An 87,082-nucleotide genomic window follows, 5' to 3' on the forward strand; every position below is an offset into this window, starting at 1 on the left:
GGAGAGCGCGAACAGCGGACGCGCCGGCGCCGCGGGCAAGGCGGGCGCGTCCGGCTCGCACCTGGCCGGCCCGGCGGGCAACTCGAAGAAGGACGAGGACAAGGACCACGAGCGGCCCGCGTACCTGCTCGAGGACGACCCGGACAGCATCTTCGGCCACGAGGGCGGCACGGACGAGAACGGGAACCGCATCAGCCCACCCGTGATCGGCGGCTGACGGAGCCGGCACGGCGGCAGCCCGCGACTCGTTCGTGGCTGCCGTGTGCCGGGAGCTGACCCAGCAGGCATGCCCTCGGGGCCGGCGCCGATGGCGGCATCGCCAGGTGACCGCCCCAGGGGAACGGCAACCGGCGCCTCGGCAGCCCAGACCCCCTCGCCAGCCGGGACCGATGACCAGCCGGTCCGGCCCCGCGCGGCCGGCGCCCACAGGCACCGTTGGCCCGCGATGGGAAAGACTCCGCCCCAACGAAGCCGACTGCGGCTGGCACGGGCAGCTCCCCCAGCAACCCGCGACTCGCTCGCGCGGCAACCGGCGCCCAGACGGAGGTTCACGGCGGAGGCCGGCCCGGTGCAGTGGGGCACGAGGCCTGGCATCGCGGGCATCCGCATCCGCGGAAGCAGCACCTGCCCGCGGAGGTGGCACGTCAGCCGCCCTCGATGAAGCCTCTCACGGAGTTCGCGACCAGCTCCACGGCGATCGCGGCCAGCAGCAGGCCCGCGATCTTCGCGAGCAGCGTGATACCGCTTTCCTTGATCAGCCGGATGACCACGCCGGAGAACCGCATGCACGCGTAGATGACGATGTGCACGGCGACGATCGCGCAGGCCAGCGCGACGTACGCGCCCACGTGCCCGGACGCCTGCCGCACGAAGACGATCGTCGCGGCGATCGCGCCCGGTCCGGCCAGCAGCGGGGTGCCCAGCGGCACCAGCGCGACGTTGACGTCCTCCACCACGTTCGGCTCGCTCGTCGCGCCGCGGCCGGTCAGCAGGTCCAGCGCGATGAGCAGCAGGAGCAGCCCGCCGGCGCCCTGCAGGGCGGGCACCCCGATCCCGAGGTACGCCAGGATCGCCTGCCCCGCGATCGCGAACAGCGAGATCACCAGCAGCGACACCAGCACCGCCTGCCGCGCCGCCCGCGCCCGCACCGCCGGTGGCTTCCGGCCGACCAGGCTGAGGAACACCGGCACGGTCCCCGGCGGGTCCATGATCACGACCAGCGTGATCGACGCTTCCAGGAACAGCTTCGCGTCGAAGAGGTCGGCGACCGCCAAGGTCAGCCCACCACGATCTGCGCGCCGGACGCCTTGTCGATGAGCGCCTCGAACTGCTCGGGGTCGGTGTTCTCCGCGCCGATCGGGATGGTCTTGTTCGTGCCGTGGTAGTCGCTCGACCCGGTCTGCACCAGCCCCAGCTCACCGGCCAGCCCGCGCAGCTCGGCGCGCGTCGGCTCGTCGTGGTTGGGGTGGTCGACCTCCAGCCCGGTCAGCCCGAGCTCCGCCAGCCCGGCGATGTAGTCGGCGGACACGATCCGCCCGCGGCTGCGCGCGAACGGGTGCGCGAACACGGTGACGCCGCCGGCCTCGGCGATCATCTCGATCGCCCGCTCCACCGGCGTGTCCTGCCGCGGCAGGTAGTAGCCGCGGCCGGCGCCCAGGTACTCGGCGAACGCCTGGTCCACGCTCGTCACCAGCCCGGCGCGCACCAGGGCCTGCGCGAGGTGCGGCCGGCCCGCCGGGGAGTCCGGGCCGAGGGATTCGAGGAGCTCGTCGGCGTCGATCGGCAGGCCGTCGGCGGCCATCCGCACCGCCATCGCGCGCAGCCGGGTGCGGCGCTCCTGCCGCAGCCGCGTCTGCTCTTCGACGATCGCCGGGGACGCCGGGTCGAACAGGTAGGCCAGCAGGTGGATGCTGATGCCGAGGCTGCTCACGCACGACAGCTCGGCGCCGGGCACGAGCGTGAGGCCGGACGGGAGCGCCGCGGCCGCGGCGGCCCAGCCTGCCGTGGTGTCGTGGTCGGTCAGCGCGACCACGTCGAGCCCCGCGGCGGCGGCCGTCGCCACGAGTTCGGCGGGCGTGTCGGTGCCGTCCGACACGGTGGAATGGGTGTGCAGGTCGATGCGCATCGGAATCATTGTCGCCTACCCGGTCGGCACACGGCCGACCAGGCACAACGACGTGTCAACCGACGATCTTCTTGCCGCGCGCGAGGCGCTGGGCCTTGATCATGGAGAAGCGCTCGCTCTGCTTGTGCTTGTCGCCGAAGACGAGTTCGGAGATGGTGTCGTAGAAATCCTCCGGGCTCGGCAGGAACTCGATCCGGTTCAGCGCCTGGATCTGACCGGCCGACTCGACGACGACCGTGCCGTAGCCGAACATCCGGCCCCACGCGGAGCGCTCGTAGGTCAGGTCGGTGACCTTCGAGATCGGCATCATCGCAACCTTGGTGGTGATGACGCCGCTGGTGAGCACGAACCGTTTGTCCGTGACCACCAGGCGCTCGACCCACCATTCGATGACCTTGAACGCGTACACGACGACCACGAGCAGCGCCGCGTACCAGAGGATGTTCTGGACGACCCACAGGGACGGTGGCAGCAGGTAGGACACCATCACGCAGATCGCGAGCAGGGCGATCGTCTCGAAGGTGTCCCAGGCCAGGAATGCCCAGTGCCTGCGGACCCGCACCACGCGCCGCTCGGTGTCGAGCAGGTACTCGTCGGGATCCCGTGGGGCGAACATCAAGCCAGCCTATCCGGCCGCCTACGAAGTGAACACGTTGCTGACGAAGGTGATGACGGCCTCGGCCGATTCACGCAGGAAGTCGACGATGTTGCTGACCAGGTTGGCCGCGTTGCCCGGCTGGGCGATCACGAAGAACAGCACCAACGCGATACCCACGAGCCCGGCAATCTTCTTCGCGTTCACAACGATCAATCCCGTCTCTTACTCCGGCATCGGACTGGCAAGCTCACCAGTAACGTTGTACCGCACTCCGCAGGGTTACGGGAGGTAAGTCCCGCGCTTGGGTCAGTGTCCGGCTGTGATCTAATCGGTTGGTTACTCTCCGCTTCCACCACGCCCGGGTTAGGCTGCCCTCATGAGCGCGACCGGCCCGATTCCCGTGCGCTGCGTAGGCGGGATCTTGCACGATCAAGCGGGCCGCCTGCTGCTCGTCCGGCGCGCGAACGACCCCGGACGCGGACTGTGGTCGATCCCCGGCGGACGCGTCGAACCAGGCGAAACGGACAGCGAGGCGCTGATCCGGGAGATGCGCGAGGAAACCGGGCTCGTCGTGCGCCCCGGCGCGCTGGTGGGCCACGTGATCCGCGGCCGCTACGAGATCCACGACTACACCTGCGCGGTGGCAGGCGGTTCGCTGCGAGCCGGCGACGACGCGGCCGAGGTGCGCTGGGTCGACGAGGCGGCCTTCGCGGCGCTCGCGCTGACGGACGGCTTGGCCGACACGCTGCGTGGCTGGGAGATGCTGCCGCGCTGCTGAGGGCGCTTTCCGCCGCTCGGTGCCGGTGCGTCCGGGGCTCGGAACGGTCGGCTCGGCGGCCGGAACTGTCGGCATGTGGCCCGGGGGAAGCACGCTGTCCGGGGGGCCGACGCGCCCCGGCGCGGCAGTGGCGGGTCGCGGCAGCGGGTTGGCGGGTCGGAAGTGGTGCGCCGGCCAGTCGCGGCGGTGGCGCGGCCCAATGCGCCGGTGCCGCGGCTCGTCGCGGTGGTGACGCGGCTCGTCGCGGCCGTGAGCCGGCGCGCAGCGGTGCCGAGTTGGCCGGTCACGGGGCCCAGTTAGCCGGCTGCGGCGGCGAGCCGGCCTGTTGCGGCGGCGAGCCGGCCGGTTTGCGGCAGTGGCGCGGCCGGTCGCGGCAGTGAAGCCGGCGCGCATCGGTGTCGAGTTGGCCGGTCACGGGGCCTAGCTGGCCGCTTGCGGCGGTGGTTTGGTCGGTCGCGACGGTGCCGCGGCCCGTTGCGGCAGTGGGGTGGCCACTCGCGGCGGTGCCGCGACCCGATGCGGCAGCGGCGCAGCCCGATCCGGCGGCAGCGGCGCCACAATCCCTTAGCGGCGCAGCCCTCACGGCAGGCGGGCAGGGCGCGGACCCGCCGCTGAGAGCAATCCGCCGTGATCAGCCCTGGATCCGGGACTCCGAACCACCCCACTCGCGTTCGCGCAGCTGGAACTTCTGGATCTTCCCCGTCGAAGTCTTGGGCAGCGCGTCCACGAATTCGACCTGGTCGGGCACCTTGAACCGCGCGATCTGCTCCCGCACGTGCGCCCGCAAGTCATCCGCCGTGGCCGTCGCGCCTGGCCGCAGCACGACGTACGCCTTCGGCCGCTCGCCCCACTTCTCGTCCGGCACGCCGACCACCGCGACCTCCGCGACGGCCTCGTGCGAGTCCAGCGCCGCCTCCACCTCGATCGTGGAGATGTTCTCGCCACCGGAGACGATGATGTCCTTCGCCCGGTCACGCAGCTGGATGTAGCCGTCCGGGTGCCACACGCCCAGGTCACCCGAGTGGAACCACCCGCCGCGAAACGCTTTCTCCGTCGCCTCGGGGTCGGCGAAGTAACCGGACATCACGTTGTTCCCGCGCATCACGACCTCGCCCATCGTGACACCGTCGCGGGGCACGTCGCGCATCTGCTCGTCCACCACCCGGATCCCGTCGGTCACCAGCATCCCGACGCCCTGCCGCGCCATCAGCCGGCTCCGCTCGGCGATGTCGAGCTTGACCCACCCCTCCTGCGCCTCGCACACCGTGTACGGCCCGTACGTCTCGGTCAGCCCGTACACGTGCACCAGCCGCGCGCCCAGGTCCGTCATCCGCCGGATCACGGTCGGCGACGGCGGCGCCCCCGCGGTGGTCACCACGACCTCCCGCGGCAGCGGGTGCGCCCCCGAGTACGCGGCGATCGTGTTCAGCACCGTCGGCGCGCCGTTGAGGTGGGTGATCCCCTCGCCGTCCAGCAGTCGCCAGATCTCGGCCGCGTCAACCGCCCGCAGGCACACGTGCGTGCCGCCGATGGCGGTGACCGCCCAGGTCGTGCACCAGCCGTTGCAGTGGAACATCGGCAACGTCCACAGGTACTTCGACTCCGGCGTGTGCCCCGAGTGGATGATCTCGGCCAGCGAGTTCAGGTACGCGCCGCGGTGGTGGTACTGGACGCCCTTCGGCCTGCCGGTGGTCCCGGACGTGTAGTTGATCGAGATCGTCGACCGCTCGTCCGCGACGCTCCACGGCAGCGGCTCGTCGCTGCCCCGCGCCAGCAGCTCGTCGTAGGTGATGCCGCCGACGGCCGGGTCCGGCTCCGCGCCGTCCACCACCGTCACGACGTCCACACCGGTGCCGGGCGGCACCGACGCGTGCAGCGCGGCGTCCACCACCAGCACCTTCGCCCCGGAGTGCTCCAGGATGTAGCGGATCTCGGCCGGCGCGAGCCGGGTGTTGATCGCCACCAGCACCGCGCCCGCGAGCGGCACCGCGAAGTGCGCGACCAGCATCTCCGGGATGTTCGGCAGCAGGTAGGCCACGCGGTCCCCCGGCCCGACCCCGCTCGCCCGCAACGCGTGCGCCACGCGGGTGGCCTCCGCGGCGAACTCGCGGTAGGTCACGCGGCGCTCGCCGTAGACGATCGCGTCCTTGTCCGGGAAGACCTCGGCGGAGCGCTCCAGGAAGGCCAGCGGGGTCAGCGGGGTGAACCACGTGTCAGCCATGACCACATCCTCACCGCAGTGGCCGCCGGCACACAACAGCTAGGCGGCCAGCCAGGTCATCCGGGCGCCGTAGCGGGTGGTGCGGGCCAGCGCGACCGCGTCCCAGCCGCCGGCCGTGCGCCGCGCCAGGCCGAGCGTCGTCTGGCCGTCGACGGCGAAGGCCAGCTCGTCCCGCCCCGGCAGCACCGCGGACAACCCGTGCTCGTACGTCTCGTCCATGACCCACCACAGTGGACGCGACTCGCCCAGCGCGGCCAGCCGCGACAGGAACTCGCCGCGGTCGGCATCCGGCATGTGCCCCATCGTCCGGCAGGTGAGCACCACCAGCGGCACGTCCGCGGGCAGCAGGGCGAGAGCCTCGTCGAACGCGCCGACCGCGTCCCCGGCGACGATCTGCGGCGGCGACTTGCGCTGCGCCAGCGCGGCCGCCCGCAGCAGCCGCACCCGGTCCGGCTGGTCGCCCCACACGCAGGCCTCCAGCCACGCCAGCTCGTCCTCATCGGACAGATCCAGCGGCCGCGGGTCGAGCCCGGCGCGCGCCACGACGGTCAGCTTCTTCGGCAGTTTCGGCAGCACCGCGCCGGGCGCCAGGTCGAGCGCGCAGTGGAGCCCGACCGCCGCCTTGGCAGGCCCGGCGACCAGCTGCTCGCCGCCGTCGCACTGGTACCGGTAGGCGAACTTGTCCATCCCGAGCAGCAGCCCGCCCGCGGTGCCGACCTCGAGCAGCGCGATCTTGCCGCCGGCCTGCTTGGCCGCCATCGCGACCGCGGGGAACACCGACGCGGCGCGCCGCACCTCGTTGTTCGCCAGCGACCGCGACGCGAGCATGCCCGCCGCCTCGCCGGCGTGCGCGAGCAGGAACTCGCGGAACAGCGGCCACGTCTCGTCGTCAACGCCGTAGGACCCGCCCAGCGCGGGGTAGTACCGGTACAGCGGGTGGATCGGGTCGGCCTGGACCAGCCGGTGGGCGACCGCGAACAACAGCGCGGGGCTCGCCTCCTCGGGCGCGGCGGCCAGCAGGCCGGCCACCGCGTCGTCCTCGGCTGCCTTCGACGCCAGGTGCTCGTACAGCGGTGACTCGCCCGCCGCGCTCCCGGCGAACTCGTCCAACCGCCGCTTGGCTTCGGCCAACCCGATCGTCACGCGGTCTCCCTCACTCGTGCGGAACGGGACGGCCCGGCTGCTCGCCCCCACGCGCCTCACCGTAGTTCTGCTTCGGCACCAGGACCTTGCGCCGGAAGATGCACACGATCGTGCCGTCCTGCTTGTAGCCCCGGGTCTCCACGTACACCACGCCCCGGTCGTCCTTGGACTTGGACGGGGTCTTGTCCAGCACCTCGGTCTCACCGTAGATGGTGTCACCGTGGAAGGTCGGCTTGACGTGCCGCAGCGACTCGATCTCCAGGTTCGCGATCGCCTTGCCCGACACGTCCGGCACCGACATGCCCAGCAGCAGCGAGTAGATGTAGTTGCCCACCACGACGTTCTTGCCGAAGTCTGTGGTCTCCGCCGCGTAGTGCGCGTCCATGTGCAGCGGGTGGTGGTTCATGGTGAGCAGGCAGAAGAGGTGGTCGTCGTACTCGGTCACCGTCTTGCCTGGCCAGTGCTTGTACACCGCACCCACCTCGAACTCCTCGAAGTACCGCCCGAACTGCACTGGTCGACCTCCCTGCGGGTAACGCCACACCGACCTGGAGCGACGTCAACTGATGTTGAGGAGTACCCTCGACCAATGGCGGCGGTGCGTCAACGCGACAGCCGCCACGTTGCCGGTCCGGCTGGAGGAGGTGAGGAACGCAAGATGAGTAGTGGCGATAGTCCGCTCCCTAGTAAACCCAGCGTTTCCCTCCACGTGGCCGGAACCATTTCCGTGCTTTAGGCGCAGTTCGCCCGGGAAACGCTGGTAGAGCCGAGCGGACGCATTCCTGCCCGCCCGGCGGTCGTGGTACGCACTGCGAAAGCCAGGAGATCCCATGCCTGCGATTCCCTCCCTCGGCGGCCTGCGCGGCCGGGGCAACGGCCGAGCCGGCCGGGTCGAGCCGCCCGTGCCGGTTCCCGTCTCGGCCTACATCGTCGACTGCGCCGTGTACGTCGACGGCGAACGGCTGCCAGGGCGCTGGACGCACGCCGAGGCCATCAAGGAGGTCCGGCGCCGTCGCGACGGGTTCGTCTGGATCGGCCTGCACGAGCCCGACCAGCAGCAGATCCAGGGCATCGCGGAGGTCTACGGCCTGCACGAGCTGGCCGTGGAGGACGCCGTCCAGGCGCACCAGCGGCCCAAGCTGGAGCGCTACGACGACACGCTGTTCATGGTGCTCAAGACGGTCCGCTACGTCGAGCACGAGTCGCCGACCACGGCCAACGAGATCGTGGAGACCGGCGAGCTGATGGCGTTCCTCGGGCTGGACTTCATCATCACCGTCCGGCACGGGGCGCACTCCGGGCTGGCCCGGCTGCGCCGCGACCTCGACGAGGACCCGGAGCGGCTGACCAACGGCCCGGCCGCGGTGCTGCACGCCATCACCGACCTCATCGTCGACCAGTACCTCGACGTCACCTCCTCGATCGAGGAGGACATCGACGAGATGGAGGCGCGGGTGTTCGCGCCCCGCTCGTCGGTCAGCGCCGAGCAGATCTACCTCATGAAACGCGAGGTGCTGGAGCTGCGCCGCGCGGTGCTGCCGCTGGTCACGCCGGTGCGCAGGCTCGCGGAGGGCTTCACCCGGCTGGTCCCCGACGAGGTCCGGTCGTACTTCCGCGACGTGGACGACCACCTGACCACCGTGTCGGAGCGGGTGGGCAACTTCGACGAGCTGCTGACGACCCTGGTGAACGCCACGGTCGCCAAGATCACGCTCCAGCAGAACACCGACATGCGCAAGATCACCTCGTGGGCGGCCATGATCACGGTCCCCACGATGATCGCGGGTATTTACGGCATGAATTTCGACTACATGCCGGAGTTGCGCTGGAAGTTCGGGTATCCGGCGGTTCTCGTGCTGATTCTCGGGATCTGCCTGCTTCTCTACCGAATATTCAGGAAGAACAAGTGGCTCTGACCCTTTCCTGACCTGTTCGCTGGAAGGAGTTCTCCGATGACCAGACTGCTCACGAGCCTCAAGTTCTGGGCCCTCGCGCTGACCCTGGTGTGGATCGCGGTGGTGGCGGTGCTGATCGCCGACCACCCGGAACTCGCGCAGGCCCACTGACGAGTACCTATCGTGGAGGCATGCGCGCGCTGGTGGTCTCCGACGAGGTCGACGAGCAGCTGTGGGCCGGTGTCGGCCCCGGCTGCGAGGTCGGCCTCGTCCTGGCCGCCGGTGACCTGCCGTTCGACTACCTGGAGTTCCTGACCGACTCGCTGGGCGGCGTGCCGTGCGTGTTCGTGCCCGGCAACCACGACCCGGACCTGTCCGGGTTCACCCGCCACGGCGGCCTGTTCATGCGGGCAGGTTTCCCGCAGGCCTGGCCCGGGCCCGCCGGCGCGGTCAACGCCGACGGCCGGGTCGTCGACGTGTGCGGCCTGCGGATCGCCGGCCTCGGCGGCTCGGTCCGCTACAACGAGGGCCCCAACCAGTGGACGCAGGCGCAGCAGGCCCGGCGCGCCCGGCGGCTGGTCCGGCAGGCTGCGCGCAGGCAGCGCCGCGACGGGCGCGGTGTCGACGTCCTGCTCACGCACGCCCCGCCCCGCGGCGTCGGCGACCGCGAAGACCCGGCGCACCAGGGCTTCGACTGCCTGCACCGGACGGTCGAGAAGATGCGGCCGGACTGGTTGCTGCACGGGCACATCCACCCCTACGGCGAACAACCCAGGGAGCACCGGATGGGCGACACGCGCGTCCGCAACGTCGTCGGCAGGCACCTGATCGCGTTCACCCCGCACGAGGTGCGGACGTGAACGCCGCGCGGGACACCGGTTTCCCCCGCGCCGACGCCGAGCACGACTTCCTGCGCGCCCGGCGGCGGCAGGTGCTGTCGCGGCTGGCGAACTGGCTGCGCCGGGAGCCCGACGACGTCAACATCATGCTGCCGTTCGACGAGGTCGTGGACGCGCTCGGCTACGTGAGCGAGCGGCGAATCGGGTTGCGGGTGATCCCGCTGAACTCGATCGTCGGCAGCGTCGACCGCGGCCGCGACTTCGACCGCCGGTTCCGGCCGACTTCCGGCCGGGTGCGGGAACGGTGGGAACGGCTCGCGCTGGCCGCCCGCCGCGGCGAGCACATCCCGCCGATCGAGGTGTACCGGGTCGGCGACCTGCACTTCGTGATCGACGGGCACCACCGCGTGTCGGTGGCCTACGCGCTGGGGCTGGAGACCATCGAGGCCGCGGTGACCGAGGTGCACACCAAGCTCAACCCGAAGGGCATCCGCTACCGGGGCGACCTGATCGTGAAGGACTACCGGCGGCTGTTCCTGTCGCGGGTGCCGCTGGCGGGCGAGGCGCGGGCGGCGATCGTGGTGAGCGACCCGTGGGACTACGCGCACCTCGGCGAGCACGTCGAGGCGTGGGGTTTCCGGCTGATGCAGTCCGAGGGGAAGTTCCTCGACCGCGCCACGATCGCGCGGCGCTGGTACGAGGAGGAGTACCTGCCGGTGGTGGAAATGATGCGGCAGGCGGAGCTGATCGGCGACCGCACCGAGGCCGAGGCCTACATGTGGGTCGCCGGGGAGCGCTACCGCCTGATCCGCCAGCACCGCTGGGACGACGAGGTCATCGAAGCGCTGCGAGCCCGCCGGCGCTGACGCCGGCGGGCCCTTGGTCGCTCAGGCGTGGACGACCGGCATGTCCGTTTCGATCTCCTCGGGCACGCCCGGCTTGATCAGCAGTCCGCAGACGACCGCGCCGAGCAGGAAGATGCCCGCCGCCCAGGTGAACGCCGTGGTGTAGCTGTGGATCGCGGCGTCCGCCAGCAGCTGCGGCGTCGGCGTCTTGCCCACGGCGAACGAGGCCGCGGCGTCGGCGGCGACCGAGCTGAGCAGCGCGGTGCCGATCGAACCGCCGATCTGCTGGCCGGTGTTGACCGTCGCCGAGGCGACCCCGGCGTCGTGCGGGTCGACGCCCGAGATGGCGACGTTCATCGACGGCGCCATCGACAGGCCGATGCCGACCCCGGCCACCATGAGCGGGAACAGCACACCGCTGGCGTAGGTGCTGGCCGAGTCGATGCCGCTGAGCCAGAACAGCCCGGCCGCGGCGATCACCATGCCCGCGCCGACGAGGACCTTCGGCCCGACGCGCGGCAGCAGCACGCTCGTGGACAGCGTCGCGCTCACCATCAGCGTGCCGACCATCGGCAGGAACGCCAGGCCGGACGTGATCGGCGTGAACCCGAGGTTCTGCTGCAGGTAGTAGGTCAGGAACAGGAAGATGCCGAACATCCCGATGCCCAGCAGGAACACCGCGAGGTACGCGCCGCCGCGGTTGCGGTCGAGCAGCACGCGCATCGGCAGCAGCGGGTGCGCCACCCGCGTCTCGATGCGGACGAACACGCCGAGCAGCACCACACCGGCGGCCAGGAAACCCCACACCAGCGGCGAGGACCAGTCATGGGTCTCGGCGTTGGCGAAGCCGTAGACGACGGCGAACAGGCCCAGGGTCGAGACGACCGCGCCCGGGATGTCCAGTTTCGGCCGGTCCTCGGACGGCCGGTGCCGGAGCAGGCTGGAGCCGCCGACGAAGGCGATCACCGCGAAGACGATGTTGACGAACATGCACCAGCGCCAGTCGAGGTACTCGGTGAGCACCCCGCCGAGCAGCAGTCCGACCGCGGCACCCCCGCCTGCGATCGCACCGAAGATGCCGAACGCGCGGCCGCGTTCCTTCGGGTCGGTGAACGTGGTGGTCAGCAGCGACAACGCGGCGGGCGCCAGCAGCGCGCCGAACACACCCTGCGCGGCGCGGGCGACGATCAGCATTTCGATGCCGTTCGCGGCGCCGCCGACCGCCGAGGCGAGCGCGAAGCCGGCGAGGCCGATGAGGAAGGCGCGCTTGCGGCCGAACAGGTCGTTCACGCGGCCGCCGAGCAGCAGCAGGCTGCCGAAGGCGAGCGCGTAGGCGGTGACGACCCACTGGCGGGCGTCGCTGGAGAAGCCCAGTTCGTGCTGGGCGGTGGGCAGCGCGATGTTCACGATGGTCGCGTCGAGCACGACCATCAGCTGGGCCAGCCCGATCATCACCAGGATCAGCCAGCGCCGCGCGTGGTGCGGGTCGGCCGTCGAGCCGGCTGGTCTCCCCCCGGCGGGCTCGACGTAGGTGGTTTGCGTCATTCCGGTCCTCGCAGACGTATGTGGAGTGGGGACCTCCCCTTCGCTTTCCACCGTACCCAAAAACCGGAGGAGCTATCTCAGGTTTGGTAGAATGGGTTTCATGACGCGGGACACACTGCGCGCCGCATCGCCGCGGCCGCTGCGGCGCGACGCCGAACGGAACCGGCTGCGGATCCTGTCGGCGGCCCGGGACGTGTTCCGGGAGCGGGGTTTCGACGCGACGCTGGACGACGTGGCGCACGCGGCGGGACTGGGCGTCGGCACGGTCTACCGGCGGTTCCCGAACAAGGAACACCTGATCGACGCGATGTTCGCCCGCCGGCTGGAGGAGATCGAGGAGGGCGCCCGCGCGGCGCTGGCCGACCCGGATCCGTGGGAGGGTTTCCGGAAGTTCGTGTGGGACGCGGTCCGGATGATGGCGGACGACCGCGGGATGCGGGACACCTTGCTCAGCAACGCGTTCGGCCAGGTCGAGGTGGCGCGGGTCAAGGACAGGATGATCCCGGTGGTGACCGAGCTGGTGCAGCGGGCGAAGGACAGCGGCGCGTTGCGCGCGGACTTCGTCGAGACGGACTGCCCGGTGCTGTTCAAGATGGTCGCGTCGGTCGTGGAGTACTCGCACGACGTGGCCCCGGACCTGTGGCAGCGGTACCTGACCATGCTGCTGGACGGCCTGCGCGCGGACGGCGGGCAGCGGCAGGAACTGCCGGTGCCGCCGCTGGACCACGAGATGCTGGATTGCGCGATGAAGGCGTGGCACTCGCGGCGTTGAGGTGGTGGCGCCGGACCGCGAGCACCGCGACGCCGGCGATCGCGGTGGCCCCGCACGCGGCGAGGACCGGCAGGTCGAGTTCGGGCGCCTCGCCGAGGACGGTCATGCCGAGCGCGGTGGCGACCACCGGGTTGGCGGCGGTCTGGCACCCGACGACGATGTCCGGCGGCCCGCTGGCGTAGGCGTGCTGGACGAGCCAGGCGGCGGTGGCGAACGCGAGGACCGCGGCGAGCAGGGAGAGCCAGGGCAGGCCGTCGGAGTGCAGGACGTCCCGGATGAGCACGGCGACCAGGCCGTAGCCCGCCCCGGCGGCGACGGCGAGGGCCGCGCTGCGGGCGATGCCCTGGGCGAGCGTGGCGACGGCGACGAGGGCGATGACGAGGACGCCGACGAGCTGACCGGCGTCGACGACGGTGTCCGGCGGGATCGTGGTGGGCTGCGCGTCGCGCGCGGTCAGGGTGACGAACACCGCGACGGCGAGGGTGACGGCGGCGACGGCGGCGCGGGTGACGTGATCGCGGGGTCCGTTGAGGACGGTCAGGATGGGCAGCGCCAGCACGACGACCGGGGTCACGACGGTTACAGGGGCGAACGCGAGGGCGAGCGCCTGCAGGACGGTGCAGGCAGTGAGCACCAGGACGCCGAACCGCCAGGCCGGGTTGCGCAGGAGGGCCGCCGGGCTCGTGCGGCCTGTCGTGGTGACACCGCGGTGCTGCAACCAGGCCCCCAACGCGGCGGCGACCGCCCCGAGGACCGCGCAGGCCACGCCGAGGAAGATCATCGCGGCACCGCCGACCTGGCCATCCGCCACCTCCCGTCGCTGAGGTGAGAATGCCCGCCCGCGGCTGAGAGATTCTTCAGGGCCGCGATGGGGGAAGCCCTCCCCTGGCAGGTAGCTGGTGGCGGCTCCGTCGGCGCGGCGAGGTGACCGGCGGTCGACGGGCGAAACCCTCCCCCTCGCTGTTGAGGATTCAGCCACCCAGTGGTGGCGCTCCTCCGGTATCGGGGCAGCCACCCCAGCGGGCGAGACCCTCTCCCGTCGCCGGCGGCGGTCAGCCACCCAGCGGGTGGAAGCCCTCCCCCGCGGCGGCTTCGGACAGCGCTTTGTCGAACGCCGCGAAGGTCCGGCACTCGCGGTCGGCCGATGCGACCAGCTGGGCGGTGGCGAGCTGGATGGCGTCGTAGGCCCGCAGGCCGTGCACCCCGGTGAGCCGGGCGGCCACGTCGAGGACGATCGGGGTCACCGGGACGACCGCGAACCGGGGCGGCTCGTCCGGGGTGCCGTGGTAGTCGGCCTCGAAGGCGGACACCAGCAGGCGGGCGTCGGCCGCGGAGATGGCGCCCATGCGGTGCTTGCGCCAGAGCGCGGCCGGGATCTCGACGCGCGCGATCTGGGAGACGACCAGCCCGGACAGCGCCTGAACCTGCTCGCTGCCCGGCTCGGCGACGTAGAGCTTGACGAGCGCGGAAGAGTCGGCGAAGACGCTCATGACGCGCTGCGCTTCCGGAGGAGCACGCTGACGCGAATGCCCGGCGGCCGCCGGGTCGGTGCTCCGTCGGTCCGGACGGCACAACCCGCCCGTCGGCCGCCCGTGGGCAAGCCGGTCACCGCGGTCTCACCCTGCGCGGTTGCGAGCCCGACAGCCCGGGCGGCACAACCGCTCGAGCGAACAGCTCCGATCTCCGCCGCCGAATGCCCACCCCGCGTGCAGGCACGCACAGGCACGCGGCCCGGACCCGGACGGGCACCACCGGCGCGGACCTCGCCGCCAATCGCGCACCACCAACTCGCCGAACGTCCCCGGCCGCCGGACAACCCCTCACCGCGGGCCGCGTTCTTCGCTGATCAGGTCGGCGGCCAGGGGGCCCGTCGCAGCGGCGCGGCGCGCGGCGGCGGCCACCGCGGCCGGGTCGGGACGTGTGGCCGGCGTTTCGGGTTCCCACAGCAGGCCGGCCCGGCGGAGGCGTTCACGCAGCCGCGCGTTCTCGTCGCCCGCCAGGTCCGGATCCGTCGCCGCGTCGAGGACGCGCGTGATGAACTCGTTCATGCTCTCCCCCCGTTGAGCCGCGGCCTGCCGGACCCGATGCACCAGTTCGTCGGCGGCGCGCCAGCTGACCTGACTCATGACAGCATGCTAGCAAGGATGCTGTCAGGCCAAGCCGAGAACGGGCCGGAGCACCACTTGCGGGTGACAGCGGCGCTCCGGCCCGAACGAGTACTCAGCCCTCGAAGGTCAGGTTCTTACCCGACGCCGGGTCGAACAGCTGGATCTTCTGCACGTCGAACCACACGTCGAGCGTTCCGCCTTCCCGGGCGCTCGACGCGGGGGACAGCCGGGCCGTGATGGAGGCTCCGCCGCCCGGCACGTCGTCCGCTCCGGCGTCCGCCGCCAGCTCGGCCAGCTCCGACGACGTCGCCGTCGCGCCCTCGACCGTGAAGTACGCGTACTTCTCCGACCCCATCGACTCCAGCACGTCGACGTGGGCGCTGAACACGCAACCGCCGGCGCGGGCGGACTCCTCCAGCAGCCCGGCGTCCTCGAAGTGCTCGGGCCGGATGCCGGCGATCACCTCCCGCGGCGCGTTCGCCTCCTCCGCCAGCCGCCGCAACCGGTCCGGCAGCTGGACCGTGCCCAGCGCGCTCTTCAGGCTCCCGTCCTCCAGCGTCGCCGGCACGAAGTTCATCGACGGCGAGCCGATGAACCCGGCCACGAACAGGTTGGTCGGGTGGTCGTAGAGGAACTGCGGCGAACCGATCTGCTGCACGTACCCGGCCCGCAGCACCACGACCCGGTCGCCCAGCGTCATGGCCTCCGTCTGGTCGTGCGTGACGTACAGCGTGGTCGTGCCGAGCTGGCGCTGCAGCTTCGACACCGACGTCCGCATCTGCCCGCGCAGCTTCGCGTCCAGGTTGGACAACGGCTCGTCCATCAGGAACGCCTTGGGGCTGCGCACGATCGCGCGTCCCATCGCGACGCGCTGCCGCTGGCCACCGGACAGGTTGGACGGTTTGCGGTCCAGGTGCTGGGTCAGGTCCAGGATCTCCGCGGCCTCCTCGACCTTCGCCTTGACCGTCGCGTCGTCGATCTTGGCCAGTCGCAGCGGGAAGGCCATGTTCTCCCGCACGCTCATGTGCGGGTACAGCGCGTAGGACTGGAACACCATCGCGATGTCCCGGTCCTTCGGCGCCTTCTCGTTCATCCGCTCGCCGTCGATGCGCAGCTCGCCGGAGGAGATGTCCTCCAGCCCCGCCACCATGTTCAACGTGGTCGACTTCCCGCACCCGGACGGACCGACCAGGATGATGAACTCACCGTCGGCCACCTGCAGGTCCACTTCGGACACGGCGAGCGCACCGTCCGGATAGCGCTTGCTCACCTTGTCCAGCACGATCTCAGCCATTGGCGCTACCCCTTCACCGCACCGGAGGTCAGCCCCGCGACGATGCGGCGCTGGAAGAACAACACGAACAGGATGATCGGGACGGTGATCACGACCGCGGCGGCGCAGATCGTCCCGGTCGGGTCCTCGAACTGCGAGGCCCCGGTGAAGAACGACAACGCCGCCGGCACCGTCCGCGACGCGTTGGTCGAGGTCAGCGAGATGGCGAACAGGAAGTCGTTCCAGCAGAAAATGAACACCAGGATCGCGGTGGTGAACACCCCCGGCGCGGCCAGCGGGGCGATGACCCGCCGGAACGCCTGGCCCGGCGTGGCGCCGTCCATCTTGGCCGCCTTCTCCAGCTCCCACGGGATCTCCCGGAAGAACGCGGACAGCGTGTAGATCGCCAGCGGCAGTGCGAACGTGATGTACGGCAGGATCAGGCCCGGCCAGGTGTCGAACAGCCCAAGCGTGCGCTCGATGTTGAACAGCGGGCTCACCAGCGACACCTGCGGGAACATCGCGATCAGCAGCGAGACCCCGACCAGCAGCTGCTTGCCGGGGAAGTCCAGCCGCGCGATCGCGTACGCGGCCATCGTCCCCAGGATCACCGCGATCAGCGTCGCGATGAGCGAGATGCCGATCGAGTTGATCAGCGCCCGCACGAAGTCCAGGGTCTGGAAGATGTCCGCGTAGTTCTGCAGCGTCCACGACCGCGGGATGAACTTCCCGTCGTCGATGGTGTCCTTCGTCTTCAGCGACAGCGACAGGATCCACAGCACCGGAACCAGCGCGTAGACCACCACCACGATGTCGATCAGCGTCCACTTCGTCTTGCGGCCGGTGGTGACCGCTCCGCCCATCACCATCAGCGCTTGCCCCCCTTGTCGCTGCCGGGCGCCGCGGTGCCGAACAGCTTGATGAAGATGAACGCGATGATCGCGACCGTGATGAAGATGAGCACCGACATCGTCGAGCCGATGCCCAGGTTCAGGCCCTTGATCAGGTTGTTGTAGGTCTGCATGGACACCGACGACGTGTCGTTCTGGCCGCCGGTGAGCACGTAGATGTTGTCGAAGATGCGGAACGCGTCCAGGGTGCGGAACAGCAGCGCCACCAGGATCGCAGGCTTCATCACCGGCACGATCACCTTGATGAACCGCTGCCACGCGTTCGCGCCGTCCATCGCCGCGGCCTTGAGCAGGTCGTCCGGCACCAGCGCGAGCCCGGCCATCAGCAGCAGCGCCATGAACGGCGTCGTCTTCCACACCTCGGCGAGGATGATGATCGCCATCGACGGGATGTACTGCGTCAGCGGCGCCGAGTCACCGGCCAGGGTGTTGGCCAGGTACCCGGTGTCCGGGGTCCACGCGTAGTACCAGGAGAACGCGGCCACCACGGTCACGATCCCGTACGGGATCAGCGAAACCGTGCGCACCAGGCCGCGGCCGACGAGCGTGCGGTGCATGATCAACGCGAGCAGCATGCCCAGCACCAGCTCGATCGCCACCGAGATGACCGTGAGCGCCATCGTGGTGCCGAACGCCGTCCACCAGTAGGAGTCCGACAGCACCGCCGCGTAGTTGGCGAACCCGACGAACTCGGTCTGCTGCGGGAACCGCAGGTCGTACCGCTGCAGGGACAACCAGATCGAGTAGACGATCGGGTAGCCGGTGACCGCGACCATCACGAACGCCGCGGGCGCGCACAGCAGCCAGCCCAGCCGCCGCTCGGCCCTCTTCCCTTCGCTCAGCGCCGGTTTGCCCGGTCTCGCCGTGGTCCGCTGCGGCGCCGAAACGTCCTCGACCGTGCTCACGGGATCACCCCTTTCGAGTTCAGCGCGTCGGTCAGCTTGGTGCGCAGCTCTTCGGCCGTCCGCTGCGGATCGATCTCCGACGGCGGCGACAGCACCTTGGAGATCACGGTCGACAGGCTCTGGTACGCCGGGGTCAGCGGGCGCACCGCGGGATCCTTGAGCGCGGCGAAGATCGCGTCCCGCATCGGGTACGCGGTGGCCATGCTCGGGTTGTTGTCCGCGTCGACCGGCTTGGTCGGGTCGAGCGGGGTGTCGTCGGTGTAGAGCGACTCGATGCTCGGCGGGACACCGTCGTTGAGCGCGGAGAACTTCTGGTTCTCCGGGCTGCGCAGGCACAGCGCCGCCTCGAACGCCTCCGGCTTGTGCTTGGACGTGGTGCTGACCGCGAGGTCGTAGCCACCGATCGTGGTCTTCGCCGGGATGCCCGGGTCGACCGCCGGGTAGGTGGACCACTTGAAGTGCTGCAGGTCCTGCGGCTGCTCGTCGGCGAACGAGGCGTAGACGAACGGCCAGTTCAGCTCGAACGCGCCGTTGCCGCGCTGGAACGCCTGCCGGACGTCGTCCTCCTTCTGGTTCGTCAGCGACGGGTCGGTGATGCCACTGGAGGTGACCCGCTTGAGGATCTCCAGGGCCTGCACCGCGCCCTCGTCCATGACCACGGACTTGCCGTCGTCGGAGAGGATGTGCCCGCCCGCGGAGGCGACCAGGGTGTTGTAGACGACCACCAGGCCCTCGTACTGGGCGCCGGTGAACAGGATGTTGTGCGGCTTGCCCGCCGCCTTGAGCTGCTCGGCCTCGGCGATCATCTCGTCCCAGGTCGCGGGCGGCTGCGGCGTGATCCGGTCGTCGTACCAGAGCAGCTGGACGTTGGTGTTCTTCGTCGCCGCGTAGAGCTTGCCGTTCCAGGTCGCGGTGGCCAGCGGGCCGGGCAGCACGCCCGCCTCCGCCCGCGCCTTGTTCGACCCCGTCCACTCCTCGGCCCAGCCGGCCTCGGCGAACTCCGGCACCCAGGTGACGTCCAGGCCCAGGATGTCCAGGCCGTCGTCACCGGCGGCGAGCCGGCGCGCCATCTGCAGCCGCTGGTCGTCGGCGCCGCGCTGCAGCTTGTTGTAGACGATCCGGTACCGCCCCGCCGCCTGGGCGTTGCAGTTGTCCACGACCGTCTGGAACGTGTCCTCCGGCGCGTAGTACAGGTTGAGTGTGATCCCCTGTTCGGATCCGCACGCGGTCACCAGGCCGGCCGTCAGCATGGCCGCCCCGGCCACCGCCGCGATCCTGCCGGGCGGCCTGCCCCGGCTCTTACCGTTCCCCATCAGGCCTCCTCCTCGGCACGCGGCCGGCGGGAGACCCACCCCGCACGCCGTCGTGCATGCAATCAAGCAACCCGAGGGTGTCAACCCGGGTCGCACGATCGGTGGGAACTGAAACTATGCCCGGCGATCACGCACCGCAAGCGGTGGAGGTCACGATTCAGCTCGATGACCCGGATGGCCGCATCGCGAGCTTCGCCAGCAGGTCACGGCCCTGCTCCGCGTTGCGCGGCTGGCACAGGACGTCGTAGCGGCCGGCGACGAGCTGGCTGGCCGAGGCGAAGTCGCGGCGGCCGCGCGAGGAGGCGTAGCTGATGGCCGCGAACACCAGGCCGAACAGCACACCGGAGACCAGGCCGACCAGGATCGGCTGGTAGGTGACCTCCGCGCCGGAGGCGAACATGGCCAGCAGGAAACCCACGAACAAGCCGAACCAGGCGCCGGAGATCGCGCCGGTCATGAGGACGCGGCCCCACGACAGGCGGCCAAGCACCCGCTCGACGAGCATCAGATCCACGCCGACGATGGTCACGTCCTCGACTGCGAACTGGTTGTCAGCGAGGTAGTCGACCGCCCGCTGCGCCTCCTGGTAGGTGGCGTAGGAGCCGATCGGCCACCCCGTGGGCGGCGTCGGCAAGCGCGGCAGGCCCTGTGCTTGACGGCCGCCGGAGGAGAACGGGCTGGTCACGGTCATCACCTGTGCTGTCGTAGTGATCGAGTGACTTCATCCTGCCAACCCCTATGAAACCACGCGAACCCGACACTCCAAGTGCCTTCAGCGGGGATGATGCACCGGTGCCCTTGATCGACTCGGCCGACGCCGACTTCCGCGTGTGCGAGGTCAGCTTCCGAACACTGCTCGAAATCCAGGCGGAGGCGGAGTCCCGCGGTTTCGCGAGTCGGTGGAGCTCCGTGGAGGCGCTCCGCGGCCAGGTCCGGCCGGGAGCCGTGCTCCTGCAGTCGCTGATGCGCGAAGAGCGCGGCGGGAGCGTGCGGGCCTACCGGTGCCTGGCGCTGTTCGCGGCCGCGGATCGCGCTGGGGCCGGTGCGATCGTCACGATCGACCTCGCTCCCGAGCGGTTCGCCTCGCTCGAGCGGCTCGACCGCGACTCCGCGGTCCGCGGGGCGCTGGTCCGGGTGTTCACCCTCGCGACGGGCGGGCTGTCGATGGTCGCGAAGGCGTAGCGGCCCGCCCACGGACGATGGGCGGGCCGCGCCGGGGTTAGGAGCGGGACTGGTACTCGCGCAGCAGGCCGCGGCTGATGATCGTCTTCTGGATCTCGCTGGTGCCCTCGCCGATGAGCAGGAACGGCGCCTCCCGCATCAGGCGCTCGATCTCGTACTCCTTGCTGTACCCGTAGCCGCCGTGGATGCGGAACGCCTCCTGCGTCACCTCGGCGCAGTACTCGCTCGCGATGAGCTTCGCCATGCCCGCCGCCACGTCGTTGCGCTCGCCGGTGTCCTTCAGCCGCGCCGCGTTGACCATCATCAGGTGCGCCGCCTCGACCTTGGTGGCCATCTCCGCGAGCTTGAACGCGATGGCCTGGTGCTGGGCGATCGGCTTGCCGAACGTCTTGCGCTGCTGCGCGTACTCCACGGCCAGCTCGAACGCCCGGATCGCGATGCCGCACGCCCGCGCCGCCACGTTCACCCGGCCGACCTCGATGCCGTCCATCATGAACGAAAAGCCCCTGCCCGGCGCCTCACCGAGGACCTGCGAGGCGGGGATGCGGAAGCCGTCGAACACCGCCTCGGTGGTGTCGACGCCCTTGTAGCCCATCTTGTCGATCTTGCCGGGGATGGTGAGCCCGGGCGCCACCTCGCCGAAGCCCTCCGGCTTCTCCACCAGGAACGTCGTCAGGTTCTGGTGGGCCTTCTCCGCGCCCTCATCAGTGCGCACCAGCAATGCGATCAGGTTCGACGAGCCGCCGTTGGTCAGCCACATCTTCGACCCGTCGATGACGTAGTCGTCCCCGTCGCGCCGCGCGCGGGTCTTGATGGCCGCGACGTCCGAGCCCAGGTCGGGCTCGGACATCGAGAACGAACCACGGACCTCGCCGGCCGCCATCTTCGGCAGGTACTTCTGCTTCTGCTCCGGCGTGCCGTGCCGGGAGATCATGTGCGCCACGATGAAGTGCGTGTTGATGACACCGGAGACGCTCATCCAGCCGCGCGCGATCTCCTCGACCACGAGCGCGTAGGTCAGCAGCGACTCGCCGAGCCCGCCGTACTCCTCCGGGATCGTGATCCCGAACAGGCCCATCTCCTTCATGCCCTCGACGATGTCCGCCGGGTAGGCGTCCGCGTGCTCCAGCTCCTGGGCGTGCGGGATGATCTCCTTGTCCACGAACGAGCGGACCGTGGACAGGATCTCTTGCTGCACGTCGGTGAGACCGGCGGTCTGGGCCAGACGGGCCATGGGGCGACTCCTGTGTCAGCGGGCGGTATTACCGGCGAGTATGAGCCCCGCCATGCCGTCCCGCATATGGCGCGCCTCACCCGGGGGCGGACTCCTCCGACTGCCGCGGCGCCGGCGCTTGACCGTTCACCTGCTGCTCGGCGGGCTTGTCGGCGGTGTGCCGTTCGAGAAAGCGGAGCAGCTCCACGGGGAACGGCAGCACCAGGGTGGAGTTCTTCTCCGCCGCCACCTGCACCACCGTCTCCAGCAGGCGCAGCTGCAGCGCCGCCGGGGTGTCGGCCATGATGCCCGCGGCCTCGGACAGCTTGTGCGAGGCCTGCAGCTCACCGTCGGCGGAAATGACCCGCGCCCGGCGCTCGCGTTCGGCCTCGGCCTGGCGCGACATCGACCGCTTCATCGACTCGGGCAGCGCGACGTCCTTGATCTCCACGCGGTCGATGTGCACGCCCCAGTCCAGCGCGGGGCTGTCGATCATCAGCTCCAGGCCCTGGTTGAGCCGCTCCCGGTTGGACAGCAGGTCGTCCAGGTCGCTCTTGCCGATGATGGAGCGCAGCGAGGTCTGGGCCACCTGCCCGACGGCGAACCGGTAGTCCTGCACGTTGACGGCGGCGACCACGGGGTCGATGACCTTGAAGTACACGACGGCGTCGACGCGGACCGTCACGTTGTCCCGCGTGATGCCCTCCTGCGCGGGCACCGGGAGGGTGACGATCTGCATGTTCACCTTCTGCAGCCGGTCGGCGATCGGCAACAGCAGGGTCAGGCCGGGCTCCCGGACGGCCGAGGACACCCGGCCGAAGCGGTAGACCAGGCCGCGCTCGTACTGGCGGACCACGCGGACACTGGCGGCGAGTCCGGTGATCCCCACGGCCGCGACGACGGAGATGATTTCGGCCAGCATGGCGGCTCCCAGGGGTGCGTGTCCCTTGACGCGATGTTACCCCCGTCACACCGGTTGGGAAGTGCCCGATCACTGGCAGTCTGGGTGAGGTGCGGATACCTGGGGAGTTCTCACGACGGCTGATCGACAACGAGGGCGACGTGGTGCGGCCGTGGCTGGCCGCGCTGCCGGAACTGGCGGACTGGTGCTGCCGGCAGTGGGGGCTGGTGATCGAGGGCCCGCCGTGGCACGGGTACACCGCGCTGGTGTTCCCGGTGCGCCGCGACGGCGAACCGCTCGTGCTGAAGCTGGCCTGGCAGGACGACGGCACCCGCGACGAGCCGGTGGCGTTGTCCGCCTGGGATGGCCGGGGAGCCGTGCGGCTGCTGGAAAGCGCCCGCGGCGCGCTGCTGCTGGAGCGGCTCGACGCGTCCCGCTCGCTGCTCACCGAGCCGCTGGACAAGGCGCTGGAGATCACGCACGGCCTGCTGCACCGGCTGACCGTGCCCGCTCCCGCGCTCGGCCGCACGCTGCGGGACGAGGCGGTCCGGTTCGCCGAGGAGATGCCCGCCGACTGGGCGCGGCTGGGCGGTCCGGTGCCGAAGCGGTTGGTGGACGCCGCGGTCGCCGTGTGCCGGGACCTCGGGCCGGGAGCCGGGACATCACTGGTCAATCAGGACCTGCACTACGAAAACATCCTCGCAGGCACACGGGAACCGTGGCTGGTGATCGACCCGCAGCCGATCGCCGGGGACGCGGAGTTCGGCCTGATCCCCCTGCTGTGGAACCGGTTCGGAGAGTCCACAGTGGAAGAACGGGTGCGTGTGCTGGCCGCCGGGCTGGACCCGGACCGCGCCCGCGCCTGGACGCTCGTGCGGGCCGTGGACAACTGGTTGTGGGCCGCCGAGCACGGTGGTTTCCCCAGCGTGCCGATCGTCAGTGCGATCGCCGAGTGGGCGGCGCTCGAATAGGGTTGGCGGCATGGTGAACAGGGTCTTCGCCGCCCAGCTGGCCGGCCTTCCGGTCTTCGGACCGGACGGCGAGTCCATCGGCAAGGTGCGCGACCTGGTCGCCGGCCTGCGGCTCGACCAGCAGCCGCCGCGGGTGCTGGGGCTCGTCGTCGAGCTGGCCACCCGTCGCCGGGTGTTCGTGCCGATGCTCCGGGTCACCGCGATCGAGCCGAACGCCGTCACGCTCGCGACCGGCTCGGTCAACATGCGCCGCTTCCACCGCCGCCCCAACGAGGTCCTCGTGCTCGGGCAGCTGATCGACGCGCAGGCCCGGCTGGCCTCCACCGACGCGCGCGTCACGGTGGCCGACGCGGCGATGGAACCGGTCCGCACCCGCGACTGGGTGCTGGCCAAGCTCGCCGTCCGCGAGCGCTCCGGACGGCTCGGCATCGGCAGGCGGCGGTCGTCGCTGCAGGTCCTGCCCTGGTCGGAGGTGCGCGGGCTGGGCCTGACCGACCTCACCGGGCAGCCGCAGGGCGCCGGGCAGCTGCTCATGCTGTTCGACACCATGCGCGCGGTCGACATCGCCGCGACCATGCGCGACCTGCCGACCAAGCGGCGGCACGAGGTGGTCGACTCGATGGACGACGAGCGGCTCGCCGACGTGCTGGAGGAACTGCCCGAGGAGGACCAGAAGGAACTGCTCGCGCACCTCGCCGAGGAGCGCGCCGCGGACATCCTGGAGGCGATGAACCCGGACGACGCGGCCGACCTGCTCGCCGAGCTGGCGCCGGCCGACCAGAGCCGGCTGCTGGAGCTGATGCACCCGGACGAGTCCGAGCCGCTGAAGCGCCTGCTCACCTACTCCTCCGACACCGCGGGCGGCCTGATGACGCCGGAGCCGGTCATCCTCACCCCGGACGCCACGATCGCCGAGGCGCTGGCGCACATCCGCAACCCCGACCTGCCCGCCGCGCTGGCCAGCCTGGTTTTCGTGTGCCGCCCGCCGACCGAGACCCCGACCGGCCGCTACGTGGGGTGCGTGCACTTCCAGCGCCTGCTCCGGGAACCGCCTGCCGAGCTGGTCGCCAGCGCCGTGGACACCGACCTGCCCGCACTCGGCCCGGACGCCGACCTGCCGGAGATCACCCGCTACTTCGCGGCCTACAACCTGGCGTGCGGTCCGGTGGTGGACGACCAGGACCACCTGCTGGGCGCCGTCACGGTCGACGACCTGCTCGACCACCTGCTGCCCGACCGCTGGCGCGAGACCGGGCTGCACGACATCACCGAGGGACAGGAGATCGACAGTGCCTGAGTTGACCGCGCGGCGCCGCCTCGACCAGCCCCGCTCCGGACGGGGCCCACTGGTCAGCATCGACCCGGACAGCTTCGGACGGCTGTCCGAGCGGCTGGCCCGGTTCCTCGGCACCGGGAAGTACCTGTTCTGGCAGACCCTCATCGTCGTCGTGTGGATCATCGTCAACCTGAGCGCGGCCGCCCTGCGCTGGGACCCGTACCCGTTCATCCTGCTCAACCTGGCGTTCTCCACGCAGGCGGCGTACGCGGCGCCGCTGATCCTGCTCGCGCAGAACCGGCAGGACGACCGGGACCGGGTGTCGCTGGAGGAGGACCGGCACCGGGCGGCGCAGACCAAGGCCGACACCGAGTACCTGGCGCGCGAGCTGGCCGCGCTGCGCCTCGCGGTCGGCGAGGTCGCCACCCGCGACTACCTGCGCGGGGAGCTGGACAAGCTGCGTGAGGACCTCAACACCAAGCCGCGACGTGGCAAAAGCAATAGGGCCCAGGCAGAGGCCATTACCGGTCCGTAGCATGGTGGGGTGACCAGTACGCAGCAGATCCCCAGTGTCGAGGACGTCCGGGCGGCGCTGAAGGACGTTCACGACCCCGAGATCCGCAAGCCCATCACCGAGCTCGGCATGGTCAAGGACGTCACGGTCGGCGAGGACGGCGTCGTCACGGTCGCGGTGTACCTGACGGTGGCCGGCTGTCCGCTCAAGGACACCATCACCAAGGACACCAAGGCCGCGGTCGGCAAGCTCCCCGGGGTGCGCGACGTCCGGGTGGAGCTCGACGTGATGAGCGACGAGCAACGCACTGAGCTGCGGAAACAGCTGCGTGGCGATGCGGCGGAGCCGGTCATCCCGTTCGCCCAGCCGGGCTCGATGACGCGGGTGTACTGCGTCGCGTCCGGCAAGGGCGGGGTCGGCAAGTCGAGCGTGACGGTCAACCTCGCGGTGGCGATGGCCGAGCGCGGGCTGTCGGTCGGCGTGGTCGACGCCGACATCTACGGCCACTCGGTGCCGCGCATGCTGGGCGCGCGCGAGAAGCCGACGAAGGTCGAGCAGATGATCATGCCGCCGCAGGCGCACGGCGTGAAGGTCATTTCCATCGGCATGTTCACCCCGGGCAACACGCCGGTGGTGTGGCGCGGCCCGATGCTGCACCGCGCGCTGCAGCAGTTCCTGGCCGACGTGTTCTGGGGCGACCTGGACATCCTGCTGCTGGACCTGCCGCCGGGCACCGGTGACATCGCCATTTCGGTGGCCCAGCTGATCCCGAACGCGGAGATCCTGGTGGTGACCACGCCGCAGCAGGCCGCGGCGGAGGTCGCCGAACGGGCCGGCGCGATCGCGATGCAGACGCGGCAGCGGGTCGCCGGGGTCATCGAGAACATGTCCTGGCTGGAGACGCCCTCTGGCGAGCGGATGGAGATCTTCGGCTCCGGCGGCGGCAAGACCGTGGCCGATTCGCTGTCGAAGTCGGTGGGCTCCGAGGTGCCGCTGCTGGGCCAGGTGCCGCTCGACCCGCGCCTGCGGGAGCAGGGTGACGCCGGAACGCCGCTGGTGCTCGCCGAACCCGAGGCTCCGGCGTCGCTCGTGCTGCGGGACGTGGCGAAGAAGCTCTCGGTGCGGGCCCGTGGGCTGGCCGGGAAGATGCTGAACCTCAGCCCCAGCGGACGCTAGGCCGCACACACCCCGAGCTGGGTGGTCATCCCGTCGCCTGACACGTGACGATCACCTTGAGCCAGGGCCGCAACATCCGTGCTCGCGTGAGTTGAGATGCCAACCTTGCGGCCCTGGCTCAAGGTGATATGCACAAACCGGAGGCGACGGGATGACCACCCGGCGACCACCCACCCGAGGTGAGACGACAACGGTCCCCTGGTCATCCCGGAGCCTGCCCGTCCGGCGAGGACTCTTTTGATCTTTTCCGCCCTGCGGGCGGGTGCGCCTTACGGCGCCGGAAGGTCACCTTCCGACCACCCCCGCCCCCTCTCCCTGATTGTGTTTCAGTCGCCGAGCAGCCGTGTCAAGGCGGGAAAGCGTGCCTTGACACGCCTGATCGGCGACTAAAAGCAGGCTGTGGATCGGGGGCGGGGGAGGTCTGGTTGGGGTAGTCGCTTGCTTTGCGTTGCCGGCTTGCGGATTCGAAGTGAGAAGGGCCGCCCCTGCCGGGGTGGCCAGTGCCGTTGCGTTGCCGGTTTCGCGGTTGTGCCAGAAAAAAAATGGGCCACCCCTCCTGGGGTGGCCCTCTTCTCAGGTGGCGTCTGGGTCTGTTGGGGGCTTTTCGCCTGGTTTGAGTGGTTCTGGGTCCGGCTTCGCGGCCGGGGTGGTCGTCGTGGCGGGGTAGCCGTTCGGTTTCACGCTGCCGCCGGACAGGCCGTTGATCCCGAGCGGGTCCGGGTCACCGTCGAAGAGGTGCTGGGTGACCGCCCGGCGCGGGTCGAAGTTCCGCAGCTGCCGCAGGTCCTCCAGCGGCTTCTGGAACTGCTCGAAGTCCGAGCCCATCTCGTCCTTGAGCTGCTGCCGGGCGCCGGTCGCGAAATCGCGCACCTTCCGCACGCTCCGGCCCAGCCAGGCCGCCGCCTCGGGCAGGCGCTCCGGGCCGAGGATGAACAGGCCCGCGACGATCAGGACGAGGATCTCGCCCCAGCCAACGCTTTCGAACATTCGCGAACCTCCGCCTCACACGGCTCCAGCTACCTCAGATTACCCCGCCGACCGGCCTGTTCGGATCCCGCGCGCGGAGTTCACGTCTCGTCCATCCGGCGGTCAGTCCGAGCCGAGCGTCACGTCGACCATCAGCGTCCGCCCCTGCCGGACCAGCTGCACGGGCACCGTCTCGCCGACCTCGTGCTGCCGCACCGCCACCGTCAGCTCCGCCGCGTTGCGGACCAGGCGGTCGCCGAGCTTGGTGATGACGTCGCCCTCCGCGATGCCCGCCCGCGCGGCCGGACCGCCGTCGGCGACGTTCAGCACCTGCGCGCCCTCCGACGTCTCCGCCGCGACCGACGCCGCGTTCACCCCGATGTCGGCGTGCTTGACCTGGCCACTGCTGATGAGCGTCCGCGCGATCTTGATCGCGTCGTCGGCCGGGATGGCGAATCCGATGCCGATGCTGCCGCCCGAACCGTCCGCCCCGCCGTCCGTGCGGATCGACGAGTTGATGCCCACCAGTGCGCCCGTCGAGTCGACCAGCGCGCCGCCCGAGTTGCCGCGGTTGATGGGCGCGTCGGTCTGGATCGCGTCGTACGTGACCGGCGGCTCGCCGTTCTCACCGGCCGCCGTCACCGGCCGGTGCAGCGCGCTCACGATGCCCGAGGTCACGGTGTTCTCCAGGCCCAGCGGCGACCCCACGGCGATCACCGAATCACCCGGTTCGAGGCCGGCCGGGTCGCCGATCTGCAGCACCGTCGGGTTCGACACCGCCACCTTGATCACGGCCAGGTCCGTCTTCGGATCCGTCCCGACCACCCGCGCCTCGGTGCGGGTGCCGTCCGTGAACACCGCGGTGATCTTCGCCTGCGGGTCGCTGGTGGCCAGCGAGATGACGTGGTTGTTGGTGATCGCATAACCCTGCGGGTCGATCATCACGCCCGAGCCGACGCTGCCGGACTGACCGGACTTCACCTCGATCGAAATGACCGCGGGCGCCACCCGCTGCGCGATGTCGGCGATCGAACCGGGCGCGCGTTCCTTGCCCGCCTCGGCCTCGGAGATCGTCGCCGACCCGGTGAGCGAGTCGCCCGCACCGCCGAGCCACCAGCCGATCAGGCCGCCGACGGCGCCGATGAGCAGGCACACCACCCCGAGCAGACCCAGCGCGACCGGCTTCACGCGGCGGCCGAACAGCAGCTCGGGCAGCGACAGCTGGGCGCTGCGCGGACGGTCGGCGTCCTCGTCGTCCTCGTCGTCGGGATCGAGCGCCGGGCGGGACAGCACCGCGGCCGAACCCGGGTCACGCCACGGGTCGGTCATGCGGGACCACAGCGGCGGCTCCGGATCACCGCCCGGCTGCCTGCCGTTGTCCCCGGCGGGGCGCTGCAGCCGCACGTCCTCCGCGCCGGGCGGGCGGCCGAAGGCCTCGGCCAGCGACTCCGGCGCGGGCGGCGCGGCGACGATCTTGTCGCCGTTGCGTGTGCCGGGGGTGTAGAGCTTGTCGAAGGCACCGTCCACGCCGTGCGGGCGGCCGAACGCGCCGGCTTCCGCGGGATCCACCGGCGGCCGGTCCAGCGGGCGGGGCGCCAGCCGCGGTTCCGCGCCTGCGCTGTCCTGTGGTGGATTCGGCTGACTCATCGTTCCCCGGGTGGATGGCTCGTCGTGCTGTCGGCGCGACCCTACGCCACCGATTCTCCCCCGCGGACGGTGAAGGGCGCGTCAGCGACTGGCCACGGGGGCGGGAGTCGTGGTCGTCGTGGTGGTGGCGGGCACGCTCGGCTCGCCACCGAGCTGCGCACGCAGCACACCGGGCGCGGGCGCCTGGCCGGGCTCCGGGTTGGCCTGCGTGGGATCGCCGGTCGACGAGGTCACGACCAGCGCGAGCGCGCTCAGGACCAGGCCGGACACGGCCACCCCGGCGCCCTGCGCGACGCGGCGCCGCACCGAGGGGTGACGCTGACCGCCCAGAACGGCGGAACCACTACCGAGGGGCGCGCTCGACCCGAGCGGCGCCGACGAACCAAAAGGGGACGACCGGAGACCGGCGACGCGGTCGGGCCGCTGGATGGCGACCAGCTGGCCGTCCTCGGTGACGGCGAGGTTGTCGGGACTGGTCGGCAGGTCGGTGTCCTGCGGGATGTTGCGCAGGCTCGCCAGCAGGCTGGCCGGCATCGAGGGTGCTTCCGCGCGCCGGACCGCCGCGCGCACCTGGCGCTGCGACGTCACCTCGGCGGCGCAGATCGGGCACCGGGCGACGTGCGACGCGGCACGCTCGTGGGCGCCAAGGCTCATCTCGCCGTCCACGAAGGCGACGACGGCGTCGGGAAGCAGGTGAGACTCGGGCAGGCCCCAGCCTCGCAGTTCGCTCATGCGGAAACCCCCACGGATTCCTCCTTGGCCGCCCGGCGCCGTTCGAGCGAGGCACGCAACGCCTGCCGGCCGCGGTGGATCCGGCTGCGCACGGTGCCCAGCTTCACGCCGAGCGTCGCACCGATCTCCTCGTAGGAAAGTCCTTCGACGTCGCACAGCACCACGGCGGCGCGGAACTCCGGCGGCAGCTCGTCGAGCGCGGCCTGCAGGTCCGGGTCCAGGTGCGTGTCGCTGTACACCTGCTCGGGGCTCGGGTCGTCACCGACGATTCTGTCGGTGTCCTCGGGCAGCCCCTCCATGCGCACCCGCGAGCGGCGGCGCGCCATGTCCAGGAACAGGTTCGTGGTGATGCGGTGCAGCCAGCCCTCGAAAGTGCCCGGCTTGTAGGAGGCCAGCGAGCGGAACACCCGGATGAACGTCTCCTGGGTGAGGTCCTCGGCGTCGTGGGTGTTGCCGGTCAACCGGTACGCCAGCCGGTAGACGCGGTCGCCGTGCTCGCGGACGACCTCGTCCCACGACGGCGGAGTCCACGCGGACTCGTCGACGGTGACCGGGCGGCCCTCGACCTGCTCGTTCTCCAGGCTGTTCTGCATCGTGGGGGACGGCACCTCCATCAGGCTGTTCTCCCAACTGATCTGTCCAACGCGGGCCATCCGCACTGTGTTCCCGGGAACCCCCTGGCGCCCGTTGAGACCCAGCTTGGCCCCTCTCCTTATGTGGGTAGTGAGACGAGACTGAGAGCCGCCTGAGAGAAGTGTGCACGTCTTCCACGGGTTTGGCGACGACCAGCGCTAACCTTTGCCGCGTGACCTCCGAGACGCTCGCGGCGAGTGGCGGCGACCACGCCGAGGGCTACCTGCCCGACCACCCGGCGGACGCCGCGCTGCTCGCCGCGCGGGCGCGCTCGGCGGAACTGGGCTGCGCGGCGCTCGGACCGGCCACCGGCGCGGCGCTGTGCTTCCTGGCGACGAGCCTGCGGGCGCGCGCGGTGGTCGAGATCGGCACCGGCATCGGGGTCAGCGGGCTCTACCTGCTGCGCGGAATGGCCCCGGACGGGGTCCTCACCTCGATCGACATCGAGCCGGAGCACCACCAGGCCGCGCGCCGCACCTTCCGCGAGGCCGGGTACCCGCCCGGCCGCACGCGGCTGATCATGGGCCGGGCGCTGGACGTGCTGCCGCGCCTCACCAGCGGCGGCTACGACCTGGTGTTCGTCGACGCGGCGCGTGCCGAGTACCCGCGTTACTACGAGCACGGCGTCCAGCTGCTGCGGCCCGGCGGGGTGATCGCGTTCCACGGCGTGACCGACGCGGCCCGCGGCGAGCGGCGGGAGCCCGGAGTGCTCGCGGCGCGCGAGCTGGCGCGGGCCATCCGTGAGGACGAGCGGCTGGTGCCGGCGCTGCTGCCGGTCGGCGGGGGATTGCTGGTCGCCGCGGTGCAGTGATCATCGCTGGTCAGCGCTGTGTCGCGGGCCGCTGGCGCGGTGTGACGCCCCTCGAAATCGTCGTACCCCTGGTGCAGGATCTCCTCACGCGGGAAATGTCCGGATCGACGAGGGGGTCGTCATGCGCGAGGCAGTCCTGAGCGCCGCGCGGTTCATCACCACGCACGCCGAGGAGCCGTTGGGGCTGGGGGACGTCGCCGACCACGTCGGCTACAGCCCGTTCCACCTGGCCCGCACGTTCACGCGGGAGCTCGGCATGCCGCCGTGCCAGTACCTGACGGCGCGCCGGTTCGAGCGGACCAAAAGGCTGCTCCTGCAGACCGACGAGCGGATCATCGACATCTGCAACGCGGTCGGGTTCTCCGCGGTCGGCACGTTCACCTCCCGGTTCACCGCCGCGGTGGGCACCACGCCGGTCGAGTTCCGGCGGCTGCCGGACGTGCTCGCCGACTCGCCGCCGCGGCCGATGTCGTCCCCGGGCGCGGGCGGCGGCACGGTGATGGGCACGGTCCGGCTGAGCCCGGCCGCGCAGGTGGCGCTGGGGCCGGACCCGGCCGTGTACGTCGGGCTGTTCCCCAAGCGCGCCGCGCGCGGGTTCCCGGTCAGCGGCACCCTGCTGGCCGAACCCGGTGACTTCCTGCTCACCGGGGTCCCGGCGGGCACGTACTGGGTGATGTCGTCGGCGCTGCCCAGCGGCGGCGGCGCGACGGCGCAGCTACTCCCGGGCCGCACCGTGGCCGGCGCGTGTCCGCGGGCCGTGCGGGTGTCGGCGGAGGCGCCGGTGCACCAGCGGGACGTGCACCTGGACCTGGGGCAGGACTGGTCGCCGCCGGTGCTGATCGCCCTGCCCGCGCTCGCCTCGGCCGATGCGCAAGAACGGAGAAGACACCGGTGAGAGCGCCGCCGTAGCGTCCGGAGGGTGATCACGCACCTGCACTCGGCCACGGTCCTGGTCGGCGACCAGGAAGAGGCGCTGCGCTTCTACGTGGGCACGCTGGGGTGGGAGAAGCGGGAGGACCTGCGGTTCGGGCCGGTGCACCGGTTCCTGAGCGTGGCGCCGCCGGGCGCGGTGACGTCGATCGTGCTGGGGCAGCCGGAGGTCTACGCGCGGGAGCTGGTCCCGGGCGGCACCGGGATCACGGTGATGACGCCTGACGTGGCCGCCACGCAGGCCGAGATGTCTGCCCGGGGTGTGCGCTTCGCGGGGCAACCGCAAGCCATGCCATGGGGCACGAAGGCGACGTGGTTCACCGACCCGTTCGGGAACGAGTACTTCCTGCTGGAGGGCTGAGGGGGCTGCCGTCAGGCCCGGATCACCGCCCGGCGGGTACTGGCTGCGCGGAGGCTGATCATGGCGGCCACCCGGCTTCTAGGCCGCAGCCACCCGCGCGGTCCGCGCCCGCCGCCCGACCACCGCGGCGCCGGCCAGTGCCAGCCACACCACCGCGGCCCCGACCAGCCAGCTCCAGCCGAACCGTCCGAAGACCACGCTCCCGGCCGTGCCGCCGACGCTGCTGCCCAAGTAGTAGGCCAGCGTGTACATCCCGGACGCCTGCCCCCGCGCCCCCTCCGGGGCCTCCGCCGCGGCCCAGCCGTTGGCGACCGCGTGCGCGGCGAAGAAACCGCCGGTGAGCACCACGAAACCGAGCACCACCAGCGGCAGCGAGTCGGGCAGGGTGAGCAGGATCCCGGTCGCCATCACGGCCAGCCCGCCGAGCACCGCGCGCGGCCGGCCGAACCGGGCGACCAGCCTGCCCGCGTTCGACGACGACACCGAGCCCACCGCGTAGGCCAGGAACACCAGCGAAGCGACCGCCGGCGACAACCCGAGCTCCCCGGTCAGCCGGAACCCCGCCGCGTTGTACATCGCCACGAAGGCGCCCATCGCGAGCAGCGCCACCCCGTACTGGGCCAGCAGCACCGGCCGCCGCAACGCGGTCCCGACGCCGGTCAGCACGTCCCGCAACCGCAACCCCGAACCGCTCGGCCGCGCGCCCGCAGGCAACGACAACACCGTGATCGCGCTGCACACCAGCGCCACCCCCGCGACCACGGCCAGCGCGCCGTGCCAGCCGAGGGCCTCCGCGCTGAACCCGGCCGACAGCCGGCCGACCATGCCGCCGACCGTGTTGCCCGCGATCATCGCCCCGACCGCCGCGGCCACCCCGGTCTTGCCCAGCTGCTCCACCAGGTACGCCGAGGCCACCCCGGGGAACCCGGCGATCGCGATCCCCTGCAACGCCCGCATCGCGAGCAGCACCGGGTACGAGGGCGCGAACGGCATTAGCAGGCCGAGCACGACCGACAACGTCACCGACGCGACGATGATCGGCCGCCGCCCGACGATCTCCGACAACGCCGCGATCGGCAGCACCGCGATCGCCAGCGCCCCGGTCGCCACCGACACCGCCAGCGACGCCGAACCGGGGTCGAGCTGGTACTGCGCGGCGAGCTGCGGCAGGACCGGCTGCGGCGCGTAGAGCAGGGCGAACGACGAAATCCCGGCAGCGGCGACCGCGAGCTTCACCCGGCGCGTTGCCGGGCGGGCCGGGGCGAGCACATCGACTGACACGCCTCGAAAGTAAGCCGCGCTAAAAAATACTTCCAATGCGTGGAACTGGCACAATTCATACCGTGACGTATGAAAGCCCGGCGGAAGCGTCTGACCAGCGGCTGGCTGCGAAGCTCGCGCCCAGCCTGGCCCTGCTGGCGGCCCTGCGTGAAACGCGCAACATCACCCGCGCGGCGGAGCGGCTGGGCATCCCGCAGCCGACGGTGAGCCGCCGCCTGGCCGGGTTGTCCGAGGTCGTCGGCGCGCCGCTGACCCGGCCGGACGGGCGCGGCGTCCGGCTCACGCGAGCGGGCGAAATCCTCGCGGCGACGGCGGCCCGCGCGCTCGCTGCAGTCGAGACGGGTGTGCGGCAGACGCGGGAGGAGATCTCGCCGGACAGCGGGCACGTCGTGCTCGGGTTCCTGCACCTGCTAGGCCGGTGGCTGGTCCCCTCGCTGCTGCGCGACTTCCGCGCCGACCACCCCGGCGTGCGGTTTTCGCTGGTCCAGGGCTCGCGACAGCACGTGCTGGACCGGCTCGCGGACGGTGAGCTGGACCTGGCGCTGGTGGCTCCGCTGCCGGACACCGCGGCGCTGGACAGCTTCGCGTTGTCGGAGCAGGACCTGCTGCTGTCGGTGCCGGAGGCGCACCCGCTGGCCCGGCGGCGCCGCATCCGGGTCGAGGAGCTGGCCGACGAGCCGTTCGTGACGCTCGAACACGGCTATGGGCTGCGGCAGATCATCGACGACCTGTGCGCGGCGGCCGGGTTCGAGCCGAAGATCGCGTTCGAGAGCCAGGAGTCGGACACCGCGCGCGGCCTGGTCGCCGCGGGACTGGGGGTGGCGCTGCTGCCGCGGTTCGGGCCAGCGCCGCCGGCCGGGGTGGTGGAGGTGCCGCTGTCGCCGCGGGTCAGCCGCACGATCGGGCTGACCTGGCGGGCAGGCGAAGAACCGACCCCGGCGGTAGCCGCCTTCCGCGACTACGTGCGCACCAACGGCACCCGCTACGCCTGACGACCGACACGGCTCGGCCCCCACCCACGGTGGCGGCGCCCGGAACTACGCCCGATCCGAGCCGGGCCTGGGAGTAGTGCCGCCGCGCTTCAGACCCGCGCCGCCCGCCGGGGTGGTGGAGCCACTGTCCCCGCAGGGCAGCCACACCATCGCGCCTGGAACTACGCCTGGTCCGTACCGAACGCCTCCGCGAACGCCACCAGCGTCCGCGCCGCGAAACCCGTCGCACCCGGGACGACCTCCGCGTAGGGCTTCTCGGCCCTGGCCGGACCCGCGATGTCCAGGTGCGCCCACGGCAGGCCCTCGGTGAACTCGCGCAGGAACAGCGCCGCCGTGATGCCGCCCGGCCCGCCGGGCGCCTGCTTCACGTCGGCGAGCTCGCCGCGCACCGCGTCGGCGTGGGCGTCCAGCAGCGGCATCCGCCACCACGCCTCCCCGACGCTCGCGCCCGCCTCGCGGATCTCGTCGGCCAGCTTGTCGTCCGTGGCGAACAGCCCGCCGGTCCGCAGGCCCAGCGCGACCTTCATCGCGCCGGTCAGGGTCGCCACGTCCACCACCGCGTCCGGGCTGAACCGCCGGATCCCGTAGGCCAGCGCGTCCGCCATGACCATGCGACCCTCGGCGTCGGTGTTGGACACCTCGGTGGTCCGCCCGCCGTAGTGCCGCACCACGTCGCCCGGCCGGTACGACGAGCCGGACACGTGGTTCTCCGCCGCCGGGACCAGCGCCGTGACCCGCACCGGCAGCCGCAGCGAGGCGATCGCCAGCGTGGCCGCGATGACGGCGCCACCGCCGGCCATGTCGGTGCGCATCAGGTGCATCCCGTCGGCCGGTTTGATCGACAGGCCACCGGTGTCGAACGTGATGCCCTTGCCGACCAGCAGCAGGTGACGGACCGCGCCACGCGGCCGGTACGTCAGCTCGATCAGCCGCGGCGGGCTCGCCGAGCCCCCGCCGACCGCGAGCACCCCGCCGAAGCCCTGCGCGGCCAGCCACTGCTCGTCCCGGATCGTGGCGCTCAGGCCGGGCACCTCGCCGGCCAGTCGCGCGGCGGTGTCGGCCAGCCACTCCGGGTTCTTGACGTTGGACGGCGTGTTCGCCAGGTCCCTGGCCAGCGCCGACGCGCCGGCCAGCACCCGCGCGCGCTCGACGACCCGCTGGTGACCGGCGTCCGCCGTGACCAGGCGCAGCGTGCGCAGCGCGGGCTGCTCCGCGTCGCCGCTGACCTTGAACCGGTACCCGCCGAGCAGCGCCCCCAGGGTCAGCTCCGCGACCTGCTCGCCGGTGACGTCGGCACCCAGTTCGACCTGCACCGCCTTGACGTCCGCGGCCTCCCTGGCGAGGGCCGCGCCCGCGGCGCGCCAGTGCGCGGGCCCGCCCTCGCCGATCCCCACCAGCCAGCGCACGTCCCCGCCGGGGAGCCGGCGGACCTCACCGGCCTTGCCGGTGTGCTCGACTCCGGCGACCGGCGCGTCCGCACCAGCGGGGACCAGGACGGCCAGGTCGGCGCCTCGACGGCGGCCGTCGGCGACCTCGACGTCGATCAGCCGGGTGGGAACGGACGGCAGGGGGAACCGCGCCATCTGGCGACCTCCTGGAACTCAAGGGACTGCGGCCGCGCGTGACGTCAGCCGGTGACGACGGAACGGGAGCGGGTCAGCTGGTGGCCTCCTGCAGGGCAACCCCCAGGTCCTTGGCCTCTTCGGCCGACAGCTCGACGACAAGTCGCCCACCGCCCTCGAGCGGAACGCGCATCACGAGGCCCCGCCCCTCCTTAGTCACCTCGAGGGGACCATCTCCGGTCCGGGGCTTCATGGCCGCCATAGCGTGCTCCCTCCGTATCAACCGGCGCGCCCGGGTCGCGCTCTTCAAGCCAACCGGGTCAGGCCCCATTCTCCCTCATCAGGATGGGCGCGCGAACGCGGACCGATCTTTTCGTGTTTGCTTAGGTGCTGGTATCGCCCCTCACCCGAGATTTCAGGAGGCCCTCCGGTGACCACCGAGGACGTGCTGCTCACCGCCGACGCCGACGGCGTGCGCACCGTGACGTTGAACCGCCCCAAGGCCTACAACTCGCTCACCGTCGAGCTGAAGGAGCGCCTGCTGGCCGCGTTGCGCGAGGCTTCGGCGGACCCGGCGGTGCGCGCGGTCGTGCTGACCGGCGCAGGCAAGGCGTTCTGCGCGGGCCAGGACCTCAAGGAGCACGTCGGGCTGCTGCAGGCGGGCGACCCGGCGCCGCTGCGGACCGTGCAGGACCACTACAACCCGATCGTCCGGGCCATCGTGGAGATGCCGAAGCCGGTGATCGCCGCGGTGAACGGGCCCGCCGCGGGCGCGGGAGCGGCTTTCGCCTACGCCGCGGACCTGCGCATCGCCGCGTCGTCGGCGAACTTCCTGATGGCGTTCGCCAACGTCGGGCTCGGCCCGGACTCGGGCGCGTCGTGGACGCTGCAGCGGCTGGTCGGCTACGGCCGGGCGGCCGAGCTGATGCTGCTCGCGCGCACGGTCGGCGCCGAGGAGGCGCTGTCGCTGGGCCTGGTCACCGAGGTCGTGCCGGACGAGGAGCTGGCCGGCCGGGCGCAGGCGCTCGCCGCGAAGCTCGCCGCCGGGCCGACGGTCAGCTACGCGAAGATCAAGCAGGTGCTGACCGTGGCCGCGGAGGGCTCGCTGGAGGACGCGCTGGCCGCCGAGGACGCGGCGCAGACGGTGCTCGGCTCTACGGCCGACCACCGCGAGGCGGTGGAGGCGTTCGTCGCCAAGCGCAAGCCGGACTTCCAGGGCAAGTAGGTCAGGACGCGCGGAAGCAAGTCACCAGGTGGTCGTCGACCATGCCGGTGGCCTGCATCAGCGCGTAGCACGTCGTCGGGCCGACGAACGCGAACCCGCGCTTCTTCAGCGCCTTCGCCATCGCCGTCGACTCGGGCGTGATGGCCGGGACGTCCGCCATCGTGCGCGGGCGGGGCCGCTCCCCCGTCGGCGCGAACGACCACAGCAGGTCGTCCAGCGGCTGGTCCAGCATGGTGATCGCGCGGGCGTTCGTGATCGCGGCCAGTATCTTCGCCCGGTTCCGCACGATCGACGCGTCCGCCATCAGGCGCTCGACGTCGTCGTCACCGAACTCGGCCACCTTCTCCGGCACGAAACCGGCGAACGCGTTCCGGAAGCCCTCCCGCTTGCGCAGGATCGTGATCCACGACAGCCCGGACTGGAACGCCTCCAGGCACAGCCGCTCGTACAGGGCGTCCTGCCCGCGCAGCGGCACGCCCCACTCCGTGTCGTGGTACTCGGCGTAGTCCGGGGCCGAGTTCCCCCACGGGCACCGCGACACCCCGTCGGCGCCGATCGACTCCGTCATACCTGCCCCACCGAATAGCTCTCCGCGAACTTCGCGAACCGTTTCAACGAGTACCGCAGCCCGATCACGAACGCGGGCTTCACCACCGGCCAGCCCAGCTGCCCCGCGGGCCCGAGCGGCGGCACCAGGCTCTCCGACCACACGAACGTCGAGGAGTGCGCGCCCTTCGCGTGCACGTGGAAGGCGCCGGTGCCCTTGACGACGCTGCCCAGGTGCCGGACCGTGCACCGCACCGGCGGCTCCCAGCTGGTGATCACCATCGGGTCGGTGACGCCGACCCCGCGCACCCCGGTGAACGCGCTCAGCTTCGACCCGACGCTGCGGCCGTCGCCCTCGACGACTTCGACGTGCGTGCCGAGCATCCACTCGTGCTGCCGCTCCCAGTCGGTCAGCGCGAGCCACGTCGTGCCCGCGCTCGCGTGCACGTCCACGGACAGGACCAGGTCGATCATCCCGAGGTCTGCCGTTCCGCCTCGAGCTCGGCCACCCTGGCGCGGAGCTCGTCGATCTCGGCGCCCAGCCGCCGCACCACCCAGTCCACTTCGGACATCTTGTACCCGCGCAGCACGAGCTGGAAGCGCACCTTCTGCACGTCCTCGCCGGTGATGTCCCGCACCGGCAGGCGCGTCGGCGAGCTGCCCGGCGGCAGCGGGGCCAGCTCCTCGCCGCGACCGAACACGACGGCGGCCAGCAGGAACACCACAGCCGCCACGAGCAGCATGATCACGAGGTAGATCAGGGCGGTCGTCACGTCAGAATCGTGACACACCCGGGCGGGGTTCGTCCCCCGAGCGCACCTCGCGCATCGGCGGCCGATCGGCGACCAGGACGTCCGACTCCCGCGGCACCCACGCCCCGGCCTCGGCCACGAACTGCGTCAGCGTCCCCGAGCCGCCCGCGTCGACCCCGCAGCGAGCCAGCGCCGTGCCGAGGATCTGCCGCGCCATGACGCCCAGCTGCAGCAGCGACCGGTTCCGGTGCTTCCGGACACCCAGGTTGACCTGCGCGAGCCCGGCCATGCCGTAGCGGGCCTCGGCGTCGAGCAGCAACCCGATCTCCACCCCGTACCCGGCCGCGAACGGCACCGACTCGAGGAACTCGCGCGTGGCCGCGTACTCGCCGCCGAGCGGCTGGACCACCGCCGACAACGCGGGCCGCAGCGCGGACAGCACCGGGCGCGCGAGCAGCTCGGTCACCCGCCCGCCGCCGTGCCCGGCCTCGGCGGACTCGACCCGCAGCGGCCGCCGGTAGAACCCCTTGACCAGGTGCACGCCCTCGGCCAGCAGCAACGGGCCGAGCAGCGCGGGCACGAACCCGGGGTCGGGGTCGACGAGGTCGGAGTCGAGGAACACGACGAGGTCACCGGTGGTCGCCGCCAGTGACCGCCACAGCACCTCGCCCTTGCCGGGCAGCGGTTCGAGGTCCGGCAGCACGTCCTCGCGGCGCACGACCCGCGCGCCCGCCTCCGCCGCGACCTCGATCGTCGCGTCGGTGGAACCGGAGTCGACGACCACCAGCTCGTCGACGAGGGTGCCGACCAGCGGCCGCACCGACGCGACCACCTCGCCGACCGTCTTCTCCTCGTCGAGCGCGGGCAGCACCACCGACACGGTGCGGCCCGCTTTCGCCCGTACCAGGTCAGCGGGGTCGAAATCGGGCTCCTGCCACGTGCGCAGGGCGAACCAGCCGGTGTCCATGACCGCCGATCGTGCCATGCTGGGATTGACGACGAACTGGAGGAACCCGTGCTTTACCAGCTGATCCGTCTCCTGGCCGTACCGATGGTCAAGCTGATCTACCGGCCGGAGGTGCGCGGCGTCGACAGGGTTCCCGCGTACGGCCCGGTGATCCTCGCGCCCAACCACCGCGCGGCCGTGGACACGACGCTGCTGGCGCTGGTCAGCCCGCGGCGGGTGCGGTTCCTCGGCAAGGCGGAGTACTTCACCGGCAAGGGCCTGAAGGGCCGGCTGATGGCCGCGTTCCTGGACGCGGTGGGGTTCGTGCCGGTGGAGCGCGGCAACGCGAAGGCCGGGCTGGCGGCGCTGGAGTCCGGCCGCAAGGTCCTCGACGAGGGCGGCGTGTTCGGCATCTACCCGGAGGGCACGCGCTCGCTCGACGGCCGCCTGCACCGCGGGCACACCGGAGTCGGCTCGCTGGCCCTGGCGACCGGGGCGAAGGTCGTGCCGGTGGCCATGACCGGGACGGAGAAGCTGCTGCCCAACGGCAAGCTGTTCCCGCGGTTCGCGAAGGTCACCGTCGAGTTCGGGGAGCCCTTGGACTTCTCGCGCTACGACGGGCTGGACGCGTCACCGGCGATCCGGCGGGCCGTGACCGATGAGGTGATGTACGCGATCGCCGAGTTGTCGGGGCAGGAGTACGTGGACAAGTACCACAAGCGGCCTGGGGAGGCCGCCTAGCGACCCTCACCCCGGTCGCACATTCTCGACGATGTGCGACCGGGGTGCGTCACTGCCACTTGGCGATGTCGGGAGCCTCGTACTTCGCGAAGGCGTCCAGCAGCGCGGCGGGGTCCTCGTCGACGAAGACCAGGTCCCGGTGTTCCGGGCGCAGGAACTTCTCGGTGACCATGTGGTCGATGAACTCCTGGAACGGGCGGTAGTACCCGCGCACGTCGACCAGGCCGATCGGCTTTTCGTGCAGGCCCAGCTGCGCCCAGGTCCAGACCTCGGCCAGCTCCTCCAACGTCCCGGCGCCGCCGGGCAGGGCCAGGAACGCGTCGGCGTACTCGGCCATCTTCGCCTTGCGTTCGTGCATGTCGGCGGTCACCACGAGCTCCGACAGGCCCGCGTGGGCGATCTCCACCCGCTTGAGGTGCTCCGGGATCACGCCGATCACCTCGCCGCCCGCCGCGAGCGCGCCGTCGGCCACCGCGCCCATCAGGCCGACGCTCGCGCCGCCGTAGACCAGGCCGATGCCGCGTTCGGCGAGCAGCTTGCCGAGCGCCGTGGCGGCGTCCACGTACACCGGGTCGCCGCCGCCGGAAGAACCGCAGAACACACAGATTCGCTTCACTTAGTGGGTGTCCTCCCAGGCCTTGTAGGCCTCCTCGACCATCGCCACCGCCTCGTCGACGTCGTCGGTGAGGTGCAGCAGCGCCAGGTCCTTGTCACTGATCTTGCCCTGGGCGTGCACCGAGTCCCGGACCCAGTCGTAGAGCCCGCCCCAGTAGGACCGTCCGAACAGGACCACCGGGAACTTCGTCACCTTCTTGGTCTGGACCAGGGTGAGCGCCTCGAACAGCTCGTCCAGTGTGCCGAACCCACCGGGCAGGCAGATGAACGCCTGCGCGTACTTGATGAACATCGTCTTGCGGGTGAAGAAATACCGGAAGTTCACCCCGAGATCGACCCACGGGTTCAGGCCCTGCTCGAACGGCAGCTCGATGCCCAGCCCGATGGACAGCCCGCCCGCCTCGGACGCGCCGCGGTTGACCGCCTCCATCGCGCCCGGCCCGCCACCGGTGATGACCGCGAACCCGGCGTTCGCCAGGCCCGCGCCGATCTTGCGGCCCAGCTCGTACTCGGGGTGGTCACGCGGCGTGCGGGCCGAACCGAACACGGTGACCGCGCGCGGCACCTCGGCCAGCGCGCCGAAGCCCTCGACGAACTCGGCCTGGATGCGCATGACCCGCCACGGGTCGGTGTGCACCCAGTCGCTGGGCCCGCGCGAGTCGAGCAGGCGCTGGTCGGTGGTGGTCGGCTCGATGCGGCGCTCGCGGCGCAGCACGACCGGCCCCCGCTGCTTCTCCCGCGGGTGCTCGGGATACTCGGACGTTCCGTCCACTTCTGGCCCTGTCACGCCGCCGAGCTTACTGGCCCAGGAAGTCCCGCAGCACGCGCGTGACCTGCCGGATCTCCCGCGCCGCGACGTGCTCCTCGCGGGTGTGCGCGAGGGTCGGGTTCCCGGGACCGAAGTTCACCGCGGCCATGCCGAGCGCGGCGAACCGGGCGACGTCCGTCCACCCCAGCTTCGCCGCCACCGCGCCGCCGGCGGCTTGGACCAGCTCGGCCGTCGCCGGGGCCGTCAGCCCGGGCAGCGCACCCGGCGAGAGGTCCACAACGGACAGTTCGTAGCCGTCGAACACCTCGCGCAGGTGCTTTTCGGCCTGTTCCGGGCTGCGGTCCGGGGCGAACCGGAAGTTCACGGCGAGCACGGCCTCGTCCGGCACGACGTTGCCGGCGACGCCGCCGGAGATCCGCACGGCCTGCAGACCCTCGCGGTAGGTCAGGCCGTCGATGTCGACCACCCGCGCCTCGTAGGCCTCCAGCCGCCGCAGCGGCTCGCCGAGCGCGTGGATCGCGTTGACGCCCATCCAGGCCCGCGCGGTGTGCGCGCGCTTGCCGGTCTGGCGCAGCTCGACCCGCATCGTGCCCTGGCAGCCTGCCTCGATGACCGCGTTCGACGGCTCCCCGACGATCGCCAGGTCACCGGCCAGCCACTCCGGCATCTCCCGCTCGATCCGGCCGAGACCGTTGCGCACGGCCTCGACCTCCTCGTTGTCGTAGAAGACGAACGTCACGTCGTGGCGCGGTTCGGTGACGGTGGCGGCGAGGTGCAGGAACACCGCGTCGCCGCCCTTCATGTCGACCGTGCCGAGCCCGTGCAGCACCTCGTCGTCGCCGGAACCCTCGCGGCGCACCGGCAGGTTCTCGTTGACCGGCACCGTGTCCAGGTGCCCGGCCAGCACCACGCGGGCGGGCCTGCCGAGGTTCGTCCTGGCCAGCACGGCGTCGCCGTTGCGCACCACCTCCAGGTGCCCGGCCTGCGCGAGCAACGCGGCCTGCACCGCGTCGGCCAGCGCCGCCTCCTGCCCGGACACGCTCTGGACGTCCACCAGCGCGGCGGTCAGGTCGACGGGGTCAGCGTGCAGGTCGAGAGTCGTCATGTCCCGACTCTAGGGGGTGTCGTACGGTGGGCGGATGCGCACGTGGAAGGCCCTGATCACGCTCGGTGCGCTGGCACTCGTGCTGGCCGGCTGTTCGAACGAGGCGGGCCCGACCCCGAAGGGCGGCGGGGGCCAGGCGGAAACGCCGTACGCCCTGTCGGTCAAGCTCAACGCCCTCACCGCGGACACCTGCTTCCGCGACCCGGCCGGCCAGACCCCGCGCGGCTGCGGCAAGTACGTCACCGAGCTGGGCAGCACCCCGGGCCTGGTGCGCGAGCAGGCCGGCCCCAAGCACCCGGACGTGGTCGCGGCGGCGAACGGCCTGGAAAAGGCCATCGGCGACTACCGCGGCGGCCACTGCGACGCCGTCGCCGAGCCGGGCGGCGCGTGCACCACGGCGCTCACCGCGATCGCCGACAGCCTCCGGTCGGTCAAGCAACTGGTGGACACCCAGCTCATGACCGGCTGAGTTACGGTTGGGGCCGTGAGCGAGCAGAGCCCCAACCCCGAGACCACCGGTGCGCACGGCGTCGGCCTGGCCACCGTCACCACCGACGGGACCGTGCTGGACACCTGGTTCCCGCAGCCCAAGCTGGGTGAGCCCGGCACCAGCGGAACCGAGCGGCTGACCCGCGAGCAGGCCGCCGAGGTCCTCGGCGAGGCCGCCGCCGCGCTGCTCGGCCCGGACGAGGCCCGTGGCGTCGAGGTGGTCGCCGTCCGCACCACCATCGGCACGCTCGCGCAGGCCCCGGCCGACGCGCACGACATCTACCTGCGCCTGCACCTGCTGTCGCACCGCCTGGTGCAGCCGCACGGGCAGAACCTGGACGGCATCTTCGGCCTGCTGGCCAACGTCGTGTGGACCAACCACGGCCCGTGCCCGGTCGAGGGCTTCGAGCAGACCCGGCTGCGGCTGCGGGCGCGCGGCCCGGTCACCGTCTACAGCGTCGACAAGTTCCCGCGCATGGTCGACTACGTGATGCCCACCGGGGTGCGGATCGGCGACGCCGACCGCGTGCGCCTCGGCGCGCACCTGGCCAACGGCACCACCGTCATGCACGAGGGCTTCGTCAACTTCAACGCGGGCACGCTCGGCGCGTCGATGGTCGAGGGCCGCATCTCGGCCGGTGTGGTCGTCGGCGACGGTACCGACGTCGGCGGCGGCGCGTCGATCATGGGCACACTGTCCGGCGGCGGCAAGGAGGTCATCTCGCTGGGTGAGCGCTGCCTGATCGGCGCGAACGGCGGGGTCGGCATCTCCCTCGGCGACGACTCGGTGGTCGAGGCCGGGCTCTACGTCACGGCCGGGACGAAGGTCGTGGTCGAGGGCAAGACCGTCAAGGCTCGTGAGCTGTCCGGCATCTCCGGCGCGTTGTTCCGCCGCAACTCCGAGACCGGCGCGGTCGAAGCCGTTCCGCGGACCGGGGCGGGCATCGAGCTGAACGAGATGCTGCACGCGAACTGACCTGGGTGCGATTTTCGTTCACCTATCATTCATCCGGTGAGCACCGCTACGTTGCCATCCCGTGTCGTGACCGCCGGTGACCTGGGTCTGCCCGGCGAACCGCTGGTCGCGGGGCCGCGGGACACCCCCGAGGCCCTGCTGCGGGCGCGGATCGACGGTCAGCTGCGCGCGATGCTCAAGTACGAGCCGGGCACGCGGTCCGGGGCCGATCCCGAGGACCTGCACCAGATGCGCGTCGCCGTCCGCCGGCTCCGCAGCGCGTTGAAGCTGCTGGGGCCGGCGGGCGACGACGTGCGGGCCGAGCTGAAGTGGCTGGGCGCCGGGCTCGGCGAGGTGCGTGATCACGACGTGCTGATCGACCACCTGCGGGCCACGGTCGCGTCGTTCGACGAGTCCGACCAGCAGGCGGGCGCGCGGCTGGTGCGGATCTTCGTCGCGGAGCGGTCGAAGGCGAAGCGCCGCCTGAACCGGTGCCTCGGCAGCGCCCGGTATGCCGCGCTGTTGCGGTCGACGGCGCGACTGGTGCTGACGGAGCTGCAGCTCACCCCCGGTGCTCAGCCCGGACCGGTCGACGTCGCCGCCGTGGTGCGGAAGCCGTACCGGAAGCTGACGAAGGCGGTGGCCGCGCTGCCGGCCGACCCGCCGGACGACGAGCTGCACGAGCTGCGGATCCACGGGAAGCGCCTGCGGTACGCGGCGGAGACGGCGAAGTCGGCGGCGCGGAAGAAGCAGGTCACGCGGGTGCGCGAGCTGATCAAGGCGACGAAGCGGCTGCAGGACGTGCTGGGCGACCACCAGGACGCGGTGGTGGCCGCCGAGCGGATGCGGGCGCTGGTCGCCGCGACGGACGAGCCGGCCGTCGGTTTCGTCGCGGGCCGCATCGCGGAGCGCGAACTGAGGCGCCGCGCGGCGGCGCGGGCCACCTGGGGCGCGGTGCTGGCGGACGTGCACACCGCGGCGGCGAAGGTCTGCGGCTAGCTCACTCCGGACGGGCATTGCCGCGGAACCAGATCGCTCGCACGATGCCCAGCCGCGCCGCTCGCAACGGGAGGGCCCCGCAGCTCGCGCACTGCCCGGACGGGCAACCGCAAGGCCCGCAGTCCGCCGCCATGGCGAGACCATCGCGCGAGGCCCGCAGCACCGCCCGCGGAGACCACCGCCCTCTCGCCACCCGCCGCCCGGCGGACCTGCCGGGTCGGGACAGCCGCGAGGTCAGCGGGCCGCAGCGGATCGCGCACTGCCCGAGCGGGCATCGCCCGAAACGAGCACCCTCTCGCCACCGCCGCCCGGCGGGGCCTGCCGGACCGGGACAGCCGCGAGGTCAGCGGGCCGCCGCGGATCGCACACTGCCCGGGCGGGCATCGCCCGAAACGAGCGCCCTCTCGCCACCCGCCGCAACGCCCGCCCCCGCCGACCGGCGGCCACCGCCACCCGCCGCAACGCCCGCTCCCCCACCGGCCCGAGACCAGCGCACATTGCCCAACGCAACGCCCGCGCCCCCACCGACCCGAGACCAGCGCACATTGCCCAACGCAACGCCCGCGCCCCCACCGACCCGAGACCAGCGCGCCCGGCCCAGCGCGACGGGCACCGCTCCCCCACCGACCCGACACCATCGCGCCCGGCCGACCGCACGCCCGCGGCTAGCGGGTCAGCGCGCCCACATAGCCGTCCGGCCGCACGACCACCTCCTTCGCGTCGTAGGCCGAGAACGCGAAGCCCTCCGCATCCACGACGTACCGCCCCGCCGCCTTCACCCCCGGGCGCAGCACCGCGTAGGTGTGTGGCTCCTCCGGTGCGTCGGCGTCGAAAATCAGCCTCGTGGCGTGCGGGCCGCGGAACAGGTCGAACAGGCGGACCTTCGCGCCGCCGGCGTCCAGGACCGGCGCGTCCGGCGCGCGGTCCCCCACCGCGAGGCCCGGCTCGTCCGTCACCCGATAGCTGATGTCGAGCTGCTGGGTCTCCGCACCCCGTTCGTGGGCCCGCTCATCACCTTCCAGGTGCCTGCGCAGCAGCTCCGAGGAGACCCCCAGCACCCGCTCGGCCACCGCCCGCCGCTCGGTTTCGTAGCTGTCCAGCAGCTCCGGTGACCCGTCGGCCAGCTTCCAGCCCAGGTTGTAGGCGTCCTGCACGCCCGTGTTCAGCCCCTGCCCACCGGTCGGCGGGTGGACGTGCGCCGCGTCGCCGATCAGGAACACCCGGCCCTCCCGGAACCGCTTCGCCAGGCGCACGTTCGGCCGCCACACCGTCGACCACGCCAGCTCCCCCAGGCGCACCCCCGCATTCAGACCATCCAAAATGGACTGGAGGGTCTCCGCGGTCGGTTCCGCGTCGGCCTCCCCCAGCGGCGCGCCGAACTGGAACAGGCCGATCCCGGGCAGCGGGCTCATCATGACCCCGCTGCCCGGGTCCGCCGCACGCGCGAACCAGTAGCCGAACTCCGGGTCCAGATCGGCCTCGACGTCGCCGAGCAGCATCTTCACCGACTCGTCGGTGACGCCCTCGAACTCGATCCCCAGCGCCTTCCGCACGAAACTGCGCCCGCCGTCCGCGCCGACCAGGTAGTCCGCGCGCACCGTCTCACCGGTCGACAGCTCCGCGGTGACCCCGGCGCCGTCCTGCGTGAAGCCGGTCAACTCCGCACCCAGCTCGACCCGCACCCCGAACTCGGCCAGCCGGTCGCGCAGGATGCCCTCCGTCTGCGACTGCCCAAGCACCCAGCCGTTCGGGTAGGGCACGTCGGGCGTCGGCTCGCGCCGCTCGCCCATCCGGCGCTCCATGACGTACTCGCCGTCCAGGTGCACCCGGAAGGCCGGCATCTCCCGGCCCGCGGTCAGCACGGCGTCGATGACCCCGAGGTCGTCGAACACCTCCAGGGTGCGCGGCTGCAGCCCGTCGCCACGGGAGCCGCGGAAGAACTCGGTCGCTTTGTCGACGATCCGCACGCCGACGCCGCGCCGGGCGAGGTCGATGGCCAGGGTGAGCCCCGCCGGGCCCGCACCCGCGATCACAATGTCCATTTTATGAATCTCCATTCACTGAATCTCGATTCATAATGGACTTGCTAGCGTGCTCCCGTCAAGGAGGTGCCGTGAAGCGCAAGGAGAAGGCGGCGGAGACCGAGGCCGCGCTGAAGGCCGCGGCGCAGCGGCTGTTCGCCACGCGCGGCTACCTGAACACGAAGATCACCGACATCACGGCGGAGGCGGGCCGGGCGGCCGGATCGTTCTACAACCACTTCGCCAGCAAGGAAGAGCTGCTCGAATCACTGCTGGCGGACCTGGAGGTGGCCGGCGACGAGAGCGCCGACCAGGCCGGTCACAGCCCGGACTTCGCCGACCCCGCGGCGGTCCGCTTCCACGTCGAGGCGTACTGGCGCTTCTACCGCGAGCACGCGCCGACAATGCGCGCGCTGCAGCAGGCGGCGATGGTCAACGCGGACTTCGCCCGCAAGCTCGCGGAGTTCACCCGCGCGCAGAACGAGGAACTGACCGACCACGTGGACTACGTGACCAAGGCGGGCCACCGCCTGCCCGGCACTCCGCTCGCGAGCGTCACGATGATGACCACGGCGGCCGAGACCTTCGTGCGGCAGTGGCACGACGGGCTGCTGGACCTGCCCGAAGAAGAGGCGCTCGAAGCCCTCACCCGGTTCGTCTACCGGGGCCTCACCGGCCGCGACTACTGAGCGGAAACACCCGGGAAACGGGCGCCCCGGTTCACTCTCTCCCGAACGATCACGACGGGAGACGCAGATGACGACGTTTTCCCGGCGGGCCGCGCTCAGCGCCGTCCCGCTGGCCACCGGCCTGCTGGCCGCGCCTCCGGCCGCGGCCGCCGGCAGCTCCACGGCCGTGCCCGCGGCACTGCGGCCGGGCGGCGCCTACGACCGCTACCTGGCACAGCGCGCAGCCGAGGACCGGTTCTCCGGCACCGTGCTCGTGGCCCGCGGGGGCCGGCCGGTGCTGGTCCGCTCGTACGGGATGGCGGACCAGGAGCACGGCGTCCCCAACCGGGACGACACGATCTTCAACCTGGCATCGGGTGCCAAGCCGTTCACCGGGCTGGCCGTCGTCCAGCTCGCCGAGCAGGGCAAGCTGCGGTTCCACGACAAGATCGGCGACCACTTGGACGGTTTCCCCGCCGAGGTCGCGACCAGGGTGTCCGTGCACCACCTGCTCACCCACACCGGCGGGCTGACCTCCGCGACCAGCGAAGGCAGGATCTTCACCAGCGTCGAGGAACGCACCGAGTACCTGGCCCGGAGCACCCGTGAGCTGTCGCTGCGGTTCGTCCCCGGCAGCGACAAGGCGTACAGCAGCGAGGGCTACGAAATCCTCGGCGAGATCGTCGCGACCGTGTCCGGGCAGCCGTTCCAGGACTACGTCCGGCAGCACATCTTCAATCCGGCCGGGATGCGCGACTCCGCCTACTGCACACGGGCGGACTGGCTGGCGAACGTGCGCATCGCCCACCCGTACGTCTACCTGCAGGACGGCTCGCGGGTGGATGGCGTGCGCGACCTCTCCGCCGGCTCCACCGTCAACGGCGGGTTCGGTAGCAACGCCGCACGCGCCTTCGTCGGATCCGGCGGTGGCGGGGCCTTCTCGACCGCTCCCGACCTGGTGCGCTTCGCGCTCGCGCTGCGGGACGGAAGACTGCTCGGCCACGCCTACCGGGACCTGTACACGGGTGGCAAGATCAGCAGTCCGCCGATGCGGGGTGGCGCGCCACGCGGCGAGACTTTCCAGGCGTACGGCCCGCTGGTCGGCTTAGTCGAGGGGCAACGGATCGTCAACCACGGCGGCGGTATCGCCGGGGGCAACACGAACTGGTCGATCTACCTCGACACCGACTGGGTGGCCGTAATCCTGTCGAACTACGACCTGCCCGATTTCCCGGACGTCATCGAGCAGGAACGGCAGGCGTTGCTCGGCTACTGAGCGAGGCGCTCGGAGGCGGCTTCGACGCGCTCGTCGGTCGCGGTGAGCGCCACCCGCACGTGCTCGCCGCCCGCGGGGCCGTAGAACGTGCCCGGCGCGACGAGGATCCCGCGCTCGGACAGCCACCGCAGGGTCTCCCAGGAGTCCTCACCGCGGGTGGCCCACAGGTAGAGCCCGGCCTCCGAGTGATCGATGCGGAAACCGTTGTCCTGCAACGCCTTCTGCAGCACCACCCGACGGCGGGCGTAGCGATCGCGCTGCAGCGACAGGGCGCTGTCGTCGGCCAGGGCGACCGTCATCGCCTCCTGGACCGGGCGCGGCACGATCATGCCGGCGTGCTTGCGCACCGCCAGCAGCCCGGCGACCAGCTCCGGGTCACCGGCGACGAACCCGGCGCGGTAGCTGGCCAGGTTCGCGGACTTCGACAGCGAGTGCACGGCCAGCAGGTTGTCGTGGCGGCCGCCGCACACCGACGGGTGCAGGATCGACACCGGATCGGCGTCCCAGCCCAGCGCGAGGTAGCACTCGTCGGAGACCACGATCACGTCCCGCTCGCGCGCCCACTCGACGATCTCGCGCAGCGCCTCGGCGCCCAGCACGCGTCCGGTCGGGTTGGACGGCGAGTTCAGCCACACCATCGCGGGCGGCTCGGCCAGGCCACGGGGGTCGTCGGCACGCACGATCCCGGCGCCGGCCAGCAGCGCGCCGACCTCGTAGGTCGGGTAGGCCAGCTCGGGGATCACCACGGTGTCGCCGGGCTCGGCGCCCAGCAGCCGCGGCAGCCAGGCGACCAGCTCCTTGGACCCGATCGTGGGCAGCACCGCCGCCGGATCGACGCCGGTGACCCCGTGCCGGCGGCTCAGCGCCTCGACCGCCGCCGCGCGCAGCTCAGGCGTGCCGTGGGTGGTCGGGTACCCGGGGATCTCCGACACCGACGCCAGCGCGGCGCGGATCGACTCGGGCACCGGGTCGACCGGGGTGCCGACCGAGAGGTCGACGAGGCCGCCGGGGTGGGACTTCGCCCGCGCCGTGGGCTCGGCGAGCGAGTCCCACGGGAAGTCGGGCAGGCCGGTACCGCCGCGGTTCATTCGCCCTGCGGGGGCAGGTCCTTGATCCACTGCGGATCGTTGCTGGTCTTGCCGACCTTCGAGGCGCCGCCGGGCGAGCCGAGGCTGTCGAAGAAGTCGACGTTGGCCTTGGTGTACTCGGCCCACTCGTCCGGGACGTCGTCCTCGTAGTAGATGGCCTCGACCGGGCACACCGGCTCGCAGGCACCGCAGTCCACGCACTCGTCCGGGTGGATGTAGAGCATGCGGTCGCCTTCGTAAATGCAGTCGACGGGGCATTCGTCGATGCACGCCTTGTCGAGCACGTCGACGCAGGGCTCGGCAATCACGTACGTCACTGCGATCTCCAGCTAGGTCCAAGGATCCACTACCGATCCTGGACATTACGCGCCGATGCGCGGACCTTCCAAAGTAAGGCCACCCTTAATCCGGGGATCCACGAGCACAATGGGGACGTGGACTCCTCCGAGACGCTCGAGCTCCGCTGCGCCGACGCCTGGCCCGCGGTGACCGTGGACAAGATCGGTGACTGGCGGCTTCGCGCCGCGGGCGGGTTCACCGGACGCGCCAACAGCGCACTGGCCGTCGGCGACCCGGGAGTGCCGGTCGAGAGCGCGCTGACGGCCGTTTGTGACTTCGCCCACGCCCACGGCATTCTCCCGGTCGCCCACACGGTCGTCGGCAGCGCGAACGAGCGCGCGATCGCGGCCGCGGGCTGGGTGCCGAACACCGGTCACGCGGCCGGGCACCTGGTGTCCGTCCTCACCGGCCCGCTCGGCACGGGCGCCGACGAGGTACCCGTCCTCGCCGCGCCGACAGCGGGCTGGTGGGAGCTGACCGTCGGACGAGAAGAGCCGACGGACGCCGAGCGGCACGTGCTGACCACCGGCGAAATCGGCTACGCGGTCGCCGAAGTGATGGGAGTCACAGCCGGTGCGGTGCGTGCGGCGGTGGTCGACGACGTGCTCCACATCGCCCGGCTCGCCGTCCGCCCCGGGTACCGCCGTCGCGGCCTGGCCTCGGCGTTGATGGCCGCCTGCGGGCCATGGGCGGCCGAGCGCGGGGCGGCGCGCGCCGTGCTCCAGGTCGCCGTGGACAACGCCGGGGCGCTGGCGTTCTACGACCGGCTCGGGTTCACCGAGCACCACAGGTACCGGTACTGGGTTCCGGGACCCCGGGCGTGCGAGGATCGCTCGCTGTGAAGGTTGTCGTAGTTGTCGGCGGGGTGGGCGGCGCCCGCTTCCTGCTCGGAGTGAAAGCCGCGCTGGGTCTGCCCCCGATCGGCCCTGGGGACTCGACGCACGAGATCACCGCGGTGGTGAACACCGGCGACGACGTGTGGATGCACGGCCTGCGGATCGCGCCGGACCTGGACACTTGCATGTACACGCTCGGCGGTGGCATCGACACCGAACGCGGGTGGGGGCACCAGGGCGAGACCTGGGTGGTCAAGGAGGAGCTGGCGGCCTACGGCGCCGAGCCGACCTGGTTCGGCCTCGGCGACAAGGACATCGCCACCCACCTGATCCGCACCCGCATGCTGCGCGCGGGCTACCCGCTGTCGGCGGTCACCGAGGCGCTGTGCGACCGGTGGCAGCCCGGCGTGCGGCTGCTGCCGATGACCGACGACCGGGTCGAGACGCACGTCGTCATCGACGACCCGGACGAGCCGGGCAGCCGCAAGGCGATCCACTTCCAGGAGTGGTGGGTGCGCTACCGGGCGGAGCCGCAGGCGCATTCGATCGTGCCGGTCGGTGTCGAGGAGGCCAAGCCGGCGCCGGGCGTGCTGGACGCGATCGGGGAGGCCGACGCGGTCCTGTTCGCACCGTCCAACCCGGTCGTCTCGGTGGGCACCGTGCTCGCCGTGCCGGGCGTGACGGAGGCGCTGCGCAAGACCGAGGCCGGGGTGGTCGGCGTGTCGCCGATCATCAGCGGCAAACCCGTGCGCGGCATGGCCGACGCGTGCCTGAGCGCGATCGGGGTGGAGACGTCGGCCGAGGCGGTCGGCATCCACTACGGGTCGCGGCAGACGTCGGAGGACGGGCTGCTCGACGGGTGGCTGGTGGCCGAGGGCGAAACCGTGCACGTGCCGGGCGTCGCGGTGCGGGCGGTGCCGCTGCTGATGTCCGATGTGGACGCGACCGCGGCCATGGCGCGCGCCGCGCTCGAACTCGCGGGAGCCGAAGTTGAGTGACCACTCCGCCGCACGACTGGAGATCCTGCCGGTCCAGGGCCTGCCGGAGTTCCGGCCGGGCGACGACCTGACCGGCGCGATCGCGACCGCCGCGCCGTGGCTGCGCTCCGGCGACGTCGTCGTGGTCACCAGCAAGGTCGTGTCGAAGATCGAGGGACGGCTGGTGCGCGTCCCCAGCGACCCGGAGGCACGGGACGCGGCCCGGCGCGAGCTGGTCGAGCAGGAGTCGGTGCGGGTGCTGGCCCGGTTCAACCGGACCCTCATCACGCAGAACCGGATCGGGATCGTGCAGGCCGCCTCGGGCGTGGACGCGTCCAATGTGAACGGTGACGAGATCGCGCTGCTGCCCGCCGACCCGGACGCGGCGGCGTTGGCCCTGCGCAACGGATTGCGCGAGCGGCTGGGTGTCGAGGTCGCGGTGGTCATCACCGACACGATGGGCCGGGCGTGGCGGGTCGGCCAGACCGACAACGCCATCGGCGCCAGCGGGTTGCGCGTGCTGCACTCCTACGAGGGCGAGGTCGACGGGCAGGGCAACGAGCTGCAGGTCACCGAGATCGCGGTGGCCGACGAGATCGCCGCGGCCGCGGACCTGGTGAAGGGCAAGCTGACCGCGACGCCGGTCGCGGTCGTGCGCGGGCTGGAGATCGCCGACGACGGGTCGGACGCGCGGAAGCTGGTGCGGCCGTCGGAGGAGGACATGTTCTCCCTCGGCACGCGTGAGGCGATCGCGCAGGGCCGTCGCGAGGCGGTGCTGGTGCGCCGGTCGGTGCGGTCGTTCACCGACGAGCCAGTCGACGCCGACGCGCTGCGCCGCGCGATCGGGGCCGGGCTGACCGCGCCCGCGCCGCACCACACGCGGCCGGTGCGGTTCGTGTGGCTTCGCGACCGCGGGTTGCGGACGAAGCTGCTGGAGGCGATGCGCGAGGCGTGGCGGGCGGACCTGTCCCGTGACGCGTTCACCGAGGAGCAGATCGCGAAGCGGGTTTCCCGCGGCGACATCCTGTTCGAGGCGCCGGAGGTGGTGATCCCGTTCCTGGTGCCGGACGGCGCGCACACGTATCCGGACGAGCGGCGCAACGCCTGCGAGCGCACGATGTTCACCGTCGCCGGCGGGGCCGCGGTGCAGGGGCTGCTGGTGGCGCTGGCGGCGGAGGACCTCGGCTCGTGCTGGATCGGGTCGACGATCTTCGCGGCCGACGTGGTGCGTGAGGTGCTCGGGCTGGAGCCGTCGTGGCAGCCGCTGGGCGCGGTGGCGATCGGGCACCCCGCCGGTGGACCCGCGGCGCCGCGCTCACCGGCGCTGGACGGGCTGGTCGAGCTGTGAACCTCCACACCGACGTGGTCGAGACGCTGGAGAAGTGGCAGCCGGGGACGGCCGGGCAGGAGGCGCTGCGGCACGCGTTCCTGGGTTTCCTCGCCGCGCGGGAGGACGCGTGCCGCCGGTCGTGCGCGGCCGGGCACATCACCGCGTCGGCCGTGGTGCTGGACGCTTCCCGGTCGAACGTGCTGCTGACGCTGCACCCGCGGGTCGGGCGGTGGTTGCAGCTGGGCGGGCATTGCGAGGATTCGGACACCTCGCTGGCGGCGGCCGCGTTGCGGGAGGCGTCGGAGGAGTCCGGGATGAGCGGGCTGACGATCTCGGCGGAGCCGGTGCACCTGGACGTGCACCCGATCACGTGCTCGCTCGGGGTGCCGACGCGGCACTTCGACGTGCGGTTCGTGGTCGTGGCGCCGGAGGGTGCGTCCCCGGTGCGCAGCGAAGAGTCGGACGACCTGCGGTGGTGGCCGCTGACCGCGTTGCCGCCCGGTTCGGAGGACCTGACCGAGCTGATCGCGGCGGCATGCGAATGATCGTCTCGGTCGACCCGGCGTCCGCGGTGCCGCCGTACGAGCAGGTGCGGTCCGGGCTGGCGCGCCAGATCAACTCCGGCGCGCTCGCGGTGGGCACGAAGCTGCCGACGGTGCGCGGGCTGGCGGAGGAGCTGGGCATCGCGCCGAACACGATCGCCCGCGCCTACCGCGAGCTGGAGGAGGCCGGCCTGATCGAAACGCGCGGCCGGGCGGGTTCGTTCGTGGCCTCCTCAGGCGACGAGTCGCTTTCGCGAGCCCGCGAGGCGGCCGAGACGTATGCGGCGGTGACGCGGGCTTTGGGGTTGTCGGGGGAAGAGGCGCTGAAGATCGTCCGCGCCGCGCTCGCCCACTGACGCAGCCTCACGCCGCGCTCGCGCGCAGCAATGTGGAACGCTCCCAAGCTCGCGAGTCCGACGCTGGAGTGTGCGAGTTCCGCGCTGGGGCGCGCGAGTTCCGCGCTCGGGCGCGGGTCACATCGCGCAGCGAAACCTCGGCCCGACGCGCGGCCGCGACAAACCACCCGCCCCCGGACAGCGCACCGCCCGCCGCGATCACCGCGCCACGAAGCACCAAACAGCGCCCACACCCCGCGCGTCACATCGCGCGATAATCCCTCGGCGAAAACCTCGGCCCAAAACGCGGCCGCGAGAAACCACCCGCCTCCAGGTAACGCACCGCGCGCTGCCGCTGCGGCGCGTAGGGCGCCAGCACCTCCGCCATGCCCTCGTCGTCCAGGGGCTCGCCCACCAGCGCGTACCCGACCACGGCCGGGATGTGGAAGTCGCCGAAGCTGACCGCGTCCGGGTCGCCCCAGGCGCGCTGCGCGATCTCCGACGCGGTCCACACCCCGATGCCCGGCACCTTCCGCAGCCACGCCCGCCCCTCGGCGCCCCGCAGCTCCACCGCCTTCTCCAGCCGGTGCGCCACCTGCGCCGCGAAGATCAGCGCCTTCCGCCTGCTGTGGTCCACCCCGGCGCGGTGCCACGTCCAGTCCGGAATGGACAGCACGGCCGCCGGCGTCGGCGGCACCCGCATCCCCGCCGGGGCCGGGCCGGGCGCCGGTTCGCCGAACCACCGGCACAGCTCCCGCCACGACCGGCGCGCCTCGAACCCGGTGACCTTCTGCTCCAGCACGGCGGGCACCAGCACGTCCCACACCCGGCCGGTCGAGCCGAGGCGCAGCCCGGGCATGCGGCGCCGCACCTCGGCGATGCGGTCGTGGTGCGAGACGAACCCGCTGTCGTCGTCCTCGGCGCCGACCAGCGCGGGCACGCCGTCGAGCAGCCGGTCCGCCCCCGGGCCCCACGCCGCGGCCTCGATCTCGCCGTCCGGCAACCGCCGCAGCGCCAGCGTTCCCGGGCCGTCGGCGGTGTTGCCGGTCAGCCACGTCCGGCCGTAGTCGTCCGCCCGCAGGCACGGATCGCCCTTGCCCCGGCGCAACGGCCGGAGGACCGCGTCGAGGTCGAGGGTGAAGGGCGGGCGGTAACGCATCACGCGTCGCTGGAGAACCGGATCGAACCGTCGGGCAGGGTCACGTCCGGCCACACGCGGGCACCGTCGAGCAGCTCGCAGCCGGCGCCGACGACCGCGCCGTCTCCGAGGACGACGCCCTTGAGCACCGCGCCCTTGCCGACGCGCGCGCCCACACCCAGCACGGAGTTCTCCACGACCGCATTCTCCGCCACGGACACCCGGTCGAACAGCACCGACCCGCTGATCCGCGCGCCGGACGCGACGTGCGCCCCCGCGCCGACCGTCGAGCCGCCGGTGACGGTCGCGTCCGCGGCGACCTCCGCGCCGTCCAGGACCAGGGCCTCGCCGGCCGGGCCGGGCAGCGCCGAGGTGGGGGCGAGCCCGCGCACCAGGTCCGCGCTGCCACGCACGAACGCCTCCGGCGTGCCGACGTCGAGCCAGTAGGAGGCGTCGACGAACCCGTGCAGGTGCGCGCCGCCCTCCAGCAGACCGGGGAAGGTTTCGCGCTCGACCGACACGCGGCGGCCCGCCGGGATCGACTCCAGCACCGGGCGGCGGAACACGTAGCAACCCGCGTTGATCTGGTCGGTCGGCGGGTTCGGGGTCTTCTCCAGGAAGGCGGTGACGCGGCCGTCGGCGTCGGTGGGCACCGAGCCGAAGCGGCTCGGGTCCTCGACGCGCTGCAGGTGGAGCGTCACGTCGGCGCTCGTGTCCAGATGGGTCTGGACCAGCGCGCGCAGGTCCGCGCCGGACAGGATGTCGCCGTTGAAGATCACGGCGTGGTCGGCGCGCAGGTGGTCCGCCACGTTGCGGATGGCGCCGCCGGTGTCCAGCGGCTCGTCCTCGACGACGTACTCCAGTTCCAGCCCCAGCGACGCGCCGTCGCCGAAGTGCTCCTCGAACACCTCGGCGCGATAGGACGTGCCGAGCACCACGTGCCGGATCCCCGCGGCGCGGATGCGGGACAGCAGGTGGGTCAGGAACGGCACGCCCGCCGTGGGCAGCATCGGTTTCGGGGCGGACAGGGTCAACGGCCGCAGGCGGGTTCCCTTACCGCCGACGAGCACCACGGCATCGACATCAAGCTCCGATGTCACCTCGAAAATCCTTCCCGTTATCACGCTCCGGTGGGCGACAAGCCGCGGGAAACAATGACGGCGACGGCCCGGAGGGCCTACCCTAGACAGCACACGGAGGGCCCCGTTCGGAGAGGGCCCACGTCGAAGTCGGGAGGCCTAGGGGATGGACCCCCGCGATCGAGCGGATGCTCTGCTGGCCAGGGCACAGTCCCGTGGCGCGTTCGTCGTGACGCCGGACGCCGCGACCTCGCCGATGGACGCTTCGACCACCCAGCAGATCCCGCGGAACGTGGTCAACGAGATCGACAACGACGACCCGGACACGACGGCCGTGGTGCCGTCGTCGGTGATCGAGTCGGTGCAGGGCAGCCTCGCCGCGTCGAAACCGGACACCCACGTGAACATGACGCCGGTGCAGCCCGAGGAAGAGGTCGACGGCCTGGTGCCGACGACCAAGACGCAGACCGGGAACTCCGATTTCGCGCGGCGGCTGGAAGGTCTGTGACTACTTGCCGCGCGTCTCGAACTTCAGGCGCAGCTTGAGACCGAGCTTCACCGCGGCGAGCACCGGCTTCCAGGCCAGGCCGCGGTGGCGGTCGGCGAGGTAGCGGTAAGCGCTGTCGTGGTGGGCGGCCAGCATCTTCTTCGGCGCGCGGGACGTGGCCTTGCCGCCGATGTGCGTGACCGCCGCGGAGGGCACGTACACGTTGTGCCAGCCGGCGCGGCCGATGCGGTCGCCGAGGTCGACGTCCTCGAAGTACATGAAGTAGCGGGTGTCGAAGCCGCCGACCGAGTCCCAGGCCTCGCGGCGGATCAGCTGGCACGAGCCGGACAGCCAGCCGGAAGTGCGTTCGGCAGGGGCGGCGTGTTCCTGGCGGTAGGCGCGGGTCCACGGGTTCGCCGGCCAGATCTTGCCGAAGACGGCGTGGCCGACGCCGCGGCCGAGCGAGGGCAGCAGGCGGGCGGAGGGGTAGACGGTGCCGTCGGGGTCGCGGATGAGCGGGCCGAAGGCGCCGCCGCGGGGCCAGCGCTGCGCGGCCTCGACGAGCGTGTCCAGCGAGCCGGGCTCCCACTCGAGGTCCGGGTTGGCGATGACGATCCAGCCGTAGCTGTCGTCGAGGGTCGCCACGCCGCGGTTGGCGCCTCCGCCGTAGCCGAGGTTCTCGCCGATGCGCAGGACGTGGGTGTTCTTGCGCTTCTCGGCCCGGTCGAGGGCGTCGTCGGTCGAGTCGTTGTCGGCGACGACCACGTGGACGTCGCGGGTGGTCGCCTTTTCGAGGCTGTCGAGGAAGCGGTCGAGGTCCTCACCGGGGAAGTACGTCACGACAACCACGGCGACCCCGTCGCCGTAACGGCTCGGCTCGGTCACGCGGGCCATTGTGCCCCCACTACGGAGCGCGACGGGGCAGGCACCCCTCGGTTCGCTGCCGCGGCAGTCCGCTACCGCGCGCAGTCGTGCGGCTACCGGTCGCGAGAATTGCCGGATGCCGGTCCACGCCTTCATCGACGAGTCCGTCCGCGACAGCCGCTACTACCTGTGCGTCGCGGTCCTGGACCCAGCCCGCCTCGCGGAGACGCGCAAGCAGCTGACCGCGCTCCTGCTGCCAGGTCAACGGGAGCTGCACTTCAAGAAGGAGAAGCCGCCGCGCCGCCGCCTGCTCGCCGACCGCATCGGCGGGCTGAGCGCTGCCACTTCGGTGTACGTGACGGCAAGGACGCGCAAGACCGAGGAACAGGACCGGCAGCGCTGCCTCTTCGAGGCCGTGCGGGACCTGGTTTCGATGCGGGCGCACCGGGTGGTGATCGACAGCCGCGAGGAGCAGGACCGCCACGACCAGACGACGATCTACCGGGCGCTGGGCGGCAGACCCTCGGACACGGGAGTCAGCTACGAGCACCTCGACTCGGCTGCCGCGCCCCTGCTGTGGATCCCGGACGCGGTCGCCTGGTGCTACGGCGCGGGAATCGACTGGCGCCGCCGGGTGATGCCCGTCGTGCACCAGGTCATCGAGCTCTGAACAGCGCAAAGCCCGTGACACGACCGTCCGGACGCACCACGGGCTCACTTCTCGGCCCTACGGGGGCCTCGCGTCAATGACTATACCCCATCCGGCCGAACACCGTCCAACGGCTACTGCTCCCGCTTGTGCAGGTGCCACGCCTTCGCGTACGCCTCGCGGTGCTTGTCGGCGCTCGTGGCCCACGAGAATTCCTTCGCGCGCCTCTGGGCGGCCGATGCGAGGGACGCCCTGCGGGCGGGGTCGTCCAGCAGTTCGCCCAGCGCCACCGCCACGTCGCCGGGGCCGACGCCGCAGTACGCGACCGCGTCGCCGCCTACCTCGGGTAGCGACAGGCGCCGGGTGGTGAGCACGCAGGCCCCACAGGCCATCGCCTCCAGGACCGGCAGTCCGAAGCCCTCACCGAGGCTCGGGTAGGCCACCAGCTCCGCCCCGCCGAGGAAACCCGCCAGCGAGTCGAACGGCAGGTACCCGGCCCGGATCACCCGCAGCCGCAACGGCGCCGCCGCCAGCGCCTTCTCCACCTGCGTGTCCCAGCCCGGCTGACCGGCCAGCACGAGCGCGGGCGGGTCGGGCCGGTTCTCCACCGCCTTCACGAAACCCCGGATCAACGCGGGCACGTTCTTCCGCGGCTCCAGCGCCCCCAGGAACGCCACGTACGGCATCCGCTCCAGGCCGATCGCCGCCCGCGCGGCCCGCACCTCGTCCGGCGTCGGCGGGTGGAAGCGCTCCACATCGACCCCGTGCTCGATGATCTCCGGCTGCCGCCGCGGACGGGCCACCCGCGCCAGCTCCGACGCGGTCGCCTTCGACGGCACCACGCACAACGTCGCCCGCTGCAACGCCGTCCGCGTCCACCCGCGGAAGAACCGCGCCTTCACCGACGAGTGCAGCACCGCGTCGGTGAAGAACGTCGCGTCGTGCAACGTCACCACCGACGCCGACGGCCCCGCCAGGGGCATCGTGTAGTGCGGCGAGTGCACCACGTCCACCCCGAGCCGCCGCGCCAGCGACGGCAGCGTCGTCTGCTCCCAGATCAGCCGCGCGGTGCGCGTGGCGGTGGACTGGACCGCCGGGACGACCCGCGAGCGCGGCGCGAGCCGGTCGAAGAGCCGGAAGTCACGCGGCTGGCAGACCACGGTGATCGGCGCGCCGCCTTCGTCCAGCGCCGCGACCAGCGAGTCCACGTAGCGCCCGACCCCGCCCCGGTCCGCCGGCACGGCCGTGGCATCGATCAGGACGCTGGGTTCGCCTCTTCCCACTCGTGCAGGGTACGGCTGATCGGGATCGCGGTGGTCAGGAACTCACGAAGTGGTGCGGTCGTGAACCGCCCACACAGCCCGCGCCGCGCCCGCCCAGGAGAACGACTCCGCCCGCGCCCGTCCGCGAGCGACCAGGTCAGCCGCGAGTTCCGGACTGGACAACACCTCCTGCAACGCCGCTGCCAGCGCCGCCGCGTCCCCGCGCGGGAACTCCACTCCCGCTCCCCCGGCGACCTCGACCAGCGCCGGAGCGTCCGAGTGCACCACCGGCACCCCGGCGGCCATCGCCTCCAGCACCGGCAACCCGAACCCCTCCGCGACGCTCGGCGCCGCCAGCACGGACGCGCGCCGCAGCACCGCGGCGAGCGAAACGTCGTTCAACCGCCCCAGAACCCGCACGTCCGCCCGGTTCCCGGCCATCGCGACCGGGTCCAGACCACCCCAGCCCGGCTGCCCCGCGAGCAGCAGCGGCACGCCGAGCCGCGCCACCGCCTCGACCAGGACGTCGATCCCCTTGCGCGGCTCGATGGTCCCGATCGCCAGCACGTACCGATCCGGCACGTCCACTTCGGGCAGGTCCTCGCGGGTGAACACGGCCGCCGCGCCGTGCCCGGCCACGGTCACCGGCACCGCGACCGGCACCCGCGCGCGCAGGTCGTCCGCCACCGCCCGCGTCGGCACGACAAGCCCCGAAGCACGCCGGGCGGCCCGCGCGATCACCGCGCGGTGCCAGCGCACCCCGCGCGGCGTCAGCGTTTCCGGGTGCGTCCACGGGACGGTGTCGTGCACGGTCACCGACAACGTCCGGCCGCGCGGCACCCGCGCCGGGGCCAGCGGGGTCGGCGCGTGCACCGCGTCCCCGCCCGGCCAGTACGGCAGCCCGGTCTGCCACGCCGCGACCAGCCCCCGCGGCGGCAACGACAGCATCCGCGCGCCCGGCAACCCTTCCGCGTGCCGCGCGGTGACGGCCGACACCGTCCACCCGGGCGGCGCGGTCTCGGCCAGCGCGCGCAGCAGCTCCGCGGTGTAGCGGCCCGTCCCGCCCGGCACGGGCGCGAGCAACTGCTCGGCGATGACCACGAGTTCCGGCACGGCCCGTATTCTCCCGGTGTGCCGATCCGCAGCACCGTCGTGGTGGTCACCTGGCGCGGCGCCGCGCACGTCACCGCCTGCCTGGACGCCCTCGCCGCCCAGACGCGCCCGCACCGGCTGCTCGTGATCGACAACGCCTCCGACGACGGCACCGCCCGCCTGCTGGCCACGCACCCGTCCGCGCCGGAGGTCGTCCGCCTGCCCCGCAACGTCGGCTACGCGGGCGCCACGGCACACGCCCTGTCCGAAGTGGACACCGAGTTCACCGTGTGGCTCAACGACGACGCCGCCCCCGCTCCCGACTGGCTCGCCGAGCTGGAGGACCACGTCGGCGACGCCGCGGCCGCCGGGTCGCGCCTGGAACACGCCGACGGACAGGTCCAGTCCCTCGGCGTGAACCTCACCCCGGACGGCCACGGCTACGACACCACGGAGACCCCGGCCTTCGGCTTCTGCGGCGGCGCCGCGCTGATCCGCACCCGCACGCTTCGCGAAGTGGGCGGGGTGCCGGCGAGCTTCTTCTGCTACTACGAGGACACCGACACCGCGTGGCGGCTGCGGCTGGCCGGGCACGACATCGTGACGGTCACCACGGCCCGTGTCACACACCGGCACGGCGCCAGCACGAACCCGGGATCCGAGAGCTTCCACCGGTGGAACGAACGCAACCGCCTGCTCACCCTCCTGCGGTGCGCCCCCGCCGGGATCGCCGCGCGCGAACTGGCCCGGTTCGCCGCGATCACCGCCCTGCTGCCGATCAAGCGGAACGTGCCCGAAGCGCCCAATTTCCGCCTGGGCCTGCGGTGCCGCGTGCTCGCCGAAGTGGTCCTCCGGCTGCCCGGCGCGCTGGCCGCGCGGAAGTCGATCACGCGCCGCTCGACCGTCGCCCGAGGCGCGGTCTGGGCGGCCTGGACCCCCCGATAGTCTCTCCGGACATACGGCGAGTACGGAGGTCGGGCGTTGGTCCAGGGGGACACACCACTGCCGCTGGTCTCGGTGATCTTGGTGAACTACCGGGGCGCGGAGCACACGATCGCCTGCCTGCGCGCCCTGCGCGAGGACCTCGACTACCCGGAGCTCGAGGTGCTGGTCGTCGACAACGCCTCGGGCGGTGACGACGTCGCGCGCATCAAGGCCGCGGCCGGCGACGCGCGCGTGATCGAGTCCGGCGCCAACACCGGCTTCGCGGGCGGCTGCAACCTCGGCGCCCGGCACGCCCGCGGCACCGTGCTCGCGTTCCTCAACAACGACGCCCGCCCGGACGCCGCGTGGGCGAAGGCGGCGGTCGACGTGCTGCGCGCCGAGCCGACGGTCGCCGCCGTGGCCAGCAAGGTCCTGGACTGGGACGGCACCGGCGTGGACTTCGTGGACGCCGGCCTGACCTGGTTCGGCATGGGCTACAAGCGGCACGCCGGCGGTCCGCTGGCCGACGTCGCGCCCGGCGAGCACGACGTCGCCAAGGACGTGTTGTTCGCCACCGGCTCGGCGATGTTCGTGCGCGCCGAGGTGTTCCATGCGCTCGGCGGGTTCGACGAGCGCTTCTTCATGTTCTACGAGGACGTCGACCTGGGCTGGCGGCTCAACCTGCGCGGCTGGCGCGTGCGATATGTGCCGGAGTCGGTGGCCTACCACCGCCACCACGGCACGATGTCCGAAGTGGACGCCCCGGACACCGGCCGGGAGACGTTCTTGTTGGAGCGCAACGCTCTCGCCGCCCTCTACAAGAACCTCTCCGACGAGACGCTGGCGAAGGTGCTGCCGGCCGCGCTGGCGCTGGCCGTGCGCCGCGCCACCGCCCGTGGCGAGCTGGACCCCACGCAGCTCGACCTCGCCAAGGCCGGCCAGGTCGAGACCGCGCCGGTGGCGATCCCGCGCACCACGCTCGCCGGGGTGCTGGCCATCGACCAGTTCGTCGAGCTGCTGCCGTCGCTGGCCGAGTCGCGCGCCGCCGAGCAGGCCGCACGCGTGCGCACCGACGCCGACCTGATCCCGCTCATGCGCAAGGCGATGGAGCCGGCCTATCCCCTGCCGCGTTACCTGGACGCGCACGACATCCTGGCCGACGTCTTCGGCATCGAGGCCGTGTTCGGGCAGCGCCGCAAGGTCCTGGTGATCACCGGCGACGCGATCACCGACCGCATGGCGGGCCCGGCGATCCGCGCCTGGAACATCGCCACCGTGCTGTCCGCCGAGCACGACGTGCGCCTGGTCACGGTCAACCCGCTGGCCGCGCCGCCGCCCGCGCCGTTCCCGGTGAGCGCGGCGAAGAAGCGGGACCTGACCGAGCCCGTCGAGTGGGCGGACATCGTGATCCTCCAGGGTCACGTGCTGGAAATGGCGCCCGCGCTGAAGGCGCAGGACTCCAGCAAGATCGTGGTCTGTGACCTGTACGACCCGATGCACCTGGAGCTGCTGGAGCAGGGCAAGAGCGCGCCGGACGACCGTCGTGCCGCCGATCTGGCCGGGGTGACGCGGGTGCTGGACGCGCAGCTGCTGCGCGGTGACTTCTTCCTGTGCGCGTCGGAGCGGCAGCGGCTGTTCTGGCTGGGGCACCTGGCCGCGCTGGGCCGCCTGTCGCCGCGGCTGTACGACGCGGATCCGACCACGCAGTCGCTGTTGTCGGTCGTCCCGTTCGGCCTGTCGCCGGAGCCGCCGGTGCGCACCGGTCCGGGTCTGCGGGCGACGCTGGACATCGACGGCGCCGACCGGGTCGTGCTGTGGGCGGGTGGCGTCTACAGCTGGTTCGACCCGCTGACGCTGGTGCACGCCATCGACCGGCTGCGGCAGCGGCGGCCGGACGTGAAGTTGGTGTTCCTCGGCATGAAACACCCGAACCCCGAGGTCGCCGAGATGGACATCGGCGCGCGCACGATCCACCTGGCCGACCGGCTCGGGCTGACCGACAAGCACGTCTACTTCAACGAGCAGTGGGTGCCCTTCGGTGAGCGGCAGAACTGGCTGCTCGACGCGAACTGTGGCGTGACGACGCACTACGAGCACGTGGAGACCACGTTCGCGTTCCGCACCCGCGTGCTGGACTACCTGTGGGCGGGGCTGCCGATCGTGACCACGGACGGCGACGCGTTCGCCGACCTGGTCCGCGACGAGAAGCTCGGTGTCGTGGTGCCCGCGGAGGACGTGGACGCGCTGGCCGACGCGCTGGAGCGGGTGCTGTACGACGAGGACTTCGCCGCCGAGTGCCGCGCGCGGATCGAGGTCGTGGCGCAGCGGTTCGCGTGGCCGACGGCGCTGGCGCCGCTGGTGGAGTTCTGCCGCGACCCGCGCCCGGCGGCGGACCGCCTGATCGGCTCGGCTCCGCTGACCGCGGAGGTGCCGCCGCGTGGTGCGGAGGCGGTGCGGCGGGATCTGGCTCTGGTGAAGGAGTACCTCGCCGACGGCGGCCCGAAGGAGCTGGCGCGGCGGGTCGCTGGCCGGGTGCGGAAGGTTGCCCGCCGTCGTGGCTGAGCGAGCGCTCCGGGTCCTGCTGGACGGCACCCCGTTGCTGGGTGACCGGACCGGCATCGGGCGCTACACGGCGTCACTGGCCGAAGAGCTCGCTTCGATGTCCGATGTGGACATGCGTGCGGTGGCGTTCACCTTGCGCGGCTGGCGGCGGTTGCGTTACGTGCTCCCGCACGGCGCGCGGGCGCGGGGCATGCCGGTCGCCGCGCGGATGCTGCGCAAGGCGTGGCTGCGGTCGACGTTCCCGCCGATCGAGCTGTTCGCCGGACGCGCGGACGTGGTGCACGGGACGAACTTCGTGCTGCCCGGAGCGGTGCGGGCCGCGGGCGTCCTGACCATTCATGATCTGGCGTTCCTGGACGCGCCCGGCGAGTTGCCGCCCAGCGACCGCGAACTGCCGGAGCTGGTGCGCCGCGGCGCCGCCCGCGCCGACGTGATCTGCACGCCGACGGCCGCGGTGGCGGACGCGGTGGCGACCCGGCTCGACGTGGACCGCGACAAGGTCGTGGTGACGCCGCTCGGGGTGGACGCGGCGTGGTTCACCGGCCGCCCGCCGGACGAGCCGATGCGCGAACGCCTCGGGTTGCCGGAGCGGTACCTGTTGTTCGTCGGCGCGGCCGGCCCGCGCAAGGGCATGGACTGGCTGTTGAAGGCCCACGCCGCGGCCGAAGACCTGCCGCCGCTGGTGTTTTCCGGCCCGGGTCCCGCGCCCGGCACACCCCGCAGCCGCCGCCTCGGCTACCTGTCCGAACGGGACCTGCACAACGTGATGGCCGGGGCGGCCGCGCTGGTGCTCCCGTCCCGGGACGAGGGGTTCGGCCTGCCCGTGCTGGAGGCGCTGGCCTCGGACGTGCCCGTGGTGTGCTCGGACATCCCCGCGCTGAGGGAGATCTCGGGCGGCTTCGCGCGGTTCGCACCGTACGGCGACGTGGACGCCCTGATCACCGCGCTGCGCGAGGCCGTGGCGGAGGCCCCGCTGGCGTCGAGGTCCGTGGAGCGACGCGCCCACGCGGCGAGCTTCACCTGGCGCCGCACGGCGGAGACCACGCTGGCGGCCTACCGCCAAGCCACCCAGCGCTAGCGCAGAGCGCCGAACACACCCCGAGCTGGGTGGTCATCCCGTCGCCTGACACGCAACGATCACCTTGAGCCAGGGCCGCAACCTCCGTGCTCACCGCAAGCCGAACATGCCAACCTTGCGGCCCTGGCTCAAGGTGATATGCACAAACCGGAAGGCGACGGGATGACCACCCCCTTGATCTTTGAAGGCGCCACCCACCAAAGCGTCACCCCTGCCGCGTAGGCCGAATGACCAACTCCCCGATCTCCACGTCCTCCGGCTGCTCGATCGCGAACGCGACCGCCCGCGCCACGGCCTCCGGGTCGATCCCCAGCTCGGCCATGGCCTGCCGCGCAGCCTCCCGCTGGTCCGGATCGGCGACGTTGTCGACGAGCTCCGTCCGCACGTACCCCGGTGAAATCGCGGTCGTCCGCACCACTCCGTCGGTCGACTCCTGCCGCAACGCCTCCAGCACCGTGCGCACCGCGTTCTTGGTGCCCGCGTACACCGCCTGTGTCGGCACGATCTTCAGCCCCGACGTCGACACCGTGGTGACGAAGTGCCCCCGCCCCTGAGCGCGGAAGACCGGCATCGCGGCGGCGATCCCGTACAGGACGCCCCGCACGTTGACGTCGATCATCGCGTCCCAGGCGTCCACCTCCAGGTCGGCCACCGGGGCCAGGCTGGCGATCCCGGCGTTGCTCACCAGCACGTCGAGCCGCCCGAACCGGTCCACGGCCAGCCCCACCAGCTCCGCGAGGTCGCCCCGCCTGGTGACGTCGACCTCCAGCATCTCCGCCCGACCGCCGGCGTCCCGGATCCGCTCCACCAGCGATGCGAGCCGCTCGCCCCGCCGCGCTCCCAGCACGACCGACGCCCCGCGGTCCGCCAATTCGATGGCCGTCGCCGCTCCGATACCGCTGCTGGCACCGGTGATGGCGACGACCTTGCCGTCCACTCCGCTCATCGCACAACTCCCACTAAGCTGACAACTGTCCGTTTAACTGTACCGGACAGTTGTCCGCTTGAGGAGGTAGTCCCGTGGGAAGCCGTGAGCGCAGGTCGGACGCGGTCGCCAACCGCGACCGCATCGTCCAGGCCGCGCGGGCCGAACTGAGCGGTTCCGAGAGCGGCGAGCTGAAACTGCACGCGGTCGCCAAGGCCGCCGGCGTCGGCCAGGGCACCCTCTACCGGCACTTCCCGACCCGCGAGCACCTGCTGGCCGAGGTGTACCGGCACGAGCTGACCCAGCTCGTGGACGCCGTGGCGCCGCTGCTGGCCGAGCACGCCCCGCTCGAAGCGCTGACGCTCTGGATGCAGCGGCTGATCGAGTACGCGCGGGTCAAGCGCGGCGTGATGGCGGCGATCGAGGCGTCGGCGTGGCAGGACCTCTACGCGGACCAGCACCACCGGCTCGACGACGCGCTCGGCACGGTGCTAGACCGCGGCAAGGCCGCAGGCGAGGTGCGTGCGGAGGTCGACGCCGCGGACGTCATCCTCCTGCTGGGCGCCCTGTCGCGGGTGCCGGAGGCGGAGTGGGACGCGCGGGCGCACAAGATCGTCGCGGTGATCGTCGACGGTCTGCGTCCGCGCTGACGGCCGGCTACTTCCCGGCGAGGTAGTCGTGCAGCGCCTCGCGCCACGGGCGCAGCGGTGTGAGCCCCGCCTGCCGCCACGCCTCGTTGGACAGCACGGAGTACGGCGGCCGCGGCGCGGGCCGGGGGAATTCCGCCGTCGTGCAGGGCTTCACCCGCTCCGGATCGGCGCCGAGTTCCTCGAAGACCGCCCGCGCGAAGCCGTACCAGGTGGTCTCCCCGGAGTTCGTGCAGTGCAGCACCCGCCGCTGGGGCGCACGCCCGCTCACCACCGCCCGGCCCAGGTCCAGCAAGCCCGCGGCCAGATCGGCGGACGAGGTCGGCGACCCACGCTGGTCGTCCACAACGGACACGGTGTCGCGCTCACCTTCCAGGCGGCGCATGGTTTCCACGAAGTTCGCCCCGCCCGCGCCGTACACCCACGCCGTGCGCACCACCCAGGCCCGCGCCCCCGAACCGAGCACGGCGTCCTCACCGGCCGCCTTGGTCCGGCCGTACGCGCTGCGCGGGCCCAGCGGGTCCTCCGGCTCGTAGGGCCGGGACGAGTCGCCGGGGAAGACGTAGTCGGTGGACACGTGGATCAGCGGCACGCGCCGGGACGAACAGGCCGCGGCGAGCACCCGGGCGCCGTCCGCGTTGATCCGGAACGCCCGCTGCTCGTCGGTCTCCGCGGCGTCGACCGCCGTGTAGGCCGCCGCGTTGATCACCAGCGGGCTGCGCCCGGCTTCCGCCGCCTCGGCGGCGAGCGCGTTCACCGCGGCGATCACCGAACCGGCGCTCGTCACGTCCAGTTCGGCCGAGGACGGCGCGACCACGCGCACGTCGGACGAGGCGAGCGCGGACAGGGCGCAGCCGAGCTGCCCCGTTCCACCGGGCACCAGCACACTGAGCATCGTCACTTCCCCACCAGCGCGGCGCGCCGCTTCAACGGCTCCCACCACGCCCGATTGTCGGCGTACCAGCGCACCGTATCCGCCAGACCCGCGTCGAAGGAAACCTTCGGCGCGTATCCGAGCTCGGTGCTGATCTTGGTGATGTCCACGGAGTACCGCCGGTCGTGGCCCTTGCGGTCGGCGACCTGCTCGACTCGCTCCCAGCCGACCCCGACCGCGGCCAGCAGTCGCTCGGTCAGCTCACGGTTGGTCAACTCGGTGCCACCGCCGATGTTGTAGATCTCCCCCGGACGGCCGCCCTCGGCCACCAGCTGGATGCCCGCGCAGTGATCGTCCACGTGCAACCAGTCACGGACGTTCAGCCCGTCGCCGTACAGCGGGACCGTGTGGCCGTCCAACAAGTTGGTAACGAAAAGCGGGATGACCTTCTCCGGGAACTGGTACGGCCCGTAGTTGTTCGAACACCGGGTCACGCACACGGGCAGCCCGTGCGTCCGGAAGTAGGACCGCGCGATGAGATCGGAGGACGCCTTCGACGCCGAGTACGGCGAATTCGGCTCCAGCACGTGGTCTTCCGACCACGATCCGCTCTCGATCGAGCCGTACACCTCGTCCGTCGAGACGTGCACGAACTTGTCCACCCCGGCGTCCAGCGCGGCCTGCAACAGGGTCTGCGTGCCCAGCACGTTGGTCAGCACGAAGTCGGCGGAGCCGAGGATGGAGCGGTCCACATGCGACTCGGCGGCGAAGTGGACGACCAGGCCGACGCCTTGCATGACCTCGGCGACGACCTGCGCATCGGTGATGTCGCCGCGCACGAACCGCAGCCGCGGCGAATCCGCGACCGGCGCGAGGTTCGCTTCGTTGCCCGCGTAGGTGAGCTTGTCGAGCACCACCACCTCGGCGTCGGCCAGCGCCGGGTACGCGCCGGAGAGCACCTGCCGGACGTAGTGCGAGCCGATGAAACCCGCGCCCCCGGTCACCAGGACCCGCATCGCCTTCTCCTCCTCAAGATCGTCACGGACCAGCCCACGACCGCTTCACTCACCCGAACAGTAATCTGGACGCATTCACTCGGGTCGGGGGCTGGGAGGGAGCGAGTGTGACCGACGGGCTTACCACCCGCCTGGACGCCGCGGACGAGGTCACGTGGCCCGCGCGGCCCATCCCGTCTCCCAGACGGCGGCGCAACCGTATCGCGATCGTCGCGCGCCGGGGCGGCAAACTCGTGGTCGCGCTCGTGTCGGTCGCGGTGCTCACCGTCACCTGGTACGGCTGGCAGTTCATCGGCGACCCGAACTCGGGCCTGTCCACCACCCAGGTCTTCGACGACGAGGAGCTGCACGCGGTCCCGCTCGACGGCGCGGTGGACATCCTGCTGGTCGGCATGGACAGCCGCACCGACGCGCAGGGCAACCCGCTGCCGCGCGAGGTGCTGGACATGCTGCACGCCGGCGAGTCCGACGGCGAGAAGCAGACCGACACCATGATCCTCGTGCACATCCCGCAGGACGGGCGCCGCGCGGTGGCGATCTCGTTCCCGCGCGACTCGTGGGTCGAGCTGGCGGGCGGGTTCGGCAAGCACAAGCTCAACGGCGCGTTCGTCTACGCCTACAACGACCGGTTCCGGGAGCTCCAGCAGCAGGGCGCCGACCTGAAGTCGGCCGACGAGCAGGCCAAGGTCGCCGGCCGCAAGAACCTGATCGCCACGCTGGAGACGTTCATCGGCAAGCCGGGCATGATCGACCGCTACGCCGAGGTGAACCTCGCGAGCTTCTACGAGGTGACGAAGGCCCTCGGCGGCGTCGAGGTGTGCCTGAAGGCGCCGGTGCGGGAGCGCAAGTCCGGCGTCGACCTGCCCGCCGGGCGGCAGACCGTGGAAGGCGTGCAGGCGCTGGCGTTCGTGCGGCAGCGCTACGACCTGCCGGGCGGCGACCTGGACCGCATCGGGCGGCAGCAGGCGTTCCTGTCCGGGCTGGCCCGCAAGATGCTCTCCCGCGACGTGCTGGCCAACCCCGGCAAGCTCTCCGACGTGATCACGGCCGTGAAGAAGTCCGTCGTGCTGTCGGACAACTGGGACCTGCCGGAGTTCGCGGCCCAGATGCGCGGGCTCAACGGCGGCAACATCGAGTTCCGCACCATCCCGGTGGTCGGCAACGCGGTCATCGGCGGCGCGGACGTCGTGCGCGTCGACCCGCAGGCCGTGCACGCGTTCGTCGACCAGCTCACGTCCGACGGCAGCGAGCGGACGTCCTCCTCGGTCGCGCCCACGTCGTCGGCGTCCAGCAAGCCGCCCACCTCGAGCCGCCGGGCGAGCTCGTCCGCGGCGCCGCCGCCCAGCTCACCGGCCCTGACCTCGTCCTCCCCCGCGCCGCCGCCCATCACGGCGGGCGACGTGCCCTGTGTGAACTGACGTCCCGGTGCCTTAACCTGGTCCCCAGGGGCTGATGAGGGGGGAGACCACGGGGATGGACGACGACGAGCCGAAACCGACGCCGTTCCCGCGGTCGACGGCCCCGGCCGACGAGCCGCGGGCCGAGCAGGCGCCGCGCCGCCGTCGCCACCCGTTCCGGGCCACCGGGAAGACGCTGATCGCGCTCGTGTCGGTGTTCGCGCTGGCGGCGACCGGGTACGCGTGGGCGACCTACCACGAGGTGCAGGGCAACGTGCACACCACCGACGCCCTCGACCTGCCGGACGACAAGCCGGCGCCGCCCGCGGACGACGGCGCGGACGACATCCTGCTGGTCGGCGCGGACGCCCGGACGGACATGCAGGGCAACGCGCTGCCGCTGCAGGTGCTCAAGACGCTGCGTACCGAGCAGACCAGCGGCGTGAACACCGACACGGTCATCATCGTGCGGCTCCCGAAGAACGGCGCGAAGCCGTACGCGGTGTCGATCCCGCGGGACACCTGGATCGACGTGCCGCGCGGCGGCCAGGGCAAGATCAACTCGGTGTACGGCGTCGCGAAGCAGGCGAAGGCCGACGAGCTGCGGCGCTCGGGCAGGCGCGACGCGGCCGGGGTCGAGCGCGACTCCGACCAGGCCGGGCGGCAGGCGCTGGTGCAGGCCGTGCAGGACTTCACCCAGGTGCGGGTCGACCACTACGCGGAGGTCAACCTGCTCGGGTTCTACCTGATCACCGAGGCCCTCGGCGGCGTCGAGGTGTGCCTGAACCACGCGACCGAGGACAAGGACTCCGGCGCCGACTTCCGGGCCGGGGTGCAGACCGTGTCCGGCGGCGAGGCGTTGTCGTTCGTGCGGCAGCGGAAGAACCTGCCGCGCGGGGACCTGGACCGGATCGTGCGGCAGCAGGCGTTCCTGTCCTCGGCGCTGCACAAGGTGCTCTCGGCCGGGGTGCTGGCGAACCCCGGCACGCTCGGCGAGCTGACCGACGCGCTGCACCGGTCGCTGGTGCTCGACCCGGACTTCGACCTGCTGCAGTTCGCGGACAAGGCCAAGGGCCTGGCCTCCGGGGACGTCACGTTCACGACCATCCCGGTGGTCAGGATCGACGGCCGCAGCCCGGACGGCGAGCAGAGCATCGTGGAGGTCGACCCGGTCGCGGTGCGGCAGTTCTTCGCGGGTCTGGCCGGGCGGAGCGCCGGATCGGGCGGCGGGGCGTCATCGGGCGCGGCCGCGGTGCAGGCGGTGCCGGCCGGCGTGACGTGTGTGAACTGATCACCGGATCGGTGCAACCGAACGGACCGCAGACCGCATGAGTGAGGGCAGAGACGCCGCCACCGGGGTGGCGTCGCCTGCCGAGGAGACTCATGCGCATCCGAACCGTGGTGGCCGGCGCCATCGCCGCAGGCGCGGCAGTGCTGGGTGGTTCACTGGCGGTGGCCGCGGCCACCGCCGAGACGCCGCAGCCTGTTCCGGCCAGTCCGTCGCCTGCCGCCGGGACCACGCAGCTCACGACCAAGCCGGGCACGCCGGAACCGGCGCCGCCGGCGCCGACCACGCCAGGGGACCTGCCGACGGCCGCTCCGGGGACCGAGCGGCCCACCGCCGCGCCCGTCCCGCCCACGACGAGGCCGGCCCCGGTGACCGAGCAGCCCACCACCCAGCCGGCGCCGGTGGCCGAGCAGCCCACCGCCCAGCCGGCGCCGGTGGCCGAGCAGCCCACGACCCCGGGCGGCCCGCCGCGGCACACGACCAAGCCGGCCCCCACGGTGGTCCCGACGGCCGCGCCGTAGGTGAGCCGCTCGTCCGCACCGTGGGACGGCGAGTTCAGCGCGTACTTCGCACGCAGCGTCCGTGCCCTGCGCACCACCGCCTACCTGCTGTGCCGCGACTGGCACCGGGCGGAGGACCTGGCGCAGGCCGCGCTGCTCAAGCTGTACCTCGCCTGGCCGCGGCTGTCCCACCACGACGCGCTGGACGCCTACGCCCGGCGCGTCGTGGTGCGCACCTTCCTCGCGGAGAACCGGCGCGTCCGGTTCCGGCGTGAGCACCTGACGGACGCCCCGCCGGAACTGCTGTCGCCCGAGCCCGACGTGGAGCAGAGCGTCGTCCTGGCCGACGCGCTGTCGGCGGTCCCGCCGAGGCAGCGCGCGGTACTGGTCCTGCGCTACTTCAACGACCTCTCGGTCGACGAGACCGCCCGGACGCTGCGCTGCTCCGCGGGCACGGTGAAGAGCCAGGCCGCCCGTGGGCTGGCCACCCTCCGGCAGCACCTGCCGGCGTTTCCCATGGAGGGGAGGTGAACATGCGCGACGACGACATCCGGGCCCTGTTCCGCGGGGTCGGTGACGGACCGCCGGTGATCTTCGACGCCGGCGACGTGATCAGCCGGGGGTCGCGGATCCGCGCCCGCAGACGCGCGGCGGCGATCGTGGCGAGCGCCGTGGGCAGCGCCGCGATCGTGGTGGGCGTGGTGGTCGCGGCCTACGGCACCGGACCCGGCGAACCGGTCCGGCCCGCGGACCCGGCGGTGCCGGCCGTCACGCCGAGCACCGTGCCGCCCCCGGCCGTCACGCACCCGACCACGCCGTCACCGGACGCTTCACCTCGCGCGACCACCCGGCCGTGATCGGGGGCGGTCCGGGAGGCAGAATCGGCGGCGTGAGCCTGACCGACGCGTTGTTCCGCCCCCTGCTCGCGCAGCCGGGGAAGCCGCTGATCACCCACTACGACGACGCGGCGGGCACCCGGGTCGAACTGTCGGTGGCGACCACCGCGAACTGGGCGGCGAAGACGGCGAACTGGCTGGTCGAGGAGTTCGACGTGGAGCCGGGCGACCCGGTGGCCGTGGTGCTGCCCGCGCACTGGCAGACGGCGGGCGTGCTGCTGGGCGCGTGGTGGTGCGGCGCGGAGGTGGTCGCGTCGCCGGCCGGGGCGCGGGTGGCGTTCGTGGCGCCGGGCGGTTCGGGCGCGGGGGCCGAGGCGACGGCGGTGGTGGCGCTGGACCCGATGGGCCGCGGGCTGACCGCGCCGGTGCCGGGCGCGCTGGACTACCTCAACGAGGCGCGCGCGTACGGCGACGACTTCAGCCCGATGATCCCGGTCGCCGGTGACACCCCGGCGCTCGCCGGGTCCACTGTGGACGAGGTGCTGGCGGAGGCGCGTTCCCGGGCAGGCGCACTGGGTTCCGGCGCGCGCGTGCTGTCCACTGTGGAGTGGAGCGTGCCGGAGGGTGTGCTGGGCGGCCTGCTGACCCCGTTGTCAGCGGGCGCCCACCTGGTGCAGATCTCCAATCCGGACGCGTCGAAGCTGGACGACCGCAGGGCCGCCGAGCGGACGACGGTCGACCTGCTCGCCTAGGCGGTCTGCAGTTCGGCCTTGCGGGCCCGGCGCCGCCCGACGAGCAGGTGGTCGAGCGAGAGGCGCCCGCCGTTGAACCCGAGCGCGAGGGCGGCCGCGCCGAGGACGAGCACGAGTTCGTAGCCGCCCTGGCCGGTCAGGCCCGCGTCGAGGTGCACCCAGAAGATCGCGCCGACCATGTCCACGGCGAACAGCACGCCCAGCACGGGCAGCGCGGCGCCGAGGATGAACGCGACCGCGCCGACGGTCTCGATGACGATGAGGAAGAGCGCGGACAGGGTGGGCAGCGGCACGCCGATGCCGCTCATCATGTTCGTGACCCCGTCCAGGCCGGTGTCCCACTTCTGCAGGCCGTGCGCGAGGAAGACCACACCCACCGCCACCCGGCCGATCAACAAGGTCACGTCCTTGACCCGGTCGTACATCGCAGCTCCCCATTCTGGTTGAAGTTTCAACTAGCAGGGTCGACGGTACCGGAGGCAGGTGAGCAACTTGTGAAAAACCCACATTCTGGACATGAACGCGTGAGCAGGCGCACATGGCGGACAAGCCGGCCGAGGCGCTCCCAGCACCACGAAAAGGCCACAAAAAAACGCGGCGCCCGAGCCAACGCCCGGACGCCGCGCCAAAAACCCCGGGAATCAGCCCTTCAACAGGGCCCGCGCCATCACCATGCGCTGGATCTGGTTCGTGCCCTCGTAGATCTGCGTGATCTTCGCGTCGCGCATCATGCGTTCCACCGGGAAGTCGCGGGTGTAGCCGGCGCCGCCGAACAGCTGCACGGCGTCGGTGGTCACCGACATCGCCACGTCCGAGGCGTAGGACTTCGCCGCCGAGGCCATGAATCCGGCACGCGCGTCGCCGCGTTCGGTGGCTGCCGCGGAGGCGTACACGAGATGCCGGGCGGCCTCGATCTTCGTGCCCATGTCCGCCAGCATGAACTGCACGCCCTGGAACTCACCGATCGCCTTACCGAACTGCTTGCGCTCCTTCACGTACGCGACCGCCGCGTCCAAAGCGCCCTGCGCGATGCCCAGCGCCTGCGCCCCGATCGTCGGGCGGGTGTGGTCCAGCGTGCGCAGCGCCGTCTTCAGCCCGGTGCCCGGCTCGCCGATGATCCGGTCCGCCGGGATCGTGCAGTTCTCGAAGTAGATCTCCCGCGTCGGCGAACCCTTGATGCCGAGCTTGCGCTCCTTGGGGCCGACCGAGAAGCCCGGGTCGTCCTTGTGCACCACGAACGCCGAAATCCCGTTCGACTTCTTCGGCGCGTCCGGGTCGGTCACCGCCATCACCGTGTACCACGTCGACTCGCCGGCGTTGGTGATCCACGCCTTCGTCCCGTTCAGCACCCAGTGGTCACCGTCCAGCCGGGCCCGCGTGCGCATCGACGCGGTGTCCGAACCGGCCTCCCGCTCCGACAACCCGTACGACGCCGTCGCACCGGCCGCGATCTCCGGCAGCACCAGCTTCTTCAGCTCGTCCGACGCCGACAGGATGATCGGCTGCGTCCCCAGCTTGTTCACCGCCGGGATCAGCGACGCCGACGCGTCGACCCGCGCGACCTCCTCGATCACGATGCACGCCGCGATCGCGTCCGCGCCCTGCCCCTCGTACTCGTCGGGGATGTGCACCGCGTTGAAGCCCGAGGCGTTCAGCGCCCGCAGAGCCTCGACCGGGTACCGCTCCTGTTCGTCCACCTCGGCGGCGTAAGGTGCGATCTCCTTCTCCGCCAGCGCACGCACGGCAGCACGCAGCTCCTCGTGCTCCTCGGCCAGCTGGTAGAGGCCCGGGGTCTCCGACACCTTCGTCACCTTTCCTCGCACGGGTAAGAAGTCCGCCGTCCATGTTAGTAGTCGTTCACCAGCCGGAATTGTGTTCTGGGCCGCACCTTCGCTCTATGGTGGGGTGATGCCGATCACTGCTGCTGGGTCATGGCCGCCCCACTTCCCGAGATCGCTGGAGTACCCCGACGTCCCCGCCGGGTCGATCCTGGCCGGCGCCGCGAAGCGCTACGGCGACCGAACCGCGTTCACCCACCACGACCGCTCCCTCACCTACGCCCAGACCTACGGCGCCGCGTGCCGGTTCGCCAACGCGCTCCGGGCCCGGGGCATCGGGCCGGGCGCGACCGTCGCCATCCACCTGCCCAACTGCCTCCCCTACCCGATCGCCTACTACGGGATCCTGCTCGCCGGCGCGACCTTCACCCCGGCGAACCCACTGCTGCCGCCCGCGGACCTCGCCCACCAGCTCGCCGACTCCGGTGCCGTCGCCGTGGTCACGCTCGGCAAGGTCGCCCCGGTGCTCACCGCGGTGCGCGCACAGACCGCCGTCGAGCTGGTCGTGGTCGTCGCGCCGGACGACCTCGCCGACGACCAGGTGGAGTTCCAGGCGTTCCTCGCCGACCAGCCGGACACCCGCCCCGAGCTGGACATCGACACCCGGACCCACCTCGCGCACCTCTCCTACACCGGCGGCACCACCGGCCGGTCGAAGGGCGTGCGGCTGCCGCACCGCAACGTCGTGGTCAACACGCTGCAGTACGCCTGCTGGGGCACCGGCTCGCTGCCCGCGCTGGACGACGACGGCGACCTCACCCTCGACCAGATCGGCAGCCCGGACGAGTGGCCGACCCGGCTGGGCACCGGCTCGGGCATCAACCTCACGCCGTGGTTCCACGCGATGGGCACAATCGGCGGGCTCAACGTCCCGGTGATGAGCGGCGGGTCCACCACGCTGCACGACCGCTTCGACCCGGTCGCCTACCTCGCCGACGCCGAACGCCTGCGGGTCACCTCGATCGGCGGCGCGCCCGCCCTGTTCGCGGCCCTGCTGGCCAGCCCGGACCTCGCCACGCGCGACCTGTCGAGCGTGCGGGGCATCAGCTCCGGCGCCGCGCCGCTGCCGCACGAGATGCTGAAGGCGCTGGCCGCGCGGTTCCCGGACGCGGTGATCAGCGAGGGCTACGGCCTCACCGAGGTCACCATGGGCGCCACGATCAACCCGGCGTTCCGGTCCGGCCTGCGCAAGCAGGGGTCGGTGGGTGTGCCGGTGTTCGACACCGAGGTCAAGATCGTGCCGCTGGCGGGCGGCGAGGACCCGGTGCCCGAGGGCGAGCAGGGCGAGGTGTGTATCCGCGGGCCGCAGGTGATGGCGGGCTACCACAACCGGCCCGACGAGACCGCCGCCGTGCTGGTGGACGGCTGGCTGCACACCGGCGACATCGGCGTCCTGGACAAGGACGGCTACCTGTCCATTGTGGACCGGAAGAAGGACATGCTGCTGTACAAGGGGTACAACGTGTACCCGCGCGAGCTGGAGGAGCTGCTCATCGCGCACCCCGGCGTCGCTGCGGCGGCCGTCGTCGGGCGCAAGCAGGACGACGTCGGCGAGCTGCCGGTGGCCTTCGTCGTGCGGGCGGCGGAGAACGTGACCGAGGCGGAGATCCTGTCCGCGGTCAACGACAACGTCCTGCCCTACAAGCGGATCCGGGAGCTGCGGTTCGTCGACGAGATTCCCGTGTCGGCGGCGGGCAAGATCCTCAAGCGCGAGCTGCGGCAGCAGCTCTAGATGTTCTGTCCCGTGAGGTTGGGTATGCGGGTGGCGGGTGGGCCGCCGATGTTGGTGTGGTGTCGGTGATGGTTGTAGTAGTGGAGGAAGCCGGGCAAGGCGGCGCGCCGTGCGGTTTCTGAGTGGTAGGGCTGGGCGTAGGCCCATTCGTCGAGCAGGGTGCGGTTGAACCGCTCGACTTTGCCGTTGGTTTGGGGGCGGTAGGGGCGGGTGCGTTTGTGTTGGATGCCGGCGGCGGTGAGGGTGTTGCGCCAGTTGCGTGAGCGGTAGCAGGAGCCGTTGTCGGTCAGCACTCGCTGCACGGTGATGCCGTGGGAGGCGAAGAACGCCTGGGCCCGGGTCCAGAACGCGACCGCACTGGTCTGGGTCTCGTCGGGCAGGATCTCGGCGTAAGCCAGCCGGGAGTGATCGTCCACGGCGTTGTGCAGGTAGCTGTAGCCGATCTGGGGTTTGCCGTGGGGGTAGCGGGCGGTGGTGGTGGCCTTGCGGTGCTGGTTGCCGGTGGCGCGGTCGCAGATCTTGTGGCCGCCGCCGTCGGGGATGTTGCCCAGCTTCTTGATGTCGACGTGCACCAGCTCACCCGGTGTGGCGCGTTCGTAGCGGCGCACCACCCGCCCGGTGGCCCGGTCCAGGTGCCGCAGACGGGCCAGGCCGTAGCGGGTCAGCACGCGATGCACCGTAGAGGCGGCCAACCCCAGCAGGGCGGCGATGCGGGCCGGCCCCCACCGGCGCGCCACCCGGACCTTGATGATCCGCCGCTCGGTCCGGGTCGGGGTGCGGTGCGGGCTGCGATGCGGACGTGAGGAGCGGTCGACCATGCCGGCCTCACCCTCGTCACGGTAACGGTCGGTCCACCGTTTCGCGGTGGCCACCGACACCTGGAACCGCTCCGCCGCCCGCCGCAGCGGCCACCCCTCCTCCACGACACACCGGGCCAGACGCAGTCTGCCGGTCGGGGTCAACGGCGCGTTACGGTGAGACACGAGGACCTCCTGCGGTGCGGTGCAGATTGTGGTGATCCACACCGAACCCGGAGGTCCTCCCTCATATCAAGATCATCCAACTACGCGTCCCCGCGTTCACAACCTCCCCGAGCAGTACATCTAGAGCATCGGCAGGACCCGGGCGCGGTAGAACTCGATCGCCACGCCCGGGTCCTCCTGCGGGAAGTGCAGGAACGGCGTCACGCCCGCGTCGAGCAGCTTCCGCACCGCGGCGACGTGCACCGCCGGATCGGTGCCCACCGCCCAGCGGCCTGCCACCTCCGCCAGCGGCGTCGCCTGGGCGGCCTCCTGGATCGCCTCCGGATTGGGCAGGTCGGCCGGGTTGACCGTGAACCGCCACCGCTGCGCGGCCAGGTCGATCTCACGCTGGTCGCCGACCACCGCGAACAGCTCCGCCCACTTCGGCATCGTGTCCGGGTTCTTCCCCGCCGCCCGCGCGCCGGCCGCGAACGCGTCCCGCAGCGCCGGGTCGAGGGAGGCCCCGGCCTGGGTGATCCAGCCGTCGCCGTACTGGCCGGCCAGCCGCGCGCTCTTCGGGCCCTGCGCGGCCACGTACACCGGCGGCGGTTTCGACGGCAGGTCGTACAGCTTGAGCTGATCGGTTGAGAAGAACCGGCCGCGGAAGGTGACCCGCTCCCCCGTCCACAACCGCCGGATCAGCGTGATCGCCTCGACCAGCCGGTCGTGCCGCTCGGCGTAGCGGCCGTACTGGCCGGTGCCCGCCTGCTCGTTGACCGCCTCGCCGGTGCCGAGCCCGAGGAACGTCCGTCCCGGCGCCAGCAGTTCGAGGGAGGCAAACGCTTGCGCGACCTCGGTGGGGTGGTGCCGGTAGCTCGGGCAGGTCACGCCGGAGCCGAACGTGACCCGCCGCGTGCGCTCGCCGACCAGGGCGAGCGTGAGCCACGGGAACATCGAGTGCCCCTGGTTGTCCTGCCACGGCTGCAGGTGGTCGCTGGCCCAGACGAACGCGAAGCCCGCCGCCTCCGCCTGCCGCGCGACGTCCAGCAGCCGGGCCGTCGGAAACTGCTCGTGCGACAGCACCAGCCCGACGGGTGCTCGCGCCGCGGGCGGCTCGACCCGGACGAACCCGGCGGATGCGGCGAACATGCCCAGCGTGCGGCGCGAGAACTCCATGATCGCCGGGTACCCGCCGGAAACCGGACCGACCGGGAGTTCACCGACACTGGTGATTTCACCGATGCCCCGCCAACACGATGGCGGGACACTCGGTGAATGGTCCACAACAGACTTCGCAAACTGACCCTGCTCGCCTGCGCCGTCGTCGGGCTGGCCGGCACCGCGACGGTCGGCACCGCGTCAGGCGCCACCAGCGCGGCCGCGTGCTCCGACCTGGAGATCGTCTTCGCCCGCGGCAGCGGCGAGGCGCCCGGCCTCGGCATCACCGGCACGCCGCTGGTGTCCGACGTGAAGTCGGCGCTGTCCTCGGCGTCGGTGTCGTCCTACGCGGTCGACTACGCCGCGAGCTACGACCAGACCAGCGCCGGCCCCGGCGCCACCGACATGAGCAACCACATCAAGTCCACCGCGGCCGCGTGCCCGGACACCAAGTTCGCGATCGGCGGCTACTCGCAGGGCGCGAGCGTCACCGACATCGCGATCGGCATCCGGACCTACCTCGGCACCGGGCAGACCATCCCCACCGAGCTGGCGCCGCGGGTGGTCGCGGTGATCGCGTTCGGCAACCCGCTCGGCCTGTACGGGCAGACGATCAAGACGGCCAGCCCGACCTACGGCCCGAAGTCACTGGAGTTCTGCAACCGCGGCGACAACGTCTGCGGCGGCACGGGCACCGGACCGGGCTACGGCCACCTGAGCTACGCCCGGGACGGCAGCGTCGACCAGGCGGCGGCCTTCATCGCGAAGCAGTACAACGCGAGCTAGGACCAACTACTCCACGGCAGCACCGCTTTCACCACCCACGCAGCCGGCACCGCCGCGGGTTCTCAGGAGCCCCCTCGCGAGGACAGCGCCGACGTGGTGAACCGGCGTTCATGAGGAGGCGATCCCACAGCGAGGGGGCTTCTGAGGTTCCGCCACCCGCACCGTCCCGCAAATTTCATTTCTGCGAGGGGAGCTTCTCCTGGAGCTTGGCGTCCTTGTCGAGGACCAGCTGTTCGAGGTCGGCCTGGAAGGCGGCCATCTTCTCCCGCAGCGCCGGGTCCTGCGCGGCCAGGATCCGCACGGCCAGCAGCCCGGCGTTGCGGGCGCCGCCGATCGAGACCGTCGCCACCGGCACGCCGGCCGGCATCTGCACGATCGACAGCAGCGAATCCATGCCGTCCAGGTACTTCAGCGGGACCGGCACGCCGATCACCGGCAGCACCGTCGCCGAGGCGACCATGCCGGGCAGGTGCGCGGCTCCCCCGGCGCCGGCGATGATCACCTTGATGCCGCGGTCCGCCGCGCTGCGCGCGTAGTCGAGCATCCGCTGCGGGGTCCGGTGCGCGGAGTACACGCCGACCTCGTAGGACACGCCGAACTCGTCCAGCGCCGTCCCGGCCGCTTCGAGCACGGGCCAGTCGGAGTCGCTGCCCATGATCACGCCGACGTCGGTCACGCGTCTTCCTCTCAGTGGATGTCGTAGCCGTCGGGCCATTCGGCGTGCGACAGCCAGTGCGCGGCCAGCTTGGCGCGAGTCCGCAGGTTGTCCAGGTCGCCGCCGACGAAGTTGACGTGCCCGAGCTTGCGGCCGGGCCGCTCGCCCTTGCCGTAGAGGTGCACGCGCGCGTCCGGGAAGCGCGCGAACAGGTGGTGCAGCCGCTCGTCGGGCGCCATCCGCGGCGTTTCCGGCGCGCCGAGGACGTTGGCCATCACCGTCGGCGCGATCAGGTCGGTCACGCCCAACGGGTAGTCCAGGACCGCGCGCACGTGCTGCTCGAACTGCGAGGTGGCCGAGCCGTCCATCGTCCAGTGACCGGAGTTGTGCGGCCGCATCGCCAGCTCGTTGATCAACAGGCCGCCGTCGGTCTCGAACAGCTCGACCGCCAGGATGCCGACCACGTTCAGCTCGTTCGCCAGCCGCAGCGCCAGCTCCTGCGCCTCGTGCACCTGCCGCGAGGTCAGGCCCGGCGCGGGCGCCAGCACCTCGGTGTTGATGCCGTTCTCCTGCACCGTCTCCACGACCGGCCAGGCCGCGCCCTGCCCGAACGGCGAGCGGGCGACCAGCGCGGACAGCTCCCGCTTCATGGCGACGCGCTGCTCGACCAGCAGCTCGGTGCCCGCGGCGAGCAGCTCGGGCACCAGCGTGCGCGCCTCGGCGTCGGACTCGACCATCCACACGCCACGGCCGTCGTAGCCGCCGGTGGCCGCCTTCAACACGACCGGCCAGCCGTGCTCGGCGCCGAACTTGAGGAGGTCCTCCACTTCGGACACCTCGGCGTACGGCGGGCACGGGAAGCCGGTGGCCGACAGGTGGTCGCGCATCACCAGCTTGTTCTGCGCGAACGCCAGCGCGTCCGGCCCCGGCCGCACCGTGAAGCCCTCGTTGACCAGCGCGAACAGGTGCTCCCACGGGACGTGCTCGTGGTCGAAGGTGACCACGTCGACGGTCTTCGCGAACTCGCGCAGCGCGTCGAGGTCGGTGTGGTGACCGATCTGGACCTGCCCGGCGACCAGGCCGGCGGCGTCGTTCTCGTCGATCGCGAGGACCCGGAGCGACTGTCCCAGCGAAATCGCGGCCTGATGTGTCATCCGGGCGAGCTGGCCGCCGCCCACCATCCCGACGACCGGGAGACCTGTGCGCTTGTCCATAGCGGTTCTAGATTACGGCGAGACGCAGCTCACGAGCCGCCAGCCCGAGGATTCCCAGCGCGGCGGCCAGCACGTACGCGTTGCCGGGCACGAACAGCTCCGGCCCCCACCCGAACTCGGTGTCGCCGCCGTTGGGCACCAGCATCACCACGCAGCTGGCGAAGAACGCGGCCACCAGGCCCGCCCACACCCAGCGCGCCTTCGACGCGAGCAGCACGATCAGCGGCACCGCCCACACCCAGTGGTGCGACCACGACACCGGCGAGACCAGCAGCCCGAAGAAGGCGGTCACCAGCAACGCGGCCAGCGTCTCGCCACGCCGGTGCAGCCGCCGGACCAGCCACACCGCGGGCACCGCGAGCACCGCCCCGACGCCCAGCGCGACCGCCGTCGACCAGGACGCCTCGTGCGAGAGCCGGTTCACCAGCCCGCCGAGCGACTGGTTGAAGATCCAGGACACCCCGCCCACGCGGTGCGGGTCGAACGCGGCCTCGGCCCAGTACCGCGCGGCGTCGCCGGGCATCAGCACGAACATCACGGCCTGGAGTCCGGCGAACGTGGCCAGCGCACGCAGGCCGTCGCGCCACCGGCCGGTGACGAACAGGTGCGCCACGAAGATCAGCGGCGTCAGCTTCACCGCGGCCGCGACGCCGATCAGCACGCCGGACCAGCGCGACCCGGCCAGCACCAGCACGTCGACCACGACCAGCGCGAGCAACACCAGGTTGATCTGGCCGAGGAAGATCGTCTTCCAGACCGGCTCCAGCGCCAGCGCCCCCACCGTCAGCCCGGCGACCGCCCAGCCGCGGAACCGCCCGCTCGCGCGGACCACCACGGCGAGCGACAGCACCGACGTCGCGGCCAGCACCCCCCAGGTCAGTCCGCTGGGCAGCGCGGTGAGCGGGACGAACAGCAACGCCGCCGCGGGCGGGTAGGTGAACGGCAGCGACACCCACGACGGCAGCGTGGTCAGCCGCTCCGGGGTGTAGACCGCGTCGCCCTGCAGGAAGGTCAGCGCGCCGGCGCGGTAGACCGCGCTGTCCGCACCCAGGTGCCAGCCCGCGAGCCAGACGGCCACCCCGGCCGCGAACGCGCCCAGGACGAGGACGCCGACGAGTGCGGGCTCAGCCCGGGACCGCAACGTCGTCACGCGCCCGCTCCCGCCGGCGCTGCAGCGCCCAGCGCGTCACCAGCACCACCGTCAGGACCAGCGGCGTGAGGATGTAGGCGTTGCCGAGCACGGTCTGCCAGAACTTCCAGTGCAGCTCGATGTTGCGCCCGTTGGGCAGCGCCAGCAGCACGCAGCTGATGAACACCGCGACCACCGCCCCGGTGGCGACCCAGCGCTTCCACGCGTTCGCGAGCGTGGCCTGCGGCAGCCGGGACACCAGCAGCACGATCAGCGGCACGGCCCAGACCCAGTGGTGCGACCACGAAATCGGCGAGGCCAGCAGCCCGAAGAACGCGGTGACCAGCAGGGCCGCCAGCGCCTGCCCGCGGCGGTGGAAGCGCAGCATCAGCCACACGGCCGGGATCGCCAGCAGCGCCGCGACCCCGAGTGCCGCCTTCGAGGCCCACGGCGCGAGGTCGGTGAGCCGGTTCATCAGCCCGTTCAGCGACTGGTTGCCCGCCCAGTGCACCGGGCCGATGCGGCCGGTGTCGGAGATCGTCTTGGTCCAGTAGCGGATCGTGTCGCCCGGGATCAGCGCCAGCATCAGCAGTTGCAGGCCGAGGAACACGCCGAACGCGCGGAACGCCTCGCGGCGGCGGCCGGTCAGGAACAGGTGCGCGACGAACACCAGCGGCGTCAGTTTCACCGCCGAGGCGATGCCGACCAGCACCCCGCCCCAGCGGGAATTGCGGGTGGTGATCACGAGGACGTCGAGCACGACGACGGCCATCAGGATCAGGTTGATCTGGCCGAGGAAGATCGTCCGCCACACCGGCTCGAGACCGAGCATGACCAGCGAGAACAGCAGCGTCGCGCGGGCCGGCGAGGACCACCAGCGGCGGACGGCGGGCGGGGTCGGCAGCGAGCCGATCGCCACCCGCACCACGAGCGCCATCGCCAGCACCGAGATCGCGGTCAGCACACCCCAGGCGATCTGGACCGGCAGGATCGCCAGCGGCACGAACAGCAGCGCGGCCGTCGGCGGGTAGGTGAACGGCAGCAGCGCCCACCACGGCTCCGGCGGCAGGGTGTTCGCGTCGTAGAGCGGTTCGCCGTGCAGGAGCGTGATCGCCCCCGCCCGGTACACCGCGCTGTCCACGCCGAGCCGCCAGTCGAGCAGCCAGCCGACGACACCGAAGACGAGCGCGAGCAGCGGGACGAGCGACAGCAGCAGGATCGAACGCGGCCGCACCGACAACCGGGCGAGCGAGGTCCGCAGAGCCAGGCGCGGGTGCGCCGGCTCGCTGAGCGGTTCGCCGCCTGCGGCGGGCACTGACTGGGTCACCCTTTCAGGAAATCACGAATCGGCCAATCGTTGGCGACAGGGTCAGGTTCGCGCGAGTCGCTGCAGCAGGTCGCACGCGGAATCGTGCGTCGCGGGCAGCCGGACCAGCTTGATCTTCGGCGGGCTGACCGATTCCAGCTGGTCGTCGACCGACAGGCGCTCGTGCAGCTCGCGCCGCAGCATCACGGCCTTCGCGGCGATCCGTCCGTCGCGCGGGACCGCGGCGGCGACCGTCGACGGCCCCAGCTTCGCGATGCTCTCGCCGCCGTCGAACACCACCCGCAGCGCCTCGGCGATCAGGATCATCGCGGTGAGCCGCGACCAGCCGGTCACGCCGGACAGGTCGACCGAGACGACCAGCAGCGTGTGGTCCTCGGACACCTGGTGGGCCGGCCGCCCGTACAGCTCGCGCAGCCGGGTCCGCAGGTAGGACGCGGTGGGCAGGCCGGTGAGCGGGTCGATGACCTCGGTGGTGGCGAGCTTGTCCATCGCGACCTCGGCCCATGCGAGCGCCGCCACCCGCAGTAGCCGGGACGGCAGCGCGTCCACGTCCGGGCTCACCAGACCACCTGAATCCCCCGGCGGGGTGATCACGGCGTGCAACGCCGCCAGATCCGCGAGCGTCTCGGCCAGCCCCGCACCCGCCGCGGCCCGCGCCCTGGCCAGGCCCGCGATCGGGATTTCCGCCGTGCCCCTGCGCAGCAACGCCGCGCACACCGTGTCGACCTCCGGCAACGCCCAGTCGCTGGGGAAACGCCAACCCGCGGCCAGGCTCGCGGACCGCCAGCGCGCCCGCAGCTCAGCCAGGGATCGGCCGTCGCCGCCGGGCTCCGGTTCGAGCCGCAAACCCATGGCCGGCACGTCCACTGGCAACCGTCCTCTCGTCCCGCGACCGCTGTTCCGGTGAAGTGACGATCCACGCGGCGGGTCGTGACGGAATTACACCGTGCGGGTCAATAGGGCGAGGTGTTGCGTGACGAGGCCGGGCCGGTCAGTCACACTGATCGCGCAACACTGGGGATAAGGAGAGCGGTGTCCACCCTTCCGGCCGATTTCGAGGGCAAGAGCGACGCGGAGTTGATCACCGACGTCCGCACCGGCACCCTGGCCGCCTACGGCACGCTCTACGAACGGCACGTGGGCGCGGCCTACAACCTGGCGCGTCAGCTCGCGCGGTCCAACGCCGAGGCCGACGACCTGGTGTCCGACGCGTTCGCGAAGGTCCTCGACACGCTGCGCGGCGGCAAGGGCCCGGACAGCGCCTTCCGCGCCTACCTGCTCACAGCGCTGCGGCACACCGCCTACGACAAGACCCGCAAGGACAAGCGCGTCGACCTCAACGAGGACATGACGACGGTCGGCGCGGAGGCGCTGACCGTCCAGTTCTCCGACACCGCCGTCGCCGGCCTGGAGCGGACGATGGCGGCCAAGGCGTTCGCGTCCCTGCCCGAGCGCTGGCAGGCGGTGCTGTGGCACACCGAGATCGAGCAGCAGAGCCCGGCGGAGGTCGCGCCGCTGCTGGGCCTGACGCCGAACGGGGTGTCCGCGCTCGCCTACCGCGCCCGCGAGGGCCTGCGGCAGGCCTACCTGCAGGTCCACCTCGCCGAGACGTCCGCCGAGAAGTGCCGCGCCTGCGCCGAGCGGCTGGGCGCGTGGACCCGCGACGGCCTGTCGAAACGGGAACGCGCCCAGGTCGAGGCGCACCTGGACGAGTGCGACGACTGCCGCGCGCTGGCCGCCGAACTGGCCGAGGTCAACGGCGCGCTGCGGGCGATCATCGCGCCGATCGTGCTCGGCGGGGCGGCGCTGGGCTACCTCGCGACCGCGGGCAAGGCGACGGCCGCGACCGTGGCGACCGCGGGCGCCGCGGCCGGGTCTGCCGGTGGGGCGGCTTCGCTCGCCGCCGCCGGGCCGCGGCAGTTCGTCGGCGTCGGCGTC

General features: G+C 71.9%; 93 protein-coding genes and 1 pseudogene. 43 read left to right on the top strand and 51 right to left on the bottom strand.

What is annotated here, in order from left to right; genetic code table 11:
• A pseudogene (locus tag AMY39116_RS46650) lies at positions 1-217 on the top strand (hypothetical protein); the annotation flags it as partial.
• A 427-nt stretch (positions 218-644) separates the two neighbouring features.
• Here AMY39116_RS46650 and AMY39116_RS0327970 read toward each other — a convergent pair.
• The 4 genes from AMY39116_RS0327970 to AMY39116_RS46860 are packed head-to-tail and all read right to left on the bottom strand — an operon-like array spanning position 645 to position 2,927.
• Positions 645-1,274 carry a MarC family protein gene (locus tag AMY39116_RS0327970; RefSeq protein ID WP_017986945.1) on the bottom strand — a complete coding sequence of 210 codons (630 nt, stop codon included), beginning with the start codon at positions 1,272-1,274 and terminating at the stop codon, positions 645-647.
• A 2-nt stretch (positions 1,275-1,276) separates the two neighbouring features.
• Positions 1,277-2,134: a PHP domain-containing protein gene (locus AMY39116_RS0327975; protein WP_027936276.1), complete on the bottom strand. Its 858-nt coding sequence runs from the start codon at positions 2,132-2,134 to the stop codon at positions 1,277-1,279.
• 46 nt (positions 2,135-2,180) lie between these two features.
• Positions 2,181-2,741 carry a PH domain-containing protein gene (locus tag AMY39116_RS0327980; protein WP_020420917.1) on the bottom strand — a complete coding sequence of 187 codons (561 nt, stop codon included), beginning with the start codon at positions 2,739-2,741 and terminating at the stop codon, positions 2,181-2,183.
• A 21-nt stretch (positions 2,742-2,762) separates the two neighbouring features.
• Positions 2,763-2,927 carry a hypothetical protein gene (locus tag AMY39116_RS46860; RefSeq protein WP_017986942.1) on the bottom strand — a complete coding sequence of 55 codons (165 nt, stop codon included), beginning with the start codon at positions 2,925-2,927 and terminating at the stop codon, positions 2,763-2,765.
• A gap of 172 nt (positions 2,928-3,099) precedes the next feature.
• Between AMY39116_RS46860 and AMY39116_RS0327990 the strand changes: the two genes are divergently transcribed.
• A complete protein-coding gene (locus AMY39116_RS0327990; RefSeq protein WP_020420918.1) occupies positions 3,100-3,501 on the top strand; it encodes an NUDIX hydrolase in 402 nt (133 codons plus the stop codon).
• 631 nt (positions 3,502-4,132) lie between these two features.
• On the opposite strand, the gene AMY39116_RS0327995 is transcribed toward AMY39116_RS0327990, so the two are convergent.
• Genes AMY39116_RS0327995 through AMY39116_RS0328005 form a run of 3 tightly spaced genes read right to left on the bottom strand, consistent with a single transcriptional unit; the run spans position 4,133 to position 7,379 of the window.
• The gene (locus AMY39116_RS0327995) at positions 4,133-5,722 is read right to left on the bottom strand and encodes an acyl--CoA ligase family protein (protein ID WP_020420919.1); all 1,590 of its coding nucleotides are present in this window, start codon (positions 5,720-5,722) and stop codon (positions 4,133-4,135) included.
• Positions 5,723-5,761: 39 nt separating this feature from the next.
• Positions 5,762-6,865 carry a DUF2332 domain-containing protein gene (locus AMY39116_RS0328000; protein WP_027936277.1) on the bottom strand — a complete coding sequence of 368 codons (1,104 nt, stop codon included), beginning with the start codon at positions 6,863-6,865 and terminating at the stop codon, positions 5,762-5,764.
• Positions 6,866-6,875: 10 nt separating this feature from the next.
• Positions 6,876-7,379, bottom strand: a complete 504-nt coding sequence (locus tag AMY39116_RS0328005; protein ID WP_020420921.1) for a MaoC family dehydratase — start codon at positions 7,377-7,379, stop codon at positions 6,876-6,878.
• A 316-nt stretch (positions 7,380-7,695) separates the two neighbouring features.
• On the opposite strand from AMY39116_RS0328005, the gene AMY39116_RS0328010 reads away from it, so the two are divergent.
• The 3 genes from AMY39116_RS0328010 (at position 7,696) to AMY39116_RS0328025 (ending at position 10,465) form a co-directional block, all read left to right on the top strand.
• Positions 7,696-8,781 (top strand): magnesium and cobalt transport protein CorA, encoded by a 1,086-nt coding sequence (locus tag AMY39116_RS0328010; RefSeq protein ID WP_020420922.1) that lies wholly within the window; start codon positions 7,696-7,698, stop codon positions 8,779-8,781.
• A 170-nt stretch (positions 8,782-8,951) separates the two neighbouring features.
• Positions 8,952-9,620: a metallophosphoesterase gene (locus tag AMY39116_RS0328020; RefSeq protein ID WP_020420923.1), complete on the top strand. Its 669-nt coding sequence runs from the start codon at positions 8,952-8,954 to the stop codon at positions 9,618-9,620.
• A complete protein-coding gene (locus tag AMY39116_RS0328025) occupies positions 9,617-10,465 on the top strand; it encodes a ParB N-terminal domain-containing protein (RefSeq protein WP_020420924.1) in 849 nt (282 codons plus the stop codon). Before AMY39116_RS0328020 ends, AMY39116_RS0328025 begins: the two co-directional genes overlap by 4 nt.
• A gap of 21 nt (positions 10,466-10,486) precedes the next feature.
• Here the strand turns inward: AMY39116_RS0328025 and AMY39116_RS0328030 are convergent, their stop codons facing one another.
• Entirely contained in the window at positions 10,487-11,989 is a 1,503-nt protein-coding gene (locus AMY39116_RS0328030; protein WP_020420925.1) for an MFS transporter, read from the bottom strand.
• Positions 11,990-12,080: 91 nt separating this feature from the next.
• Between AMY39116_RS0328030 and AMY39116_RS0328035 the strand changes: the two genes are divergently transcribed.
• Complete coding sequence (locus tag AMY39116_RS0328035; RefSeq protein ID WP_020420926.1) at positions 12,081-12,761, top strand: TetR/AcrR family transcriptional regulator; 681 nt, start codon at positions 12,081-12,083, stop codon at positions 12,759-12,761.
• Positions 12,762-12,765: 4 nt separating this feature from the next.
• A complete protein-coding gene (locus AMY39116_RS0328040; protein WP_020420927.1) occupies positions 12,766-13,590 on the top strand; it encodes a hypothetical protein in 825 nt (274 codons plus the stop codon).
• Positions 13,591-13,813: 223 nt separating this feature from the next.
• Here the strand turns inward: AMY39116_RS0328040 and AMY39116_RS0328045 are convergent, their stop codons facing one another.
• The 7 genes from AMY39116_RS0328045 to AMY39116_RS0328075 all read right to left on the bottom strand — a co-directional run bounded on the left by AMY39116_RS0328045 (position 13,814) and on the right by AMY39116_RS0328075 (position 19,962).
• Entirely contained in the window at positions 13,814-14,251 is a 438-nt protein-coding gene (locus AMY39116_RS0328045; protein WP_020420928.1) for a type II toxin-antitoxin system VapC family toxin, read from the bottom strand.
• 330 nt (positions 14,252-14,581) lie between these two features.
• Positions 14,582-14,887 carry a hypothetical protein gene (locus tag AMY39116_RS0328050; RefSeq protein ID WP_027936279.1) on the bottom strand — a complete coding sequence of 102 codons (306 nt, stop codon included), beginning with the start codon at positions 14,885-14,887 and terminating at the stop codon, positions 14,582-14,584.
• 94 nt (positions 14,888-14,981) lie between these two features.
• Complete coding sequence (locus AMY39116_RS0328055) at positions 14,982-16,163, bottom strand: ABC transporter ATP-binding protein (protein WP_020420930.1); 1,182 nt, start codon at positions 16,161-16,163, stop codon at positions 14,982-14,984.
• 5 nt (positions 16,164-16,168) lie between these two features.
• Positions 16,169-17,011, bottom strand: a complete 843-nt coding sequence (locus AMY39116_RS0328060; protein ID WP_027936280.1) for a carbohydrate ABC transporter permease — start codon at positions 17,009-17,011, stop codon at positions 16,169-16,171.
• Positions 17,011-17,958: a carbohydrate ABC transporter permease gene (locus AMY39116_RS0328065; protein WP_020420932.1), complete on the bottom strand. Its 948-nt coding sequence runs from the start codon at positions 17,956-17,958 to the stop codon at positions 17,011-17,013. Before AMY39116_RS0328065 ends, AMY39116_RS0328060 begins: the two co-directional genes overlap by 1 nt.
• Complete coding sequence (locus AMY39116_RS0328070; RefSeq protein WP_027936281.1) at positions 17,955-19,271, bottom strand: ABC transporter substrate-binding protein; 1,317 nt, start codon at positions 19,269-19,271, stop codon at positions 17,955-17,957. Before AMY39116_RS0328070 ends, AMY39116_RS0328065 begins: the two co-directional genes overlap by 4 nt.
• A 157-nt stretch (positions 19,272-19,428) precedes the next feature.
• The gene (locus AMY39116_RS0328075) at positions 19,429-19,962 is read right to left on the bottom strand and encodes a general stress protein (RefSeq protein WP_017986924.1); all 534 of its coding nucleotides are present in this window, start codon (positions 19,960-19,962) and stop codon (positions 19,429-19,431) included.
• A gap of 101 nt (positions 19,963-20,063) precedes the next feature.
• On the opposite strand from AMY39116_RS0328075, the gene AMY39116_RS0328080 reads away from it, so the two are divergent.
• Positions 20,064-20,453, top strand: a complete 390-nt coding sequence (locus tag AMY39116_RS0328080; protein WP_020420934.1) for a hypothetical protein — start codon at positions 20,064-20,066, stop codon at positions 20,451-20,453.
• 37 nt (positions 20,454-20,490) lie between these two features.
• Here the strand turns inward: AMY39116_RS0328080 and AMY39116_RS0328085 are convergent, their stop codons facing one another.
• Together AMY39116_RS0328085 and AMY39116_RS0328090 are read right to left on the bottom strand one after the other, a co-directional pair.
• Positions 20,491-21,687, bottom strand: coding sequence for an acyl-CoA dehydrogenase family protein (locus tag AMY39116_RS0328085; RefSeq protein WP_020420935.1), 1,197 nt, complete (start codon positions 21,685-21,687; stop codon positions 20,491-20,493).
• Between the two features lie 76 nt (positions 21,688-21,763).
• A complete protein-coding gene (locus tag AMY39116_RS0328090) occupies positions 21,764-22,588 on the bottom strand; it encodes a slipin family protein (RefSeq protein ID WP_020420936.1) in 825 nt (274 codons plus the stop codon).
• A gap of 89 nt (positions 22,589-22,677) precedes the next feature.
• Between AMY39116_RS0328090 and AMY39116_RS0328095 the strand changes: the two genes are divergently transcribed.
• From AMY39116_RS0328095 to AMY39116_RS0328110, 4 genes are read left to right on the top strand one after another with little or no spacing between them, the layout of a single operon-like run.
• Positions 22,678-23,538 carry an aminoglycoside phosphotransferase family protein gene (locus AMY39116_RS0328095; RefSeq protein WP_235716239.1) on the top strand — a complete coding sequence of 287 codons (861 nt, stop codon included), beginning with the start codon at positions 22,678-22,680 and terminating at the stop codon, positions 23,536-23,538.
• 10 nt (positions 23,539-23,548) lie between these two features.
• Positions 23,549-24,835, top strand: coding sequence for a magnesium transporter MgtE N-terminal domain-containing protein (locus tag AMY39116_RS0328100; protein WP_020420938.1), 1,287 nt, complete (start codon positions 23,549-23,551; stop codon positions 24,833-24,835).
• Positions 24,828-25,349, top strand: coding sequence for a DUF1003 domain-containing protein (locus AMY39116_RS0328105; RefSeq protein ID WP_017986918.1), 522 nt, complete (start codon positions 24,828-24,830; stop codon positions 25,347-25,349). The genes AMY39116_RS0328100 and AMY39116_RS0328105 overlap by 8 nt, the downstream gene beginning before the upstream one ends.
• Before the next feature lie 9 nt (positions 25,350-25,358).
• Positions 25,359-26,504, top strand: coding sequence for an Mrp/NBP35 family ATP-binding protein (locus tag AMY39116_RS0328110; protein WP_020420939.1), 1,146 nt, complete (start codon positions 25,359-25,361; stop codon positions 26,502-26,504).
• 573 nt (positions 26,505-27,077) lie between these two features.
• Here the strand turns inward: AMY39116_RS0328110 and tatB are convergent.
• From tatB to sigE, 4 genes are all read right to left on the bottom strand, one after another.
• The gene (tatB, locus tag AMY39116_RS0328115; protein WP_020420940.1) at positions 27,078-27,491 is read right to left on the bottom strand and encodes a Sec-independent protein translocase protein TatB; all 414 of its coding nucleotides are present in this window, start codon (positions 27,489-27,491) and stop codon (positions 27,078-27,080) included.
• Positions 27,492-27,593: 102 nt separating this feature from the next.
• Complete coding sequence (locus AMY39116_RS0328120) at positions 27,594-29,117, bottom strand: S1C family serine protease (RefSeq protein ID WP_027936284.1); 1,524 nt, start codon at positions 29,115-29,117, stop codon at positions 27,594-27,596.
• Positions 29,118-29,198: 81 nt separating this feature from the next.
• Entirely contained in the window at positions 29,199-29,849 is a 651-nt protein-coding gene (locus AMY39116_RS0328125; RefSeq protein ID WP_020420942.1) for an anti-sigma factor, read from the bottom strand.
• A complete protein-coding gene (sigE, locus tag AMY39116_RS0328130) occupies positions 29,846-30,463 on the bottom strand; it encodes an RNA polymerase sigma factor SigE (RefSeq protein ID WP_017986913.1) in 618 nt (205 codons plus the stop codon). The genes AMY39116_RS0328125 and sigE overlap by 4 nt, the downstream gene beginning before the upstream one ends.
• Positions 30,464-30,654: 191 nt before the next feature.
• Here sigE and AMY39116_RS0328135 point away from each other — a divergent pair, with 191 nt between their 5' ends.
• The 3 genes from AMY39116_RS0328135 (at position 30,655) to AMY39116_RS0328145 (ending at position 32,584) form a co-directional block, all read left to right on the top strand.
• Entirely contained in the window at positions 30,655-31,293 is a 639-nt protein-coding gene (locus tag AMY39116_RS0328135) for an O-methyltransferase (protein WP_020420943.1), read from the top strand.
• 121 nt (positions 31,294-31,414) lie between these two features.
• Positions 31,415-32,188 (top strand): helix-turn-helix transcriptional regulator, encoded by a 774-nt coding sequence (locus AMY39116_RS0328140; RefSeq protein WP_020420944.1) that lies wholly within the window; start codon positions 31,415-31,417, stop codon positions 32,186-32,188.
• Positions 32,189-32,212: 24 nt separating this feature from the next.
• On the top strand, positions 32,213-32,584 hold the full coding sequence (locus AMY39116_RS0328145; RefSeq protein WP_020420945.1) for a VOC family protein: 372 nt from the start codon (positions 32,213-32,215) through the stop codon (positions 32,582-32,584).
• Positions 32,585-32,662: 78 nt separating this feature from the next.
• Here the strand turns inward: AMY39116_RS0328145 and AMY39116_RS0328150 are convergent, their stop codons facing one another.
• Entirely contained in the window at positions 32,663-33,820 is a 1,158-nt protein-coding gene (locus AMY39116_RS0328150) for an MFS transporter (RefSeq protein ID WP_020420946.1), read from the bottom strand.
• Between the two features lie 107 nt (positions 33,821-33,927).
• Between AMY39116_RS0328150 and AMY39116_RS0328155 the strand changes: the two genes are divergently transcribed.
• Positions 33,928-34,857 (top strand): LysR family transcriptional regulator, encoded by a 930-nt coding sequence (locus AMY39116_RS0328155; protein WP_020420947.1) that lies wholly within the window; start codon positions 33,928-33,930, stop codon positions 34,855-34,857.
• Positions 34,858-35,018: 161 nt separating this feature from the next.
• Here the strand turns inward: AMY39116_RS0328155 and AMY39116_RS0328160 are convergent, their stop codons facing one another.
• Complete coding sequence (locus tag AMY39116_RS0328160; RefSeq protein WP_020420948.1) at positions 35,019-36,440, bottom strand: M17 family metallopeptidase; 1,422 nt, start codon at positions 36,438-36,440, stop codon at positions 35,019-35,021.
• A gap of 73 nt (positions 36,441-36,513) precedes the next feature.
• Positions 36,514-36,681 (bottom strand): DUF3117 domain-containing protein, encoded by a 168-nt coding sequence (locus AMY39116_RS43670; protein ID WP_081617745.1) that lies wholly within the window; start codon positions 36,679-36,681, stop codon positions 36,514-36,516.
• A gap of 168 nt (positions 36,682-36,849) precedes the next feature.
• Between AMY39116_RS43670 and AMY39116_RS0328170 the strand changes: the two genes are divergently transcribed.
• Positions 36,850-37,644 carry an enoyl-CoA hydratase-related protein gene (locus AMY39116_RS0328170; RefSeq protein ID WP_020420950.1) on the top strand — a complete coding sequence of 265 codons (795 nt, stop codon included), beginning with the start codon at positions 36,850-36,852 and terminating at the stop codon, positions 37,642-37,644.
• A gap of 1 nt (position 37,645) precedes the next feature.
• Here the strand turns inward: AMY39116_RS0328170 and AMY39116_RS0328175 are convergent, their stop codons facing one another.
• The 4 genes from AMY39116_RS0328175 to AMY39116_RS0328190 are packed head-to-tail and all read right to left on the bottom strand — an operon-like array spanning position 37,646 to position 39,909.
• Entirely contained in the window at positions 37,646-38,212 is a 567-nt protein-coding gene (locus tag AMY39116_RS0328175; RefSeq protein ID WP_020420951.1) for a DNA-3-methyladenine glycosylase I, read from the bottom strand.
• Positions 38,209-38,664 carry an SRPBCC family protein gene (locus AMY39116_RS0328180; protein ID WP_020420952.1) on the bottom strand — a complete coding sequence of 152 codons (456 nt, stop codon included), beginning with the start codon at positions 38,662-38,664 and terminating at the stop codon, positions 38,209-38,211. Before AMY39116_RS0328180 ends, AMY39116_RS0328175 begins: the two co-directional genes overlap by 4 nt.
• Positions 38,661-38,963 carry a DivIVA domain-containing protein gene (locus tag AMY39116_RS0328185; RefSeq protein WP_017986902.1) on the bottom strand — a complete coding sequence of 101 codons (303 nt, stop codon included), beginning with the start codon at positions 38,961-38,963 and terminating at the stop codon, positions 38,661-38,663. The genes AMY39116_RS0328180 and AMY39116_RS0328185 overlap by 4 nt, the downstream gene beginning before the upstream one ends.
• Before the next feature lies 1 nt (position 38,964).
• Positions 38,965-39,909, bottom strand: a complete 945-nt coding sequence (locus AMY39116_RS0328190) for a glucosyl-3-phosphoglycerate synthase (protein ID WP_020420953.1) — start codon at positions 39,907-39,909, stop codon at positions 38,965-38,967.
• Between the two features lie 48 nt (positions 39,910-39,957).
• Between AMY39116_RS0328190 and AMY39116_RS0328195 the strand changes: the two genes are divergently transcribed.
• The gene (locus tag AMY39116_RS0328195; protein ID WP_020420954.1) at positions 39,958-40,629 is read left to right on the top strand and encodes a 1-acyl-sn-glycerol-3-phosphate acyltransferase; all 672 of its coding nucleotides are present in this window, start codon (positions 39,958-39,960) and stop codon (positions 40,627-40,629) included.
• Positions 40,630-40,678: 49 nt separating this feature from the next.
• Here the strand turns inward: AMY39116_RS0328195 and AMY39116_RS0328200 are convergent, their stop codons facing one another.
• From AMY39116_RS0328200 to dapE, 3 genes are read right to left on the bottom strand one after another with little or no spacing between them, the layout of a single operon-like run.
• Complete coding sequence (locus AMY39116_RS0328200) at positions 40,679-41,245, bottom strand: TIGR00730 family Rossman fold protein (RefSeq protein WP_020420955.1); 567 nt, start codon at positions 41,243-41,245, stop codon at positions 40,679-40,681.
• Positions 41,246-42,016 carry a TIGR00730 family Rossman fold protein gene (locus AMY39116_RS0328205; protein ID WP_017986898.1) on the bottom strand — a complete coding sequence of 257 codons (771 nt, stop codon included), beginning with the start codon at positions 42,014-42,016 and terminating at the stop codon, positions 41,246-41,248.
• A gap of 25 nt (positions 42,017-42,041) precedes the next feature.
• Entirely contained in the window at positions 42,042-43,118 is a 1,077-nt protein-coding gene (dapE, locus tag AMY39116_RS0328210; protein ID WP_020420956.1) for a succinyl-diaminopimelate desuccinylase, read from the bottom strand.
• A 34-nt stretch (positions 43,119-43,152) separates the two neighbouring features.
• Here dapE and AMY39116_RS0328215 point away from each other — a divergent pair, with 34 nt between their 5' ends.
• The 3 genes from AMY39116_RS0328215 to AMY39116_RS0328225 are packed head-to-tail and all read left to right on the top strand — an operon-like array spanning position 43,153 to position 45,561.
• On the top strand, positions 43,153-43,587 hold the full coding sequence (locus tag AMY39116_RS0328215) for a hypothetical protein (protein WP_020420957.1): 435 nt from the start codon (positions 43,153-43,155) through the stop codon (positions 43,585-43,587).
• Positions 43,588-43,602: 15 nt separating this feature from the next.
• Complete coding sequence (dapD, locus tag AMY39116_RS0328220; RefSeq protein ID WP_020420958.1) at positions 43,603-44,583, top strand: 2,3,4,5-tetrahydropyridine-2,6-dicarboxylate N-succinyltransferase; 981 nt, start codon at positions 43,603-43,605, stop codon at positions 44,581-44,583.
• 36 nt (positions 44,584-44,619) lie between these two features.
• A complete protein-coding gene (locus AMY39116_RS0328225; protein ID WP_027936286.1) occupies positions 44,620-45,561 on the top strand; it encodes a CHAD domain-containing protein in 942 nt (313 codons plus the stop codon).
• Between the two features lie 665 nt (positions 45,562-46,226).
• Here the strand turns inward: AMY39116_RS0328225 and AMY39116_RS0328230 are convergent.
• Positions 46,227-47,603 (bottom strand): FAD-dependent monooxygenase, encoded by a 1,377-nt coding sequence (locus tag AMY39116_RS0328230; RefSeq protein WP_020420960.1) that lies wholly within the window; start codon positions 47,601-47,603, stop codon positions 46,227-46,229.
• A 71-nt stretch (positions 47,604-47,674) separates the two neighbouring features.
• Here AMY39116_RS0328230 and AMY39116_RS0328235 point away from each other — a divergent pair, with 71 nt between their 5' ends.
• Both AMY39116_RS0328235 and AMY39116_RS0328240 read left to right on the top strand, forming a co-directional pair.
• Positions 47,675-48,271, top strand: coding sequence for a TetR/AcrR family transcriptional regulator (locus AMY39116_RS0328235; RefSeq protein WP_020420961.1), 597 nt, complete (start codon positions 47,675-47,677; stop codon positions 48,269-48,271).
• A 67-nt stretch (positions 48,272-48,338) separates the two neighbouring features.
• Positions 48,339-49,526 carry a serine hydrolase gene (locus AMY39116_RS0328240; RefSeq protein WP_020420962.1) on the top strand — a complete coding sequence of 396 codons (1,188 nt, stop codon included), beginning with the start codon at positions 48,339-48,341 and terminating at the stop codon, positions 49,524-49,526.
• Here the strand turns inward: AMY39116_RS0328240 and dapC are convergent.
• Complete coding sequence (dapC, locus tag AMY39116_RS0328245; RefSeq protein ID WP_020420963.1) at positions 49,520-50,614, bottom strand: succinyldiaminopimelate transaminase; 1,095 nt, start codon at positions 50,612-50,614, stop codon at positions 49,520-49,522. The genes AMY39116_RS0328240 and dapC overlap by 7 nt on opposite strands.
• Complete coding sequence (gene fdxA / locus AMY39116_RS0328250; protein WP_020420964.1) at positions 50,611-50,931, bottom strand: ferredoxin; 321 nt, start codon at positions 50,929-50,931, stop codon at positions 50,611-50,613. The genes dapC and fdxA overlap by 4 nt, the downstream gene beginning before the upstream one ends.
• Positions 50,932-51,048: 117 nt before the next feature.
• On the opposite strand from fdxA, the gene AMY39116_RS0328255 reads away from it, so the two are divergent.
• From AMY39116_RS0328255 to AMY39116_RS0328275, 5 genes are read left to right on the top strand one after another with little or no spacing between them, the layout of a single operon-like run.
• Entirely contained in the window at positions 51,049-51,795 is a 747-nt protein-coding gene (locus tag AMY39116_RS0328255; protein WP_020420965.1) for an N-acetyltransferase, read from the top strand.
• Positions 51,792-52,787 carry a 2-phospho-L-lactate transferase gene (gene cofD, locus AMY39116_RS0328260; protein WP_027936287.1) on the top strand — a complete coding sequence of 332 codons (996 nt, stop codon included), beginning with the start codon at positions 51,792-51,794 and terminating at the stop codon, positions 52,785-52,787. The genes AMY39116_RS0328255 and cofD overlap by 4 nt, the downstream gene beginning before the upstream one ends.
• The gene (locus tag AMY39116_RS0328265; RefSeq protein ID WP_020420967.1) at positions 52,780-54,114 is read left to right on the top strand and encodes a coenzyme F420-0:L-glutamate ligase; all 1,335 of its coding nucleotides are present in this window, start codon (positions 52,780-52,782) and stop codon (positions 54,112-54,114) included. Before cofD ends, AMY39116_RS0328265 begins: the two co-directional genes overlap by 8 nt.
• On the top strand, positions 54,111-54,641 hold the full coding sequence (locus tag AMY39116_RS0328270) for an NUDIX hydrolase (RefSeq protein ID WP_020420968.1): 531 nt from the start codon (positions 54,111-54,113) through the stop codon (positions 54,639-54,641). Before AMY39116_RS0328265 ends, AMY39116_RS0328270 begins: the two co-directional genes overlap by 4 nt.
• Positions 54,638-54,994 carry a GntR family transcriptional regulator gene (locus AMY39116_RS0328275; protein ID WP_020420969.1) on the top strand — a complete coding sequence of 119 codons (357 nt, stop codon included), beginning with the start codon at positions 54,638-54,640 and terminating at the stop codon, positions 54,992-54,994. The genes AMY39116_RS0328270 and AMY39116_RS0328275 overlap by 4 nt, the downstream gene beginning before the upstream one ends.
• A 241-nt stretch (positions 54,995-55,235) precedes the next feature.
• Here the strand turns inward: AMY39116_RS0328275 and AMY39116_RS0328280 are convergent, their stop codons facing one another.
• Positions 55,236-56,132 (bottom strand): DNA-3-methyladenine glycosylase, encoded by an 897-nt coding sequence (locus tag AMY39116_RS0328280; RefSeq protein WP_020420970.1) that lies wholly within the window; start codon positions 56,130-56,132, stop codon positions 55,236-55,238.
• Positions 56,132-57,211 (bottom strand): sugar phosphate nucleotidyltransferase, encoded by a 1,080-nt coding sequence (locus AMY39116_RS0328285; RefSeq protein WP_027936288.1) that lies wholly within the window; start codon positions 57,209-57,211, stop codon positions 56,132-56,134. The genes AMY39116_RS0328280 and AMY39116_RS0328285 overlap by 1 nt, the downstream gene beginning before the upstream one ends.
• 145 nt (positions 57,212-57,356) lie before the next feature.
• Between AMY39116_RS0328285 and AMY39116_RS0328290 the strand changes: the two genes are divergently transcribed.
• Positions 57,357-57,698: a hypothetical protein gene (locus AMY39116_RS0328290; RefSeq protein WP_027932423.1), complete on the top strand. Its 342-nt coding sequence runs from the start codon at positions 57,357-57,359 to the stop codon at positions 57,696-57,698.
• Here the strand turns inward: AMY39116_RS0328290 and AMY39116_RS0328295 are convergent, their stop codons facing one another.
• Positions 57,699-58,571 (bottom strand): glycosyltransferase family 2 protein, encoded by an 873-nt coding sequence (locus tag AMY39116_RS0328295; RefSeq protein ID WP_020420973.1) that lies wholly within the window; start codon positions 58,569-58,571, stop codon positions 57,699-57,701.
• 106 nt (positions 58,572-58,677) lie between these two features.
• Between AMY39116_RS0328295 and AMY39116_RS0328300 the strand changes: the two genes are divergently transcribed.
• Positions 58,678-59,211, top strand: coding sequence for a hypothetical protein (locus tag AMY39116_RS0328300; RefSeq protein WP_020420974.1), 534 nt, complete (start codon positions 58,678-58,680; stop codon positions 59,209-59,211).
• Between the two features lie 113 nt (positions 59,212-59,324).
• Here AMY39116_RS0328300 and AMY39116_RS0328305 read toward each other — a convergent pair whose 3' ends face one another.
• Both AMY39116_RS0328305 and AMY39116_RS0328310 read right to left on the bottom strand, forming a co-directional pair.
• Complete coding sequence (locus AMY39116_RS0328305; protein ID WP_039791797.1) at positions 59,325-60,473, bottom strand: glycosyltransferase family 1 protein; 1,149 nt, start codon at positions 60,471-60,473, stop codon at positions 59,325-59,327.
• Between the two features lie 42 nt (positions 60,474-60,515).
• Positions 60,516-61,565: a glycosyltransferase family 1 protein gene (locus AMY39116_RS0328310; protein WP_020420976.1), complete on the bottom strand. Its 1,050-nt coding sequence runs from the start codon at positions 61,563-61,565 to the stop codon at positions 60,516-60,518.
• A gap of 18 nt (positions 61,566-61,583) precedes the next feature.
• Between AMY39116_RS0328310 and AMY39116_RS0328315 the strand changes: the two genes are divergently transcribed.
• Genes AMY39116_RS0328315 through AMY39116_RS0328325 form a run of 3 tightly spaced genes read left to right on the top strand, consistent with a single transcriptional unit; the run spans position 61,584 to position 66,108 of the window.
• On the top strand, positions 61,584-62,489 hold the full coding sequence (locus AMY39116_RS0328315) for a glycosyltransferase family 2 protein (protein ID WP_020420977.1): 906 nt from the start codon (positions 61,584-61,586) through the stop codon (positions 62,487-62,489).
• 36 nt (positions 62,490-62,525) lie between these two features.
• Positions 62,526-65,030: a glycosyltransferase gene (locus AMY39116_RS0328320; RefSeq protein ID WP_020420978.1), complete on the top strand. Its 2,505-nt coding sequence runs from the start codon at positions 62,526-62,528 to the stop codon at positions 65,028-65,030.
• Complete coding sequence (locus tag AMY39116_RS0328325) at positions 65,023-66,108, top strand: glycosyltransferase family 1 protein (protein ID WP_027936291.1); 1,086 nt, start codon at positions 65,023-65,025, stop codon at positions 66,106-66,108. Before AMY39116_RS0328320 ends, AMY39116_RS0328325 begins: the two co-directional genes overlap by 8 nt.
• A gap of 205 nt (positions 66,109-66,313) precedes the next feature.
• On the opposite strand, the gene AMY39116_RS0328330 is transcribed toward AMY39116_RS0328325, so the two are convergent.
• Positions 66,314-67,054 carry an SDR family oxidoreductase gene (locus AMY39116_RS0328330; RefSeq protein ID WP_027936292.1) on the bottom strand — a complete coding sequence of 247 codons (741 nt, stop codon included), beginning with the start codon at positions 67,052-67,054 and terminating at the stop codon, positions 66,314-66,316.
• Positions 67,055-67,128: 74 nt separating this feature from the next.
• Here AMY39116_RS0328330 and AMY39116_RS0328335 point away from each other — a divergent pair, with 74 nt between their 5' ends.
• Positions 67,129-67,683, top strand: a complete 555-nt coding sequence (locus tag AMY39116_RS0328335; RefSeq protein ID WP_020420981.1) for a TetR/AcrR family transcriptional regulator — start codon at positions 67,129-67,131, stop codon at positions 67,681-67,683.
• Between the two features lie 7 nt (positions 67,684-67,690).
• Here AMY39116_RS0328335 and rfbD read toward each other — a convergent pair whose 3' ends face one another.
• Together rfbD and rfbB are read right to left on the bottom strand one after the other, a co-directional pair.
• Positions 67,691-68,581 (bottom strand): dTDP-4-dehydrorhamnose reductase, encoded by an 891-nt coding sequence (gene rfbD, locus AMY39116_RS0328340; RefSeq protein ID WP_020420982.1) that lies wholly within the window; start codon positions 68,579-68,581, stop codon positions 67,691-67,693.
• Positions 68,578-69,570 (bottom strand): dTDP-glucose 4,6-dehydratase, encoded by a 993-nt coding sequence (rfbB, locus tag AMY39116_RS0328345; RefSeq protein WP_020420983.1) that lies wholly within the window; start codon positions 69,568-69,570, stop codon positions 68,578-68,580. The genes rfbD and rfbB overlap by 4 nt, the downstream gene beginning before the upstream one ends.
• A gap of 107 nt (positions 69,571-69,677) precedes the next feature.
• Here rfbB and AMY39116_RS0328350 point away from each other — a divergent pair, with 107 nt between their 5' ends.
• The 6 genes from AMY39116_RS0328350 (at position 69,678) to AMY39116_RS0328375 (ending at position 74,343) form a co-directional block, all read left to right on the top strand.
• Entirely contained in the window at positions 69,678-70,988 is a 1,311-nt protein-coding gene (locus tag AMY39116_RS0328350; RefSeq protein ID WP_020420984.1) for an LCP family protein, read from the top strand.
• Between the two features lie 55 nt (positions 70,989-71,043).
• Positions 71,044-72,258: an LCP family protein gene (locus AMY39116_RS0328355; protein ID WP_020420985.1), complete on the top strand. Its 1,215-nt coding sequence runs from the start codon at positions 71,044-71,046 to the stop codon at positions 72,256-72,258.
• A gap of 92 nt (positions 72,259-72,350) precedes the next feature.
• Positions 72,351-72,776 carry a hypothetical protein gene (locus AMY39116_RS0328360; RefSeq protein WP_020420986.1) on the top strand — a complete coding sequence of 142 codons (426 nt, stop codon included), beginning with the start codon at positions 72,351-72,353 and terminating at the stop codon, positions 72,774-72,776.
• Entirely contained in the window at positions 72,777-73,286 is a 510-nt protein-coding gene (locus AMY39116_RS0328365) for a SigE family RNA polymerase sigma factor (RefSeq protein WP_020420987.1), read from the top strand. It begins immediately after the preceding gene.
• Between the two features lie 2 nt (positions 73,287-73,288).
• The gene (locus AMY39116_RS0328370) at positions 73,289-73,612 is read left to right on the top strand and encodes a hypothetical protein (protein ID WP_039791798.1); all 324 of its coding nucleotides are present in this window, start codon (positions 73,289-73,291) and stop codon (positions 73,610-73,612) included.
• 32 nt (positions 73,613-73,644) lie between these two features.
• Complete coding sequence (locus AMY39116_RS0328375; RefSeq protein WP_020420989.1) at positions 73,645-74,343, top strand: TIGR03089 family protein; 699 nt, start codon at positions 73,645-73,647, stop codon at positions 74,341-74,343.
• Here AMY39116_RS0328375 and AMY39116_RS0328380 read toward each other — a convergent pair.
• A complete protein-coding gene (locus AMY39116_RS0328380) occupies positions 74,340-74,768 on the bottom strand; it encodes a DoxX family protein (protein ID WP_020420990.1) in 429 nt (142 codons plus the stop codon). The genes AMY39116_RS0328375 and AMY39116_RS0328380 overlap by 4 nt on opposite strands.
• Positions 74,769-74,984: 216 nt before the next feature.
• Positions 74,985-76,154, bottom strand: coding sequence for an acyl-CoA dehydrogenase family protein (locus tag AMY39116_RS0328385; RefSeq protein ID WP_020420991.1), 1,170 nt, complete (start codon positions 76,152-76,154; stop codon positions 74,985-74,987).
• Positions 76,155-76,251: 97 nt separating this feature from the next.
• On the opposite strand from AMY39116_RS0328385, the gene AMY39116_RS0328390 reads away from it, so the two are divergent.
• Positions 76,252-77,913 (top strand): class I adenylate-forming enzyme family protein, encoded by a 1,662-nt coding sequence (locus tag AMY39116_RS0328390; RefSeq protein ID WP_020420992.1) that lies wholly within the window; start codon positions 76,252-76,254, stop codon positions 77,911-77,913.
• Here AMY39116_RS0328390 and AMY39116_RS0328395 read toward each other — a convergent pair.
• Positions 77,910-78,896, bottom strand: a complete 987-nt coding sequence (locus tag AMY39116_RS0328395; RefSeq protein ID WP_039791801.1) for an IS481 family transposase — start codon at positions 78,894-78,896, stop codon at positions 77,910-77,912. The genes AMY39116_RS0328390 and AMY39116_RS0328395 overlap by 4 nt on opposite strands.
• A gap of 120 nt (positions 78,897-79,016) precedes the next feature.
• The gene (locus AMY39116_RS0328400; protein ID WP_020420994.1) at positions 79,017-80,051 is read right to left on the bottom strand and encodes a F420-dependent hydroxymycolic acid dehydrogenase; all 1,035 of its coding nucleotides are present in this window, start codon (positions 80,049-80,051) and stop codon (positions 79,017-79,019) included.
• A gap of 99 nt (positions 80,052-80,150) precedes the next feature.
• Between AMY39116_RS0328400 and AMY39116_RS0328405 the strand changes: the two genes are divergently transcribed.
• Positions 80,151-80,819 (top strand): cutinase family protein, encoded by a 669-nt coding sequence (locus AMY39116_RS0328405; RefSeq protein WP_020420995.1) that lies wholly within the window; start codon positions 80,151-80,153, stop codon positions 80,817-80,819.
• Between the two features lie 175 nt (positions 80,820-80,994).
• Here the strand turns inward: AMY39116_RS0328405 and purE are convergent, their stop codons facing one another.
• The 5 genes from purE to AMY39116_RS0328430 are packed head-to-tail and all read right to left on the bottom strand — an operon-like array spanning position 80,995 to position 86,011.
• A complete protein-coding gene (gene purE / locus AMY39116_RS0328410) occupies positions 80,995-81,474 on the bottom strand; it encodes a 5-(carboxyamino)imidazole ribonucleotide mutase (RefSeq protein ID WP_039791803.1) in 480 nt (159 codons plus the stop codon).
• 32 nt (positions 81,475-81,506) lie between these two features.
• Positions 81,507-82,688, bottom strand: coding sequence for a 5-(carboxyamino)imidazole ribonucleotide synthase (locus tag AMY39116_RS0328415; RefSeq protein WP_020420997.1), 1,182 nt, complete (start codon positions 82,686-82,688; stop codon positions 81,507-81,509).
• A gap of 7 nt (positions 82,689-82,695) precedes the next feature.
• Positions 82,696-83,838 (bottom strand): glycosyltransferase 87 family protein, encoded by a 1,143-nt coding sequence (locus tag AMY39116_RS0328420; protein WP_020420998.1) that lies wholly within the window; start codon positions 83,836-83,838, stop codon positions 82,696-82,698.
• Positions 83,813-85,144, bottom strand: a complete 1,332-nt coding sequence (locus AMY39116_RS0328425) for a glycosyltransferase 87 family protein (RefSeq protein ID WP_020420999.1) — start codon at positions 85,142-85,144, stop codon at positions 83,813-83,815. The genes AMY39116_RS0328420 and AMY39116_RS0328425 overlap by 26 nt, the downstream gene beginning before the upstream one ends.
• Before the next feature lie 42 nt (positions 85,145-85,186).
• Positions 85,187-86,011, bottom strand: coding sequence for a hypothetical protein (locus AMY39116_RS0328430; RefSeq protein WP_020421000.1), 825 nt, complete (start codon positions 86,009-86,011; stop codon positions 85,187-85,189).
• 165 nt (positions 86,012-86,176) lie between these two features.
• Between AMY39116_RS0328430 and AMY39116_RS0328435 the strand changes: the two genes are divergently transcribed.
• The coding region (locus AMY39116_RS0328435; protein ID WP_020421001.1) for a sigma-70 family RNA polymerase sigma factor at positions 86,177-87,082 on the top strand (906 nt) is incomplete at its 3' end.

Source organism: Amycolatopsis sp. ATCC 39116 (assembly GCF_000231075.2).
In the GTDB taxonomy this organism is placed as follows: domain Bacteria; phylum Actinomycetota; class Actinomycetes; order Mycobacteriales; family Pseudonocardiaceae; genus Amycolatopsis_E; species Amycolatopsis_E tucumanensis.

Excerpts from the sequence above, each read along its gene's own strand:
- AMY39116_RS0327975 (WP_027936276.1), bottom strand. The coding sequence starts at position 2,134 with ATGATTCCGATGCGCATCGACCTGCACACCCATTCCACCGTGTCGGAC.
- AMY39116_RS0327980 (WP_020420917.1), bottom strand. The coding sequence starts at position 2,741 with ATGTTCGCCCCACGGGATCCCGACGAGTACCTGCTCGACACCGAGCGG.
- AMY39116_RS0327990 (WP_020420918.1), top strand. The coding sequence starts at position 3,100 with ATGAGCGCGACCGGCCCGATTCCCGTGCGCTGCGTAGGCGGGATCTTG.
- AMY39116_RS0327995 (WP_020420919.1), bottom strand. The coding sequence starts at position 5,722 with ATGGCTGACACGTGGTTCACCCCGCTGACCCCGCTGGCCTTCCTGGAG.
- AMY39116_RS0328010 (WP_020420922.1), top strand. The coding sequence starts at position 7,696 with ATGCCTGCGATTCCCTCCCTCGGCGGCCTGCGCGGCCGGGGCAACGGC.
- AMY39116_RS0328020 (WP_020420923.1), top strand. The coding sequence starts at position 8,952 with ATGCGCGCGCTGGTGGTCTCCGACGAGGTCGACGAGCAGCTGTGGGCC.
- AMY39116_RS0328030 (WP_020420925.1), bottom strand. The coding sequence starts at position 11,989 with ATGACGCAAACCACCTACGTCGAGCCCGCCGGGGGGAGACCAGCCGGC.
- AMY39116_RS0328035 (WP_020420926.1), top strand. The coding sequence starts at position 12,081 with ATGGGTTTCATGACGCGGGACACACTGCGCGCCGCATCGCCGCGGCCG.
- AMY39116_RS0328045 (WP_020420928.1), bottom strand. The coding sequence starts at position 14,251 with ATGAGCGTCTTCGCCGACTCTTCCGCGCTCGTCAAGCTCTACGTCGCC.
- AMY39116_RS0328050 (WP_027936279.1), bottom strand. The coding sequence starts at position 14,887 with ATGAGTCAGGTCAGCTGGCGCGCCGCCGACGAACTGGTGCATCGGGTC.
- AMY39116_RS0328055 (WP_020420930.1), bottom strand. The coding sequence starts at position 16,163 with ATGGCTGAGATCGTGCTGGACAAGGTGAGCAAGCGCTATCCGGACGGT.
- AMY39116_RS0328060 (WP_027936280.1), bottom strand. The coding sequence starts at position 17,011 with ATGGTGATGGGCGGAGCGGTCACCACCGGCCGCAAGACGAAGTGGACG.
- AMY39116_RS0328070 (WP_027936281.1), bottom strand. The coding sequence starts at position 19,271 with ATGGGGAACGGTAAGAGCCGGGGCAGGCCGCCCGGCAGGATCGCGGCG.
- AMY39116_RS0328075 (WP_017986924.1), bottom strand. The coding sequence starts at position 19,962 with ATGACCGTGACCAGCCCGTTCTCCTCCGGCGGCCGTCAAGCACAGGGC.
- AMY39116_RS0328085 (WP_020420935.1), bottom strand. The coding sequence starts at position 21,687 with ATGGCCCGTCTGGCCCAGACCGCCGGTCTCACCGACGTGCAGCAAGAG.
- AMY39116_RS0328090 (WP_020420936.1), bottom strand. The coding sequence starts at position 22,588 with ATGCTGGCCGAAATCATCTCCGTCGTCGCGGCCGTGGGGATCACCGGA.
- AMY39116_RS0328100 (WP_020420938.1), top strand. The coding sequence starts at position 23,549 with ATGGTGAACAGGGTCTTCGCCGCCCAGCTGGCCGGCCTTCCGGTCTTC.
- tatB (WP_020420940.1), bottom strand. The coding sequence starts at position 27,491 with ATGTTCGAAAGCGTTGGCTGGGGCGAGATCCTCGTCCTGATCGTCGCG.
- AMY39116_RS0328120 (WP_027936284.1), bottom strand. The coding sequence starts at position 29,117 with ATGAGTCAGCCGAATCCACCACAGGACAGCGCAGGCGCGGAACCGCGG.
- AMY39116_RS0328125 (WP_020420942.1), bottom strand. The coding sequence starts at position 29,849 with ATGAGCGAACTGCGAGGCTGGGGCCTGCCCGAGTCTCACCTGCTTCCC.
- sigE (WP_017986913.1), bottom strand. The coding sequence starts at position 30,463 with ATGGAGGTGCCGTCCCCCACGATGCAGAACAGCCTGGAGAACGAGCAG.
- AMY39116_RS0328140 (WP_020420944.1), top strand. The coding sequence starts at position 31,415 with ATGCGCGAGGCAGTCCTGAGCGCCGCGCGGTTCATCACCACGCACGCC.
- AMY39116_RS0328160 (WP_020420948.1), bottom strand. The coding sequence starts at position 36,440 with ATGGCGCGGTTCCCCCTGCCGTCCGTTCCCACCCGGCTGATCGACGTC.
- AMY39116_RS43670 (WP_081617745.1), bottom strand. The coding sequence starts at position 36,681 with ATGGCGGCCATGAAGCCCCGGACCGGAGATGGTCCCCTCGAGGTGACT.
- AMY39116_RS0328175 (WP_020420951.1), bottom strand. The coding sequence starts at position 38,212 with ATGACGGAGTCGATCGGCGCCGACGGGGTGTCGCGGTGCCCGTGGGGG.
- AMY39116_RS0328180 (WP_020420952.1), bottom strand. The coding sequence starts at position 38,664 with ATGATCGACCTGGTCCTGTCCGTGGACGTGCACGCGAGCGCGGGCACG.
- AMY39116_RS0328190 (WP_020420953.1), bottom strand. The coding sequence starts at position 39,909 with ATGGACACCGGCTGGTTCGCCCTGCGCACGTGGCAGGAGCCCGATTTC.
- dapE (WP_020420956.1), bottom strand. The coding sequence starts at position 43,118 with ATGACGACTCTCGACCTGCACGCTGACCCCGTCGACCTGACCGCCGCG.
- AMY39116_RS0328215 (WP_020420957.1), top strand. The coding sequence starts at position 43,153 with ATGCGCACGTGGAAGGCCCTGATCACGCTCGGTGCGCTGGCACTCGTG.
- AMY39116_RS0328230 (WP_020420960.1), bottom strand. The coding sequence starts at position 47,603 with ATGGACATTGTGATCGCGGGTGCGGGCCCGGCGGGGCTCACCCTGGCC.
- AMY39116_RS0328240 (WP_020420962.1), top strand. The coding sequence starts at position 48,339 with ATGACGACGTTTTCCCGGCGGGCCGCGCTCAGCGCCGTCCCGCTGGCC.
- dapC (WP_020420963.1), bottom strand. The coding sequence starts at position 50,614 with ATGAACCGCGGCGGTACCGGCCTGCCCGACTTCCCGTGGGACTCGCTC.
- AMY39116_RS0328275 (WP_020420969.1), top strand. The coding sequence starts at position 54,638 with ATGATCGTCTCGGTCGACCCGGCGTCCGCGGTGCCGCCGTACGAGCAG.
- AMY39116_RS0328280 (WP_020420970.1), bottom strand. The coding sequence starts at position 56,132 with ATGCGTTACCGCCCGCCCTTCACCCTCGACCTCGACGCGGTCCTCCGG.
- AMY39116_RS0328290 (WP_027932423.1), top strand. The coding sequence starts at position 57,357 with ATGGACCCCCGCGATCGAGCGGATGCTCTGCTGGCCAGGGCACAGTCC.
- AMY39116_RS0328295 (WP_020420973.1), bottom strand. The coding sequence starts at position 58,571 with ATGGCCCGCGTGACCGAGCCGAGCCGTTACGGCGACGGGGTCGCCGTG.
- AMY39116_RS0328300 (WP_020420974.1), top strand. The coding sequence starts at position 58,678 with ATGCCGGTCCACGCCTTCATCGACGAGTCCGTCCGCGACAGCCGCTAC.
- AMY39116_RS0328330 (WP_027936292.1), bottom strand. The coding sequence starts at position 67,054 with ATGAGCGGAGTGGACGGCAAGGTCGTCGCCATCACCGGTGCCAGCAGC.
- rfbB (WP_020420983.1), bottom strand. The coding sequence starts at position 69,570 with ATGCGGGTCCTGGTGACCGGGGGCGCGGGTTTCATCGGCTCGCACTAC.
- AMY39116_RS0328355 (WP_020420985.1), top strand. The coding sequence starts at position 71,044 with ATGGACGACGACGAGCCGAAACCGACGCCGTTCCCGCGGTCGACGGCC.
- AMY39116_RS0328360 (WP_020420986.1), top strand. The coding sequence starts at position 72,351 with ATGCGCATCCGAACCGTGGTGGCCGGCGCCATCGCCGCAGGCGCGGCA.
- AMY39116_RS0328370 (WP_039791798.1), top strand. The coding sequence starts at position 73,289 with ATGCGCGACGACGACATCCGGGCCCTGTTCCGCGGGGTCGGTGACGGA.
- AMY39116_RS0328380 (WP_020420990.1), bottom strand. The coding sequence starts at position 74,768 with ATGTACGACCGGGTCAAGGACGTGACCTTGTTGATCGGCCGGGTGGCG.
- AMY39116_RS0328390 (WP_020420992.1), top strand. The coding sequence starts at position 76,252 with ATGCCGATCACTGCTGCTGGGTCATGGCCGCCCCACTTCCCGAGATCG.
- AMY39116_RS0328400 (WP_020420994.1), bottom strand. The coding sequence starts at position 80,051 with ATGGAGTTCTCGCGCCGCACGCTGGGCATGTTCGCCGCATCCGCCGGG.
- AMY39116_RS0328405 (WP_020420995.1), top strand. The coding sequence starts at position 80,151 with ATGGTCCACAACAGACTTCGCAAACTGACCCTGCTCGCCTGCGCCGTC.
- purE (WP_039791803.1), bottom strand. The coding sequence starts at position 81,474 with ATGGGCAGCGACTCCGACTGGCCCGTGCTCGAAGCGGCCGGGACGGCG.
- AMY39116_RS0328415 (WP_020420997.1), bottom strand. The coding sequence starts at position 82,688 with ATGGACAAGCGCACAGGTCTCCCGGTCGTCGGGATGGTGGGCGGCGGC.